Origin of the sequence: Caproicibacter fermentans, assembly GCF_014303955.1 — a bacterium.
GTDB lineage: Bacteria > Bacillota > Clostridia > Oscillospirales > Acutalibacteraceae > Caproicibacter > Caproicibacter fermentans.
Genome location: NZ_CP060286.1, coordinates 3,324,638 through 3,439,980 on the forward strand (window position 1 = coordinate 3,324,638; position 115,343 = coordinate 3,439,980).

The window sequence follows — 115,343 nt, forward strand, 5'->3', positions numbered from 1 at the left end:
GTGAGAGGGCGGCTTTTTCTTTGCCGGGGCCGGTTTTCGGTCATTTTTCTGTTCCTCGCTCTTTTTCACAAAAGGGGTGAGGACGGTTTCCTTGCTGTCCATGTACATTTCCTCGGTTTTCTGCTGCGCCTGCTGGAGCTTTGAAATGGCGTCGGTCACGTCGTTAAACAGCGAATGGTACATTTTCTGATAGTCCGGCACGTTATCTCCGCTCCTTTTCCGCGTCTTTTTCCCGGCCCTGTCCCTTGACGGTGAGGATGCCGTCCAGTGTGGTGGCCGTGATATGCAGCCGTTCTGCCGTGGCGATGTCGTTTTTCACAGTTTCATCCACGTTCCTGCCGCAGACCACCAGCACATGAGCGCGGCGCAGAAAGTTGCAGGCGATGTCCACACCGTCCTTATGCTCCTGCGGAATGGCGTCGTTGAGGAAAAGCGGCAGGAACAGGACCGGGCAGATGGGCGAAAAGCCCGCGTCGTAGACCTTACGGCAATACCGCGCCGCGTCCTCGGTGTTTTCGATTTCGTTTCCGCCCCACGGGGCGGTGATGTATGCGAGGGGTCGTTTCATGCAAAAATTACTCCTTTCCGATTTTTTGGGGCATGAAAACAGCCCGCGCGGGACGTTTACCGTCCGGGTGGGCCGTTTCCGTACATATCGTGATTAACCAGCGCCGAATAGTAGCTGCTGATGGTGGTGGGCGCCTGATACAGCGCGGTCAGAATGTAGCTGCGGATGTTGCGGACGTCGGTGGTGTTTTTGTCGAGACACTCAAGCACATATTCGATGTGGCTGTCGTCGAGCTTCAAAAGCCTGCTTTTCACCGTTTCGGCGGGCATGTTTTCACCGGCGATCCGAATTTCCTTTTTCCGGCTGCACACGGTATCGAGCAGGATGCCCACGATTTCATCCAGCCGCTCCGGGTCGCATCTCTGACGCAGGATGTCGTAGGAAATATTCTCCTTGATGATTTCGCGATAGGCGTCCATCGTATCCATCGAATCAGCCGGGGCGTCGGCTCCCGGCTTTCGGTCTGCCGGATTGGATTGATACGTATTTGCTCCATACGTATTTGATTTTTTAGGGATGTTAGTTCCCTTAGTATTTAATTGCGCGGGCTTTTCCGTATCCGGTTTTTCCATATCCGGGTTATCCAGATACGACTTTTCCGTATCTGGTGAATCCGTATCCGGGAAAGGCGTACCCGGCGATTTGCGCGGCTGCTCATAGATGGTGTATTCAGTGTCCGTGATGCGCCCGTCCTTGCCGCGAAGCTGTCGGCGTTCCATATAGCCTGCGTTTTCAAGCTCCTTGAGCGCCTTTCCGATGGCGTCCACTCCCTCGCGGCAGATGGATGCAAGGCCCCGCGTGGTGTAATCCCAATCGTCCGGAAGGGAGAGCATCACGGACAGCAGCCCTTTCGCTTTCAGGGACAAGGCTCTGTTTTTCAGGTGATGGTTGCTCATAACTGTATAATCCCGCGTCCGCTCCACACGAAAAACCGCCATTTTGTATCACTCCCTTCCATGTGACCGGCTTAATCGGTAATCGTAAAATTCAGCGTCAGCTCATGCGACACATTCGTTGCCTTTGCCCACGCCAAACCGAATTTAGCGGTAAGCGCCAGATTACCGGACGCTCCGTTCGCACCGAGCGTCCCCAACGGCACTTCCGACGCAAGATCGCCCGTGTAAACAGGAGTTCCCCGGTCAATCGCCGTCCAGCCCGGACCGGCTGCTTTGCTGATTTCCACGCCGAGCGCGATTCCGTTTCCGGTCTGTACCGTCGTCAGGCTGTTCCAGTCCGAATAAGCCGTTGGAGAGGCGTCACCGATGCCGGAGGTCGCTTTCAGCCCCGCGACGGAAACCCGGACGGGGAAGGTGGAATGGTTGATAATCGGAATATCCGGCGCGGTAAACGGTGTATTGCTGTTCGGGTCAATCGCGTAACTGACACTGACCGGATGTGTGATAGATACCAACTCATCCACGGAATAATGGGTAACGGATGAAATATTCCCGGCGTTATCTACGGCGGCAATATGGATGTAGAAGCTGCTGCCGGACGGGCGGGAAAAAGTGAAGCTGTCCGATGTGGTCGTAATGCTCCCGTCCGGGACGGTATCGGGGCTGTTGTCCACCACGATGGAATAGCCCTTCATCCCTGTTTTTAGGGATGTCGATATAACCGGAGAATCGTATTTCGCGCCGTCGTTCTGACCTGTAGCCTCCACATAATATTGATAGCCGGTCGCGTTGTCCTGCGAAGAATAGTTGACGGTATACTGCGTCCGGTCGGAGTTGTGCGTAACACTTGAAATATCCGGTTCATCCGGCGCATCTAAATCCTGCCCTTTGTGGTCGTTCCAGCTTGTGTCGGTCGTGATCTGCGCGAGATAAAACAGGGTATTGGCAAGTACCTTCTGTTCATCCGGCGTTGCGGCACAATTTGAGTGACCGGTTTGAATCATAGCCACATTGTTCCATGTGGTCAAATAGAAGTTATTTGTGCCTGAATGGCCGTTATAGGTGTTAATTTCAGGGGAACTGCTCCATGAATTTCTTGGGTAAGTCATCCAGATGTCGCCCATAGCAAACTGACCGTAGGAATGGCTCATTGGCGTATTTAGAATTGTCCCTACATCACCGATGGCCCAAGGATAGTTGGTTAGAAGCCCTTTTTTCTTGATTGTCACCTGATTATATCCGTAAGCGGGATATTGACTCAGACCTCCCAAAGCATACAGATGTGCATATTTCTCAGCCAATCGGCTGAAATTCGTGTGCATGAACTCCGGAGCACAGGAGGCGGTATCGTGGCCAATCAGCAGCCCACGCCCGGTATTTGCGTAAGCCTCAACTGCCGTTTCTGTAGATGCCGACAAATCCTCATTGGAATACCCATCCCATGCGCCAAAGAATACCACATCATATTTATAGGAACCGCTGGAATCCTTTAGATAGATGCTTGGATTTGCATTGAAATCGGTAAAAGAAACCGCGTCAACAAATATGAACCCTTTGCCGTAGCCGTGTGAATTGTCTGAATTGGCGGCTTCCATCCACATTTTGAGGGATGCGGATTTAAGAAGCGTATATGATTTTCCGTCAATGGCACTCATAAAAGAAACTGTGCCGGACGCGCCCCATGTGTCCGTTTGCTTATCCGGATATATATTGAGTACCTTCACATGCTCTTTTGACGGAATGCTCTGGAAAGTTGATTCATGCGCTGACTTGGAATAGAGCATGTAACTGTACGGCTGGCTTTTGTCGCTGTTTGTCCAGTTCAGTGCTACATAGTTCCCGGACGGGTTCGGCGTCGCGGTCAACGCCAGAACCGACGCGGCGGAGGCCGCGAACGCGGGTGAAGCGCCGGACAGCAGAATCCCGGCAGTAAGCAGCGGGACGAGCAAAAGCCGCCTGAATGATTGCCTCAAATAGAAGCCCCCTTTCGGCGTGGAAGGTTGGCCGGGAAAATCCCGGCCAATTCCCACGCTTCTGTTTTTATGCAAGCTGGAACTGGAAAACAAGCTGATGATTGGCCGTGTACGCTCCGTCGAATGCGAGGCCGTAGTCCGCCGTCAGGGACAGCGCGCCGGAAGTGCTCGGATTCAGCGTCCCGACCTGTAACGGCGAATCATTCACCGCCCAATGAGTGGAAGTGCTGTAGCCGCTGTTCCAGCCGGAATTGCCTTTTGCAGAAATGCCGAGCGCGATGTACTTTTTGGAATCCGCGAGATTAAGCGAGCGCCACGCTTTTGCGGACGGGTCAACATCAGTAAAGGTAAGCGTTCCGCCCGAAGCGGCTTTCAAAGATTCAACCGTGGCGATCACCGCAACTTTGGTGTTGTTGGTCACGGTGATGTCCGGGGCGGTAAAGGTTTCGGCGTCCGGGCTGATGGCGTAGGCCACGTTGATCGGGTGGGTGGCGGAGATGGTAAGCGGCGAAATGGAGCCGTTGATCGTCACGTTTCCCGTGACGCTGCCCGTACCGGTGTCGGTCTTGTCGGCGGCGAACGCCGGAACCGCAGCCGACACGCCGAGCACGGCAAAGGTGACGATGCCCGCGAGAATCTTTCTGAGTTTGCTTTTCATTGAGAAGCCTCCTTATGAACTTTTATATCAACCGGACTATCCGGCTGATTACGAAACGGAAAGACGGACTTTGTAGTCGGCCATTCCGAGGTAAGCCTTGGTATCCTTGTTGTAATACCGGATGGTCGCCGTCACACTGTGATTCCCGGATGAAACCTGACGGGACAGGGTAAGCCCGTCGATGTGCTGCCCCGGATAGATCGGTGCGGATTTCGCCACGGTTTCGCCGTTCAACACGATTTCACACTGCATAATGACGGTGTTGGAGGACGGGTTTTCAACTTCCCATGTGCCGGTACTGCCTTTTGCCCCGCTGGAAAAGGACGCCTGCGCGCTTACCTTGTCGGTGACGGTGACTTCTTGCTTTTGAAGCCGGGACAGGATTTCCTGCCTTGACGGGGTGCTGCTGCTCCCCGGCTCTGCGCTGCCGGTATCGTCCAGAGACGGAACGGACGACGAGGGGACGGAACTGGACGGCGGCGGGTTCGGGGATGAGTGCTGATTTCCGCAGCTCCGCAGTAAAAGCAGCAGTAGAATCAGCAACAGCAGCAGAATCGCAAGAATGTACGGCCACTTGCGTTTTCGCTTTTCATCCTCCTTTTTACCTTTGCTTTCATTGATTTTTTCAGTTGTCATGCGGTTTCCTCCATTCATTCAGACATGAAAAAAGGCGTCCCTTTCGGAACGCCTGAAACGACGGTTATTACCTTTCCTGATCCCGCTGCCGCTTTTTCTGCCATCCATCCAGCAGCCGGATAATGACCTGCTCCATCTGCTGCGGGGTATACGATTTTGGAAAATATTTCTGGAGCTTATCCGCTTTAATGGTCAGGTCGTTTTTCTCCGGTTTCTTTTCCTCGGACATGATCGCCAGCATACTGTCCTCGTTCAAGTGGCCCTCCGCGCTGAACTTTTTGAGCCGCTGGGCCTGCGAGAGCGAGGGGGTGGCCTGTTCGCTTTCGATGGTGTCCAGTAAAAGCGTCTGTTCCTCCGGCTTGAGGTATGAAAGTTCCACGGCGGGGGACATGGCGATTTTTTTATCGTCCACCATCTGCTGAAGCTGCGGCGTCAGCTCGTTCAGCCGGATGAAGCGCTGCACCTGTGTCCTACTTTCTCCGGCTTGATCGGCTACAATTTGAACGCTCTTTTTGCCATCTTCTAACTTGTACCCAACTTGGGTACAAGTTAGATCAGTTCTCTCGCCTTGCCGCTTTATGGCGTCCAGCTTCATTTTGTACGCCTTGGCCCGTTCGCTCGGCAGAATGTTTTCACGCTGGATGTTGCTGTCAACCATGATGATGGTCGCGGCGTCATCGTCCAGACCGCGGACAATGACCGGCATGGTGGGAAGCCCCGCCAACTCGCAGGCGTGTTTGCGCCGGTGGCCGGAAATCAGCTCATAACCGCCCTCCGCGCGGGGGCGTACAATAGCGGGAACCAACACGCCGTATTCCTTGATGCTCTCCACGGTTTCTTTCATGGAATCATCGTCCCGCACCTGAAACGGATGGTCGGGGAACGAATGCAGCTCCGAAAGCGGCATATCCGTGACCTTTTCCCGCTTGGCATCCTCACGGGTTTCCTCTGTGGAGAAAATATCATCGTAACTGTTCAGACTTATGTTTTTGGCGCTGCTTTTCAATCTTCAACACCTCCCTTGTAAGCTCCCGGTACGCCTCGGCAACCTTGCCCTTCGGGTCGTGGGCGAAAATACTCCTGCCCTCCGCGCTGATTTCGGCGGCGCGGACGGAATGGGGAATCTCCACGTCAAATACTTTCAGCTTTGAACCGTAGGTGTCCCGCAGCAGGGCGCTGATTTCTTTGGCATAGTTGGTACGGCTGTCCACCATCGTCAGCAGAATGCCGTCAATTTTGAGCTTCGGATTGATCTGCCGCCGCACCTTATTGATCGTTTGTAAAAGCTGTTCAAGGCCCTTTGCCGGAAGATACTGCGCCTGAACGGGAATAAGAACGCTGTCGGCTGCGGCCAGCGCATTGACGGTGAGCATCCCCAACGAGGGCATACAGTCCAGAAGCACATAGTCGTATTGGCGCTTCACGCCGTCCAGATACTGCTTCAGGATTTTTTCACGGCTCATGGCGTTGACAAGCGACACCTCCATACCGGAAAGTTCGATGTTGGCGGGCATAAGATCGACACCCTCATCGTGATGAAGAAGTCCTTCACCGGGGGCGATGGTTTCCTCATTCAGCACCTTACCCATTACCGTCGCCAGCGTCACGGGCAGTTGATCGGGCTGGGAATTCCCCAAACTGATGGACAGCGAACCCTGCGGATCGCTGTCCACCAGCAGCACCTTTTTTCCTTCCTGCGCCAGCCCGATGCCAAGATTGGCACAAGTGGTTGTCTTGCCGACGCCGCCCTTTTGGTTGGCAACGGCAATTACATTGGTCATGTGATTTTTCACCTCCCGCTGAAATAGAAAAAGGACGTTCCATAAGCAGGAACGTCCTAAAATGATATGCAATTCTTCATTCAGCCGGTTTTTTCAGGTTTGAGAGAGGGTTTGGCCGAGAGCCACTTCGCCGCAAACCCGCATGAATACTGAGTTTTTGCCTTTTCGTTTTCACCTTCCCGAATAACGCATGTTCAACGAATTTTTCGTCCGGGATACCAGCCGGAAAATCAAATCCGTTTTTAAGGCCAAGGGCATGACCGGCAAGCACCTAACCGGCACGGTCATTTACGGGTACTTATGGGCTGATGAAAAACGGGAACGCTGGATCGTTGACGAAGAAGCCGCCGCTGTGGTGCGCCGCATTTTCGCCATGACAATGGAAGGCCACGGCCCGTATCAGATCGCCCAGCAGTTGACCGCCGATAAGGTGGAAATACCCGCCGTTCATTTGGCGAGGCACGGTGAAGGCGTGAATAAAAACAAGACATTCAAGGATATTCACGGCTGGGGTTCCTCCACCATCGTGAATATTCTCAAAAAGCGGGAATATCTCGGTCACACAATCAATTTCAAAACCCGCAAGCACTTCAAGGATAAGAAAAGCCACTATGTCGATGAAAGCGAATGGACAATTTTCGAGAATACCCATGAGGCCATTATCGACCAAGAGACTTTCGACAACGTGCAGCGCATCCGGGGCAACGTGCGGCGCTACCCGGACGGCTGGGGCGAGGCGCATCCACTGACCGGTCTGATGTACTGTGCCGGCTGCGGCGGCAAAATGTATGTTCACCGTTCTAATAACGGCAAACGCATCCCACAGTATACCTGCTCCCAATATAGTAAAGTCCCTGTTGGGATGCTCTGCCCCACCCAGCACCGTATCAACGCCGATGTGGTGATGACCTTGATTGCCGATACGCTCCGCGCCATTGCGGCATATTCCAAGAATGACCGGGCCGAATTTATCCAAACGGTGAAAGACGCTCAGATTGCCCAGCAATCCGGCGACATCGCTCAGAAAAAGAAGCGACTGGCAGAGGCTAAAAAACGTTCCGAAGAACTGGAAAAGTTGCTGTGCCAAATTTATGAGGATAAAATTCTCGGCAAGCTGCCGGAGGCGCGCTTTGCCACTCTTGACGCGCGGTATGCCGACGAGCAGGACGAGCTTTCCGGCGAAATCGAAGAATTGGAGCAAGCTATTACCATCTACGAGCACAAACAGCAGTCCACAGAGAAATTTATCGCCCTCATCGACAAATACGAAAACTTCGATACCCTGACCAACACCATGCTCAATGAATTCGTGGAAAAAATCGTTGTCCATGAGCGTGACCATAAAGGCTGTCAGGACACCACGCAGGAAGTGGAAATTTATTTCAATTTTGTGGGTAAATATGTGCCGCCTCACTTTGGGGAAATCAGCCTGACCCCGGAGGAACAGGAAGCGATGCGCAAAAAGGAAGGACTTCGGGACAGGCTGCACCGGAACTATCTGCGGCGCAAGGCCAACGGAGCACAAAAACGATATGAGGATAAAGTTAAGGCGACAAAAAAGGTTGAGATCGAGGCCAAAAAAGCGGTCCTGCGTACTGAGGACATGGCAAAGGGTGTGTTTGTTCCCTTCGGTGTTTTACCGAAAGCAGAACCTCAAACATCCCTTCTACCAATCCGACCCGCTATTTGAAAAAGATATTTTGAAAAGGGGTATCACTATGAAAAAATTAACTTATTCCCGCAACGGAGATTACTGCATCCCTGACCTAACCTTTACGAAGCAGCCTGATAAGCCCATTGGCAAATATGGACGCATGAGGAAACAGTATTTGCATGACCACTGTCCCAGCCTGTACAGCAGCCTGATTCTGAGCGAGAAGTTGTATCCGCATTTATTGGAAATTGATGAGGCGGCAAACCGCAGGCTTGAAGTGATCATGCCTGAATTGATGAAATCAGCAGGTGTAACAGAGCAGTTGAAAGCCAGCAATCCCATGAAATGGGTTGGCCTGATGAATGCACTGAAAGAGCAGGCCGAGGAAATAATCTTGTCGGAATTAATCAATGTGTGACAAGCAGCGGGAACGTTTTATAAAAATGTTCCGTTAATTGTAAAAATCACCTCTGAATTCCATGCGCACATTACTTCACCAATAGATAGAAATTTGCTGATCCGACAATTTCAGACAATATTAAAATAATTTTATGATATTTTAAATCCTTTTTGGTGGTTCAGTTGTATATTTAGTGTAAGACGTTTTACGAAGGAAAGTCGGTGATTTCATATTGAAGATTTTATCTTGATAAAGAGAATTCAGGCAGGAGATACAGAAGCCTTTGATATAGTAGTCCGGAAATACTACCGTTCTATCTATCAGTTTTGCTACCGCCGATTGAACGGAGATTCAAATATTGCGTCAGACATTACACAAGACGTCTTTTTGAAATTATTGGAGAATATACAAGCAGTCCATATTTTGGGAAAGTTTCAAAATTACTTGCTTACGATTGCTGCCAATACCTGTAACAACTATTTTAAAAAGGTAAAACCCATATATACAGATTTAGAGGTATTGGAAATTGCTGATGTGACGAATGGTCCTTTAGAAAAAAGCATAAGGAAAGAGAATCAGATTGCGGTAAGGCGAGCAATCGATCTGTTGCCGGATTATCAAAAAGAGGTTATTATCCTGCGATTTTATTATGATTTAAAAATAAAAGAGATTGCTGATATTACAAAAGCAAGTATTCCAACTGTAAAGTCCCGACTTCAACAAGGAACGAAAAAACTGCAACGATATTTAGCAGACTTTAAGGGAGGCAATCATTATGAGTAAAGAGAAAAATGATTTGCAGGAGTGGTTATGTACTTATGATGTACCAGAGGTGTCTAAAGATAAAATAGAGGCTGCAATCTCTATGGGGAAAAGTTACATGGACAGTTCTGATTTTAATAAGGATGGTTTGAGAAATATTTTGTTAAGCCAGCTGCAATATCTTCCCCTTTCATTTTGGGCAATCCAGACTTCTCTGATTGCAGTGACGATAGGTCTGGTTTGCCTGCTGGGATATTTAGCGGTTCCTTTCTATTATCCTTTAACGGTTTTAGCGATTGTCATTCCTCTTATCGTTTTATTAGGAGTAACAGAAGTTTCGAAAAGCACTACTTATGACATGTGGGAAATTGAACAGTCAAGCAGATGTCAGTTAGTGAAAATAATAGCTTGTCGTATGCTGATTATTGGACTGTTTGACTTGTTTTTTATAACAGGCATTTTAGTATTGATAAGCTATTTTTACCAACATTCCGTAATGGGGGTAATCTTGTATGGAATGGTTCCCTTTAATATTTCCTGCTTTAGTTACCTATTCACAATAACCAAAGGGGGAACAGCAGAAACCTCTTATCACTTAATTGCCTGTATGGTTTGCCTTGCGATTGTATTCTCATTTATTTTAAGACAGCAGATTCTATTTGAAACTTCAATGATTGTAATGTGGGCAGTCTCCTATGTAGTTTCTGTCCTGCTATTAGGTAAAGCAGTCCAAAAATACTTAAAACACGAAAAAATGATCGGAGAATTTTCATGGAACTTACAATAAAAGACCTCTCAAAAGAATATGGCAGCAAGAAGGCTGTCAGAAATTTTAATGTAACGCTGACAAATGGCGTATACGGACTGTTGGGCGCAAACGGAGCCGGAAAAACAACTCTGATGCGTATGATATGCGATGTACAAACGGAAAGTAAGGGAGCAATTTTACTCAACGGAAAAAACATTCATGACTTAGGCGAGCAGTATCGCAATATTTTGGGCTATCTGCCGCAGCATTTTGGGTACTATCCGAACTTCACCGCATACAAATTTTTGATGTATATTGCAGCCATTAAAGGGCTTCCTCATAAAAAAGCTCATAAAAGGGCATTGGAATTGTTGGAAGAAGTGAACTTGCTGGAACAGAAAAATGAAAAGATTAAGAACTTTTCCGGTGGTATGAAACAGCGCTTGGGCATTGCTCAAGCACTTCTGAATGACCCCAAAGTCCTGATTCTGGATGAACCCACAGCAGGACTTGACCCCAAAGAACGTGTCCGATTTCGGAATTCAATCAGTACGTTGGCAGAAAATCGCATTGTCATCCTGTCCACGCATATTGTTTCAGACGTGGAATACATTGCGAAAGAAATACTGATTATGAAAAATGGTGAGCTTGTTCATCAGGGATCTCCGGAAGAAATTTTAAAGCCCATTGAAAATTTTGTTTGGGAATGTGAAGTTTCGCGGGAAGAAGCCTCCAAACTGGAAGCGGAACATATTACCGCCAACCTCAAGCACAGTAACGGTAAAGAGCGGCTTCGAATTATATCAAAGAAATGCCCTTGTAAAAATGCGTGGAATGTAGAGCCTACGCTGGAAGATTTATACCTGTACTATTTTGCGGAGGTGTCTGAACATGAGTGATATGGTAAAAGCAGAAAGACAGAAAATCTTGTCAAGAAAGACTACGAAAATTCTGTTTGTTGCAGGAATTCTTCTCATAATTGCCTATTTTTTCTTCTTTCAATTTTTTTACAATACAGTATTTTATAACTATGAAACCGGAAAGATGGATTCTGCAAACGGATTTGCTGCCATAGAACAACGAAAAGAGATTGCCGCTCTGTTTGATGGAAAATTGACAAAGGATACCTTGATGGAAATGCAGCAGAAATTGACGGATGCCAAAGCATCTACGGAAGGGCAGGATGAAAATTCCGCTTTTTCTGCTACCTATGTCTATCGTGATCAGACAGCGATATTAGAGCATATGGTAAATGCCGATGGGAGTATGAAATCACTCCATGAGGCATATCCAAACAGCCAGTCAGTCACTTTGGGGTATTGTGACGGATGGGATATGATGTTATCCGGAATGGGAGGTGTTTTGTCCCTTCTAATGTGTCTGATCGTTGTAATTGGGCTTTCCCCTGTTTTCGCGGAGGAATATGCCTGCCATACGGACAGCGTAATCTGTGCGGCACGCTACGGAAAGACAAAGCTGACAACGGCAAAAATTATTGCGTCCTTGGAAGCTGTAATCCGGATATATACTGTCTATCTTATCCTCTATATCCTTCTGTATGGCGGCTTTTATGGATTAGACGGTTGGAATGTGAGCATACAGTCTGTGCTGCATTATGCTTCCTCAACCTATGCAATTAATTTTTTGCAGATGTTTCTGACGACAGTTATGCTAAACATATTGGGAATTGTTGCTTTGACAGTTATCACATTGTTTTTATCCGCTAAAATGGGAAGCCCTGTTTTTGCGTTGATTGTATCATGTATTGTGTGCTTTTTGCCTGTACTCTTTGACTTTTCGGACAGTCTGCCTATACTCCAAAAAACACAGGAAATATGCCCGATTTTTATGTTGCACATCAATGGAGTCTTTGCAAAGATGCAAACGTATCTGGGTATTGTTCAGCCAACCGCGATGGGAATATTCAATTTAGGTCTGATCGCTATTTTCTATGCTTTAACTAAAAGCACGTTTAAGCAGCATCAAGTCACCGGATAACATGAACAGCAACGATAAAGACGACAGAGGAAAAATTCAAATAACTTATCAGAACAAATCCATAAATAGTAACTGAAAAGAAAGACTGTCCCGCCTAACAAAAAAAACATAAGTTTGGCGGGTCCGTTTTCATGTCTAAATAAATAATTCTTCCCTCCAGACTTGCAGGGGTTGGAGGGCTTTTTTATGCGTTGTGTTATGAATTCCAAGCGACCGCTGTTCATCAGCGGTCTGGCGTGATGAAGCGGACTGCTATCTACATACCGCATTAATCGGTAGTTCATTAAAAAAAGCCTATGCTGGCCTAAGGATAACTGTGTCCATCAGCAGGAACTAATTGATCATATTAAAGAGAAATTTATATTTTCTCTTCCTTTCAGAGCTCACTTGGATGCTGTCCAAGCGAGCTTTTTTGCGCCCATTTTTCCGCACTGTCGCTCGCCTCCCAATCCTTTCTGAAATTTCAAATCTTTCAGAAAGGTCAGAAGATCATGGAGGTATCTATCAAAATCAGCGGACAAGCTGTGTCCGTTAAAGTTACAGTTGAGGTCTGCAAATATCTTGACCAAGCCGAGCATAAGACCGAAAATCTTGCCCATGAACAGCGCCGTCATTGGGACAGGCGGGAATTCGATGAATACATAGTCGCGCGTGAGGGACGCTGCTATTCCGAAACGCCGGAACAGTGGCTCTGCCGAAAAGAAACTTTGCAGGAAATCATGTCAGTGTTGGAAAGCTGCACGGAGATTCAGCGACAGCGGTTTCTTCTCTTTGCGCTGCATGGACTAAGCTATTCAGCGATTGGAAGACTCTGCAATTGTTCCAAATCTGCCGTTCAGGACAGCATTGAAGCAGTACGTAAAAAATGCAGGAATTTTTTTGCGTACCCACCGTACGGAAAGGAATTTTCAGGCTAATCAAGTGAAGGGCATTTGCCCTATCACATGAGTAAACGGGACAGGCAGTTTAATCTGTCTGTCCCGTTCGCTGTCTGGAGGTTAGCCGTATGCCTACCATTAATCTGCGCAAGTATTACCCGTTTCTCAATGAAGATTGCTTTGTCGAGGTCAGCGACGAAATTTCCAAAGTCTTTCTCTTAGCTATTCGTCAGGAAAACAATTACCGGCAGAGAACATATCGACACAAAGCCTATTATTCTCTGGATCGCGGCGATGGTATCGAAAACAGTATTCTTCACACGGAGCCGTCACCTGAAGAAATCCTCATGCAAAAGGTTTCAATGGAACAGCTTTATGAAGCACTTGACCATCTGCCGCCCATTCAGGCACGGCGCGTGTACGCACATTACATTCTCGGTATGAAGAAAGTGGACATTGCCCGTGCCGAAGGCGTAAACAGCAGCGGCGTTTGCGATTCCGTAAGAAAAGGCGTGAGAAATCTCAGGCGCTATTTTGAAAAGAAAAAATGGATGGAGTGAAAAACAGTATGTCAACACAAAAGCAGGAGCCAGAATCCGTGAAGGATAAAATCCGCCAGCTCGAAAACCGGCAGAAAATTCTACTGAACCGGAAAGCCGACGCAGAGCGAAAAGCGCGGACGCACCGTCTCATAGAGCGCGGGGCCATTCTGGAAAGCGTCTTTCCTGAAATTATCCCCATGACAGGCGAACAGGTCAAAGCATTTTTGAATCGAATGCGCTGAATCCGCAGCTTACCCCATAACTATAATTATCCGAATGGCGCACTTATACACCCTGACGGGTGCCGTGCGCTCTGCGAGGCCGTTGCGCCCTTCGGGCGCGATGGAGAGCTGCGCCCTCCAAACCTCTTGTGTAACTTCATACCGCACCTCATTTTCTGCGGAAAATCTGACGCGGCGTGAGGTTTTGTTTATACTCGCCATCGAAAGGATTTTGTCTATGGCTATCTACCATTGCAGTATCAAGATTATTAAACGCAGTCAGGGCCGGAGCGCTGTTGCCGCCGCCGCTTACCGCAGCGGCCAAAAGCTCACAAACGAATGGGACGGAATCACGCACGATTATACGAAAAAACGCGGCGTGGTGCATTCCGAAATTCTTCTTCCAGCCCATGCCCCGTCGGAGTTTTCCGACCGCTCCGTCCTCTGGAACAGTGTGGAGAAAATCGAGAAAAGCCGCAATGCCCAGCTTACCCGTGAAATCGAGATTGCCCTGCCAGCAGAGCTTAACCGAAAAGCTCAAATTGCGCTTGTCCGCACCTATGTTCTGAACACGTTTGTAGCCTCCGGCATGTGCGCGGATTTTTCCATTCATGATAAGGGTGGCGGAAATCCTCACGCGCATATCATGCTCACCATCCAACCGCTGAAAGAAAACGGAGAATGGGGCGCGAAGTGCCGGAAGGAGTATGAACTCGACGGGTGTGGTCAGCGTATCCGGCTCCCCGGCGGCGAGTTCAAAAGCCACCGGGTCGATACAACAGACTGGAATGATCCGGGTAAAGCCGAGGTATGGCGGGCAGCGTGGGCCGACGCCTGCAACCGAGCGCTGGAGCAGATCGGCCGACCAGAGCGGATCGATCACCGCAGCTATACCCGGCAGGGCGTACAGAAAGTTCCAACCGTTCACATGGGCGTCGCCGCCACGCAGATGGAACGCCGGGGCATCCCCACCGAGAAGGGTGCAGTCAACCGGAAAATTGCCGCGCAGAACCGGCTTCTCAAAGAGATCAAGGCCCGCATCACTCGGCTTTACAACTGGACGAAACAACAGACAACTCAGCCGGAGCAAAAGCAAAGCATTTGGGAACAGCTTCAACAGGCGTAGGCCGCAACTAAACCGACAACTAGATACGGAAAGGTAAAGGCCCTCAAGGAGAGCGCCGCCCTGTTCAACTTTTTGCAGGAAAACGGCATTTCTTCCATGCAGGAGCTTTACACAAAAGTAACCGCCATGCAAACGCAGTATTACACGTCGCGCGGCAAGATTGCCGCTACTGCCCGCCAGATCGACGAATTGAACAAGCGGATTTCCATGTGGAATCAGTATTCCAAAAACAAGGTCTTCCATCAAAGCCTGACCAACTTGAAGCCGAGGGCGCGGGAGAAATTCCAGGACGCGTACAGCGTAGAACTTGCCTTGTATGACGCTGCCGTGCGGTATCTGGATAGTCTGAAAGCGTCCGGCGAAAAGATTACCCCGAAACATTGGCAGACCCAAGCGGAACAACTTGCCGCCCAAAACAGCACCCTGTATCAACAGATGAAAAGCCATGCGCACGAATATTCAGGCTGTGGAGAAAATCCGCAAGACCGCCGACGAGCTTGCCCGATCGGAGAAGTCCCGAGATCAGGGACAGGAATACGACCGATAGCATGAGGGGATGGCAGATCGTCGCCCCCTCTACCCCGATACCGGCTATTCTACACGGGCATTTCATTCGCCAAACAAATCACTATGTGAGCCGGTGCGGGCCAGCGTTAAAACCAAAACGCCATTCTCAATCCGATACACAAGCAGCCAGTCGCTTTGAATATGACATTCCCGGTAACCAACATAATTTCCGGTCAAAAGGTGGTCGCGGTTTTTCTCGGGTAAAGGCTGACATTTGGAAAGCTGACGGATGATATTGTCCAGCAAATCCATTTTCAGCCCGCGCTTCACCGCTAACTTGTAGTCCTTCTTGAACTGAGACGTCCAAACGATGTCCAATTTCATCTTTTCAATTCCCTCAACGCTTCCTCCACATCGCTGTAGCGTTTGGCGTTGGGGTCTTTGGCAAGCCTCTCCGCTTCCTGCATGGCGGCGAGGGTAACGGCGTTCGGCGTATTGAGCGTCACGTCGAACGGAAAACCGCCAGACCGAAGCGACTGCCGCAAAAACACGTTGATAGCCGTTGTGAGATTCATACCGAGTTCACTGTAAAGCGCTTCGCATTGTTTTTTAATATCGCTGTCCATGCGGACGCTGAAATTTGTTGTATTGGCCATAGTATAATCAGCTCCTTTGTAATCCACTGTACTCATATTATATGCTGATTGCATTGCAATATCAATCTAAAAGCCTAATAATTTTGAAAATCGAGGTGGCAAGCACATGGTTTCCCCGATATATCCCGAAATGATACCGAATCACGACGCTTTCCTTTCACCTACTCCACCCTTACCCGGATATTCCATCACGCACAGACAGGGCTTACAGGGCCGATTTGTCCCGGAAACGACACCGAAAAACTACAGAAAATCCGTCTATCCGTCCGCGACAGCGAAAGGAGTAATTTTTATGCCGAGAATGAGCAAAAAGCGCAAGCTGGAATGGCAGTTCTTCTTAACCCCCCGAAATCGTATGACATACAATCCACTTTGCCGGAAATGCGCCCACGGCTGTAAGCAGAGTTTCCGGGCCGTGGTATTGGGCTGCCCGTATTATCTGTCTAAACGGGCAAAAAGGAAAGTTCACGATACGCTGTAAGCCTTTTATCTTATGGATAGAGGGCTTTTAAACGAAAGGATAGTTATATGAGCGAAAAACAAGAAACTCACATCAGCACTGCAAACAGCACGGTTTCTATGCCAGAGCAAGAAGATGAATGCCCTGCGCTTGTGAAGAAAATCGGCAAAACCACCTACAGAGTGACGATCCACTTCAGCACTACCAGCCGGGAAACCATGAGCGACAAAATCAAGCGGATGCTCCATAATGAGATCGACTGGATGTGATATTCGATTTTCAATAAAAAGGCCCTTGATAATTTGTCATACTCATAGCGTGACATTGGGAAGCTATGGTGCTATTATTATAATATTAAATAAAAGAATAAGCCGATATTTGTTTGAATAGTTACTTTTTTCTGCTCCATAGATAACCTACAGGTGTGAGTAATCCAGCGGGGCAGATATTAACGAAATATCTATAGTGTATTTTCTACCATTAAGATATCAGGAGGTTAATGATATGCTATTTCTAGGTAGTATTATTGAAGAAATTACAACAAGTAGTGTAAAGCATATCGCTACTAACCTTTTTAGAAAATATAAATTAGCCAAGCTTACTAAAAGTTTGAATCAAATGCAACAAGATGCTTTAATAGCTAGATATCAAAACGAAAATGATCATTTGTTTAATTCGTTAGATTCATTCCTATGTAATATACATGCATTTAGAAGCATGTGTGAAAATTGCTATGATATGCAAAATAGCTTATTTAGCTCGCCCCAAGCTTACATAAACACTATTACGCAAGACTTCGTTGAACTCAATCCACAGTTTCAAGTTAATAAAGCGGATATAATATCTTTTCTCTCCAAATTATTTAATCAGCTATTTTCCATCTTGAACAATAGTAAATATAATTCTGATCGAAATATAATTGTAAATAATATTATAGCTTCAAAAAATGAAATACTAGAAAATCAAACGCAATCAAGCAAAAAAATCATTGCGGAAATACAGAATAGTTCGCAAAAGATTATTGATAGTTTTAAAAAAAGTTACTTCTATTCTAAAGCTGAATCAATTGATGATATCCCCCAAGCAAATAAAAGTAAATACTATGAAGAAATAAAAAATATTGAAGATAACTTGCAAAAGAATTATTTGTTTGAAAAATCTATTGAAGCATATGAGGAGTTGTCATTAAATATACTAAGTGACAACTACTCTAGTGGAACATTGCCGGAAAAGGAAGTTTTACAAAGCATCTATATTAACATTGCTTTGTGCTTTGCTAATTTGAGAAAATTTGAAAAAAGTGAAGGCTATATGCAAAAAGCCAAAAGCCTAGATGTAGATGAAAGTGCGAAGTTTCACTATATTGCTGCTTCAATTATTTTAATGCAAAGCGACATTTCAAAATTTCATATCGGACTTTCACATATACAAAAGGCAATTGAAATAGATTCAAATTATCAAAAAGCATATTTGAGTAAAGCTGTTTTTGAAGAAGCCTTAAAACTCACATCAACTACCCAGATTTTAAATGAATTAAGTGAAGGATTTAAGCAAATCTTACATGATGGAAATGATTTGGATTTAATCAATGAATATCATCAAACTTTGGGTATTATCTTTCTTCATAGTAGTCAGTATAAGTGCGCAATTGAACAATTTAAATTTGCTAACAAAATATCACTTGACATAACTAATCATATTAATATAGCTATATCATATTATAAATGGGCCCTTGTGGGAAATGATTTTTCAAGAAGACAAATAAAGCCTATAGTAGATTATCAGAAATTAAATACAAGTATAGAGTTATTTTTAAAAATTTTTGATAACTATAAAATAAATGAAAACCCAATATTAAATGACGTCATTCCCATTTATATTTCAGCGTGTGCATTCGGTCATAGATATGACTATATTATTTCTCTTGATAATAAACTTAATTTGTCAAATCTAGATTATGAAACACAGCGGAATATATATTTCAGTAAAATGATTATGGGCAAAAATTCAGATAATGCCGAAACAAAACTCGATAAGATAGATTCTGTATTTCACAATGTTAATATATTAATGGGGCAAAATAAATTTTCTGATGCCATCTTATTGCTCGAAAATTCATACAAATTTATACCAAGTGAGTATTTAGAAAGATATTATACTCAATTGTTGAATTGCTTTTTATTAAGCAAGCAAACTGATAAATATAGAATCAAACGAAATTACATTCTTAACAATAACATAAATTTATCATATTTAGCTCTATTTGATGGGCAATATTATGATTTAACCGGAGATTATGATAAAAGCAAAAAAATATTTGATAAAATATCCCGAAATACGCATGATGACATTGAAATAATTGACTCAATTGCTTTTTATAAAAGGCACGATAATATTGATGAATTAAAATTACTTTATTCGAGAATTAATAAAGAGATTAAAGAAAAATCCGTTCCTGTAAATAACATAAAGCAATTTTATTTTAATTTATTTAGGGATTTGGAAAATACCGATATACTTTATTGTATAAAAATATATGAAAATCTAGCGATTGATTTATTTAAAGGAGAAGAAAACTATTATTATCGTCAAGGCGCGGATTTGTATTCAAAAATCAATGATAGCTATAAGCTAATTAATGTTTTTAATGAATTAATAAAAATTGACAATGATAAGCACTTTAAATACTATTTAATTCAAGTTAATATGGATTGCTGCAACTTTAAACAAGCAAAAGAGCTTGCTTTGACTTTACTTAGAGATTCTACAAACACAAATTCAGATAAAACGAAATTATATTCAATATTAGGTGAGTTATTTTTATATGAAAATGATCTTGATAAAAGTTTTGAACTTATAAAAAAGGCTAAGGATTTAAATATTAAAGAGCCTTACAATCCTATTCATCAGCAATTTATGGCACATGCTGTTAGATGCAACCATATAGAGGCCTTATCTGAAAGTTTTGAGTACAAAAAAATTCATCCTAATGTAGTTAATTGGCTAACGGCTGTAAAGGCTATAGAAATCGATAATAGTGGTAAAGAAGTATTAACGCCAGATATTAAGAAGTTTCTCAGTGATAATCAAGAACGCTTTAAGCTGGTAATTGATTATTATAATGGGAACCAGTTATCGCTATATCAAATTATAGACGTCATGCCTACTACAATTTGTACATTTCTTAATTGGGCTGATATATATAAATTTCCTATAAAAATTAACTTTGGAAATGTAATTGATTTAAATAATGAACTCAATATTTTAAAAAACAACAACGAAGTTATAATTGATGCGCTAACGTTGATTTATTTAGCAAAGTATAATGCTCTTGATCTGCTCAAATTTGATAAAATACATATAACTACAAGTTCTGTAACATTAATAAGGTCAGAGTTTGTAAACAGAAATGAAAAATACCTAAGTGATTTATTGCAATTCTTATCAACTGATTTGCGTATAAGTTTTGAACCTTGCATATCTTCTTTAGAAAAATTCGATCTTCATTATCCTATATGCGTATATGATTCGATTGAATTTGCCAAGGTGTATAATTTACCATGCTTTTATAGTGATATGCTAATCAAACTCCACTTTCAAAAATATGAAGTAAAATTTGTTAATATAGTTGCGTTAGCTGATTATATTATAGCTCAAAATAGGAAAGCATCCATAAGCTTTAGATATAATATGCTACAGGCAAATTATCAATTTATTAATTTCCGCGCTGAAGACATTTATGATGTTGTAACATCATGTACAGAAAAGAGTAATCTGAATAATATTATAAAACCATTTTTATGTTTAAAAAGCCAATATGACGTTATAAGTTTTGCAAATGTGTACTCAAATTTTATAGGACTAATTAAAGATAATGCGCCAAGTCTCTTGAATGAATGTATTCAAATATTCCTAAAATATGTAGATAAAATATACCTTAAGAAGTCAAATTATGACTATTATTATACACGCTTTTCGAGCATTAATGATTTAGGCGTTAGCACAAGGCTGCTGTTGTTTGTAAAATTTTTTCTTGGTAGACTTTCTAAATTACTAGGAAAAGACGAATTAAAAAAATATATAGCTGAATCAAATCTTAAATATATTCCTGAACAAATAATTGAAGAAATTGTATAGGGCAATATTATAAATAATGGTTGGATTAGGCTTAACTGGTTATCCGTAAACCGTTATTATTGCATTCCTTTATCTGCCAAATCATGGAACCGGAAGAACAATTAAATATAAAGGCTCTGTAACGGAAATATTTTACCGTTGCAGGGCTTTTTTTGATGAAAAAGTCGTAAGCGTCAAAAGAGACGGCGTATAGCAAAAAGCTAAAAAAAGTGAGAAAATGCTTCCAATCACCGGAAGACTTCCAAAGAGTCTATGGGATAAGATTGGAGCAGTTGATACAATGGAGAAAGATTTGCAGTTACTTGGCAAAAACCAACGCACGGAGGAATGGGTGCAGCGCGTATCCGAATGCCGCAGCAGCGGATTAACGGTGCAGAACTGGTGTGAACAGCACGAAATCAACGACAAGACGTATTACTATTGGCAACGCCGAGTTTGGGAATCTATGAGTGAGTCGCGGAACAGCCGGTTTGTGCAAATTCCGGCTGAGACCGCAACCGCCGGCCAAAACATGGCAGTCCGGATTCGGATCAACGGAGCCGAGGCAGAGATTTGCGCTGGAACCGATGCCGCAACCATTGAGGCGGTTTGCCGAGCGTTTCGGGAATGCTGAACGATTTTAGCATGGATTGCCCGATGTACATCGCCTGCGGATATACAGATCTTCGGCGCGGGATCGATGGGCTGGCCGGCATCATTCAGGAACAGTTCCGCCTTGACCCGTTTAACGATACGTTGTTTCTGTTCTGCGGAAAGCGCAGCGACCGAATCAAGGCACTGTACTGGGAAGGAGACGGATTTGTCCTGCTGTATAAACGGCTGGAAAGCGGCAGTTTCCAGTGGCCAAGGACTCCGGAGGAAGCCCGGCTGATTACGCAGCAACAATATCGTTGGCTGATGGAAGGTCTAAGCATTGAGCAGCCCAAAGCACACAGCAAAATCGCGGGCCTTAATATCGTATGAAAGCGGTTTGCAAATTAGCTGGAAATCCGCATGAATACTGGACTTTCCTTTAACGATTTCAGTTCTTCATATTCTACGCGGGAAATGGTTACGGTTTCGGCCTTGGTTCCCGTCGATTTTCGTTCTTCATTCATAGGCTTATTCTACCATAAAATCCGGCAAAAATCGAGTGTCAAAGTGACAGAATGCCGAGCTGTCCCAGCAGGTCCAGTGGCTCATGGAACAAATGCGCCTGGCAAAGAAAAGGATGTTTGGCGCTTCCTCCGAAAAGGCGAGAGCCGAAGTGGAAGAGCAGCTGAGCCTTATGTTCAATGAAGCCGAAGTCCATGCGGATATCGAGCGGCAGGAGACCGTAAAGGTCGCCGCACATGTGCGCAAAAAGGATTCCGGTGAGCGGAAGGACCGTCTCCCGGAAAGCCTGCCCACAGAGGTGGTAGACCACAGCCTTCCGGAAGACAAACGTATTTGTCCAAATTGTGGGACGGTTATGCAGGAAATCGGCAAAGAAGTGCGCCGCTCGCTGGTGATCATCCCGGCTCAGGCTAAGATCCGCGAAGATGTTTATCACAACTATGCCTGCCGGAACTGTGAGAAAAACGGGACGGAAACGCCCATAGTAAAAACGCCGAAGGACAAGGCGGTAATCCCGGGCAGCTTTGCTTCGCCGGAAGCGGTTGCGCACATCATGACGCAGAAATTTGTGATGGGTTCTCCCATCTACCGGCAGGAGCAGGAATTCAAATATGCGGGCATTGGACTTTCCCGGCAGACCATGTCCAACTGGATTCTGAAAGCTTCGAGCGACTGGCTGACGCCGATTTTCGAGACGCTGCACGGGGAACTCCTGAAGCATGCTATTCTCCATGCGGATGAAACTACGCTGCAGGTCCTGCACGAGCCGGGAAAATCGGCACAGAGCAAGAGCTATATCTGGCTGTACCGTACCGGACGGGATGCCGTTCATCCGATTGTGCTGTATGAATACCAGCCGGTCGGAAAGCAGACAACCCAATTTCATTTTTGAAGGGTTTCCGCGGATATCTGCATACGGACGGGTACCAGGCCTACGGAAAGCTGGAAAATGTTACGCTGGTCGGTTGCTGGGCTCATGCGCGGCGGAAATTTGACGAGGCAGTAAAAGCTTTGCCAAAATCCCAGCAGAAAACATCTTCCGCTGGAATCGGGCTGCTATACTGCAGCAGGCTTTTTGAAATAGAAGACAGGATTGCGGAGCTGCCGCCAGAGGAGCGGAAGAAGCAACGGCAGAGTCAGGCGAAACCGGTTCTGGACGCCTTCCTGGCATGGGCAAAAACGAGAAATGCAGCGCCGAAGTCTGCCCTCGGCCAGGCACTGCACTATCTTGTGGAACAGTGGCCGCGTCTCATCCATTATCTGGATGATGGGCGATTGGAACTCAGCAACAACCTTGCCGAACGAAGCATCAAGCCGTTTGTGATGGGGCGCAAGAATTTCCTTTTCGCCAATACCCCATCTGGGGCGAAAGGCAGCGCCACAATGTTCAGCTTGATCGAAACCGCCCGGGAAAACGGTCTTGACCCTTACCGGTATCTGACCTGGGTATTTCAAACTGCACCGAATCTTGATCTTCAGAATTCGGGGACAGTTCAATTTCTGTTGCCGTGGAACGCACCGGAGAGCTGCAAAGCCGGAGGCTCCTCCAAAAACTGAATTTGGTCCCGGCGCTGTATCATTCGGCACCGGGACTTTCCTTTTTTGCAAGGCACTGCCTGGCTTGACGCTTACAAAAAGTCCTTGACAATTCGTCTCTGGCAAGACAGCGAAAAGCATTCTCATTTCCTGCGGCGCAAGGTTAGCCCCGTTTGACATCCCGCAGCTTCGGGAAATCATGAGCTACGACGAGTTGGAGCTTGACCGCATGGGCGACCGGAAAACGGCGATGTTTTTCATCATCAGTGATACCGACACGACGTACAATTTCATCGTTGCTCTTGCCTTTAGCCAGATGTTCAATCTTCTGTGCGAACGGGCCGACAACAAATACGGTGGACGCTTGCCCCATCATGTGGCGGGTGCTGTGGGACGAGGCGGCGAACACGGGACAGGTTCCGCAGCTTGAAAAGCTGGTGGCCGTCATTCGTTCCCGTGAAATTTCGCTGTGCCTCTTTTTGCAGGCGCAGGCCCAACTAAAGGCCCTGTATAAAGACAACGCCGAGACGATTTTAGGCAACATGGATTCGGTCATTTTCTTAGGAGGCCGGGAGCACACCACCGTCAAGGAGCTTTCGGAGGCTTTGGGGAAAGAAACCATTTCCATGTATACCGAGAGCGTCACGCGGGGGATACAGGAAAGCCACGGCCAAAATCTGCAACGGCTCGGCAAGGAGCTTATGACGATAGACGAGCTGACCACAATGGACGGGAGCAAGTGCATTTTGCAGCTTCGGGGCCTCCGTCCGTTCCTGTCCCCAAAGTACGACCTGAAAAAGCACCCGAACTACAAGAATACCGCTGAGGCTGACAAGCGCAACAGCTTCGCCATTTCTTCCCTGATTAACCGGCGCATGAAAGTTAAGCAGAATGAACTATATACCGTTTACGAGGTAGACGCGCCCGGAGAGGACGCCGCTGAAAGCGAGGATGAGAACATCCTCAACTACGACGATGTGGACAACCCGGATGCGTTTGCATAGCATCGGGCCAACTTGGCCCGATGTATAAATCTCCCACCAGATTTATAAAAACTGGTGGGAGATTACTCGTGACCTGCCCCCAAAAGCCGTCCAGATAGAAAGTTAGTAATCACCTGAGATTTTCATGGCGTATTCTGCCGGCGTCAAATTATCCAGAGAACTGTGTGGGCGAAGGTGGTTATATTCATTTCGCCAGTCTTCAATGATTTCTTTGGCCTCATAGAGATTTTTAAACAAGTTTTGGTTTAAACATTCATCCCGAAGCTTTCCATTAAAACTTTCGATATATCCGTTTTGGGTCGGGTGACCGGGATCAGTAAAAACATGTTCTACATGGTGGTCGTAACTCCATACGTTTAGTGCGTTCCCTGTGAATTCAGAACCATTGTCCGTTAGAATCTCTTTGGGAAGGCCGCGAAACAGGGCAATGCGGTTGAGTACGGCTGCAACTCTTTTCCCTGTGATGGAGCTGTCCACTTCCAACGCTAGGCATTCCCGTGTGGCTTCATCAATTACAGTTAAGACTCGAATGTGGTTTCCGGATCGGGTACGATCAGAAACAAAATCCATTGACCATCTGGAATTTGCTAACAGGGATGTTCTGTCCGGCATTCCACGCTTTTCGTATTTCTTCTTTTTACTCCGCTTTTTCAAGGTCAATCCGGCTTCTTTGTACAGTCGGTATGTTCTTTTATGGTTGATATAGACGTTTTCCCGTTGGAGCATAACATGCAAACGCCGGTAGCCGAAGCGTTTCCATCGACTTGCCAACTGTGTTAACCGGTCTGTTATTTCTTTATCTTCTGTTTTATCCACCGGAACATATCGTTTGCTGCTTCGGCCAAAATCCAACAGCCTGCACGCTCTGCGCTCACTTAGCTGGTACGTTTGCTGTATTTCTTCCGCAATGTGACGCTTCTCGGCAGGCTTTATCCGTTTTTTGCGAGGACGTTCTTTAGAATGTGATTATCCAGAGTAAGGTTTGCCACTAGTTCTTTTAATTGGCGGTTTTCTTCTTCCAGTTGCTTTAAATGCTTTGCTTCGCTGACATCCATCCCGCCGTATTTGCTTTTCCAACGGTAAAATGTCTGTTCAGAAATATTATATTCTCGAACAATATCCGTCGCTTTTTTACCTGCTTCATGTTCTTTTAGAATCCTGATGATCTGTTCCTCACTGAACCGTTTCTTCATGTTAATCACTCCATCTGCATTTTATCATATTGTGACTAACTTTTCTATTGGCTCAGTTTTCGGGGCTCAGGTCACTGTTATTGGGTGTTGGATATGAAAATTGTACTTGTTTTCATGTGGCTGAAACTATGTGTGAACAAACACCTAAAAAAAATGACGGTGCCGCGATTGAAGAAAACGGTAGAAGAAAATGGATATGGTTCCAAGATTATGATTATAATAGTGATGATTTTGAGAAAATAGGGTGTGATTTTGAAAAAAATAATGATGTATGTGTTGGGAAAGTTGGAAACGCGAGTTGTAAATTGTTTCATATGAAAAATGCAGTCGATTTTGCAAAGCGATGGATAGAAAGTAATAGAAGTTCTATCCCAAACCACGCGTAAAATTAAGAGTGGAAGACCAGAGAACGCTTTTCCATTTTAGCGGTATCTTACTGAAACATGTGGCCGACATTCGGCGAGACCTTTGCGCAAAATAGATTTGGTTTAGGCGTTGTTTGACAAGTAAAAGACGATAAAGGGAAAAGCGAAGAAATGTTTCCCATTTCCTATGTTCCTAACATCTTTGGCAATTGGTAATGCGATTTGGTTGAAACAGACAAGTCCTTTAATTTTTTCAAAAAAAGCTCAATCTCCCAGCCACTCCTTGAATTCATCCAGCGATATTTTCCCATTGGCGCACTGCTCCCGCATCGTTCGGGCTTGTTCCGACCATTCATAAAAGGCTTCCTGCGTAATTTTGCCGTATTTGATCCATGCGAACCGCTTTTTGTAAGCTTTGCTATACGCCTTGAATGCCGGATTTTCCTTCTTCTTTTTTTCCCAAACCCGCAGTGCGCCGATTTCCTTGCAGGTACGCCCGGCGCTGTCGAACGGCCTGTCGCAGTATTCGGTGTTGATGTGCCCGGTCAGGGGAAAGTATTTTCCGCAATTTTTGCAGACGCGGAACGGCAGCTCCCGCATGATGCATTCCCGAGTAAAATAGTCGATTATCTCATAAATGTCTTTCGGGTACAACACCTCGGTAAAGGTTTTCCGGTCGATCCATTCAAAGCGCAGGGCCAATGGCTGAAAAGGGAAAAAATCAAGGTCGTTTTTATTCTCCTTTTCTTCATAGTACTCCGCCATTTTCTTCTGAACAGGCTCTTTGGGGGTCAAAACATCCAAAGTATTCCCCCACAGATGTTTCACCTGGTCCTGTATCGTAACGATTTCGGACGGAATGTGCGTCAGTTTTTTGTATGGCAGCAGGTCGATCACGTTTTCAAATTTCTTCTCTTCTGCTTGTTCCAGACGGTCCAGCCAGTCCAAGCGCACCAACTCAAAATAAATGTGCTTCTTTGTTATCGTGTCCAGCCCTTTGCGGACTTCATCGGCAAGCCGCATGTCCTTCTCCGAATACAGTTGACGGAGATCGGCTCCCATCTTCTCAAATACATTTCCGTATGACGTAATATCCAGATATAACAGATCCATCAGGCTTTGCGAAAACGCGAAGCTTTTTTTAATTGTTTTCTGTCCGTTCCCATATTCAAAATATTCCTTTTCCCCGGATATGTAAACCTTAAAGCTATATGCCATTCCTGTCACCTCAATATAGATTATAGACTTATAGTAAATATATTATACATAGGTATTGACAAGAATGCAAGACGGGATTAAGATATTGTTGTAGACTACTGAATTAATTTATTATGATAGTCTATTAGTGATAAAAAGGAGGCCCTCTGAAAATTGAATAGCATATCCGGCAAGAGATACAAACGCCTTGCAAACAGTTACGCCAAGACCGAACTGCGTTCGGCGGCAATTCGCGCACCGGGCAAATCAGGAAGCAATTCCCGAATGCCCGCGCCCCCATTGCATCGAACAAAATTCAGAGCGAGCCGGTCCGAAAGGGCCGATACCTGCAAGGCCGGGAATACGCGGCGGCTTCTGCGGAGCGGGGCGTCAGGCGCAGGAACGGTAGCCAGGATATGCGCAAAAAAAGGCCGCAAAACCACGGCAATGACTTTACGGTCCGGAAGAAAAGGAATTCACTTTATCACCAGTATAGCAGCGGAGCCGGAGAAACGCAAGCCCTTCCCATGAGGAAAGCGAAAGGGTGCTGCAGAAATCGGGAGCCGCGCGATACTACCCCGAAGGGGTAGGCCAGCATATTGTTTGTATTGACGGGGCGCTGCCCCGCAATCCAAACATGCTGGCCGGGGGCGACCCCCGGACCCCCGAAGGACGTTCCCCCAACCCCCAAGGGGGAGAAAGGAAAGCGAATGCGCAAGGAAAAAATGTTTGCCATGCGGATGAGCCTGCCGGATTACGAACGCATCCACCGTAAGGCGGAACAGGCGGGCATGAGCATGACGGGTTTTCTCACCTTGTCGGCGTTAGAAAAATCCATCGTCGTGGTGAACGGGCTGGACAACGCCACCGCCGAACTGAAAGCCATCGGGCGAAATCTGAACCAGATCACAACCCTGTGCAACATGGGGAAAATCCGATGCCCCGATCTGAACGAAGTGCAAAAAGTTCGGCGCGGTGTTCGATTCCCTGTATGGCCTGATGGACCGGGGCTGACCGATGGCAATTGTTTACGCGGTTAGAGAGAAAACCCAGAGCAGGACGGCCATGTCCAAAGTGATGCGGTATGTATCGCAGGACAAAAAGACCGTTTACGAGGATCGAAAGAGAAACCGGGTCAAGCTGGTTTCAGGGCAGAATTGCTGCGGAGTTACCGCCTTTCAGGAATTCATGGCGACCAAGCGCCGCTACCGGAAAGAAAAGGGCGTGTATTTCTACCAGTATGTGCAGTCCTTCAAGCTAGGGACGCCGGTCACGCCGCAGGAAATCCATCAGATGGGCGTGGAGCTTGCGAAATATTTTGACGGTTACGAGGTTCAGATTGCCACCCACATTGACCGCGACCACTGGCACAACCATCTGGTAGTGAATTCGGTAAGCTGTGAAACCGGTCTGAAATTGCAGTTCAACGAAAAGAATCTGGAACAACTCCGAACCCTCTCCGACCAAATCTGTCAGGCGCACGGGCTGGTAATTCTCAAGCCGTATCGAAAACCGGAACGCAGGCCGATGCTCGCGGGCGAATATCGGGCGGCGGCGCGGGGCGGCAGTTCCAAATTTCGGCTGATGGCGGCGATCGATCAGGCCATGAAGCAAAGTCGCACCAGAGCCGGTTTTATCGCCTGTATGGAACGGATGGGCTACAAGGTGAAATGGGAGCCGCATTACAAATACATCACCTACACGACCCCCGAGGGCCTGCGGTGCCGGGACAACCGACTCCATGAACAGAAATATCTCAAAGTGGAAATGGAGGAATATTTCAATGCCGGACTTCGAGAAACTCAAGCAGCTCAATCAGCCGGAGAGCGTCTTGCCCGAGCTGCCGGAACAGACGGTCACGGTGCCGTATCTGCCGCAGGTCAGCGCGATCCCGACCGACCAGTGGAACACCATGCTGAAGGGCCAGCAATTAACCGTGCAACGGCTTCAGGACCTGTCAGCCTACGTCGCGGTTCTGCCGAGTGTGGACGACGTGAACAAAATGATGGAGCACTATTACGAGAACGTTTACTATCAGCAGACCGAGAATTTGAAGGATACGGTCCGGCAGGAGAGCCGGACGATTACGGAATCGGTGAATACGGGGATGGAGAAGACGAGGAATACGACGGACCAGACGATGCGGAATACTCTGTACCAATGGGAGACAAAGCTGGTGCACCGGGATATGTCTCCGCTCAAAATCAAGACGAAATGGGCGGGAATCGGGGCGTTCCTCTTGGCGATGTTCTTGCTCTTGCTAAAGCTGTTGAAGATCTGGTGAATCCGTATGACCCGCAGCAGGAACGGGAAAAGCCGAAACCCGTTCATAAGAAAAGGCACAAGCGGAAGAAAAAACAAGTCCTCTCCGAGGACGAGGAACAGGAACTGAGCATGTAAGGGGGAGTTCCGTGAAATTCAATCACAAACCGTTTGACTGGAACCGGTTTTTTGAGGATTTGAGATTTGTCTTGACCGACCGCCGCGGCGGATGGAATCCGCCGCCGTCCCCGCCGGTTCACGCGAAGAAACCGTCCTCTTACCGGGAAGTGATCATCGGCAAGGTGCTGTACCGCCTCACCAGTGTTTTCGAGGGCAGCAAGGACATTGACAAGACGATGGAACGGCTTGCTGTCCAGAACGCTGTAAATCCTCAGAAAAAAGAATAAAATCGGCCGTATGCGTCTGGACTGTCGGTGGTTCCTGCGATATACTGAGTCTGATAATACTGCCGACAGTTTGGGCTTGCGGAAAGTGAGGAAAAATGTTAACGGTCCAACAAAATTATAAGGTCGGCATCTATGTCCGTTTGAGCAAGGACGACGAACGGGCGGGAGAATCGGTCAGCATCGAAAACCAGAAGCTGATGCTCACCAAATACTGCGAAGAACAGGGCTGGAACGACTATTTCACCTATTGCGACGACGGCGTGAGCGGCACGACGTTCGACCGCCCCGGCGTGTCCCAGCTCATTGAGGACGCGAAGGACGGCAAGATTAATCTGATACTGGTCAAGGATTTGAGCCGTTTTGGACGGAACTACATTCAGGTAGGCCAGTTTACGGATTATCTGTTTCCAATGATCGGCTGCCGCTTTATCGCGCTGAATGACGGCGTGGACACCATCAACAGCGACAACGATATTATGCCGTTCCGCAACTTATTTAACGAGTTCCAGAGCAAAGACACCAGCAAAAAGATCAAGGCGGTCAAGCAGGCGCACGCGAAATTGGGAAATTATCTCGGCTGCTATGTGCCCTACGGTTACAGGGCCAGCCCCGACGACAAGCACAAATTCATCATTGACGAAGCTGTTGCCGAAAACGTCCGGAAAATGTTCCGCTATCGTCGGCAGGGGCTGGGGTTCCGGAAAATCGCGGGGCTTCTCAACGCGGAACATATCCTGCCGCCGAGGGATTACTATTACCTGACCAAGGGCACGGAAGACAGAGGCCGCCGCAACCACTGCTGGAATGAAGTCACCGTAAAAAAGATGCTCCGCAATGAGGTCTACATCGGCCACATGGTTCAGAACAAGCGCGGCACGATGTCCTACAAGAACAAAAAGCAGATCGACAAGCCAAAGGATGAATGGATCAAGGTCGAGCATACCCACGAGCCAATCATTGATATGGATACGTGGAACGCTTGTGCGGAGTTGGATCAACGTCGGTGCAAAATGCGGAGCGTCAAAGGGACCAGCGAGCCGAGCCTTTTCGGCGGGTTGCTGCGCTGTATGGACTGCGGCTTCAAAATGCGGTACACCGAGGAAAACCATACTTACCCGAAGAAGGGTCACGTCAAGTATATTTCCTACATGTGCGGCAGCTACGCCCGAAGCGGGAAAGCCGCCTGTTCCGCGCACATTATCTACCTGAGGCCGCTCTCGGAGCTGGTACTGGACGATATCCGCCACAGGGCGAAGCGGGTTCTGGAAGACGAGGACAGGGTGCGTCGGGAGCTTTTGGAGCAGAAAGCAAAGCAGAACGACCGGCAGAGCAAAGCCGACAGAACCACGCTGAAAGCCACGGAAAAGCGCCTTGCGGAGCTGGAACGGCTTACGCAGGCGCTGTATGAGGACAAGGTGCTGGGCACCGTCCCCGAAGCGGTATTCAAGAATCTGCTGACCAAGTATGAAGCGGAACGTGTGGAAAAGCAGTCGCTGGTGCAGTCCTTGAAGCAGAAGCTTGCCGATACCGCGCAGGATGAGCACGACATTGAGCAGTATCTTGCGAACATCCGGAAATATGTGTCGATGGAACAGCTTGACCGTGAAATGCTTCTGGAACTGATTAACTACATCGAAATCGGGGAGCGCGGCGAGAAAAACGGGCAGAAATACCGCGACGTGGTAATCCACTACAATCTGGTTGATAAGGCAGGGTAATCCCCATACCCTGCTTTATGAGAAGATTACTAACGAGTGGTACGCCAGAGATATTTCCCGCAAGGTGCGAAGCTCCCAAAGATTGCGCGGCAGCGCGGGTGTTCCTCTCTCCTTGCCCCTCTACGGTTACAGGAAAGACCAGGACTGCCCTCAAAGTTGGGTGATCGACGAAGAAGCGGCGGCTGTCGTGCGGCGCATCTACCAGTTGTGCATCGACGGCTTTGGCGTTGAGAAAACCGCCGCGATATTGGAACGGGATAAAATCTTAAAGCCCACGGAGTATTGGAAAAGCAAGGGTGTCCGCAAGCCGGGGAAAAAATCCACTGTCAGGGATAGCCCCTATTGCTGGTGTAAAACCACGGTTGAAAAAATTCTTTTGGCGCGTGAGTACGTGGGAGACACCGTCAATTTCAAAACCTATTCCAAGTCGTTCAAGAACAAGCGGCGGTATGAAAACCCGGAAGAAAACCATGCTATCTTTGAAAATACCCATGAGCCAATCATCGACCGCCAGACATGGGAAATGGTGCAGCGGATCAGGGCAGGCACAAAACGCAGACAGCCGAAGAACACCGAAAAGCACATGTTCGCGGGGCTTCTGTATTGTGCCGATTGCGGCTGCAAGCTCCATTTCAATGTCAACCACCCACACACGGAACTCAAATATTTCAACTGCTCCAATTATCGTGGCAACCGTGGAACCTGTAATAACACCCATTACATACGAGCCGACGCACTGGAACAAGTCGTACTTCTGGAGCTCCGGCGCATGACGCAGTTTTTACAGGACAAAGAGGAAGATTTCGTAAAGCTGCTGATGGATAAATCCTTGCAGGAGGCGCAGCGGGAAACCAAGCGTCAGGAGAATGAGGTTGCCACCATGATTGCCCGTATTCATGAGCTCGACGCGCTTTTCACCAAAACGTATGAAGACAACGCCAACGGTAAGCTCTCCGACGAGCGGTTCATGATGATAACCAAACGCTACGATGATGAGCAGATTTCGCTTAAAAAGAAAATTTCCGCCATGCAAGCGGAGATCGACGCAGAGAAGCGACACAAGAGCAGCGCGGCCAACTTTCTATGGACAGTGAAGAAATATACCAAAATAGACGAATTGACCCCGACCATCGTAAACGAGCTTATTGAAAAGATTGTTGTTCATCAGGCGCAGGGCACAGGCAAGAACAAGACACAGCAGCTTGAGATCTACTACAATTTCGTAGGCGTTCTGGACATGCCACAACTCATGGCGCTGCCGCAGAGTGTGACCGTCGATACACGGCAGGGCGTGGCGGTTGAGTATATTACCAGAAAGGCCGGATAACGAAAATAGGAGCAACCTTTCGGTTACTCCTATTTTCGGAATGTTCAGTATCGTTATGAACACTCGACATGGTTGCGGAGGCAGGATTTGAACCTACGACCTTTGGGTTATGAGCCCAACGAGCTACCGGACTGCTCCACTCCGCGATATTTATTTGTGCATCCTCACTAAGCCTTACTGTAGGGCCTCATTTAGAGTGCTTAAATATAATACCATCTCACATACGGAATGTCAAGACTTTTTCTTAAAATTTACTGTTTCAGCCGGCTGAAAAAACTAAAACATGCAAAGCAAGGGGAATTATGGCAAGAAGAAAATCCACGTGCAGTGCAAAGTCTAATGATCGAGGAAAGACGTTTGCATCTCCGGTTCTCAATTCTTGAAATGCCTAAGAACGAACGGCGGGTTTTCGAGCGCTCCGGCAAAAGGCCGGCCAAACGCACCGATTCGGTTTGATCGAAATTCCGGACAGCCGCTTCAATTTTCTTTTCCGTCAGATTACCAAACTCCCCACAATGAAAGCCCGGAATGGATGTTGCTTTAAATTCTGCACAGATTGAGAAGTCGCTTCTTGCTTATGATTTATTAAAAATAAACAAGCGCACCGACAAATTGATTTACCCATGGCACGCGAGTGTTTATAATTCCAACTATCTTGGGGTATTTTGAATGGCGTTGGTCAAAAGCGGAACTACCTGCTTTTTGCGGGAAACCACACCTTCCAGATAGACCTCGTTGTCCCTTGGTTCCGCGCCAAAGGCGTCGCGGATCAGGTCTTCTTCCCTGCCGAAATACAGCAGGTGGGAACTTTCCTTGACGATGTCGGTCATCATCAAAAGCAAAAGGCTGTAGCCCTTTTCCTGCTGCACCTTTTTCATATGTTCCAAAAGGCTGCCTTTCAGGTCCTTCACATTTTGGGGATCGCCGGCGTTGATCTGCCCGATGCCGATTTTATACCGGCTCAGATTATAATCTTTAAAATCGTTATAAAGGATCTGATCCGGGTTCATATCCGCAAGCGAGGAACCGGCCTGAAACATCTCGGCCGCAAACCGGTTGGGGTCCACACCCGCAATCTCGGCCAACTGCGACACCGTCTCGCGGTCAAGGTAGGTCGTCGTCGGAGATTTCAGGTTCAGTGTATCCGAAAGAATTGCGGCACAGAGGATTCCGGCAATTTCTTTTGTCGGACGGATCCCGTTTTCCACATACATGTTGGCAATCAGCGTCGCCGTACTGCCCACCGTGTCATTTCTGAAATAAACCGGCGAACCGGTCTGGATATCTCCGATTCTGTGATGGTCGATGATTTCCAAGATTTCAGCCTGGTCAATCCCGTCGACCGTCTGAGACATTTCGTTGTGATCCAGCAGGATCACTTTTTTCTTTCTCGGCGAGATCAGATGGTAACGGTACACAAATCCCTTTACGGTCCCGTCGTCGTCGACGATAGGATAGCTGCGGAAGCGGGTCTGGAGCATTTTGTCCCGGATATAATCAATAAAATCATGAACGTTAAAGCAGATCAGATTATTTTTCGTCATCACGTATCCCACGGGGATGCTCTGGTTGATCAGCCGGGCGGCGGTAAACGTATCGTGGTTTGTTTCCATCACAATACAGCCCTTCTGCTCCGCAAGTTCCAGCACATCTTTATCGACGTGCCCGCCGCAGGTCGCGATCAGGCAGCTGACGCCCGCCTTCAGCACCTTCATCTGACTGTCCTTGCGGTTGCCGACCAGCACGATGTCGTTTTTCTCGACAAAAGGCTCCAGACTGTCGGGCGCCATGGTTGCGATGACCACCTTGCCCGCGGAACGGAACACATCGTCAATGTTCCCGCAGACCAGACGGGCGTTCAGGGTTTCCGTCACGTTGCGAAGCGGCGTGTGGCTTTTGGAAAGTACGTTATTCCCCTGCGAAGCCATGTAGCTGTTGGTAATGTCGGAAAGCGAGATAATTCCAAGCAGCTTTCCCGCATCGTCGGTCACGGGAAGAACCTGCCGGTTGTTTTTCTGCATGATGTTCCAGGCCGTTTTGATTGAAATATCCTCCGAAACGGGTGGAATCACATCCAGATCCAAATCGGACACCTGTGTTTTCACGGTCTTCAGATATTCCGGTTCCTTGACTCCGAAGCGTTCCAGCACAAATGCCGTTTCTTTGTTAATTTTGCCGATGCGAACCGGAACCGCCTGAACTCCCAGCCTCTTTTTCAGCTCGGCATAGCCAATGGAGGAGCAGATGGAGTCCGTATCGGGATTTTTATGTCCTGTGATATAGACGGATTCGTTCATTTTCAGTACCTCTTTTTAAAATACCTTATCGCGGCGCACAAACCGCCCGGGCAGGCGGATGGGCGGCTAAAGAACTGTTCTACTAGAATAAATCATTTTTTTGCCCCAGTCAAGCGCGAAAGAGCAACATACATGCATTTTTACAAATGCTTTTGTGCAAGTTTTCAATTAACGGCCGAACCAAACGGCATCAGGGCGAGTTTTGCAATTTTAAAGCACTGCATTCCAAACGGAATTCCAACAACCGTCATACAGAACAGCGCGCCGACGGCGGCCGCTTCCACCGCAAGCGCAAAACCGCCGAAAACCAGCCAAAGGAGATTCAAAAGCAGGGAACCCGCTCCGCCGCCGTACCGGATTTCTTTTCCAAACGGAAAAAACGCCAGCTCCGCGAATTTGAAGCATTGAACGCCTACCGGAACGCCGACGACCGTGACGCACCATAAAATACCGACCGCGAGCCAGCTAAGCCCCATCACACACCCGCCCAGCAAAAACCAAATTGCGTTGCCGACACATCCCATACGATTCCCCCCGTAACTGCGCCTCACATCGAGACGTCGTTCCCGATTTGATATGAATTATGAAAGATCGAGGTCCCAGCGTTCCTCAACGACGTCATTTCCCCATTCCGGGTTTTCACGAGTCGCAGTCGAAATAAAACCGCGGCTTTGATAAATCCCCCTCGCGGTTTTCAGATCACTGATCGTTTCCAAATATACGTGCCGGTAACCGGTCTTGCGGCAGAATTCAAGCGCTCCGTCGATCAGCTTCCCTCCAAGGCCCATTCCTCTCGCGAAGGGTTCCAGAAGAAAGAAACGCAACTGCGCCGTATCCTTCCCGGCGTCCGCGATTGCGATACTGCCGACCGGCCTGCCGCCTATCTCCGCAATCCACATGCTTTCACGCTGCCGGTCACAGTGCAGAAAAAAGCCGGGGATTATCTGCTCGACATACCCGGCAAACAGGGAGGACAGTCCATATTCCTCCACATAAAGGCTTTTGTGGCGGGAGAGAACGTAATCAAGATCGCTGTCGCGGAATCTACGGATTTCCGCCGGACAAACCGTTTCGGAAAACTCTTTTCGGATCACGGACATCGAATCCAGAACTGCCTGAAGCTCTTCTTCATTCAGATTTCGGATCATTTCAGAAATTCGGCTGTCGGACGCACGGTTCAGCTCCCGCATCGCCTTGTTTCCCTGTTCCGTCAGGCTGATATAATGAATCCGGTTGTCCCGCTCCGACTTTTCGCGGACGATCAGCCCGTCCCGCTCAAAGCGTTTCAGGATCCTGCTCATATAGCTGCGGTCAACGGACAGCCGGGCCCCCAGCTCGTTCGCGGTGCAGCGGTCCATCCGGCTGATTTCAAGCAGTACTCTTGCTTCCGTCAGGGAAAAACTGCTGTTCAGGATACTCCGGCTGAGCAAACCCGTTAGCTGGGTATAAAAACGGTTGAAGCTTCTGATCTTTGAAACGGCGTTCTTTTGATCTTTCATGTTTTATCTCCTTTCCACATTGCATTATATCATTTTTAGTTGACAAAATCAACTAATTTTCATTCTGATACAACATTTCAATATGTTCGATTCCATCTTCCAGATAGACCGGCGAACAGGGCGTGAAACCGGCCTGACGGTAAAATTCCCGCAGGTGCGCCTGCGCTTCAATTCGGATATTTCCCCCTCCGGTTTCCTTTACAAAACGAACGGCGCGATTCAGCATCTCGCGGGCCAGTCCGGAGCCCCGGCAGTCCCTGCGGACCAACACCCGGCCGATCGAATGTTCCGGAAAAGTCTGCCCGCGGTCAAGAATCCGCAGGCAGGCACAGATTTTTCCTTGCTCGTCACACCCGAACAGCTGAAACGATTGGCTGTCCCTCCCGTCCACATCCGGATAAGGGCAACTCTGCTCCACCACAAACACCTCGCAGCGAAGGCGAAGGATATCGTAAAGCTCCTGCAGCGTCAATTCTTCAAACCGTTTTATCGTCCATTCCATTCCTTCATATCCTTTCCAAAGGGCTCGGTCCGTTTTCATTCATTATATTCCAACCGCGTACTCTTTTCAACGCGCAGCAACGCCGGCAGGCTGGTGCTTTGTTTAACGCAAAGAGCCGCCCCCCGTAAAAAGGAGCGGCTCCGGCCGGATTCTATGTTTGTTATTTGCCGACGCCGAGTTTTTCCAGAAGACAGCTTCTTATCACCGCGGCGCATTTGTCCCTTCCAATCCTGGAGCTGTTCAGACAAAGGTCGTAATTAACCGGGGCGTTCCAGTCCTTTCCGGTATAGAACTTATAGTACTCCGCGCGGTAGCGGTCGGTGGTTTTCACATCCTTTTCCGCAGCCCTGCGGTCCAGATGCGCGCGGTTTTCAATCGAGCCGACACAGTCTTCAAACGGCGCGCGGATCCCGACGCTTAATACGTTTGGGTAATCTTTCAGAATGTCGTCCGCCGCGCGCCCGATGACAACAAACGACTCCGACTCCGCAAGCCTCCGCAAAATTTTGGCCTGATAGTTGAAAAGGTTTACGTCTGAAACAAACAGCCTGTGTTCCGGCGAAAGGACGTTGCCGATGTGCTGCCTTGCCTGCAGCAGCCGGAAGATGTTCATCCTGAGCTTTTCGTCCGCCAGATGAAACAGTTCCTCGTTGATTCCGCTCTGGACGGAAGCCATTTGCAAAAGCTCTTTGTCAATCAGCCAGATTCCCAGCTCCTTCGCAAGCTGAATCCCAATCTGTTTTCCTCCGCTGCCGTATCCCCGCGCAATCGTAATCACATAATTGCCCATTTTCACCCCCGTAAACCGCTTTTCCGGAATCTCCTTACCCGGAGACTTCCCTTTGCGGCGCCGCTGTTTTCGGCGAGCGGCAAGCCGGATTTTCTTTGCCAGTACGGTTTTGCAATAAAAAGAAAAGGGCGCATTGAAATAAATCACCTTCAATGCGCCCTTACATTTTATTGATTTTTTTGATTCCATATGCTTTATTTTACCTTCCGCCTTTTTACATGTCAAGCAAAAAAAGCACTCGCCGGAAAGATTTCTTTCAGCCGCTATTTGGTCCGGTCGTTCAGGGTGTTTAAAAAATCACCCGCTGTTTTGCCGCTGGTTTTAATCGCCTGATACAATTCGGACATTTCCTCTTTTTCCTTCTTTGATAAAAGGGTCTTTCGCTTTTCCCGGGCAAGGGATATTTTCTGTTTATAGCGTTCCACTTCGCTGTCAAGTTTTGTAATTTGCTCTTCAATCGACTGCGTTCCGATTCTGCGCCCTCGCGGCATAGAACCCCCTCCTTCTAATTTAAATATCACTATTAATTCTATACCTGTTTCCGCCATTCTATTCGGAATCTAATTAAAAAATAAAGAATAATCCATGCTTTATAGGGCAAACTCCGGCAAAAAAAGGCCATGCGGTGAAATTCCGCATGGCGCCTGTTGATTTTACGCTCAGGATTCCCGGACGATAAAATCCTTAAGCCGATTCAATATTTCTCTGTCGTCGGAATGTATATTCAGTTGAACCGGTTTCTTTAAATCGATGCTGAAAATCCCCATAATAGACTTTGCATCAATAATATGAACCCCTTCGATCAGTTCGCACTCCACATTTTCTTTGGAGATAATCGAGGAGAATTTTTTCACCTTTTCAACACTGTCAATCAATACCTTTACAGTAATCATTATTCACCGCGCTTTCTCTCTTTTCATTGAATTTCACGTTGACCCGATCGATAACATTTTGCTTAAAATTAATGACTTTGTGATCATATTCCTGATTCATCAGCGTGGAATGGATCATAAAATCGGCGGTCGCTTTATTGTTTGCAATCGGGATGTCATAAACCTGCGCAATCCTGAGCAAAGCTTTCACATCCGGATCATGCGGCTGCGCTTCAAGCGGATCGGAAAAAAATATTACAAAATCAATGCTGCCCTCCACTATTTTGGCACCGATCTGCTGGTCGCCCCCCAGAGGTCCGCTGTTGTACCCTTTGACCGGAAGACCGGTTCTTTCCGCGACAAGCCTGGCCGTCGTTCCCGTTCCGCACAGGAAATGGTTTCTGAGAATTTCCTGGTTTTCCGCACACCAGTCGATTAATTCCTTCTTTTTTCCGTCGTGGGCGATGAGCGCGATTGTTTTCTGTTTTCCGATCGTAAATGTGATAAATTCTTCATTCATATTTTTCACCCGTCTTCAATTTACTTTTTGAATTGACTCCACGATTCCGGGTTCCGCAAACAGATTGCATCGCCCGGAATTAGAGTTCCCTGTTTCAGCGGAACTTGTCCTTTTATCTTTCATTATAAATGTTTTGTATGGAAAATCAATAAAAATTTTTAAAAAAATTTGTGAATTTTTTAGTAAGTCCATTAAATCAACCATTCCAGCGAACCGTGCCGAGTCTTTTTTCAGCTTTTGGCTTGTCTCCGGGCAAACAGGAGAATCAGCATACCGGTCACCCCTCCGCAGAAATCCAGCAAAACGTCTGAAACGCTGCTGCCCCTGCCCGGAACAAACCTCTGAATGAATTCATCGCAGACCGGAACCAGCAAAAGAAAAAACAGATCCGCAAAAAGCAGTTCCCGTTTTGCGGAACGATAGGCGCGGAGCGTTGCCGTCATCAGCGTCCCGAAAACGAAATATTCCGCAAAGTGGGCGGTTTTACGAATCATATGTTCTGAAACTGCCGCCGGTATTCTCATTTTGGAGAGAGCATTGTTGGCGAGATCTGTAACAAAGCGGCTTTGTTCGCCCGACTGGGACGCGGGAAACATGGAATTGTGAAAAATAAAAAGAACAAAACCAACCGTCGCGATGACGAGCCCCTTGCGTTTCATAGATTCATCCTTTCGCTTTTTGCCGTGCCGCGTGACGCCTGTTTTCCGCACCGCGGCGGACATTCCCTGTCCATGATATGATGAAAATTCTTTCGCCATTCCTGAGATAAGAAAAACCGTTTGCAGACCGGCAGGCCTAAAACCATTTTTTCTTTTTAAAATAGCAGACCATCGCACCCGCGACCGCAAGCATGAGCGCCCAGACCGCCCCGTACCCCCATCGAAGCCCCAGCTCCGGCATGTATTTGAAATTCATTCCGTAAACTCCGGCGAGAAAAGAAAGAGGAATGAAAATGGTTGAAATGATGGTCAGAACCTTCATAATCTCGTTCAGGCGGTTGCTGGTATTGGATAAGTGCAGGTCGGTCAAGCCGGAAAGCAGTTCCCGGCACGTTTCCGTTGTATCAATCGCCTGAACGATATGATTGTAAACATCGCGGAGATACGGCTCCGTTGTCGCGCGAACCAGCTCGGTCGATTCTTTTCCCATCAGGGAAGCGACGTCCCGCAAAGGCCAGATGTTCCTGTTGAGCTTCAGAAGCGTTTTTTTAAATTCGCGTATTTGCAGCAGATGTTCCTGTGAATTGCTCTCCATGATTCGTTCTTCCAATTCGTCGATTTGATCGCTCAGAGTTTCAAGAACATCGAAATAACCGTCCACAATCGCGTCCAGCAGTAAATACATCAGATAATCAGGTCCGCAGGTCCGCACATGTGCGCTCTCATTCTCAAGAAAGGAGCGGATCCGGCCGAATACATCCCCCTTTGTTTCGCCTAACGTGATGACATAACGGTAGCCCAGAATAAAATTCATATGCTCCGAAACCAAAGAATCGCCCGCATAGTAGATCATCTTCGCCACGATATAAAGAAAGTCTTTATATTCTTCAATTTTCGGACGCTGATTCCTGTTTCGGATATTCTCAATAATCAGCGGATGGATTTGAAACGCGTCCCCGAGAGCCCGCAATAAACCGTCTTCGCACTGCGCGTCCACATTGATCCATCGCACGCCGCCCTCCGGAATGACCGAGAGCCCGGCAAGATCATTCGGGTCCGCCGTTTTCAGATGATACGCCCGGTAGTTCTGAGCGTCATAATCGATGATTTCAATAGCCTCACATTCGTTCCGACCGTTTGTCCCGTCCTCCGGATTTTTTTTAAAATCCATCTTTACACCCTGCTTCCCGGCATCCATAAAACTTGTCTATTACTATATTATACCACAATGCCAAGAAAAAGACATGTCGTGCTCGATGGCCGCCGTCACGCTTTTCGCCTGATTTGCATATTATATAAACTGGGGGTTCCGCACGTTTTGAACGGCCCGTCCACCCGACGCCGGCAGACTGGTACCCAAGCGACAGCATAAAATCTGGCAAAATGAACCCTTTGATGATATAATCGCCGTAGGAAAGCATAATCTATCAGGAAAGGCTTTTGTTACAACGGCCCTTCTCTACAAACGGAAGAGACCGTTTTGCATAAAAGCCTTTGAAATTGAGAGGTCCGGGAGGGATATCTATGAAAAAATGCCTGATACTCTATGATTCTTACCACCATGGAAATACGGAAAAAATTGCGCGCGCGATGGCAGAGCAGGCAAACGCCAAAATCTGTACGATTGACAAGGTCCCGACGGTCCGTACGGAAGAATACGAAATCATAGGTTTCGGAGCGGGAATTGCATACGGCAGACCTTACGACAAAATGCTGAAAGCGGCGGCGCGGTTCAGTCTGCAAGGGAAAGCGGTGTTTGTGTTTTCTACAAGCGGGATGGGAAAGGCTAAATATAACTCCGCGCTCATTGAACTGCTGAAAAATGCGGGGGCATCCGTAGTTGGTTCCTTTGCCTGCAAAGGCTATGACACGTATGGGCCGATTAAGATGGTAGGCGGTATCGCAAAGGGCCATCCTGATGAAGAGGACGTTGCCGCGGCAAAGCAGTTTATTCAGCGAATTGTAGTTTCGTAACATTTAAATCAAAAAGGGAAATTATTGATCATGCCGCTGCCTCGATTCTCGAAATATATTCGCAAATCAGGATAAAATAAGGACACACAATCTTTTTAATTCAATCGGAGGTTTAAGGATGTATTATTCCAGCGGTAACTATGAAGCATTCGCGCGCCCTGAAAAGCCGGAAGGAGTCGACAGCAAATCCGCTTACCTTGTCGGTTCCGGGCTGGGCGCCCTTGCGGCGGCATGTTTCCTTGTCCGCGACGGCCAAATGGACGGGGAAAAAGTGCATATTCTTGAAAAAGACCCGATTCCCGGCGGGGCCTGCGACGGATACCATTATGACAACCTCGGGTATGTGATGCGCGGTGGCCGTGAAATGGATAACCACTTCGAGTGCATGTGGGACCTGTTTCGGTCGATTCCGTCGATCGAAACAAAGGGCGTCAGCGTTCTTGACGAATACTATTGGCTTAATAAGCACGACCCCAATTACTCGCTGATGCGCGCCACGGTGAATCAGGGAGAAGATGCCGGAACCGATGGCAAATTCGCGCTTTCCGACAAAGGCGCCCTGGAGATCATGAAGCTTTTCTTTACACCGGAGGAAGATTTGTATGAGAAACGAATCGATGAAGTCTTCGATGAAGAAGTTCTGAATTCGAATTTCTGGATGTACTGGCGCACGATGTTTGCTTTTGAGAACTGGCACAGCGCGCTGGAAATGAAGCTGTATCTCAAACGGTTTATTCATCACGTCGGCGGCCTGCCGGATTTCAGGGCGCTCCGTTTCACAAAGTACAATCAGTATGAGTCCATGATCCTCCCGATGATCGAATATCTGAAATCATACCACGTTCAGTTTCACTATCTTACCAAGGTTGTAAACGTGGAATTTGACATTCGGAAAGATAGAAAAATCGCGAAACACATTCTCGTCGAACGGGACGGAAAAGAGGAACACATCGATCTGACCGAAAACGATCTGGTCTTTCTCACCAACGGCGGCTGTGTCGAAAATTCTTCCCTTGGGGACCAGAATCACCCCGCGCCGTTTCATGCGGAGATTAAAAAAGGCGGCGGATGGGACTTGTGGCGGAAGATCGCCGCGCAGGACCCGGCCTTTGGCCATCCGGACAAATTCTGCTGCAACCCGGAGCAGAGCAACTGGATGTCCGCCACCGTGACGACGCTGGATGACCGTATTCCGCCTTATATCCGGAAAATCTGCAAACGGGACCCTTTCAGCGGCAGGGTGGTTACCGGGGGCATTGTTACCGCCAAAGACTCCAACTGGCTGCTCAGCTGGACCTTTAACCGTCAGCCGCAGTTCCGGGATCAGCCGGAAAACCAGCTGGTGGGCTGGATTTACGGGCTGTTCACCGACAAGCCGGGCAATTATGTGAAAAAAACAATGCGTGCGTGTACGGGCAAAGAAATCTGTATGGAATGGCTGTACCATATGGGCGTGCCGGTAAGCGGGATCGATCAACTGGCTGAAAACAGCGCCAACACCGTGCCCTGCATGATGCCCTATATCACCGCCTTTTTTATGCCCCGCAGCGCAGGCGACCGCCCGGCCGTCGTACCGCAGGGCGCCGTGAATTTCGCGTTCCTGGGGCAGTTTGCCGAAACGGAGCGGGACACCATCTTTACGACCGAATATTCAATCCGTACCGGGATGGAAGCGGTCTACACTCTGCTGGGGATCGACCGCGGTGTGCCGGAGGTTTGGGGCAGCGCCTATGATCTTCGCGATTTGCTCAGCGCGGCCGTCCAATTACGCGACGGCAAAAAAATCACGGATATGGACCAGGGACTCATTGAAAAACTGGCGCTGAAAGCAATTTTGAAAAAAGTCGGCGGTACCGATATCGAAAAGCTGTTGAAGGAATATCATGTGATCTGATTTTTGATGGAATGAAAAAAGGAAATATCCTGTGCAGCCCGCGTCCTATTTCGGATTCTCTCTGGTAAAAGCTCCTTTTTTGTTAATAAACAAGAGTAAAACCGCAAGCCACGCGAATCCCGCGAGGAATCCGCCGACAACGTCGCTGGCATAATGAACGCCGAGGTAAATCCGGCTCAGGCCGATGAAAAGGATCAGAATCATGAAAAGCGCCGAAAAAAGCTGCTTCCACGGCTTTTTCAGGAAGATGACGCACAGATAGATCAGATAACCGTAAAAAGCCGCGCCGATCATGGAGTGCCCGCTCGGAAAGCTGTATCCGCCGGCGTGGACCAGCACTAAAATATCCGGCCTTGTACGATGAAAAAATGTTTTGAATAAAAGATTCATCCCGGCAGAAACAAAAAGGTTCACGGTCATGATTTTTGTGTAATACAGAACGCGTTTCCTTTGAAAGGAAACGGCCCAGAATACCGCCAGAATCGATACCAGAGTATACGAAGCCCCTGAATCCGAAAGAAGCTTGATCCAGACGGTCAGGTCCGGCGAAATAAGCGTCCTCAAGTTGCGGTAGATCAGGCTGTCGAATGGACTGAGCCCGTTTTCCAAAAGCTCCGAAGCCCATAGGATAAAAGCGACCGCAAGAATACCAAAGGCGGCAAATAAAAGCTGCTCCGTCTTTAAATACTTTTGAATCAAGCCCTGTGCGTTGTGCCTTGCCGAGGCGAGACGTTTCATATTCCACCTGCCTTATCATGTTTTTTCATAACCCGCGCTTCCGCCTAAATGAAACACCCGGTCCCCCCGTGTATCAGGCCGGGCCGCGACGCTCATCGAAGCCGTCGCGTGATCCCTGGGGAAAGAGATGGACTTGCGCAATCCGCCCTCCGGGTTGAAGTTTAGAATTATATTATGAACGTTCAGATTAAAATAATGTTAAAAATGAATTCTTTGTCCGGCCATCCCGCCATGTTCATAAGGAAGATTCGCGGACGGGACCGGACCGTAACGCTGACTCAAGCGAAGGAAAACCTTGAATTTCTGTCATGAGAGTGGTATAATATACTATATTATATACCGTAAAGTCAAAGAGGGCTTCCTTTTCACAGGGAAGCCCTCTTTTTCGTCGGTTTTAAGAATCTGAATTAGGGGGAATGTCAAATGTACAAAGACATCTGCACCGTGTCGGTTGTCACCTTTAACGCGGCATGGGGCCAAAAAGAGGTTAACTTAAACAGAATCAAGGGATACATGGAATGTGCCGCCAAAAAGGGAAGCGATTTTGTTGTTTTTCCGGAAATGGCCTTGACCGGGTATGACGATGAACCCGACAAGCCGCTGAAAGAAAAAATGCAGTATCGGCTGGCGGAAACCATTCCCGGGCCGTCAACGATGGAAATAGAGAAACTTGCGAAGGACCTTGGTATCTATGTGGTCATGGGAATGCCTGCCAGAGACGAGCGGAATTCCGACGTGATTTATAACGCGCTCGCGGCTTTTTCACCGGAGGGTCTCGCCGGAGCCTATCACAAAATGCACCTGCCTCCCCCGGAGCCGAACTGGGCGACGCGGGGAGATAAACCGTTTATCCTGGAGACTCCCTGGGGCCCGGTCGGATGCGCGATTTGTTACGATTCATACTGTTTCCCGGAATTGATGCGTTATTATGCCTCAAAGGGATGCAGACTGTATATTAACTCGACCGCGCTTGCCAAGTGCCACGGCAGGTGCCTGGGCACGTCAACTCTGGAAGCCGCCGTCATCCGGGAGGGAATCTATATCGCTTCCGCAAACCTTGGAGGACTGGATGTGGATAATTACTTCTGGGGCGGCAGCTCCATTATGGGCCCAAGCAGAAAGACATGGGAGACCTATTATTATGCCGGCCGTAAATTTGCGGATGAATGCGCCGATGAATCGGAAATGTTTACGGCTACCATCGATCTTTCCCTGGCGACCAGATTTTTATTTAAACAGAATCCTGCTGTAAACGGGACCGACTGGAGACCCGACAAATATATTGAGCTGTTTCAGGACAGCCTCTCCAGCCCGGACTATGGAAAATAGGCATCGGAAGCCACTGCATGTATCAGAAGAAGACGGTACCAACCGGCAAAACCGGGAGGTGCCGCCTTTTTGATTTTGTCTTAGCCCCGCGCATCGTTACGGAATATTTGTAGCATAGAAAAATAAAGGAATATTAATTGATATAATCAAGATGGAAATAATATCTTGAAAACAAACAGGTTCCTGTAACAGAGGCTCCAGTTAACGATGGATTTCAAGGAGGTAATTATTATCACACTGATCCTATTAATAATCGGCATCAACATTGTCTATGTTTCCATCAATACCCTGCGTACCATTCTTGTGATTAAAGGGCAGCGTCTTTTCGCTTCCGTGATTTCGGTTTTTGAAGTGGGGGTCTATCTGTTTGGGCTTACGATCGTGTTGAAAAATCTCGACAAGCCGGTTAATATAATCGCTTACTGTATCGGTTACGGCGCGGGCGTTTATATTGGCAGCCTCATTGAGCAATACCTTGCGCTGGGGTATGTGGAATTTCAAATTATCGTCGATTCCGTGGAACAGGATCTGCCGCGTCTTTTACGGGAAAAAGGATACGGCGTGACCTCGTGGAACGGGGAGGGAAAAGACGGCCTACGGCTGGTTCTGCGTGTTTTGGCCAAACGGAGCAATGAAAAAAAGCTGATGAAATATTTGAATGAAATTGCTCCCAGCGCCTTTGTGATCTCTTATGAACCGAAAAATTTCATCGGCGGGTTCTGGACAAAAAACATACGGAAGTTTTGAATTGTTTTCGATTTTTGCCGCTCGGAGAGCTTGCTTCCGGGCGGCGCTTTTTCATGGGTTTCGGCGGATCCGGCTTTTAAGAACCGCCCGCGGGCCTGTAAGAAAAAGGCAGCGCTGCCGGTGCGAAAGCGGGTATACCGCTCCCATGAAAATTTCAAATTTTTTTAAATTTATGTTAATTATCTAATATACAGGATTTTGTGACCGATACATATTATATAAATGAAAAAATCGAGGGATAAAAATTGCTAAAATTATCACACAAACCAGGATCCACCAAAAAATCAATTAAAAGAACTCTTCTGATTCAACTGATTGGTTTTGCAGCGCTGATTAGTATTCTTTGCGGCGTAGTAAATTCAATCATTCTTTACCAAACCGCTACGGACAACATGCAAAAAAGAATCAGCGAAAGTGCGACTGCATATAACCACTCGGTTCAAAACGCAATCTCGACTTATAAAGCGGAAATTGAGTCGATCGCAGCGGACCCTATCATTACGGATATGAGCAAGACGGATCAGGAACGAGAAAATCAAAGGAACGCTTTGGCTAAAAAATATGGATTCGATTCGATTGTAGTGACAGACGCCGCGGGAAACACATCAAATGGTGCCCATGTTGCCCAGCGCGAATATTTCCAGCAGGCGATGGCGGGCAATACATATTTTTCCTCTACTCTTGTCGGGTCGGTAACTAAAAAAACAGAATTGATTATCGCGACAAAGGCCGACAACGGACAATATAACGGCGTTGTTTACGGAATGCTATTGAGCGATATCTTCAGCAAAATGATCAGCGATGTTTCGATTGGTCAAACCGGTTATGGCTTTATGGTTGACAAAGACGGAAAAGTGATTGCACACAAAGACCAGTCGGTAGTGACGAAATTTACAAATTATATTGATATGGCAAAGAAAGACGGCGCCTATTCCAGCGCCGCCTCCGCAGTCCGGAATATGATACAGGGCAAATCCGGGACGCAGTCCTTTCAATTAGAAGGCAATGACTTAACGCTTAGCTATCAGCCGATTCCGGATACGGACGGATGGTCGATCGGCGTTGTGGCAAAGACCTCTGAAATGCTGCAGAACTTTTATATTTCCATTTTCATTACATTGATTTTGATGATCCTCTTTATTCTCTTGTCGATCTTTATGGCGCTGAGAATCGCAAACCCGCTTGTCACGCCGATCATCAGTCTGGCGCACAGAGTCGAACAGCTTGCGGACGGTGATTTGCACTCCGAGGTTCCGCAGGTTGACGCGCAGAACGAAATCGGTGTGTTGTCGACCTCGTTTAGGAGCACGGTTCAGACGTTAAACGATTATATTGAAGAAATTTCGCAGGTATTAAATCACCTGGAGCGAGGGGACTGCACCGTAACCGCCGTCCGGGAGTATCAAGGGGATTTCATACAAATCAAAAATTCCCTGCAAAACATTGTTTCAAACCAGAATATCATTTTCGGCAAAATCAGGCTGTCTTCCGAACAGGTGGCTAACGGGGCAAGCCAGATATCCGATGCCGCGCAGTCTTTGGCACAGGGCGCGACTGAGCAGGCGAGCTCCATTGAACAGCTGTCGGCTTCTATTACTGAGGTGAATACAAAAGTGAATCACAACGCCGACAACGCCGCGACGGCAAATGAGTTTTCAATGAAAGCATCCGCCGAAATTGAACAGGGCAATCAGCAGATGCAGCATATGGTTGACGCAATGAGTGAAATCGACGAATCTTCCAGCCAGATACAGCAGATTATTAAGGCGATTGAAGACATCGCGTTTCAAACCAATATCCTCGCGCTGAACGCAGCCGTGGAAGCGGCGCGCGCGGGCTCTGCGGGGAAGGGCTTTGCGGTTGTAGCGGAAGAAGTCCGCAACCTGGCAAGCAAAAGCGCCGACGCCGCGAAAAACACTTCAAATTTGATTGCGGCCTCTTTGACAAGTGTCGGCAAGGGAAAAGAAATAGCGGATAAAACCGCAAAATCGTTTGGCCTTATTACGGAGCTGGTTGAAAAGGTCGGCGAGCTGGTGAATCATATTTCATCGGAATCCAACGAACAAGCAGCCTCCATTCACCAGATCATGTTGGGCATTGATCAGATTTCCGCGGTTGTTCAAACGAATTCCGCTTCCAGTGAGGAAAGCGCAGCGACCAGCGAAGAGCTGAGCGGACAGGCACAGGAGCTGAAAAACACACTGGCCGCCATCAAGCTGAAAGATTCTTCAAACAATTAAAGTCATCAGGGACAAAATTTCTCTGAATCCCTGAAAAACGGTAAAAAATGAGGCGGAATGCTGCGAATACAGCATTCCGCCTCAAATTTCATCACGCCGTCGGACCTGTTTTCTCATGCGCGGATTCTTCACGAAATATGTACGGCCACGCCGTTTACCTCGACTCCTTCCTCCGCGCGGATTAAAATATATTTGGCGCCGTCGATGACCCGGGTTTCCACCAGGTCGCCGCGCTCCGGGTTTACGCGGATCGTCACGTCGGGGGTGCGGACCTCCATCTGCTTCATGTCGATCAGATTCCGCGGACTGACCTGAGTATCGGAGCCAAACTCTTCGTCGTATTTTTCTTCAAACGCGGTTACGCGGGTCTCGGAAAGTCCGCAGGAAGCAAGGACTCCTTTTACCGTGCCCTTTGAAACGACCAGCGGTTCTTTCTCTTTGCTTGCCTTGTGCTCCTCGATCATTTCGGATAATTGCTCGTGAACCGCCTGAACGACTTCCAGACTGCATTCTTCCGCGACGGCCTCGCCCAGGATCGACTGAAAGGTTTCTTTCTGGACGGCGGCCGGCATCGGGATTTCGCTTTTAAACACGGTATCAACGAACTCCGCGTGGTTTTCCTCAATATTACGGGAATAATAGAGGGCGCTGTAGATGTTGGCGCTGCGGTCATCGAAAGCCGGGAACAGGAAGCCCAGCTCCGGGGGAGAAACAACCCAGTCCGCCGTAATATTGCGGAAGGTGTTTTCAGAGACATAATACCCGAGCGCGGGTTTTCGCGGCTTTACCGGACAGATGCTGCACAGAAAATAGGAATAGACCTCCGAAGAGTTCTCCTGTGCTTCTCCGTCCTTCGCATAGAAAGGAATGTCGTACTGATCCGACGCCAGAAGAATCAGATAATTTCCTTCCATTCCAAGGGTTTCGATAATACGGCCGTAGAATTCGCGCACGGCGGCGTCATCCTTCAGCGCGGATTCTCTGAGCGCCATGAGCAGCTTGTGCTCCTCGCCCTCCAGAACCTGCCGTGTCGCAAACTCAATATCAATTAAATTTTTTCCGACCGTGCCGGACAGCGTTTTTTTCAAAATCGCCAGAAGCTCTTCGGACTCCTCCTGAGGCATCAGGCCGAGCGGCTGGCTGAACTCTGAAACAATTTCTCTCTGATCATTGACATAGCAGCCGCGAATCCGGGTAATATTGCTTTTGTCCGGACGAAAGCGGCGGCGGATTTCCGCGATTTCTTTTTCGTTCATTCAGATCCCCGTTTCCTATCTTTATTATTGTCCTGAATTTTTATTATAGGATGAAAAAACGATTTTGTCATCCTGCCCTGCCCCTTGCGTCCGTAAAAAGAAAGCGGTATGATAAAACGGAATCAGGAAAAATATACCGAAACGGGGGGAACGTCAATGGAAGAGGAGAAAAAGCAGGGGCCGGCCGAGCTGAAAAAGTTTATCATCGCGGTTGCGGCGGCGCTGATCGGGGTGGTCGCAATCGTGGGAATCGCTTTCAGCGCATTTTTCCGGCTGTCGGACAGTGGCCGGACGAACGGAGCGGCGCAGAATCAGTCCGGCGGCGATACCATTACAGTCTCCTATACGCAAAAAGACCGGGTGGTTCCGGATTTGGCGGAAATCAGCTTCGGAGTGGTCACGGACGCGAAAGAAGCCGGGGACTGTCTTACGCAAAACAGCACGGACATTAATCAAGTGGTGCTGGCAATCAAAAAGACAGGAATCGACGAAAAGAACATTCAAACCAACGGCTATTCGCTGAACCCGCGGTACAGTTATACGGATGGAAAAGAAGAGCTGGTCGGTTACGAGTGCAGAACCGACATCGCAGTAAGCGGAGTTTCCATTGACAAAGTCGGGACGGTGCTCGACGGGTCGACCGCGGCGGGGGTCAACAAGATTGATTCTGTTCGGTACAGTTACAGCAAATACGACGACGCCTACAGTACCGCGCTGACGGAAGCGACAGGCAAATGCAGAGCTTTGGCCGATAAAATTGCTGCGAAAAACGGAGTCGGCGTGAAAGGCATCAAAGCGATCAATGAGAACAAAGAAGGGTCCGCTTCGCCTGACGTTTACAACTCGTCGATGAAACTGACGGCGGACGCGGCGGAATCGTCCACACAGGCGGCGGCGGGGCAGATCGACGTGAACGCGTCGGTTACCATTACCTATGAGATCGGAAAATAAAGCGTATGCCAAGCTTGCCCTCATCTTTTAAAACGGTGGGTGCGGCGTTTGCAAAGGCGATGAAGGAGAGTTTTCGGAATGTCGGTCAGGGGCTTCATGGAATTCGTGGAAATACGGACAAAGGCCGCAAGCGTGATCCCTTTTTTGCTTGGAACCGTTTATGCCCTTCACCGGTTTCGGACTTTTCATCTGAAAAATTTTGTTCTGATGCTGGTTTCTCTTCTCTGCATTGACATGGCGACTACGGCGATCAATAACTATATGGATGAAAAAAGGGCCTGCAAAAAGCGTGGAGAGACGCATCCCGCGTCTGAAAAATACGGCTTTGGGAAAGCGGCGGCTCTCGCGGTGATTTTCGCTTTGCTGCTCGTGGCCGCGGCCTTCGGCCTGCTGCTGTTTCTGAACACCGACTTTGTGGTGCTGGCCTTGGGGGCGGTTTCCTTTGCGGTCGGCGTGCTGTATTCGTTCGGTCCCGTTCCCATCTCCCGCACGCCTTTCGGCGAGCTTTTTTCCGGCGCGTTTATGGGGGTTCTCATCCCGTTTCTCGCGTTTTATATCCAGACATATCACCTGGGCCTGCTTCGTTTGGCCTTTCAGGGCGGCGTGTTCCGCATAGCGGTCAATCTTCCGGAGGTCTTTTATGTTGTTCTGGTGTCGCTGCCCGCCGCCGTCGGAATCGCGAATATCATGCTTGCAAATAATATCTGCGATATGCGGGAGGACGCTGAAAACGGAAGATACACGCTCCCGACTTATCTTGGCAAAAACAACGCGCTGAAGGTTTTTGGGGCCCTGTACTACTCGGGCTATCTGGCGCTGGCGGTTCTGTTGGCAACCGGAGTCGTTCCGCCGGTTTGCATCCTTGTGTTCGGCACTTTTGTGCTTGTGCGAAAACGAATCAGGGCTTTTCGGGAAAAGCAGAGCAAGAAAGAGACCTTTGTGCTGTCGGTTCAAAACTTTGTTCTGATGAACGGCGCTCTTGTTCTCACACTGGCCGTTTCCGTCGCGGCGGGGGGAGTTTTGTAAAGGCCGCAGGAGAATCTCCGGCGGAGAGAAGTCTTTTGCGGAGCAGTCCTGCTGCGCGGTGGCGGCAGACCCGGAAATTAAAGCGCAAAGACGCCCGTGTGTCTGAGGATCTTTCAGGCATGCGGGCGCTTTGCGCTTGGATGCGGGACCCGGATTCATGTTTCCGAATCCGCACTTTTTCGGGTTGAAAGAATATTATATTGGTATCACTGAGAAAGGAGGGCGCAAGATGGATTGGATGAGAGGATCGTACGGCAATTCGCTCGGGTTGGCCGGACAGCAGAGCTGCCTGAAGGATTACGGGCCGGAACCTTTTGTCGTTAATATTGAGAAGGCGACTCTTTGTAACAGAAATTACCGTACCGCGTTGTGGACAGGCGAAAACCTGCAGGTAACGCTGATGTGCATCTGTGCCGGGGATGATATCGGACTTGAAATTCATCCCGATGTCGATCAGTTTATACGAATCGAGTGCGGCCGGGGAATTGTCAAAATGGGGAAGGAAAAAAATCAGCTGAATTATGTCAGAAGAGTCTGCGGCGGCGACGCGATTATGGTACCTGCCGGAATGTGGCACGACGTCATCAATACGGGTGGGTGCCCGCTGAAGCTGTATGCGATCTACGCGCCGCCGGAGCATCCCCGCGGAACGATACACGAAACGAAGGCGGCGGCGTTGGCGGCGGAAAGGCAGAACTATTCTTCAAAATAAAGGGAAACTGACGTCCGGCTTCTTCGGCGTCAGTTTTTTAAGATCCGGCGTTCGGTCTTTACGAAAATGGAAAAAATGGATAAAATGGATAAAATGAAATAGACCGTTTTTCTTAAGGAATATGAACAGAAAAGGAAATGGAAAATTAATGACGCCTCAAATTGCCTTTCATAAGGTGTTTTACCGCAGCGGTGAAAAAGCAATTCTGAAAGACCTTTCGCTTGAAATATTCCCGGGCGATTATATTTCGGTTGTCGGGCCGTCGGGAAGCGGAAAAAGCACGTTTCTAAAATTGTGCTGCCACCTGATCAGCCCGACGGAAGGCAGCATCCTGATCAACGGGGCCGATGTGATGAAGCTGGACCCGGCGGAGCTGAGAAAAAAGATCGGTTACTGCTTTCAGACGCCGGTCCTCTTCGGCAGGACGGTGGAGGACAACCTGAGCTATCCCTATCGGATTCGAAACCGGAAGATGGACGGGGGCCGGGTGAATAAACTGTTTTCGCTCTTTCAAATGGACCCGGATTATTTAAAACATGAAATTGTGAATTTATCGGGTGGGGAAAAACAGAGGATCGCGCTGATCCGCTCCCTGTTGTTTCAGCCGGAGGTGCTTCTGCTGGATGAGGCGACTTCGGCGCTGGATCCTGAGAATACGCTGATCGTCGAGCGTGTGATCCGGACGCTGAATCAGGACGGCGTCACGGTGCTGTGGATTACCCACAATCCGGAACAGAGCAGAAAATATGCCGGAAGGCTGCTTGCGATTGAAAACGGCGAAATCAAATCGATGGAGGCGCTGAAATGAACGAAGCCAATATCAGTTTTTCCTCCCTGATGATCGCATCGCTGCTTGTGTTCGTCTCGCTTCTTTTTTCCTATTTTCAAAAGCTGAAGCTGGAGAAAGAAATTCTCGTCAGCGTCCTGCGGGCGGTCGTTCAGCTGATTGCCGTCGGTTATGTCCTTCAGTATATCTTTGGGCTCGAAAGTCCTCTGTTCACAACGCTGTTTGTGCTTTTAATGACGTTCAACGCTTCCTATAACGCCGCGAAGCGGGGAAAAGGAATCCGGAACGGCCTTTTGATCTCGTTTGTCTCCATCGGGGCGGGGGCGGGGGCCACTCTGTCGGTTCTGGTTGCTTCGGGCGCGATCCGCTATGTGCCCAATCAGATCATTCCCGTCGGGGGAATGATCATCAGCAACGCCATGGTCGCGCTGGGCCTTTGCTACCGGCAGATCACGGCGGATTTTCAAAGCCGGAGGGATGAAATTGAAACCAAGCTTTCCCTCGGCGCGGATATTCTGCCCTCCTCCATTGAAATCATCCGTGACTCTATCCGGACGGGGATGGTCCCGACCATAGATTCCGCCAAAACGTTGGGAATCGTTTCGCTTCCCGGAATGATGACGGGGCTGATTCTGGCGGGCACGTCCCCCGTTCAGGCGGTGCGTTACCAGATTATGGTGACCTTTATGCTTCTCTCAACAACCGCGGTCTCTTCTTTTCTGGCCTGTTACCTTTGCTACCGGGGCTTTTTCAACGACAGGAAGCAGCTTCTGTAGTCCGGGTTTCAGGGAGTTGGCTGCTCAGGCTGCCGGCGCAGGACTGAACGCTGCGGATCAGATCCGTCAAAATCGGGGACAGCGGCTTTTTTTCGGGCGTTGCCAGACAGATCGTCCGGGAGCGTTCCGGGTCGAGACCTCGCCGTTCAATTCCTTCGCACGAATAGCAGTTCAGCACAAGCTGCGGCAGGATGCTGACGCCGCAGCCCTTTCGCACCATGGCAATAGCCGCCTGATCGCTCAGTTTGCCGGGATCCAGAGCATGACCCTTGGCCTGCCGCAGAATCATCCCGACCGTATGGTGGGTTCCTTCGCTCGGAATGATAAAGTTTTCTCCCGCAAGCAGGGCGGGCGGGATTCTGTCGTACCGGCACAGAGGATGGCTTTTCGGCAGAATGACAAGAAGAGGGTCGCAGCACAGCCGTTTGGCCCGGATCCCTTTTATCGCCGAATCCGCGGTGAATGCGCAGTCGATCAGGCCGCGTTCGAACCAGTCCTGAATTGCTTCGTAATTCATCGCGTCGTTCAGCTGGATCTCGACATCGGGGTATTTTTTACGGAATGAGACCAGAACCTCCGGAAGCCAGCGCACCGCGACGCTTGTAATGGCGCCGATCCGGATCAAGCCTTTTTGACGGCTGTCCGGGGGGATGAGCCGCCGGATTTCTCTGTCGGCTTCCACAATCTGACGCGCAAACGGCAGAACTTCTCCGCCCATCGGCGTCAGGGTTACCCCCCGGGGGCTCCGCTCCAGAAGCTGAGCCCCCAGCTCCGCTTCCAGCGAGGCAAGCATATGACTGGCAGCCGTCTGAGTATAGTTTAACTCTCTGGCGGCGCGGGTGATTCCCCCTGTTTCGGCGGCCAGCATAAAGATGGCGTATTTGTTGATATCCATGATCAAATTCATCCCGTTTCTCATGAAATATTTTCATGACCCCTATCATTATTTGTCATTTTACAATAATATCTACCGGGAGTAAAGTAAAAATAAAATACTGATCAAATGGGAGAATCAATCATGAAGGTTGCAATCATAGGGGCGGGAGCCATGGGCAGCTTATACGGCGTCTATCTGGCGTCGCGGCACGAGGTCACCCTGCTCGACAGCTACCGCCCGCAGGTGGACGCGATCAATCAAAACGGACTGACGAAGGTCGAAAAGGACGACGGTGAGACGAACGTCAGGGTAAAGGCGGTGCCGAGCGGCAGCGGCATCGGTGTGCAGGAGCTGGTAATCGTCTTTGTCAAAAGCATTCACACGAAGGATGCCATGCAGGAAAACAGGGGGCTGATCGGCCCGGATACCATTGTGATGACGCTGCAGAACGGTGCCGGGAACAACCGGGACATCGCCGCCTTTGTTCCGCGCGAACGCATTGTGGTCGGCACGAGCAGTCACAACAGTGTGACGGTCGGCCCGGCGAAAATTTTCCATTCCGGCTGCGGCCCAACCAATATCGGGCCGGAAAAGCCGGGCGAGGAAGGCGGCAGGGCGGTGGAAAAAGCCGCGCAGGCACTGAGGGCCTGCGGACTTGAGGTCAACGTGATGGAAAACATCCAGAAAATTCTCTGGAGCAAGCTGTTCGTCAACTGCGGCGTCAATGCGCTTTCCGCTCTGATGCAGTGCAAAATCGGGGAGGTGGCCGGCAATCCGACGCTTTGGAAAATCTGCACGCGCATTGTTTACGAGTGTGTTCTGGTGGCGGAAGCGGACGGGACCTATTTTGACCGGAAAGAGGCGCTGGAAAACGTAAAAAAGATCATTCTGGCAGACGCCGACGGGTATGCAAGCATGTATCAGGACCGGCAGCACCAACGCCGGACGGAAATCGACAAGATCAACGGCGTGGTTGCGGGCCTCGCGGCGGAATACGGCCTCGACGCGCCGTATAACCGCATGCTGGTGGACTTGATCCACGGGGTCGAACAGAGCTGGTGACGGCTGCAAACCGGGCGGTCGGTCCGAAAGGGGCCGGCCGCTTTTTGCAGCCTTGGCAGCCCCGGCTTGCATCGTTCCGGGAAACAGGGTATAATGGGAGAAATCATTTTCGCCCGCAATACGGGAAGAAGAGGCAGAAACGACATGCGGGAGAGAAACCGCGCGTACGGTTCTCCCCGGCATACATACGGAGGAATTCAAATGGAAATCAAGAAAGCCGCAATGATCGGCCTGGGGGCTATCGGGTCTGTCTATGGAAAATTGCTTCATCAGGCATACGGGGACGACTTCGCCGTAATTGCAGGCGGCGCGCGCGCCCGGCGGCTGAAGAAAAACGGCATGAAAGTTAACGGGCAGCCCTTTTTCCCGTCCGTCGCGGAACCCGGAGCGGAATTTGCGGCGGATCTGATCCTTGTCTGCGTTAAAAATTATCAGCTCGACCAGGCAATCGAGGATATCCGCGGATTTGTCGGCCCCGGCACGGTGCTGCTCCCGCTTCTGAACGGCGTGACGGCGAAGACACGCCTGAAGCGCGCGTATCCGGAAAACGAGGTTCTGAACGGGCTCTCCATCTATATCGACGCGGTAAGGACGGAAAGCGGCGTCGTGAACACCAAGGACGGAGTCATTCAGTTTGGGGAAGATGACAATGCGGTTTTGTCCCCCGAGGTCGCCCTTGTAAGGGATTATCTGAACGGCGCGGGCATTAAAACCGAAGTTTGCCCGGACATGATCCGCGCTGTCTGGAAAAAATGGATGATGAACGTCGGAGTCAATCAGGTTTCCGCCATTACCCGATCTCCGTATGGAAAGATCGCGTCTGTTCCTTCCACGCTGCGGCTGTTTCACGAGGCGATGATGGAAGTGGTCGCGCTTGCCAAGGCTTCCGGAATTGATCTGAGCGAAGCGGACGCCAGAGAATTCGAAGCAATGATGGGAAATTTTTCGCCGGAAGGAAAAACCTCCATGCTGCAGGACGTCGAGGCGAAACGACAGACGGAAGTCGATTATTTTGCCGGGACGGTTGTGGAGCTGGGAAAGGAACTGAAAGTTCCGACTCCCGTAAACCACGTTTTGTTCCTGCTGCTTCAATCCATTCAGTCTCTTTATTAAACAGACGCCCCGCCGCGGCAGAAGCCACGGCGGGGCGTTTGGGTACCCCCGTTGTTTACGGGTTTTTCGGAAGTCCCGGAAAATCGAGCGTTGCGAAATAGTCCGCGGGGGTCTCGGCGCGGCGGATCAGATCGAAGGAGCCGTCCTCGTGGAGAAGAACCTCCGCGCTGCGCAGCTTTCCGTTGTAGTTGTAGCCCATGGAGTGCCCGTGCGCCCCCGCGTCGTGAAGCACGAGAAGGTCGCCCATGTCGATTTTCGGCAGCATCCGGTCAATGGCGAATTTGTCGTTGTTTTCGCATAAACCGCCGGTTACGTCGTACTTGTGGTCGCAGGGCGCGTTTTCCTTGCCCATGACGGTGATGTGGTGATAAGCTCCGTACATTGCGGGACGCATCAGGTTGGCGGCGCAGGCGTCCAGACCGATATATTCCTTATAAATGTGCTTTTCCCGAATGGCCTTCGCAACCAGAATCCCGTAAGGCCCAAGCAGGAAGCGGCCCATTTCCGTGTAGAGCGCCACGTCCCCCATCCCAGCCGGGACGAGAATTTCGTCGTAGACCTTTTTGACTTCGCGGCCGATTTTCAGAATGTCGGGCGGGGTTTGACCCGGACGATAGGCAACGCCGACCCCGCCGGACAGATTGATAAAGGAAATATGCGCGCCGGTTTCGCGGTGCAGATCAACCGCCAGCTGGAACAAAACCCCTGCCAGAGCGGGATAATATTCGTTTCCGGTTGTGTTGCTGGCAAGAAACGAGTGAATCCCGAAATTCTTCGCGCCCAGTTTTTGGAGCTTTTGAAAGCCTTCCGTCATCTGAGTCCGCGTGAAACCGTATTTGGATTCTCCGGGGTTGTCCATAATGGCGTTGCTAGCTTTAAAAACTCCGCCCGGATTGTAGCGGCAGCTGATGGTTTCCGGAATGCCCGCGAGCCGGTCCAGAATCTCGATATGCGTAAAATCGTCCAGATTGATGGTCGCGCCCAGCTTTGCGGCCAGCAGAAAATCCTCGTCCGGCGTGTCGTTCGAGGAAAACATGATTTCCCCGTCCCTGAGCCCGACCGCGTCGGACAGCATCAGCTCCGTCAGGGAAGAGCAGTCCGCGCCGCAGCCTTCCTCTTTGAGAATTTGCAGAAGGGTCGGGTTCGGGGTTGCCTTCACCGCGAAATATTCCCGGTAACCGGGATTCCAGGAGAAAGCCTTTTTGATTTTTCGAACGTTTTCCCGAATGCCTTTTTCATCATAGAGGTAGAATGGAGTCGGAATTCTGCCTTCGATTTCTTTCAGCTTTTCCAGTGATACAAAAGGTGTCTTTGTCATGCTTGCTCCCTTTCCTTTGTCAGTTCGATCAGCCGGATTTCATTTTTCAGGTCTTCTTTGAACAGGCTGACCAGATTGTCTTTTTTGGAATACAGACAGGTTGAGTTTTCCCCGTCGTCCAGATCACCGGTCAAAACGCTGGAGGAATCGGCGATCAGCCGGATCTGTTTTTGCTTTTTTTCCGTGCAGTAAACGGTCGCGCCGGGCAGGTCAAGCGGGTGGTCGGTGATAACGACAACTTTCAGCCCGCGCTCCGTCATCCCGCGCAGCTCCGGCAGAATTCGTACGATCAGCTCCGCCGACATCGAAGCGTAGACCCGCTCCTCGGCCCCGCGCAGAAGATTTCTCATTTTCAGAAGGATATGCTTTTTCCCCGCGATGGTAATGTACCCCTCGGAGTCGGTACGGCGCTTCGGCTGCAGTAGGCTCAATTCTTTTGCGTCTTTCTGCAGGCTGTAAATACAGTTGCCGCAGAATTCCGCAACGGGAACCGGCGTATACCGCGCCGCGGCGCCTTCCATCAGCCGCGCCGCGCCCTTTTCCACAAGGCCGGAAAGCGCCGAATAGGCGTTGGAGCGGGAAATCCCCGTCACCTTCGCCGCCTCGTAACCGGTCAGGTCCCCCTGCGAAAACAACGCCCAATAGAGTTTTGCTTCCTGTTGTGTCAGCCCGAAATGGGTCAGCAGTAAAACGGAATCCATTACGCCACTCCTGTTAGTGTTACTATATAGGAACACTATAACGAAACAGCGTACCGATGTCAAGAAGGATTCGTAAAAAACAAAAAGATTTTACATTTTGTGTGATTTTATCACATACAAACCTTGTATGTGTGGTTATAATAAAATCATAAAAAGAAAACGGAAAGGAAGAAAACAATATGGCAGTTGTAACGGTAACGCAGGATAATTTTGAATCTGAAGTTTTAAAGGCCGATAAACCGGTTCTCGTGGATTTTTGGGCGTCTTGGTGCGGCCCCTGCCGCATGGTTTCTCCGATTGTGGATGAAATCGGCAACGAATCCGACGGAAGATATATGGTGGGGAAGGTCAATGTTGACGAACAGCCGGATATTGCGGCGAAATATAATATCATGAGCATCCCTACTCTGATTGTTTTCAAAGACGGCAGGCCGGCCCAGACTTCGGTCGGGGTGCGCAGCAAGCAGGATATTCTTTCAATGCTGGATTAAGTTACTGCTCTCCCCTTTTTTGGTTTGATCATGATAATAAAAAAGATCCGAAGAGCCGCTGTCCGGCCCTTGCGGGTCTTTTTGCATTTTGCCATAATAATGAAAAGGGAGTAAATCCATCCTTCAAATTATATTGGGCGATATAACCATGCAGAAAGCAGATGCGGTCGTAAACGCGGCGAACTGTTCGCTGCTGGGCGGCGGCGGGGTCGACGGCGCGATTCACCGGGCGGCCGGGCCGGAGCTGCTGAAAGAATGCCGGGCGCTGCACAGGATGTTTTTTGCCTTATTTCACAAAAATTCTGCCGTAAAATTTCATTTATGATAATTCCAATTCCGAAAAAGATTGATTGAAATTTAACTAATTCGGGTTTATAATGAAATTATTGGAATTCTGTAATGAAATTAAGGAGGAGTTTTATGGAAGCAACTATTTTCGCACCAATCGGAGCTGTCGTTGCGCTATTGTTTGCGTGGTACCTCGCGGCCAAAGTGCTGAAAGCGGATGAAGGCAGCGACAAGATGAAAAAGATTTCCCTTGCGGTGCGCAGGGGCGCGAACGCATATTTGAAGCGTCAGTACACCGGCGTCGCGATTTTTTTCGGGGTTATGTTCATCGTTCTGCTGATCATGGCGTTCACGGGATTCCTGACAATATTCGTTCCGTTCGCCTTCCTGACCGGCGGCTTTTTCTCAGGCCTGTCGGGATTTATCGGGATGAAAATTGCGACGAATGCGAACGACCGCACGGCGAACGCCGCGCAGCACAGTTTAAACTCCGGCCTGCACGTCGCCTTTTCGGCGGGCGCGGTCATGGGGTTTGTTGTGGTAGGATTGGGGCTTGTCGATATCTCCTTCTGGTATTACTTCCTGAAATTCTGGTATTCGGACCCTGCGCATCTCGCGGCGGCTGCGGGGCAGGCGCTTGAGGACGCGCAGGTTCAGGCCATTACCACGGCGATGCTGACGTTCGGCATGGGCGCTTCCTCCATGGCGCTGTTCGCGCGTGTGGGCGGCGGTATCTTTACAAAGGCCGCCGACGTCGGGGCGGACCTGGTCGGCAAGGTCGAAGCCGGCATCCCGGAAGACGATCCGAGAAATCCCGCCGTCATCGCCGACAACGTGGGCGACAACGTCGGTGACGTCGCCGGCATGGGCGCGGACCTGTACGAATCCTATGTCGGTTCCATCATTTCAACGGCGGCCCTCGCTTCCGCGGCGGGGCTCGGTTTCAGCGGAGTAAGCATTCCGATGGTCATGGCCGCGGTCGGGATCATCGCTTCCATTGTCGGCACCTTCTTTGTCAGAACCAAAGAGGGCGCGACTCAAAAGAATCTTCTGACCGCGCTGCGGCGCGGCACCTGGATCAGCGCGCTGCTGATCGCGATTGTATCCTATCCGCTGATCCGTTTCGGTCTGGGCGCCGATAAGACCGGACTCTACTTTGCCATTCTTTCCGGCCTGCTCGCAGGCATCCTGATCGGCATTTCCACCGAATATTTTACTTCCGATACCTATCGGCCCACGAGGGACCTTGCCGCGGATTCTTCCGGCGGGCCGGCCACCGTGATAATCGGCGGGCTTGCGCTCGGAATGAAATCCACTGTTTTTCCGGTCGTGATCGTCGGCGTTTCCGTACTGGCGAGCTATTTCGTTTCCGGCGGAGCGGCGGACTTTAACCACGGATTGTACGGCATCGGCCTGTCGGCCGTCGGCATGCTTTCCACGCTTGGAATCACGCTTGCGACGGACGCTTACGGCCCTGTGGCGGACAACGCGGGCGGCATTGCCGAAATGTCGGAACTTGGCGAAGAGGTGCGCGAACGCACCGACGCGCTCGATTCCCTGGGAAATACGACGGCCGCGACCGGCAAGGGATTTGCGATCGGTTCCGCCGCGCTGACGGCGCTTGCTCTGATTGCCTCCTATATGGATTCGGTCAAGGTTCGCGATCCCTCCTTTCAGTTTGACCTGGGCATTACGAATCCGATCGTTCTGGTGGGGCTGTTTATCGGCGGGGTCCTTCCGTTTTTGTTCTCCGCGTTTACCATGAACGCGGTCGGACGCGCCGCGCAGAGCATTGTGAACGAGGTTCGGCGGCAGTTCCATGAAATCACGGGCCTGATGGAAGGAAAGGCGGAACCGGATTATGAAACGTGCGTCGATATCTGCACCCGTTCCGCCCAGAAAGAGATGGTGGCTCCCGCTCTTGTTGGAATCGCGACGCCGATCATTGTCGGCCTGATTCTGGGTGTAAACGGTGTGGTCGGAATGCTGGCGGGCGCCACGGTGACGGGGTTTGTTATGGCGGTCATGATGGCGAACGCTGGCGGCGCCTGGGACAACGCGAAGAAATACATAGAAAGCGGAAAGCTCGGCGGCAAGGGCAGCAGCGCGCATAAAGCGGCGGTGGTCGGCGACACGGTCGGCGATCCGTTCAAGGATACGTCCGGTCCATCTCTGAACATTTTGATCAAACTGACCTCCATGGTCTCCATTGTGTTTGCGGGCCTGATCCTTTCACACTCAATTTTTTAATCGAAGTTGGGCCTCATCGTGTTGACATTGCGGCTTAAAATGCTATAATGACAATCGTTTTGTTTGTTGGATGCCGAACACGGAGGGCCCGATGCAGGAGCTTGAATTTACCGGGAGACGCGGATTTGTCTTCTCAATCACATGGCCGATTTTTGTGGAGCTTGTGCTTCAGATGCTGGTCGGCAACGCGGATCAGATGATGGTCAGTCGTTACTCCCAAAGCGCTGTGGGCGCTGTCAGCAACGCGAATCAGATGATTGGGCTTTTGATTCTGTTTTTCAACGTTGTCAGTATGGCGTCCACAATTTTAATTACCCAGTATATCGGCGCCGGGAAACCGGAGCGCGCGGAAGAAATTTATTCCTTGTCGCTGTTTGTCAACTTGCTGGCCGGTCTTGGGGTCAGCGGTCTGCTGATGTTTTGCAGCAGGCCGATCTATACCCTGATGAAAGTGCCCGGCGAGCTGATGGACCAGACCTGTTTATATTCGTCCATCGTGGGCGGCGGAATGGTGTTTCAGTCGCTTTACGTTACTTTCATCGCTTTTTTCCGCAGCAACGCCATGATGAAAGTAACCATGTTCGTTTCGGCTGTTTTGAATCTGGCAAATATCGGGGGAAATTTTATCCTGATCAACGGCTTTTGGGGAATTCCGGCCCTGGGTGTGGCGGGCGCGGCAATTTCCAGCGACATAAGCCGTTTGATCGGGCTTTTTGTGATTGTGCTTTTGTTTCGCAGGCTGGTGGGGGCCCGTATTTCAATGCGGGCGCTGCGCCCGTTTCCGCTTGGGCAGCTGAACCGCCTGCTGCGCATCGGCCTTCCCTCGGGGGGCGAATCCATCTCCTATAACCTTTCACAGCTCGCGATTCAGGCGATGTGCAACCTGTTCCCGGTGTTTGTCATCAACACAAAGGCCTATGCCGGGACTTTTGCCATGATTACCTATATTTTTGCGTCGGCAATCTCACAGGCGACGCAGATAATGGTCGGCTATCTGATGGGCGCGTGCCGCGCAGAGGATGCAAACCGCAGAGTAATGGCGACGCTGAAGCTTGCCGTGGCGGTTTCTTTCCTGATTTCCGTCCTGCTTTATTTCGGCAGCGACCGGCTGTTCGGGCTCTTTACCGACGACGCCGACGTCATTCGGCTGGGCCGGCGGATTCTCGCGGTTGAAATGATTCTGGAAATCGGCCGCGCGATAAATATTGTTCTGGTGGGAGCGCTGCAGGCCGCTGGAGACATCCGGTTTCCGATTTATGTATCGGTGATCGGCGTCTGGTTTGTGGCGGTCGGCGCGGGGTATCTGCTCGGCGTTTGGGGAGGCTGGGGCCTTAGCGGAATGTGGGCCGCGATGGCCGCGGATGAATGCATCCGCGGCGCGGTTCTTCTGATTCGCTGGAGAAGGGGAAAATGGAGATCAAGGAATCTTCTGGCATAAATCCGGATTGATTCCGGATGGGAAAGGACGGCAAGGTATGGTGCGCGCGGTGATTTTCGATATGGACGGCCTGATGTTCGACACGGAACGCCTTTATGATCAGGCGATTGAACAGGCCGGCAATGAGTTGGGTTACTCCGGCATCGCGGATCTGTCGCGTGATATGATCGGGGTTAGAGAGACCGACTGTGTCCCTCTGTATCAAAAGCGTTTCGGCAGCGGGTTTTCTTATCCGCTTTTTGCGGCGCGCAGGCAGGAGATCATCGACGAATTCATCCGAAAAAACGGCGTGCCGGTCAAGCCGGGGCTGTTTGAACTTCTTCGGTATTTAAAGCAGGGCGGGTTTCGCCTGGCGGTCGCGACCGCGACCTCTCGCCGCCGCGCTTCCGGTTATCTGGAACAGACCGGAGCCGCCGGTTACTTTGACCGCATGATTTTCGGCGATATGGTGGAGCAGTGCAAACCCTCTCCGGAAATATATTTGAAGGCAGCGGAGGCGCTCGGCGCCGCGGCGGAGGACTGCATTGCACTGGAGGATTCGCCGTGCGGAATTCAGGCGGCTTGCGCGGCGGGAATGAAAGCCGTGATGATCCCCGACCTGATCGAGCCGGACGCGGCGCTGAGGAAACTGTGCTGGTCCTGTGAGCCGTCGTTGACCGATGTGATAAAATTAGTTGGGGAAACAAGATCGGAGGAGGGCGCGGTTTGAAAATACTGGTGGATGCGGACGCCTGCCCGGTGAAGGAAATCATCGTCCGTCAGGCGAAAAGCCTCGGAATTCCGGTCACGATGCTGATTGACACGAGCCACGTCCTTGACGACGGCTACAGTACGGTAATTACCGTCGACAAGGGAAGGGACAGCGCGGATATCCGGCTGGTCAACCTGATAGAACCGGGCGATCTGGTCGTAACGCAGGATTTCGGCGTAGCCGCCATGTCCCTGAGCCGCGGGGCGGTCGCTTTGAATCAGAACGGGATGGTTTACGGGGAGGACAACATGGACCGCCTGCTGTTTGAGCGCGCCCTCGGACAGAAGATACGGCGCGCGGGCGGCAAAGCGGGAAAAAACAGAAAAAGAACGAAAGAAGACGACGAATCATTTGCGCGGCAGTTGGAAAACATGATTCGCAGAACGGGAAAATCGGAGGAACAGTTCAATCATGGATCAGATTTATGACGTAATCGTAGTAGGAGCGGGTCCGGCTGGCATTTTCACCGCTCTGGAGCTTGACAGGCTGGCACCGGACAAAAAAATACTGGTTGTGGATTCCGGCAGTGCGCTGGAACGCCGCTCCTGCCCCGCGCGGACCCTCGGGCAGTGCGCCCACTGCGCGACCTGCAGCATCATGAACGGCTGGGCGGGCGCGGGGGCGTTCTCCGACGGAAAGCTGTCCCTTTCGGAAGAGGTCGGCGGCAATATCACCGACTATATGACGGTCGACAAGGCCAGGGAGCTGATCCGTTATGTGGACGGGATCTACCTGCACTACGGCGCGCCGGATCAGGTTTACGGCAAAAGCGACAAGTTCGCGGATAAAATCGCTTATGAGGCGCGAAAGGAAAACATCCGCCTGATTCCATGCCCGGTGCGGCACATGGGAACCGAATATTCGTTTAAAGTGCTGCTTGAAATGTACCGCTACCTGAATTCGCGTCCGAATTTCGAGTTCCGGGAGAGAACGACCGCCGAATCCGTTCTGGTCGAAAACGGAAAAGCGGCGGGCGTGCGCCTGTCGGGACCGGACGGCGGTCAGGCGGTCAGGGGAAGGCATGTTGTGGTCGCCCCCGGGCGCGGCGGAGCCGACTGGCTTTCCCGCGTCGCACAGGAGACCGGGCTGGACATTACCAATAACGAGGTGGACATCGGCGTGCGGGTCGAGGTGCCGAACGCGGTGATGGACCCGTTGACCAAACATCTTTATGAGGCCAAGCTGGTCTATTATTCGGATACGTTTGAAAACCGCGTGCGTACCTTCTGCATGAACCCGGGCGGCATTGTCAGCGAGGAGCACTACGACGTCGGTTCCGGTATCGCGGTTGTGAACGGCCACTCCTACGCGGAGGAGGAACGGCACACGGACAACACGAATTTTGCGTTGCTGGTTTCCACAAAATTCACGGAGCCGTTTCATCAGCCGATTGAGTACGGGCGCTACATCGCGCAGCTTGGCAATATGCTGACCGGCGGCGGAATCATGGTGCAGCGGCTCGGCGATCTGCTGATGGGCCGCAGGACGGACGCGACGCGCCTTTCCAAGTCGACGACGATCCCGACGCTGAAAAGCGCGGTTCCGGGCGACCTGTCGTTCGTTCTGCCGCACCGTCACCTGACCAGCATTGTGGAGTCGCTGCGCGCGTTCGACAAGCTGGCGCCGGGGCTTTATTCCAAGAATACGCTGCTTTACGGCGTGGAGGTCAAATTCTATTCCTCCAAGGTTTCGGTGGGGCCCAATTTCGAGACCGGGGTGGAAAATCTGTATGCCATCGGCGACGGCGCGGGCATTACGCGCGGGCTGATGCAGTCCTCCGTGACAGGAGTGGTTGTGGCGAGAGACATCGCGGAGAAAAATCCGTAAATGAAAAATAAGGGGTTGTCCGGAAAACCCCTGACAGGCAGCCTGCCTGAGAGCACAATGAATTTGGGCACTTTACAGGCCTATTCCGGGCATCTCATCCAACGATTCTATCTGCTGTTCTGTGTTCGGCGCCAATATTGACGCGTTATAATATAATTCGGTCGGGATGGTTCGGGGCGGAACGCCGGGCTGTCGTTTACTTTCTCTGTTACGGAAAGGTTGAAGATTCACACGGAATCTGATCTTCCTCTTTCCGTTTGGATGTCTCCTGAAATGCAGCCGACGCTTAAATTGGCAGGAAAGGGGAACCTGTTTGAAAAATATTAGCTTTCTGATAAAGCCTGCCTCCAGCTTATGTAATCTTTGCTGCCGCTATTGCTTTTACGATGATGTTTCCGGAAAGCGCTCCGTAAAGATCTTGGGATGTATGTCCGAGGAGACGGCGGAGCTTTTGATCCGCTCGGCTTTTGAGACCGTGGATCCGGGCGGAGAAATTTCCTTTGCCTTTCAGGGAGGGGAACCTACTCTGGCCGGTTTGGATTTCTTTCAGAAATTTGTTGCGCTGGAGGACCGGCATAAAAGGCCCGGGGTCAGGGTGAGTCACACAATACAGACCAATGGAATGGCTCTGGACGACGATTGGGTGGACTTTCTCAGGAAACACGGATTTTTGGTGGGGCTTTCCGTGGATGGAACAAAGGATCTCAATGACCTTTATCGAATGGATCATAATGGGAAAGGAACATGGAACCGCGTCATAGGCGCATGGAAGCTTTTGAAGAAGAACAAGGTGGAAGTCAACCTGCTTTGTGTTGTGACGGGTCAGTGCGCACGCAGCCCGCAAAAGGTTTACAATACGCTGAAAAGGCTCGGGGTGCGCTACCTGCAGTTCATTCCGTGCCTCGACCCTTTGGAAAAAGAACGTGGAAATGAGCCGTATTCGCTCTTGCCGGAGGCTTATGGAAAATTTCTCTGCGGGCTTTTTGACGCCTGGTATCTGGATTGGCAAAAAGGGGAATACGTCAGCGTCCGCCTTTTCGACGATTACGTTCATCTGCTGATGGGGATGCCGTCCGGCTCCTGCGCGACTTCGGGCAGCTGCGGCAGCTATATTGTGGTGGAAGCCGACGGCAGCCTTTACCCGTGCGATTTTTACGTTCTGGACGAATGGCGTCTGGGGACGCTGCAGAATACGTCCTTGGCCGACGCCGCCGATGGCGCGCTTTGGTGTAAATTTCAAAGCGACGGACAGAAAAAGCCGGATGCCTGCGACGGCTGCAAATGGTATTTTATCTGTCAGGGCGGATGCAAGCGCGATTGGCAGTCAATGAACGGGCGGGTGGAAAACTATTATTGCCCGGCTTTCCGCCGCTTTTTTGAGTACGCGGCACCCAGACTGGCTGAAATCGCCCAAACGGTTTCCCGGACCCTTTCCGGCGAAATATGCTGACAAATTTCCGGTTTGTTCCAGGGAGCCGATAGGGCTGTTTTCCGGTTACCCGGAGGGCGCCCTCTTTTTTCTGCGATAGTTTTCCAAAAACGACGGCAAGCTCCCAATTCGGCCTAAAAGCCGAATTGGGAGCTTAATTTTTTGTGTATTTTTTTGTAAGTATTTGAAGGCCCGGCTGTACTCTTTGCGAGGATTAAAAATTGTTGCAAGGAGGAGTATTAATGACAGAAATCAATCTGGACATGTTCCAGGCCGGTGCGGTGGCCGCTCTGGTTTATTGTCTGGGCCGTTTCCTGATCGAAAAGGTACCTGTTTTGAACAAGTACTGTATTCCCGCTCCCGTTGTGGGCGGGCTGATCTTTTCCATCCTGAATTTGTGCCTGCATTTGTCCGGAGTTGCGGAGATCGGCTTTGATTCGACGCTGCAGACCGTGTTTATGACGATCTTTTTCTGTACGGTCGGCTTTACGGCGTGCTTCAGTCTGCTGAAAAAGGGCGGAATCCAGGTGCTGATGTATTTGGGACTGGCGCTCGGGATGGTGATCCTTCAGGATCTTATCGGCGGCGGACTGGCGGGTGTGTTTGGAATCGACCCCAAACTGGGCCTGTGCATGGGTTCGATTCCCCTGGTAGGAGGGCACGGAACCTCCGCGGCGTTCGGGCCCATGCTGGAAAAGAACTTCGGAGTGGTTGGGGCAACCACCGTGGCGATTGCCGCGGCAACGTTCGGCCTGGTGGCCGGCGGAGTGATGGGCGGGCCGCTCGCCCGCCGCAGGATTCAGAAACACGGGCTGCATTCCACCGCCCTGGAAGAAAACATCACGGATGCGGAAGCGGAGGAAAAGACGACGATTCATCCGCAGCGGTTTGTCAATGCGTCTTTGTTTATTGCGGTGGCGATCGGGGCAGGCACGCTGGTCGTGGCGCTGTTCAAAAGCTGGGGAATAACAGTACCCGGATACATTGGCGCGATGCTGGTGGCGGTCGTCATACGGAATGTCTGGGATGCAGGTAAGAAAGAGGTGCCGATGCCCGAAATCGATTCCCTGGGCAACCTATCCCTTCAGCTTTTCCTCGCGATGGCATTGATGGGCCTGAAGCTGTGGCAGTTGGCCTCTCTGGCGGTGCCGATGATCGTGATCCTTCTTGTTCAGACAATTCTGATGGCGTCTTACGCCTACTTCGCGGTGTTCAATCTCATGGGCAGGGATTATGAGGCTGCCGCGATGACGACTGCGTTCTGCGGCTTTGGCATGGGTGCCACGCCGAACGCGATGGCGAATATGGGGGTTCTTGCGGACCGGTACGGCCCGTGCCCCCGCGCGTATTTCATCGTTCCTCTGGTCGGCAGCTTATTTATCGATATGTTCAACAGCGGTATTCTGACGATATTTATCAATCTCTTTCCCTAATGCGTGTTTGAATTTCGGGATTAATCCCAAATAAATGGAGGCTTTTGAATTATGAGCAAAAGTGATTATGTCAATCAGGTTTTGGCGGATGTGAAAAAGAAAAGTGCGGACGAGCCGGAATTTGTTCAGACGGTCGAGGAAGTGCTGACTTCCATCGCACCCTTTATCGACGCGCATCCGGAGTACCAAAAGGCCGCGCTTCTCGAACGGATCACGGAGCCGGAGCGCACCATCGAATTCCGCGTCACCTGGGTCGATGATGCGGGAAAAGTCCGGGTCAACCGTGGATACAGGGTTCAGTTCAACGGCGCCATCGGCCCCTATAAGGGCGGGCTGCGGTTTCATCCGTCCGTCAATCTTTCGATCATGAAGTTCCTCGGATTTGAACAGACGTTTAAAAACAGCCTGACCACTCTGCCGATGGGTGGCGCAAAGGGCGGCTCCGATTTTGATCCCCGCGGAAGAAGCAACGCGGAAATCATGCGTTTCTGCCAGGCGTTTATGACGGAGTTGTACCGCCACATCGGCCCCGACGTGGATGTTCCCGCCGGAGACCTCGGCGTCGGCGGCCGGGAAATAGGCTATCTGTACGGGCAGTACCGCAGAATCCGCGGCGCTTTTGAAAGCGGTGCGCTGACCGGAAAGGACCGTTCCTTCGGCGGAAGCCTGATTCGTCCGGAAGCGACCGGGTTCGGTGCCGTCTATTATGTCGCGAGCATATTTGAGCATGAAAAGGAGACGTTTCACGGAAAGACCTTTGCCATCTCCGGATTTGGAAACGTCGCATGGGGCGTTGTTCAAAAGGTCAGCCAACTGGGAGGGAAGGTCGTAACGCTTTCCGGTCCGGACGGCTATGTTTACGATCCGGACGGAGTCTGCACGCAGGAAAAGTTTGACTTTATGCTGAAAATGAGGAGCAGCGGTCACGACAAGGTCAAGGACTACGCGGATCGGTTCGGCTGCGAATTCTTCGCGGGCCAAAAGCCGTGGGGAGTAAAGGCGGATGTCGTCATGCCCTGCGCGACCCAGAACGACGTCGGCCTGGAAGAAGCCAGGAAAATCGTGGCAAACGGCGTCAGGTATTACATAGAAGTTGCAAACATGCCCACAACCAACGAAGCGCTGTTCTATTTGATGAAACAGAAAAATATCATCGTGGCTCCGTCGAAAGCGGTAAACGCCGGCGGCGTTGCGGTCTCCGGCCTTGAAATGTGCCAGGACAGCGAACGAATTTCCTGGTCGGCCGACGAGGTGGACTGCAAGCTGAAAGAGATCATGAAAAACATCTACGAATCGTCCGAAAAGGCGGCGGCGGAATACGGGCTTGGCTACAATCTGGTCGCGGGCGCGAACATTGCTGGGTTTAAAAAAGTAGCCGACGCGATGCTCGCTCAGGGAATTACGTCCTGATCCCCCGTAAAAGAGAGAAAGGAGTCCCCCGGACATGAAGGTATTGTTTTTAAAAGAAATGGACCGCTCGGCAAAGGACATACTGGTAAAGAACGGAATTCAGGTGATTGTAAGTCACAGCCGGAGCGAGGCGGATTACGTCCGCGAGATCCAAAGGGACCAGGTGGACGGAATCTTTTGCCGGACGGAGGAGGTGACGCCCGCCATGATGGGTGCTTCGGCCCGGCTGAAGGTGATTGCAAAGCAGGGCGTGGGCCTGGATAACATAGACGTTCCGTATGCTACAAACAACGGCATTCAGGTGGTTTACGCCCCCGGCGGCAATGCCAATTCGGTCGCGGAGCACACCATCTTTCTGATGCTGGCCTGCGCGCGCAGATTCAATTATGTGGACGGGATTTTCCGCGCCGGCAACGCTGAGGTGCGCTACACGCTTCACGACACTTTTGAATTGAAGGGCATGACGCTGGGTCTGCTGGGGTGCGGGCGAATCGGGCAGCTGGTGGCCCAAAAGGCGGCCCGCGGCTTCGGTATGAACGTGATCGGCTACGATCCCTACCTAAAACAGGACGCCCTGGATGCGGCGATCACGTTGAAAAAGAGGAAGGAAGAGGTGCTGCGGGAATCTGATTTTATCAGTCTTCACATGCCCTCCACACCTCAGACGCGAGGGACGGTCGGGGCCGCGGATTTTGCCCTGATGAAACCGACCGCTTCGTTCATCAACGCGGCCCGCGGCGATGTCGTGGTGGAAAAGGATTTGATCCTGGCGCTTCAGTCAGGACGGATCCTCGGCGCCGGCGTGGACGTCTACGCCCATGAACCGATCGGCCCGGACCACGCGCTGTTAAAAATGCCGCAGGTGATCGCGACGCCCCATACGGCGGCCACCACGGAGCAATCCGTCAAAAAGTGCTGCAGTATGGCGGCGCAGGGGATCGTGGAAGTCCTGACAGGGCAGAAAATCTCGTTTCCCGCCAATCATCCCAAAATGGTATCCTGATTACAACTTTTTGACATAGATAGGTCAACTTCTCCCCAAAACCCAAGCCGGATACGCAGAGTCCGGTTTGGGTTTTGAAGTTTCGACGGAGGTGCAAAATGAAAAAAAGATTCGTGATGAAAAAAGGGCTGATGCTTAAAATCCTGCTTTTCATCGGCGTGCCGGTCGCGGTGATTTTTGTAATGACCGCTTTTTTTATGACTCATGCGGTTAGACAATCCGTTTCAGAACTGACAACCGACGAATTGACTTCAAAATCAGTCTCGGCATCCTATGAGGTAGACAATTATTTCTCCAAATACAGGACGGTTGTGGAGCAGATGACGACAAGCGACCTTTTGCAGCAGTTTTTCTCGGAATCGGACGAAGAGAAGTACGGCGCCGCAGGCGGGTATGGGCGGATCAAGAATACGATTCAGAACATCTACCGGACGGATCCCGACGATTTTTCCTCCGTATGGTTCGGCGACTGCAAGTCCAATATGATGATCTCCAAAAACAAGGATAAGCCGTACAGCAAGAAGCTGTCCGAACGACCGTGGTATAAGCCGGCCGTGGAGAAAAAAAGCGTAGTCTACATTGAGCCGTACCAGGATTCCGTGACCGGGAAGATGGTAATGAGCCTGGTTGCCCCGATTTACCGGACCGGAACGGAGAATCTGGTCGGCTTCGCGGGCGTCGATATCACGCTGGACCGGCTTTATCAGATCTTGAAGGGGTACCGGCTCGGCGACTCCGGATTCTATATCCTGACCAGCGCCGGGGGCCGGCTGATCTATTATCCCGACGAGTCCCTTAAAAACAAGAGCATCAAAAGCTCCGGAATGTCTGAAAATGCAATCGGCAAGATCTCCGCCGGGAAGACGGGCTTTCTCTCTTACCGTGCGCTCGGCAGCCTGAATTTCGGTTATGTGTCGCCGGTGGGGGACACCGGCTGGACGGTCACGACCGGCCTGCCGGAAAACGAGTTCTATCGTTCCTATCATGCCATCCTACGCTCGCTTCTGGCGATGTTTATCGTTTCCCTGCTCATCATTCTGGGGCTGATACTGCTGACGTCGAAAAGCATTGTAAATCCTTTGATCAAACTGAAAAACACGGCGCAGGAGATTGCGGACGGAAATCTGGATACTAGGATCGACGCGGGCGGAACCGACGAGGTCGGCCGGGTCGCGCAGGCGATGTCCGGGACCGTGTGCCGGCTGCGCCAGTACATCGATTATATCGACGAAATATCAAATGTGATCGACCGCATCGCAAAGGGCGACTTTACTTTCGAACTGCAGTGCGATTACGCGGGGGAATTCGCAAAAATCAAGACTTCTCTCGAAAACATCAAGATCACGTTCGCAGGCGCCTTCTCAGAGATCGACAGGTCCGCGGACCAGATCGCAAGCGGCTCCGGAGAAGTGGCAAACGCGGCGCAGGCGCTGGCGCAGGGGGCGACCGAACAGGCGGGCTCCGTCGAACTGCTGTCCGATTCCGTCGGGGAGATTTCCGGGAAGATCAGGAACAACGCGGCGAATGCCGCCAATGCCGAAAAGCTTTCCGAAGCAGTCATGACGGAAATCAGGAATGAAAATGAGCTGATGTCTCAGTTGACGGCCGCGATGAACGAAATCGGGACGTCGTCCGACCAAATTTCCAAAATCATCAGGGCAATCGAGGACATTGCGTTTCAAACCAACATTCTTGCCCTGAACGCCGCGGTGGAGGCGGCACGCGCGGGGGACGCTGGAAAGGGATTTGCCGTTGTGGCGGAAGAAGTTAGAAATCTGGCGGCAAAGAGCGCGGAGGCGGCGAAAAGCACGACCCATCTGGTCCGCAACGCCATCCAGTCGGTCGAGCACGGTACCGGCATTTCGGAAAAAACCTCCCGGTCCTTTCAAACGATCGTAGATTCCGTGGAAAAGACGGCGCGCTCCGTGAAGGAGATTTCAAAGAGCAGCAGTGAGCAGGCTGCTTCCGTGGAGAGGGTCACGCAAAGCCTGAGCCAGATCTCCGCGGTGGTTCAGACAAACTCCGCGACCTCGGAAGAAACCGCCGCTTCCAGCGAAGAGCTGAGCGGTCAGGCCCAGTCGCTCAAGACTCTTTTGGGACGTTTCAAATTCAACCGATAAACAAAAACCGGCGAAAACGATTTTCGCCGGGCACGGCTCCGGCTTTACTGTTCGGATACAATCAGCAGCCCGTCGATAAAATTTTTCACGCTGATTTTTCCGCCCCGGGGACGCTTTCCGCGGATATAATCCATTTCCGCTTTGACTTCTTCAAACGGGAACAGGCTTCCCGAGTACTGCGCGAAGGTTTCGTTCATGAAATCTTCTATTCCCAGCTGCGCCAGATTCCTCATTCCCTTCGCAATCGCACGCCGGATCCTTTGCTCCATGCTTTGGGGAACCGTGGACAGCTGGCCGCACAGACGGCCGATGTTCACCTGGTAAATCGAAATTTTATTCTCGTGTAAGTACTGGCAAATCTTTAGAATGTCGATGCAGCCCTTTTCGCCTGACATGCCGAGCTGGTTCATTGTGAGCTTCGCTCGGTTAAAATAGGGCTCCGGTTTCACTGCGGCGGGAGGGGAAGGGTTTTCCTCAAAATGAAACAGGTTCCGGATACTGTCGAGGGTACGCTCGTTTTGAAGCTGAACGGAGACCGTCTGTATGACCGATTTCACTTCGATGGAATTGATCGGCTTGCTGATGAAAAAGTCCACTCCCGAATGATAGGCTTTTTCAATTAATTTTTTATCGGAAATCTGAGAAATCATGATGTATTTTGCGCGGCAGGAGAGGTCCCTAAGGCTTTTGATCACCTGAATTCCGTCTTTCTTCGGCATCAAAAAATCGACTAGGACGATGTCCGGCCGGGACGACAGAATGGCCTGCTCGTCGGGAGGGCCGCCGTCGGAGCTTCCGCAGATGATCCCCAGATTCTGCTGCTCGACCAGATCCTCCAGCGTGTCGATCACGGGCTGATCGTCTTCGACAATGTAGATTCTCATCTCAGTCCCCTCTCCAGAGCGGAGGCCGGTATATCCATGTGAAATTCCGTTTTTACGTTCGGCTGGGATTCCACACGGATCGTGCCGTGGAACTGCTCCTCTACCGTGCTTCGAACCCCGGAAAGTCCGACCCCCCGAAACATATTCCCGTTTTCCAAATCGAATTTTGTGGAAAAGCCGTGCTGAAAAATTTTGGGGATGTTCTTTTCAGAAATCCCCGGCCCGTCGTCGGAAACGGAGATCTGATAGGTTTGCCCCGCCAGCTGCTCGGTAATATCGACCCGATGTTTCCTGTGATTTTTTTCCTCGCTCAGCGCAATCGCCTCAACGGAATTGTTCACCAGATTTTTCAGCAGCAGCATGACGGAGTAATGCGCCTGCGTTAGGAAATCATGCTGATACTGAAAATTCAGACTGATGTTGAGATGCTTGGACTCGATCATCCGATAAGTCGCGTCTCTGAGAATCGTCAAAATATCGCTGAACCACATCTCTTTTTCCGGGTACTGGTTTCTGACCTCCTGCTCCAGGCCTCTGATGATGCAAATGTAATCTTTCTTGATTTCATGGACGTCCCGCGCGATCATCAGCGCCCACTCCTTGGTTTGCAGCTTTACCTGCTGATTGGACAGCGCTTCGTAAAGGCGGTAGGAGTTGCTCATGATCTCTTCAATTTCTTCCGTGTTCTTTTTCATGAAATAAATTTCATTTTTTAGCCCCGCGGTCATTAGAAACAGCCGTTGGTACCGCTGCTCGTGTTCCTTTTTTGTCAGAAGGAAGCGATAGCGCTCAATCAGCAAAAGAATAAAACCTACCAAAATGGTCCGCACGACCGCGACCGAAAGAAGCTCAAACACACGTCGTTTTTGAATCGGAAAACCGTTCCTTAAAAAATTTTCAAACATGTTGGAAATAAAGTCGCAGCATAAAACGGAAATAATCAGACGGGGGAAGCGCGCCATATATTTGTTTTGGACCAAAAAAAAAGAACAGGAGGCTGTAAAACAGGTAGTACAGACCGCCCGGTAGGGCGGACTGAATGGCGGGGATAACGCCGGCACCCGAAACGTATGCCGCCGCGCTGCGAAAAACGAAAATCATTCCCCCGGAGGTGATTCCGGTCCAGAGCGTATTCGTCTCCAGATCCATCGTCATTATCAGAACCGGGAACAGGACGACGGACAGCGAGATCCGCAGACCGTCATAAAACAGGTTCCAATAAATTTCAGAGACCACTGTAATGCAAAGACCTGTGAACAAAGTTTGTTTCCATTTCGTTTTCCGTTTCATATTATCGAGTCCTTTCAGATTCTTTGCGGGGAAAGGATACGGGAGGGCTTTTTAAGATGCGGATTCTATATCATAATATGGATTTAAGATACTTTTTCATAAATAATAGATCAAAAGAAGATATTTTTATTTATTACATACAAAATAGAATAGATTTTTTCGCTAAATCGAAGAAAAAGATAGATTTCACTAAAAATGTGAGAAAAATAAACGGAACAGCCGGGGAAGAAGGGGGCGGCGGCTTCGTTTCTCCGCCGGGTCCCGCGCTGTTGCCGCAAGGCAGAAAAAAACGCCGTACACGGATTTTCATCCATATACAACGCTCGAACGCACAGTGCGAAAACTCTTATCAGCCTCGACCCCTGTACAAAAAACGAGACGGGTGGTATGATAAGAACTGCAATGTGCCGATATTCGGTTGCGTATGGAGGTTGTGCTCCGTATGCAGGAAGCAGGTGTTCCCGCACCTGCTTCTGCATTGCAGTTTTTGTGCTTTACAGGTAAATTATACCGCGTTCGGATTCGAAGTCAAGGAAAAGCCGTTCATTGCCGTGGAAAAGGTATTTTGCGCGGCCGCGATCGGGCTTTTCCCGCTGCCGGAAGAGTCACAGAATAAGGGCAAGGGGAGCATACAGCTTACCTTGCCCTTATTCCGTTACCATCGCAGGCTGATACTGCAAAGCGGAAACCCCGATTTTTCTATTCGGGATAGTATCTTTTTATAACTGCGCCCTTTTATGTAGTGCCGGATTTATTTTTATGTTCGTTCTGCTTCCTCACACACATGCGGGGTACCGCACCTCATCCCGAATGGCTTACTATTCCAGTTCCCGGCTTTTGTCCGGATCGGGTATCCGGTTTTCAATTGTTTTCAACTCGGAGTAGATGATCGCCTGGTTTTTTACGACGGCAGTCAGATTCTGGTTTAACCACTCCAGCTGCTTTTTTAGATCTTCGTCCATTTCCTTATACCTCCGATACAGATTTGACCTTTTTACGGCCAAATAAATTGTATCGAAAAAATTACGATTATGTAGAAAAGTAGGACGAGAGCGAACTAAAAATACAAAAAATACCCTTTAAGCCGTCAGGTGTGAAAGGCTTTCCCCGCGGCGCTTTGTTACGCACTTTTCGGTTTTTCAAGCAGCGGCATCAGTTTCGCGGAAAGAAGAGAGACCAGCGGCACGGTAAGGACGACGGCGGAGCTTCCTGCGAGCGCCTGAATGATTTCCGCCGCGATATGGTTGGAGTTCATTACCTGCTGATACGGCATGTTGTAGGTATAAATCTGAATCATCATCACAAGGGAAGAACCGGTGAACGCCAGAATCAGTGTGTTTGCCATAGTGCCCATCATATCGCGGCCGACATTCATGCCGGAAGCAAATAAAGTCGGGGCATCGGTTTCCGGATTGCTGCGATAGATTTCATTTATTGAAGAGGCCACAGAGATGGCAACATCCATGACCGCCCCGAGTGATGAAATCAGAACGGCCGCAAAAAACAGGCTGCCTACCTTCAGTCCGCTGTGGGAAGAAATCGCCAGCAGGGAGTCTGTGTCGGAAAACGTGTAGCCGGAGGTTTGAGTCAGGCAGCTGAAAATCTGGGCAATCCCCGCTGAAACGGCGACTCCGCCGATGGTACCCAGAATTGCAATCAATGTTTTTCGTTCGATCCCCCCCGCCAACGGAAGAGTTACGCAGGAAGTAGCGGCGGAGAAAATCAGGACGGCGGCTGCTGGGGAAAGACCGTGGTACAGCAGGGGCACAAAAATAAAAATGACGCTTGTCATCGTAAATCCGATGGCCACGACCGACTGAAAGCCGCGTTTCCCGCCGACGAAGCAGAGCAGCAGGACGAAAAGAACCGCCATTGCGTAAAGGTAGGGGGTTCGGTGCGGGGAGTTGGGGTTGATGTTGACGGTTCCGCCGTCACCCGTTGCGCTCACGGAAACAATGATGGTCTGCCCGGCATTCAACTTGTAATTGGTATCGTAATTCAGATTATTGACGATGTGGTAGCTTCTGCCTTGAAAATTACCCGTCAGGATTTTTACCGTGACGTTCTGCGAGCCGACCAGCAGCTCCGGATGGATTTCGTCTTTTTTTGCGCTTTCAGAATCGACGGAAATTACGCTTGCCTGTTCAAAGGAAATCTGGTCGTTTCCCGACAGGCTGTAGGGGTTGTAATAAGCCTGGTGACGGCTGACGGAATAGGCGAATACGGTATAGACGGCCAGAATCAGCAGCAAAAGGGCCAGCTTCCATTTCTCTTTGATCTCAACACGCGGCACGGCGCATTCCCCGCCTTTTCTTTCAATTTATGATAACAACCCCGTTTCACAATCAGTGCAACGGGGTTGTTTTGATACAGGAAGCGGATTAGCTGCGGGCAGTCGGTTTTTTTCGAAGGGCTGCGATGCATCCGGCGGCTACGATCAGCGCAAGAGCCGCAAGCGCGGCATACAGGTATGTGCCGCCTTCCCTGTCGCCCGTTTTGGGATTGGAGGCCGCGGAAGCGGGGGCTGTTGTTGAAACTGCGGCCGTCGGGGACGCGGAGGTCTTGGTGATGGTATAGGTGTCGATCGGCGTGTCGGAGCTGGTCTTATAGGTTGTCAGAGTAAAGGTATCGCCGGTGACTTTTGCGTAAGTGTAGGTCGGTTCGTTATTTTGCCAGCCGACCGCGCTGAATGAGTGATCCGCCGTGGCGTTGTATTTATAGTATTTGCTGCCGCTGCCGGAATCAAGCGTAAGGTACACGGTCCCTTTCGGATTGGTCACCTGGCCTTTTTTAACCGTGCTGACGGCGGACCCGCCATACATTTGATAAGTGCGGGTGTAGTAATGGTCGTGACCGTTCAGCACAATATCGATCTGGTATTTGTCCATCAGCTTCGTCCAGTTTTTGCGCATGAACATCGTGTCGTCATCCGCTGAAGTCGCACCGTCGTGGTTGGCTTCGCTGTAAGGCGCCTGATGGAAAGAAACCACCTTCCATTTTGCGTCTTTGTTCGCGTCGATTGCCTGTTTCAGAAAGGCGTCGTGCGCGGAAACGTCATAGAAGTTGTTGCCTTCCAGCACCAGAAACAGCGTGTTGCCGTAACGGAACCAGTAATCTCCGTTGTTGTCGTCCACATTGTTTGTTTTGGTCTGCCCAAGGGTGGAAAGATTGGGCTGATTGTAATGGAAGCTGTAATACTTGCCCATCTGGAAGTCGTGATTGCCGGAATAGGCAGCCAGAATATGGGCTTGCAGATAATCAGCCGAGGAATCGGGGTTGAAAAATGCGTTGTATTCCTTTTGCTGCGTATACAGATGGTCGTAATTGTTTACCTGGTCGCCCATGGAAAACAGGAAGTTCAGGGAAGGATACTTCGAATATACTTTTTTGAGCGTGTTTGCCCAGCCGGCCTGATCATTGGCCAGATTTCCGCTCGCGCCCATCTGGGGATCGCCGAAAGCCGCAAAGCTGAATCCGTCCTTGGCGGATTTTGTCTGGAACGTATATGTTTTGCTCCAGGTTGTCCCGTCTCCTACGCGATAGGTATAGGAGGTATTCGGAACAAGCCCGCCGACCGTGACTTTGTCGGAGTATTCATCCGAAAGGGCCGCCCCGCTTTCATCCTGAAAAGAGCCGATGGACTGATCGGTGTTTTTGGGATTGTTAAGAACACCTTCCGTCGCCGTCATCTTTGCGACGGCCGCCTGCTTTGTCGAGTCCGCAGGGAAACTGTTGTTCTTCATGTCGCTTGTTTTCGCAATCTGAAGCTGTCCGGCGGCGGAATTGCCGCTTTGCCAGCAAAACCGTACTTCCGTTTCCGTACTTCCGATTCCGATCGTAATGTTGTAGGGAGCCGAGGCTGATGCCGCCTGTGCCGGGATCCCGAGCGCAGCGCCCATGACTGTCAGGGCACAAAACGCCGCCGCGATGGTTTTGACCGCTTTTTGACGAATCAACATTGATTGAACCTCCTCTTTCAAATGGCTGAATTAACAGCGTTATTGTAGTCTCTGCAAATGGGAAGCCGGTTACAGTCCTGTTAATTTCTGTTAAATTCTTGATAACCTTTCGATTTAACAAGAATTTAAAAGCGGTTACGTTGATCTTCTGATCTGCGCATGATAGGATCATTTCGGAACAGCAGAATTAAATCCGTTGTAAGGGCTGATGTTAATGTGTCTTTCCGACTGGTTTTTGCGGTTGAAACGAATTGCGGATCAGAGAATGAAGCCTGTCCCCAAACGGTTGTCCAGCCTGTCTCCTTATTATTATGTTTTGCTTGGCTGCGTTCTTTCTTTCGTAGTCTGTACTCAAATTCTGATTACACGCCTGATTTTTCCGTTTCTTCGTTCCGAATCCGATCTGACCGAAGCCCGTTCCTACTATCGAGCCGCTGCAAGCAGTGCCGTCACGCGGACCGGCAGTCAAAATGTTCCGCCGGCAGCGGAAACGAAGGCCGTGCCTGATCCCTTTGATCAGCTGCAAGCCGTCAACCGAGACGTGACGGGATGGATTACCTTGCCGGAAACAGCGATTGATTACCCGGTCCTTCTGGCGCCGGCGGGTTCACCTGATTTTTACCTGACCCATGACTGGGAAAAAAACGAAACCAAATACGGAAGTATTTTTATGCTGAGCTCCGATTCGGCGGGCAAACAGGTGAAAAATACGATTTTATACGGGCACAGTATGAAGGACGGAAGCATGTTCGCCCCCTTGCTGAATTACGAAAGCCTTGCTTTTTACCGTGCCCATCCCGTTGTTCTGTATCGGAAGGGCGGCGAAAAGGCCTGCTGGAAAATTTTTGCCGTCATGAAAGTGAATACGGATCCGGCTCAGGGAAAGCCATTTGACTATCAGAAAACCTCGTTTTCCTGTGAAGAAGATTTTTTGGAATACCTTTATCAAGTTCGAATCCGTTCAATGTTCGAATTTCCGGTTGACATTAAGCCGTCTGATGAAATTATAACGCTCTCCACCTGTTCCTATGAATTTGAGGGTTTCCGAACAGTGGTGTTTGCACGGCGCGTCCGGGACTCGGAAAAAGAAAGCGTGAAGGTATCGGAAGCGGTAAAGAATCCCGACGTACTGTATCCCGACTGCTGGTATAAAAGGTTCGGCGGGGAACAGCCTTTTCTGCCCGATTTTCAGGATGCAATGCGCGGCGGGAAGCTGTCCTGGCTGAAAACGGACTGAACATTGCGTAAAAAAGCTCTTTGCCGACCGGATTCGGCAAAGAGCTTTTATCATGACAGGAGGGGATGAACCCGGGCCGGACCTTCGCTGCGATCGGCGACATATTTCTGATATTTGGCTTTCTCCGCTTGAATTATTTTATTTGAGCAGAATGAGCTGGAAGTGAAAGAAAAGACAATTTCCAGAAATTTCTTTGTATGAAACCCTGGACAAATTAAAAAAATTGTGGTATCATCAAATTCCGCTCTTGAAGCGGGCCGCAATCTGTAAAAGTCTGTTGACAAAGCGAACATGTTGTGGTATTATTAAAAACCCGCGCAGTTGATAAATATTAAAATTTTAAAAATTGTGGTCGGGTGTTGACAAACGGAGATCAGCGTGCTATACTAATAAAGTTGCTCGCCGAATGACACACAAAGCGGGCATGGGACCTTGAAAATTAAACAACGAGACGATAAAGAAGGAACCCGTAAAGATTTCGAGAGTAAAAGTACTTTCGGACGAAAAGAGAGGGAAACTCTTACAAAAAAACCAAAAGATACGTTAGTGTATCGACTGAAGAGCCGAAACGACTCTAAGATAGATATAAACGCCTTCGGGTGATTATATACCATATTTTAGAGAGTTTGATCCTGGCTCAGGACGAACGCTGGCGGCGTGCCTAACACATGCAAGTCGAACGGAAACAGATTGAAGCTTGCTTTGAACTGTTTTAGTGGCGGACGGGTGAGTAACGCGTGAGGAACCTGCCTTTCAGAGGGGGATAACGTCTGGAAACGGACGCTAATACCGCATGACATTTTGTTGCCGCATGGTGATAAAATCAAAGGAGCAATCCGCTGAGAGATGGACTCGCGTCCGATTAGCCGGTTGGCGGGGTAACGGCCCACCAAAGCAACGATCGGTAGCCGGGCTGAGAGGCTGAACGGCCACATTGGGACTGAGACACGGCCCAGACTCCTACGGGAGGCAGCAGTGGGGGATATTGCACAATGGAGGAAACTCTGATGCAGCAACGCCGCGTGAGGGAAGAAGGTTTTCGGATTGTAAACCTCTGTCCTCAGGGACGATAATGACGGTACCTGAGGAGGAAGCTCCGGCTAACTACGTGCCAGCAGCCGCGGTAATACGTAGGGAGCAAGCGTTGTCCGGATTTACTGGGTGTAAAGGGTGCGTAGGCGGCACTGCAAGTCAGGTGTGAAAACCATGGGCTTAACTTATGGATTGCACTTGAAACTGTGGTGCTTGAGTGAAGTAGAGGCAGGCGGAATTCCCGGTGTAGCGGTGAAATGCGTAGAGATCGGGAGGAACACCAGTGGCGAAGGCGGCCTGCTGGGCTTTAACTGACGCTGAGGCACGAAAGCATGGGTAGCAAACAGGATTAGATACCCTGGTAGTCCATGCCGTAAACGATGATTACTAGGTGTGGGGGGTCTGACCCCTTCCGTGCCGGAGTTAACACAATAAGTAATCCACCTGGGAAGTACGACCGCAAGGTTGAAACTCAAAGGAATTGACGGGGGCCCGCACAAGCAGTGGAGTATGTGGTTTAATTCGAAGCAACGCGAAGAACCTTACCAGGTCTTGACATCCAACTAACGAAGCAGAGATGCATCAGGTGCCCTTCGGGGAAAGTTGAGACAGGTGGTGCATGGTTGTCGTCAGCTCGTGTCGTGAGATGTTGGGTTAAGTCCCGCAACGAGCGCAACCCTTGTGATTAGTTGCTACGCAAGAGCACTCTAATCAGACTGCCGTTGACAAAACGGAGGAAGGTGGGGACGACGTCAAATCATCATGCCCCTTATGACCTGGGCTACACACGTACTACAATGGCCGTTAACAACGGGAAGCGAAGCCGCGAGGTGGAGCAAAACCCCAAAAACGGTCTCAGTTCGGATCGCAGGCTGCAACCCGCCTGCGTGAAGCTGGAATTGCTAGTAATCGCGGATCATCATGCCGCGGTGAATACGTTCCCGGGCCTTGTACACACCGCCCGTCACACCATGGGAGCCGGTAATACCCGAAGTCGGTAGCCTAACCGCAAGGAAGGCGCCGCCGAAGGTAGGATTGGCGACTGGGGTGAAGTCGTAACAAGGTAGCCGTATCGGAAGGTGCGGCTGGATCACCTCCTTTCTATGGAGACCCGAGCAGATGAAACATTCTGTTCCAACATCCAAGGTCGGTTACGGATGACTTATTATCCAATCGTTGTTTAATTTTGAAGGCCTCGCAGGCTGAGCCTGCACGCACGACGCGCTGAAGCAGACTGGAAACAGAACGCCGAACGCCGCGGAAATGGGTGCGGAGGAAAGCCGGCGGCACAAAGGTCTTGTGTTCGCGGCAAAGCGGCCCGGGAGACCGGAAAGCCAAAGCGCGGCGAAAGACACTGTGTGTCGGTCTTCTCAGAGATAGCATAGGAAGAACCAATCAGTTGAATAGCTTCCAATACGGGGGTATAGCTCAGCTGGGAGAGCGCCTGCTTTGCAAGCAGGAGGTCAACGGTTCGATCCCGTTTATCTCCACCAGCGGACTGAAGTCCGCGGTCACGACACGCCGGGGCGTTTCAGAAATGAAAAGGCTCGCGGTCGCGGAGAGAACCGCAGAGGAAGTCTGCAAAAAACTGGCTATAGTGGCAGAAAGACCGGATAGCCTCAAAGCCGGAACAATATGGGCTTATAGCTCAGCCGGTTAGAGCGCACGCCTGATAAGCGTGAGGTCGGTGGTTCGAGTCCACTTAAGCCCACCAGCAGGCTGAGCCTGCATGCACGACGCGCTGAAGCATTCTGGAGACAGGAAGCGGAATGTCGCGGAAATGGATGCGGCAAAAGTCTGGAAACGGCAAACAGGAAGCGAAAGCGGAATGGGAGCCAAAATTACATACGGGGTTTCAGTCCGCGACGGCGAGTTTGGGAAACCGAAAAGTTGAAAGCGCGATGAAAGACACTGTGTGTCCATATGATGTTCTGGTCCATGCAAATGGAAAAGAGTATTGTGTGTAATCTGATGGCTGGGAAAGGCCGCGGCAGGCAAGGTTCTTTGAACTGAAAGCTGATTCGCGACGTGCGTCAACCTCAGGTTGTACCTTGAAAACTGAATAAAGCGAGAAGCAGATAAAGCGAGAAAAAGTTGTTATTCTAACAAGATTAATCTGATAGAAAAACTACAATTTTGAAGAACCAAAGAATCACATGGTCAAGCTACAAAGAGCGCAAGGGGAATGCCTTGGCACTGGGAGCCGAAGAAGGACGCGGCTAACTGCGAAAAGCTATGGGGAGCCGTAAGCAGGCATTGATCCATAGGTGTCCGAATGGAGCAATCCGGCTGGAGTCATGTCCAGTCACCGTGGAGTGAATTCATAGCTGCACGGGGGGAACCGCCTGAACTGAAACATCTAAGTAGGGCGAGGAAAAGAAATCAACCGAGATTCCGCAAGTAGTGGCGAGCGAACGCGGAAGAGGCCAAACCGTGGGCAGCAATGCCCGCGGGGTGTGGACAGCCAAAAAGTACGCAATCCTGAGCAGAACGGCATGGAAAGGTCGACGAAAGAGTGTGAAAGTCACGTATGCGAAGGGAAAGCGCAGTGGGCTGTATCCCGAGTACTGCCGGACACGTGAAACCCGGTGGGAACATGGGGGGACCACCCTCCAAGCCTAAATACTACCCAGTGACCGATAGTGAAGAGTACTGTGAAGGAAAGGTGAAAAGCACCCCGGAAGGGGAGTGAAATAGAACCTGAAACCTTGTGCTTACAAGCACCGAGAGCCCGTCAATGGGTGATCGGGTACCTTTTGTAGAATGGTCCGGCGAGTGAATGTAACTGGCAAGGTTAAGTCCTTCAGGGACGGAGCCGCAGGGAAACCGAGTCTGAACAGGGCGTATGAAGTCAGTTGTATTCGACCCGAAACCGGGTGACCTACCCATGTCCAGGTTGAAGTGGGGGTAAAACCCCATGGAGGACCGAACCGACTCCCGTTGAAATGGTAGCGGATGAGGTGTGGGTAGCGGAGAAATTCCAATCGAACCCGGAGATAGCTGGTTCTCTCCGAAATAGCTTTAGGGCTAGCCTCGTATTAGATTACCGGAGGTAAAGCACTGAATGGTCTAGGGGCCGAAAGGCTACCGAAGCCTATCAAACTCAGAATGCCGGATAATTGATGTACGGGAGTCAGACAGTGTGAGATAAGTTTCATTGTCGAAAGGGAAACAGCCCAGACCCACAGCTAAGGTCCCTAAACACGGTTAAGTGGCAAAGGATGTGGGGTTGCTTAGACAACCAGGATGTTGGCTCAGAAGCAGCCATTCATTAAAAGAGTGCGTAATAGCTCACTGGTCGAGTGACCCTGCGCCGAAAATTCAACGGGGCTGAAATCGTGTACCGAAGCTTGGGATGCTCAAATATTCTCCATGCTTTCAGGAAGTTGAGAAGCGGAATCCGGCGGCGCGGAAGCGCTGCGGAAAGCCTCTTTCCCGCACAGAAGCGGAAGAGGAAGGAAAAGGTTCCGGATCAGCGGGCGCAAAGCGCCGCGAAATTTCACAGTAAGGTTGAAATGGAGCGCCGATTGAAGGTTTGGAGAATGTTTGAGCATGGTAGGAGAGCGTTGAATGAGAGTTGAAGTCGGAGCGGAAGCGCCGGTGGATTTCATTCAAGTGAGAATGCCGGAATGAGTAGCGAGAAATATGTGAGAATCATATTGGCCGAAAGTCTAAGGTTTCTGGAGGAAGGTTCGTCCGCTCCAGGTAAGCCGGGAGCTAAGGTGAGGCCGAGAGGCGTAGCCGATGCACATACGGTTGACATTCCGTAGCCGCAGAAGGATTTAAGTAAGATGACACCTGCAAAGGGCATGACCCGGGCGTTGGTTGACCCGGGCGTAAGGGACCGAAATCAAGTAGGGAAGCATGCGCAGAGCAGGGCGAGAAAAGTCTTATGGGATATCCGATGCGCCCGTACCGCAAACCGACACAGGTAGACAGGAAGAAGATTCCAAGGCCAACGGGAGAAGGGTAGTTAAGGAACTCGGCAAATTGACCCCGTAACTTAGGGAGAAGGGGTGCCTCAGAAATGAGGCCGCAGAGAATAGGCCCAGGCGACTGTTTAGCAAAAACACAGGTCTCTGCCAAATCGAAAGATGACGTATAGGGGCTGACACCTGCCCGGTGCTGGAAGGTTAAGAGGAGATGTGCAAGCATTGAATTGAAGCCCCAGTAAACGGCGGCCGTAACTATAACGGTCCTAAGGTAGCGAAATTCCTTGTCGGGTAAGTTCCGACCCGCACGAAAGGTGTAACGATCTGGGCACTGTCTCAATTACCCGCCCGGCGAAATTGTAGTACCGGTGAAGATGCCGGTTACCCGCGACAAGACGGAAAGACCCCATGGAGCTTTACTGTAGTTTAATATTGGGTTTCGGTAATTTATGTACAGGATAGGTGGGAGACTGTGAAGCGGCGGCGCTAGCTGCCGTGGAGTCACCCTTGGGATACCACCCTTAAGTTGCTGAAATTCTAACCTGCGGCCGTGAATCCGGCCGGGGGACATTGTTAGACGGGCAGTTTGACTGGGGCGGTCGCCTCCAAAAGAGTAACGGAGGCGCTCAAAGGTCAGCTCAGCACGGACGGAAACCGTGCCAAAGAGTGTAAACGCGTAAGCTGGCCTGACTGCGAGGATGACGGTCCGAGCAGAAACGAAAGTTGGAGTTAGTGATCCGGCGGTATGAGAGTGGAATTGCCGTCGCTCAACGGATAAAAGCTACCCTGGGGATAACAGGCTGATCTCCCCCAAGAGTCCACATCGACGGGGAGGTTTGGCACCTCGATGTCGGCTCATCACATCCTGGGGCTGTATTCGGTCCCAAGGGTTCGGCTGTTCGCCGATTAAAGTGGTACGCGAGCTGGGTTCAGAACGTCGTGAGACAGTTCGGTCCCTATCTGTCGTGGGCGCAGGATATTTGAGGAGAGCTGTCCTTAGTACGAGAGGACCGGGATGGACGCACCTCTGGCGCACCAGTTGTCATGCCAATGGCACAGCTGGGCAACTATGTGCGGATCGGATAAACGCTGAAAGCATCTAAGCGTGAAGCCGACTCCAAGATTAGATATCCCACAGCATAAGCTGGTAAGGCCCCTTGAAGACTACAAGGTTGATAGGCTGCGTGTGTAAGCACGGTAACGTGTTCAGCTTGGCAGTACTAATAGGCCGAGGGCTTGACCATATTTTTGGTTCGACCCTTCATTTCCCTTTTTCTGCTTCCAGTTTTGTTCAGTTTTGAGGGTACGTTTTGTGCCCCAAAATGGTTGGTATCGATTGCGATGAGGGTACACCCGTTCCCATTCCGAACACGGAAGTTAAGCTCATCTGCGCCGAAGATACTTGGCTGGTAACGGCCCGGAACAATAGGTGATGCCGACATTTTATAAGCTCCTGCTACAGTCCTGTAGCAGGAGCTTTTTGTCGTCAAACTCGCCCCCCACCCTGCACCCCCCACTTGATTCCCTCCCACACCAGAAAATGCTTCAACTTTCACTTTGCTTCCCGTGCGGGGATGGATAGGGGATGAAAAGCGGTTGCAAGTGTGGGAAAGCTCCAAGTGCCTTGAGGCGCTTTCAATATGAAAAATGCTTGACAAATGCCTGAAAATAGAATACTATACTTACATAACATATATAAATACTAATATTAAGAGAGGGGCTTTCAAGATGGATTTTATGGAATTTTACGGCAGAAGTAACAAGGAAATGCTGCGAGGAATGTGCGGCATCCTGTGCTTTGCTATGCCCGGAATGCGTCAGGCCCGATCTGTTCTGTTATTGTAAATACTTTTGCAAACAGAATAGAAAGCGGGCCGTCAGAAATGTTTCTGCCGGTCTTTTTTATATCTGTTTTAAGGAACGAAAATAATAATTATTAATAAAAAAGGAGTTAAGTTATGAGCAACAGAAAATTAGGTTTTGATACTTTACAGGTGCAGGCAGGGCAAGAGCCGGACCCGGCGACGGGTGCCCGGGCGGTTCCGATTTATCAGACGACCTCCTATGTTTTCAAGAACACAACGGAGGCGGAAGACCGCTTTGCTTTGACAGAGCCAGGCAACATTTATTCCCGCCTGACCAACCCGACAACGGAAGTCTTCGAAAAACGAATCGCCGCGCTGGAAGGAGGAACGGCGGCCATCGCGGTGGCGTCCGGTGCGGCGGCCATCACCTATGCTGTTTTAAACCTTGCCCAAAGCGGCGATGAAATCGTGTCCGCAAGCACGCTTTACGGCGGAACTTACAGCCTGTTCGCTCATACGCTGCCGAAATACGGGATTCATACCGTATTTGTAAATCCGGATGATGTCGGCAATTTTGAAAAGGCGATTACGCCAAAAACAAAAGCAATCTATTTTGAAACACTCGGAAATCCTTCCATTCATATCATTGATTTCGATGCGGTTGCGGAAATCGCGGAAAAGCACGGCGTCCCGATCATTGTGGATAATACGTTTGCAACCCCATATTTGTTCCGTCCTTTGGAGCACGGCGCGGCGGTAGTGGTTCATTCCGCGACCAAATTCATTGGTGGACACGGCTCATCCATCGGCGGAGTCATCGTCGAAGGCGGAAACTTCGACTGGAAAAACGGAAGGTTCCCGGGCTTTACCGAGCCGGACGAAAGCTATCACGGCATTTGCTTTGCGGATTTGGGCGGCTCCGCGTTCTGCACGAAGATTCGCGCACAACTGCTGCGTGACCTCGGCGCATGCCTGTCTCCATTTAACGCTTTCTTATTCCTGCAGGGCTTGGAAACGCTCTCTCTGCGGGTCGAGAAGCATGTTTCAAATTCAATCAAGGTAGCCGAATTTCTCTCCCAAAATTCAAAAGTTCAGGAAGTCAATTATCCTCTGCTGTCAGGGAATCCATACTATGAATTGGCAAAAAAGTATTTTCCGAAAGGAGCGGGTTCCATTTTTACGTTCTCGGTCAAGGGGGATGTGGATGCCGCGAAAAAAGTGATTGACAGCCTTGAAATTTTTTCCCAGCTGGCAAACGTGGCCGACGCGAAGTCGCTGGTGATCCATCCTTCCACGACCACGCACCAGCAGCTGACGCCGGAGGAGCAAAGGGCCGCAGGGTTTGGGCCGGAAACCATCCGACTTTCGATTGGCCTGGAGGACCCGGACGACTTGATCTGGGATTTGAATCAGGCGCTTAACAGGGCGATTCCGGGCTAAGTGGAGGAGAACTGAAAGTGAGGAATGCGAGCGCATTCCTCACTTTTAGCGCAGACAAATCTACGCCATTACGTTTTTTAAAGTGCCCAGCTTTTCAATGGATACCTGAACCTCGTCCCCGGCTTTCAGCCAGCGCCGCTTTCCCTCCGGCATCCCTTGAATCACGCCGCAGGGCGTGCCGGTAAAAATCAGGTCTCCCGGCTTTAACGTCATGTATTGAGAAATGTAACTGACAATAGTCGCGCAGTCGAAAATCATGTCACACGTGTTGCCGGACTGGCGAAGCTCGCCGTTGACGCGGCTCTCGATTCTCAAAGACTGCGGGTCGCCGATTTCATCCGCCGTTGTGATGCACGGTCCGACGGGGGCAAAGCCGTCGCAGGTTTTGCCAAGCAGCCATTGATGCGTGCGGAACTGCAGATCGCGCGCGGAAAGATCGTTGCCGGGCGCATACCCGAATACGCAGGACAACGCTTCCTGTTTCGGAATGTCTCGCGCCTCTTTGCCGATGACGATAACCAGTTCGGCCTCGTAATCGAATTGTTCCGCCGTATTGGGAAGGGAAATCCTCTGCCGGTGGGCGGCAAGCGCGTTGTTGTATTTGTTAAACAGCACCGGGTATTCCGGAATCTCCATCTTGATTTCGGAAGTGTGGTTCCTGTAGTTCAAGCCGACGCAAAGTATTTTTTCCGGCTTTGTAACGCACGGCAGATAAGCGATTCCCGGTTCCGGGACAGACGCCGCGTCCGAGCCGGAGAGCCGGCGCAGAGTTTGCAAAGCGGCGTCGCCGCCTGAAATGACCTCCTCCATGGACGACGGGGCTTTCCCGCCCGAAGCCTCAGCACAGTCGATGATTCCTTTTTCCATCCGGATTCCGAACCGCTGCTCCCCGCTGCGCTCAAACTGCATCAGTTGCATTTTGATTCCTTCCTCATCGTTTACTTGATTTGCCGGCAGACTCCGGCTGCTTTGTTTTCCATTATAGCATGTTCCCGAGGACCGTTCAACGTCGGGGCGAAACGGCTCCGATTGAGTTTGTTTACCGCTTATGCTATAATAACAAAATACGCCTTAAAGGCAGGCGAGGCAAATGATTCGCGGCGGCTCGGCAAGTTGAATCTGGCCCTTGGCGCGTTCCATTTTCAATTGCTGCCGCAAATCTCTCTTTTTTCCGTTTCAAACGAGTCAAATCTTTTTTTTCAGGGAATCCTGTTAACGGCCTCCAATCCCTTAACCATCGTATTCTGGAGCGGAGTTTTTTCAGCAAAAGTCGCCCGGTCGGATTCCGGCACGAAGAATCTGCTGCGACACTGTTCTCCCTGGGCGCCGTGGCGGCTTTGGGCTGCGCCGTCGGATCCCCTCCTTTTTTCCGCCCGGTGTCCTGACGGCCTTCAACCTGTCGGCAGGCGCTGCAATCGTTCCGTTTGGGGTCAGAATGACAGCTTTCCCCGTGAAGGACAAGTCGTAATCGCTTTTAGAGGGAAGTGCGGAGGCCGGCCCCGGAAACGGGGCCGGCATTTTGCGGTTCCGGATTGCGCTCCTCCGTCTTTTCCTCCGGTGAATCTTTAAATTTTATCCCGCAATCCGGGAAATTCCCTTGACTATTAGGGATTTCTGTATATAATATATATTGATTTTTTACAGTGAATTTATCAAGAAAAACATGAAAATCAAAGAATTACGAAGAATTTTTAAGCTAAACTTGTGAAATTCATGGAATACAATGATTTTTCAGTGGTTTTTTTGAAAAAATCATGATTTTTCTAATAATAAATAATTTTGGAAAGGTCGGGTGTTACGGTTGGAAAACAAGCTGAAACTTTACGGTTTCAACAATCTCACCAAATCGCTCAGCTTTAACATTTACGATGTCTGCTACGCAAAAAGCGCGCGGGAACAGCGCGATTATATTGCTTATATAGACGAACAGTATAACTCGGAGCGCCTGACCGATATCCTTTACCACGTGACGGAGATGATCGGCGCGCAGGTGTTGAATGTCAGCAAGCAGGACTACGATCCGCAGGGGGCCAGCGTCGCGTTTCTGATCGCCGAGCAGGCGTTTCCGCCGGACCAGATCGATAGCTCCTGCAATCTGGGCAGCGGCGTTCTCCGCGGCCCGGGCAACGAGGTTGTGGCGCACCTGAATAAAAGCCACGCGACCGTGCACACTTATCCGGAATATCACCCGGACAACGCGATCGCGACGTTTCGGGTGGACATCGACATTTCCACCTGCGGGGAGATTTCCCCGCTTAATACGCTCAATTACCTGATCGGCAGCTTCGACTCCGACATTATCACGGCGGATTACCGCGTGCGCGGCTTTACCCGTGATTTCAGCGGCAAAAAACTGTTTATCGACCACAAGATTGCGTCCATACAGGATTACATCGACGCCAGGACTCTGTTAAAATACGATGCGATCGACGTCAATGTTTATCAGGCGAATCTGTTTCATACGAAATTATTGATTAAGGATATTGATTTGCAGAATTATTTGTTTAACACGGATGTTTATGAGCTTCCGCCGAAGCTGCGCCTGACCATTACGGAGAACCTGCGCAGGGAAATGATTGAAATTTTCAGCGGGGCAAACGTTTATGACGATTCCACGGGGGCAGAACATTGACGGGGCAGGAGCGGGCTCCGCTGCTGGAGGCCCTGAACCGCTTTAAGGATATGCGCATCGTTCCGTTTGACGTACCCGGCCACAAACGCGGCAGGGGAAACCCGGAGCTCAGGGAGTTCCTCGGTGAAAAATGCCTGACGGTTGATGTGAATTCGATGAAGCCGCTGGACAATCTCTGCCATCCCTCCTCCGTCATCCGGGACGCGGAAGAGCTTGCGGCAGATGCTTTCGGGGCGCATCACGCCTTCTTTATGGTAAACGGCACGACCTCCGCGGTGCAGAGCATGGTGATGAGCGCCTGTAAAAAGGGTGAGAAAATTATTATGCCGCGCAACGTGCACCGCAGCGCGATCAGCGCGCTGATTCTGTGCGGAGCGGTTCCGGTTTACGTCAATCCCGGCATTGACCGGCGGCTTGGGATCTCTCTTGGAATGTCGCTTGGCGACGTAAAGAGAGCTATCGAGGAAAATCCGGACGCCAAGGCCGTCTTTGTCAACAATCCGACTTATTACGGGATTTGTTCCGATTTAAAATCCATTGTAAAGCTGGCCCATGAACACAACATGCTCGTGCTGGCAGACGAAGCGCACGGCGCGCATTTTTATTTCGGGGAAGGGCTTCCCGTGTCCGCCATGGCTGCGGGCGCCGATCTGGCGGCGGTGAGCATGCATAAATCGGGCGGCTCCCTGACGCAGAGTTCCCTCTTACTTACCGGTCCGGCGGTGGACGAAAGTTATGTCGACCAGATCATCAATCTGACACAGACCACCAGCGCCTCTTATCTTTTGATGTCGTCGCTGGACGTTTCGCGCAGATACCTTGCGCTGCGCGGCGTGGAAACGTTCCGCCGCGTCATCGCCATGGCGGAATACCTCCGCGCGGAGATCAACCGCATCGGCGGATATTACGCGTTCTCGCGCGAGCTGATCAACGGGGAAAGCGTTTTTGATTTTGACGTGACCAAGCTGTCCGTTCATACGCTGGATATCGGTCTTGCCGGAATCGAGGTATACGACCTGCTCCGCGACGAATACGACATACAGATTGAATTAGGCGACATCGGGAATATTCTCGCCTACATCTCCATGGGGGACCGGTCGCTTGACGCGGAACGGCTGGTAGCGGCGCTTTCCGAAATCAAGCGCCGCTACGAGCGCGACAAGTCCGGTTTGCTTACGCAGGAATACATCAGGCCCCAGGTGGTCGAAAGGCCGCAGAAGGCCTTCTACGCCGAAAAGGAGCCTGTTCCGGTGGAGCAAAGCGCGGGCCGCATCAGCGGGGAATCCGTCATGTGCTATCCGCCGGGAATTCCGGTGATCGCGCCGGGGGAAAGAATCACCCCTGAAATCGTGGAATATATTCTGTATGCGGATGAAAAGGGCGCCATGCTGACCGGAATGAGGGATGCAAGTTTGAAAACGATACAGGTTTTGAAGGAGGGTTGACGGTGGAATTGTGGTTTACTGAAAAACATACGGAGAACGTCCATTTTTCCATCAAGGTCGACCGCCAGCTATACAGCGGTCAGAGCGAATTCCAGCGGATCGATATTTTTGAGTCCCCGGAGTTCGGCCGCTTTTTGACGCTCGACGGTTTTATGATGCTGACGGAAAAGGACGAATTTGTCTATCATGAAATGATCGCTCATGTGCCGATGGCCGTGCACCCGCACGTGAAACACGTTCTGGTTATCGGGGGCGGGGACGGCGGCGCGGTGCGCGAGCTGACGCGATACCCCGGCGTTGAGCGGATCGACCTGGTGGAAATCGACCGGGAGGTTGTTAAGGCCTGCAAAACATATCTGCCGCAGACCGCCTGCAGACTGGATGACCCGCGGGTGCACATTTATTATGAAGACGGACTCCGCTATGTTCGCGACATACGGAGCGAATATGATTTGATTCTGGTGGATTCAACCGACCCGTTCGGGCCGGGGGAGGGCCTTTTTACCAAGGAATTTTACGGCAACTGCTACAAGGCGCTCCGGGAAGACGGAATTCTGGTCAATCAGCAGGAAAGCCCGTTTTACCGCAACGACGCCGTCGCCATGCAGCGCGCACATCAGAGAATCGTGCAGTCGTTCCCGATCAGCCGCGTTTATCAGGCGCACATTCCGACCTATTCCTCCGGCCATTGGCTGTTTGGATTTGCCTCTAAAAAATACCGTCCGGTGGAGGATTTAAATGCGGAGGAATGGAATCGTTTGGGCCTTGCGACCCGATACTATAATACGAAGCTGCACATCGGCGCGTTTTCGCTGCCGACCTATGTCAACGGCCTGCTGGAAAAGGTAGAGCCGCTTAAGGAAGAAGAGTAGGATAAAGGAGGTATTTGGAAAATGGGGAAAGCACTGATCATCGGAGCGGGGGCCGTGGCAAGCGTCGTGGCCCACAAATGCTGCCAGAACCCCGATGTTTTTGAGGAGATCTGCATCGCCAGCCGCACCAGGAGCAAATGCGACGCGTTAAAAAAGGAACTGGACGGCGGCAGAACCAAAGTGGAAACCGCGCGGGTGGACGCGGACAAGGTGCCGGAGCTTATTCAATTAATCCGGGAGGTAAAGCCTGACATCGTCATCAATGTGGCTCTGCCGTACCAGGATCTGACCATCATGGACGCGTGCCTGGAAACAAAGGTGGACTACCTTGACACCGCGAACTACGAGCCGCCGGAAACCGCGCATTTCGAATATAAATGGCAGTGGGATTACCGGGACCGCTTTGAAAAAGCGGGCGTTACCGCGGTGCTGGGCAGCGGCTTTGACCCCGGCGTGACAGGCGTCTTTTCCGCCTATGCGCAAAAGCACTATTTTGATGAGATTCACTCCATCGACATTGTCGACGCGAACGCCGGCGACCACGGGTATAAGTTCGCGACGAACTTCAATCCGGAAATCAACATCCGCGAAGTCAGCGCCAAGGGCAGCTACTTTGAAAACGGGAAGTTCATTGAAACGGAACCGATGGAGATCAAAAGAGTATACGACCTGCCGCAGATCGGCCCAAAAGACATTTATCTGCTGCACCACGAGGAGCTCGAGTCCCTCGCGCTGAATATGAAGGGAATCAAGCGCATCCGTTTCTGGATGACATTTTCCCAGAGCTATCTGGACCACCTCAGGGCGCTCGAGGACGTCGGCATGACGTCGATTGAGCCGATTGAATTCGAGGGCAAACAGATTGTGCCGCTCCAGTTCTTGAAAGCGGTTCTGCCGGACCCGTCCTCCCTCGGCCCCAGAACCAAGGGCAAAACCAACATCGGGTGTATTTTCCAGGGCGTAAAGGACGGAAAAGAACGCACCTATTATGTTTATAATATCTGCGATCATCAGGAATGCTACCGCGAGGTCGGCAGCCAGGCCGTCGCTTATACGGCCGGAGTTCCGGCGATGATCGGCGCGATGATGGTTCTGACCGGCAAATGGAAAAAAGCGGGCGTTCACAATGTGGAGGAATTTGATCCCGACCCGTTCATGGAGGCGATGAACCGCTGCGGCCTTGCCTGGCACGAGGACTTCGCGCCGGAGCTGATCGGCTGATGCGGCAGGAGGCAGGGTTTGACCCGATGATTCCGCCCACCCCGTGCTATGTGGTTGACGAGCAGCTGCTGACCCAGAACCTGAGAATTCTCGACTCCGTCCGGAAAGAGACCGGCTGCCGGATTTTGCTGGCGCAGAAAGCGTTTTCGATGTTTTCCGTCTATCCGCTGATCGGGAAGTACCTGGACGGCGCGGCCTCCAGTTCTCTGTTTGAGGCGCGTCTCGCGCGGGAAGAGATGGGAAAGGAAGTCCATATTTATGCGCCGGCCTATCGGGACGACGAATTTGGGGAGATTTTGAAATACAGCGACCATATCGTGTTCAATTCGTTCAGCCAATGGGGTAAGTACCGCGCGGCAGTGCGGGAATGCCCGCGGAAAATCAGCTGCGGAATCCGGGTCAATCCGGAGTATTCCGAGATTGAAACCGGTATTTACGACCCCTGCGGGGAGTTTTCCCGCTTGGGGGTTACGCTCTCAAACTTCCGGCCGGAAGAACTGGACGGAGTCGAGGGACTTCACTTTCATACCCTGTGCGAACAGGGCGCGGAAACGCTCGACCGCACGCTGCGCGTATTTGAAGAAAAATTCGGCCGGTTTTTATCCGCGATGAAATGGGTGAATTTCGGCGGCGGGCACCACATTACAAAGCCGGGGTACAACCTTGCGTTGCTGAAAGACTGCATCCGCAGGGTGCGGGACAAATACGGCGTGCAGGTTTATCTGGAACCCGGCGAGGCAATCGCGCTGAATACGGGCTTTTTGATTTCCACCGTACTGGACGTAACGGAGAACGGAATGGGGATCGCCATTCTGGACACCTCCGCGGCATGCCATATGCCGGACGTCCTAGAAATGCCCTATCGTCCGGAAATTGTGGGCGCGGGCCGGCCGGGGGAACTGCAGATTACGTATCGTCTGGGCGGGCCGACCTGCCTGGCGGGCGATGTGATCGGAGATTATTCCTTTCGGGAGCCTTTAAAGCCCGGCGACCGTCTGGTGTTTTGTGACATGGCAATTTATTCCATGGTGAAAAACAACACGTTTAACGGGATCGGTCTGCCGGCGATTCTTCTGTACGGTGAATCCGAAGGCTTTCGCATGGTGCGTCAGTTCGGCTATGAAGATTTTAAAACACGGCTTTCCTGAAAAAAGAAAGTAAAGCGCTCTTGAAAAAGGGCGCTTTTTTTATGGCTTGATTACAAAATTTTTATAATTCTCCGTTTGATTGTTAGTCCCGAGCGGTGCGTGATATGATAGGAAAACAGTCATTTATTTACAAATTTCATAACATATTTTAGCGAAAAAAAGCTAAAAATATTGCAGCAAAGGATTTTTTTATGACACAAAACAGAACATTACAAAAAAGCGACAAATTTAAGAAAAAGCTACAGCTTCGCGGCAAGCTGATCCTGATGGTCGGCTTGCTGCTCTGCGCAACCATGCTGGCGCAGATGATCCTTACTTATTACAAGCTTGACCAGAGCTACAATAAATCCATTCAATCCATGAAAAACGATTACGACAAGAACATTCGCAGCGAGACTCAGACGGTTGTCAGTTTGCTTCAAGCGGTTTACGACCGTTACCAGAACGGGGAGCTTACTCAATCACAGGCTGTCACAAACTGCATTTCCGTTATTCGCGCCGCAAGCTATAACGGGGACGAAGGCTATTTTTGGGCAGACGCCGCCGACGGCGTCTGCGTCGCCCACAAGAACCCAAAATATGAGGGCCTCCAGCGCATGAACGATCAGGATCAGCGCGGGACTTATTACATTAAAAATCTGATCGCGGCCGGAAATCAGACAAACGGCGGATATTCGGAGTTTTATTTTTCTAAGCCGGGTGTGGCCCAGCCAGTACTAAAACGCGCTTATACGATGGAATTTAAGCCTTTTCATTGGTATATCAGCACCGGGGTGTATGAAGACGACGTCGATGCAATGGTCGCTGATTTTAACCGGTCAAGACTCATTGCGTTAGCGGAATTGACGGTGCTCACGCTTCTGGTTACCCTGCTCGCCATTCTGCTTGCCGCAAGGATGGCAAAAAAAATTACCCAACCGCTTCAGACAACGACGGAACGGCTGCGCCTTCTTTCCACCGGCGACCTCACAACGCCGGTGCAGCCGGTGCGCTCAGGGGATGAAACGGAAACGCTGTCCGTTGCCTGTGAACGGACGGTGCAGGCGCTGCGTGGCATGATTGAAAATATCACCGACTATCTTTCCCATATGGCTCAGGGCGATTTTACGAAAGAGATTAGCGTCGATTACATTGGGGATTTTATTCCGATCCGTGACTCCATGGAGGAGATCGGCAGATCGCTGAGCGATGCGATCCGGCAGGTCCGCCAGTCCGCAGGGCAGGTTTACGCGGGTGCGGAGCAGGTTTCCGACGGTGCGCAGGTCTTGTCCCGCGGGGCTGCGGAACAGGCGGCAACTTCGGAACAACTGACTGCGTCCATGGAAGAAATCTCAGAAAAGGTATCGGATACCGCGGGCGCCGTGCGGGAAATTACGGAATATATTAAAAACGCGACGGAAAGTATGAACGAAAGTGACCAAAAAATGAGGCAGATGCTCTCCGCAATGGAGGAGATCAGCACGTCCTCCGGCGAAATCGAAAAAATTATCAAAACCATTGACGATATCGCGTTTCAAACAAATCTGCTTGCTTTGAATGCCTCTGTCGAGTCCGCCAGAGCGGGAGAAGCGGGAAAAGGATTCGCGGTGGTTGCGCAGGAGGTTCGGGAACTTGCCGCGCGCTCCGCGCTGGCCGCAAAGCAGAGCTCTGAAATGATCGGCCGCTCCATTGAAACCGTGCGGCATGGTTCACAGATCGCCGAGGAAACCGCGCATGCGATTCAGGAGGCGACGGCAAAAGAGGAGCGAATCAGCCAGACGATTCGCGGAATTGAAAAAGCCTCTGAAAAAGAGGCCGAGGCGATTACGGAAATTTCCCGTGCGGTGGAACAGATCTCTTCGGTGGTCCAGTCGAATTCGGCCACGGCGGAAGAAAGCGCGGCTTCCAGTGAAGAACTGAGCGCCCAGGCGGAGCTGTTGGACCAGATGGTATCCCGTTTCCGGGTTCGAAAGTTAAATTAGAAAAAAACAGCGAGGCGGCCCTATCAGGGCCGCCTGCTTTTTTATTTCTATCTTTTTTCCTTTAATTGTTCCAACTGATCATGAAATTCCTGTTCCGAAAAATTTTGTTTTAAGAGCTCCTGCTGTGTTTCTTCCGGCAAAGACAAAAAATAGCTCTCATCGGCATCCTGGTTAACAGGCAACCCCATGCCGAACGGATTATTTTGATAACCGTAATGATTTGGAACCATACCCAGTCACCTCCCCAGTGATAGTGTTCCCGCGAGAGAGAAAACCGTGTCTGGTAATATTGGCCTTCCAAAGAATGCACATCGGCTGAAAAATTTTCAAAAAACTGATTGAGAAAGGAATTTTCAGGAGAAATTCCGGTCAAAATACTTTTGTCTTTAAAATACCGTTTTCAAACAGAGATATTCATTTTTCATTAAAGTTTATTTGTTTCCACCTTTTGAAATATCCGGTACGTTTGGAGACGAATGGAGAAAACCTATTTTTTTTTCCGTTTTTTGGAAAATAAAAACAGATTTGACAACATAAAAAACCTTTCTTGTGAGCAGAGTAATATTGCGGCGCAAGGGAGGTGAAATTTTTGAAAAAGTTAATTTCAATGCTTACCGCATCCGCCGCCGTCCTTGAGCTTTTGCTGGCAGTAGTTCTTTTAACGGCGGATTACTTTACTCCCAATTCCTATACCGTGACCAACGGGAGCCATCTGGAGTGGCTGTCCGGTGCGATTACGGTTGTCGGCGACAGTGATGTGACAGCCAGCGCAGGCGTCCCTTATCCAAAAACTTATCAGGGAACCATGATGCTTTACAATGTGATTCCCATTAAAACCGTGGACGTCAGCATTGTCGACCAGACCTGCGTCGTGCCCTGCGGCACACCGTTTGGAATCAAAATGTTTACAGACGGCGTGGTCATTGTAGGGCTTGCGGATATTCAGACCTCCGACGGCTCCGTAAATCCCGCCGCGCAGGCGGGACTGAAAATCGGGGATGTCATTACAGAAGTTGACGGAAAAAAAGTTGACGCCAACAGCGAGGTTGCAAAAGATGTGGAAAACTGCGAGGGAAAAAGCATACGGTTTTCCATCCGGCGCAACGGCACCCTGTCCACTGTGGTACTAAAACCTGTTCGGTCCGAAACCGATGGGCTTTACAAAGCTGGTCTTTGGGTACGAGACAGTACGGCGGGAATCGGCACCTTGACTTTCTATGATCCGTCAACCAAAAGTTTTGCGGGGCTGGGGCATGGAATCTGCGATTCCGATACAGGCGAACTGATGCCGCTTTTAAGCGGCGATATTGTTCCGGTTACCATTAACGGTGTTACAAAGGGGCTAAAGGGAAAACCGGGAGAACTTCGCGGATATTTTACCGACAGCAACGCGATGGGCCGACTTGCTGCCAATGTCACCACCGGCGTTTACGGGTATCTTGAGTCCGTGCCTGAAGGCAGCGCATTGAAGGTTGCCATGAAACAGGACGTCAAAACAGGGAAAGTTAAAATTCTGACTACCATTGACGGAGGGACTCCCAAGTATTATGATGCTGAGATAGAAAGAATCGACTACAGAGATCAGGTTCAGAGCAAAAATCTTGTCCTTCATATTACTGACAGCGGATTAGTCACCCAGACGGGCGGTATCGTTCAGGGAATGAGCGGAAGCCCAATTATTCAGAACGGCAAATTAATCGGTGCCGTTACGCATGTCTTTGTCAACGATCCTACGCGCGGGTATGGGGTATTCGCGGAAAATATGCTGGTTGAGGCGAAAGCGGTTGAATCCGCCGCAAATTCAAAAGCATCTTAAAAACGTTTATTTTTTCCCCTAATATCAAAAAAATATCATCTATCTATTGCCAAATTTTCCAATATATGGTATTATATCGCTATAATAAATCAATTAGGGGGATCAAATATGGAAAAGCGTATAAAATTGCTCATAGCAAATGACAGCACGGAGTTTCTCAACGATTACGGTCGAGTTTTTGAAAGTTCTGGGTTGGAAGTGAGTTATGCGCAGAAAGACGGAATTAAGCTGCTTGAAAAAATCGAATCGGTTCGGCCTGACGTGGTGCTGGCGAATTTGTTTATGCCAAGGCTGGACGGAATTGGTGTCATGAAAGCAATCCGGACCAAAGTTCCCGGAGCAAAACCTCTTTTTGTGATTGTCTCAAATTTTACAAGCCCGACGCTGGAGCGTGAGGTAATGATGTCAGGCGCGGCGTATTTTGCGATTTCTCCGTTTGACGCCGCCGATCTGGCGGAACGGATCGTTCAGCTTTGCGGGATGAATGGTCTGAGTATTCCGGTAAAAAGTCAGCCGGTCTCGGATACGGAGCCTTCGCTTGAAATACAGGTGACGGAGATTCTTCACCAAATCGGTGTTCCGGCGCACATTAAAGGCTATCACTATCTGCGCGATTCCATTATTATGGCCATTGAAACTCCCGATATTATAAATGCTGTGACAAAGCAGCTGTACCCCAGCGTGGCAAAAAAATATAGTACCACGGCGTCCCGCGTGGAACGGGCCATTCGCCACGCGATAGAGGTCGCCTGGGACCGCGGGGATGTTGACATTTTGAATTCCTATTTTGGATATACGATCCACAATACAAGAGGAAAACCCACAAATTCCGAATTTATCGCTATGATTTCGGATCGGCTCAGACTTCATATGAAAACGGCCTGATCCGAGTGAAAGAGGCCGCCGGCAATCGCCGGCGGCCTCGATTTTTTAATTTTTGAAGTTATTTACTCTTTACCCATGCGTCGTACTGAGACTGAACGTCGGCAAGCAAGGTGTCGATGCCGGCTGTTTTAAATTCACTCTTCATTTGGGCGACTGTGGAATCGACGTCGCAGGTGCCGTAAAAGAGCTGAGGATAATACTTCGTAACAACAGCCTGGCAGGCCGCGTATTCCGTCTTGCATTTTGATGTGTCGTAAACAAAGCCGAGGTCGTCAAGAACCTTTGCGCTGTTGTTATATGCTTCAATGTCCGTGAACAGGGTCGGGGACTGCAGGTCGGTCAGATAGTTGTTGAATTCATTGCCCATAATCCAGCCGCCGGCGGAAGTGAAGTCTGAATCCTTGCTGACTGTGATCACATTGTCTGATTTCTTTGTGTAATCTGTTCCTTCCACACCGTAGGTCATCAGGTTAATCAGAGTCTTATCCGTGTAAAGCATCGAAATAAACTTGAAAGCTTCGTCCGGATGCTTGGAGGAAGAAGGAATCGCCAACAACGCGCCGAGAGTTTCACGGTTTGTTTTTTCAACCGGCGTAATGTCGATCTGAGTCAGGTCAAGTTTCAGCGATGCGGATTCCGTTTGTGCTTTGCCCGGCATTAAAGACCAGGAACCGCAGAAATACTTTCCGGTTGCCATATCGGTTTCCTGACCTTTTGAGGTAAGGACGTCAGGGCTGAAATAGCCTTTGTCGTGCCATGTTTTCATTTCTTTATAGAACGCGATTGTTTTGTCTGCCGTAAACGGATTGACGATTGTTTTCTCATCGTTCGGGTCAAAGGCGAACGGAGAGTTATCGGCGTCAAAAGCATCCCAGTCAAGGAACTTGTAAGGGCTATCCATTTGAGCCGCGCAGACCGGAATTAAACCGTCGGCCTTAACCTGGTCAAAGTATTTTGCCAAATCGTCCATCGTTTTAATGGATGACGGGTCGATATTCAGCTTCTTGAGCTCTGCGGTCTGGCAGAGGAATCCGAAGTTGTGAGCCTTTTCCTTGTTGGTCGGCATTCCGTAATATTTGCCGTTGACTTTGGTGCCGTCAAGGAAATCCTTCCCGATGATATTGACGACGTCCTGATACTGAGAGTCGTTGATATACTTTGTGATATCGGTGAATTCATCTCTCTGGCAGTGCGCGACATAACCCGGTGTGATCCAGCTTGAGGTGTTCATGATGTCGGCTTCCTGTCCGGTCTGAAGCATTGTGGCTGTTTTCTGCTTCAGATCATCCCAGGAATATGTTTCCCAATCGATCTGGAGTCCGGTATTCTTTTCCGCCAGATAATCGTTAACCGCTTTTTGCACGCGGTCAAGCCCCTGAATTTTCTTGTCACCGGTCATCAGCTTTAACGTTACCGTTTCTTTCGGAGCTGCGCTGCTTTCCCCGGAAGCTGCGCTTGCGGCACTGCTGCTTTGTGTTGCGTCAGCTGGAGCCGATTGTGTGCAGCCTGACAGCGTGAACGGAACAACAGTGGCCAATGCCAGAGTAAAACTCAGGATTTTTTTTACACCATGCATAAAAATTGCCTCCCCATAGTTTTAAATTTACTAACCGATTTCTCGGTATTAGCCTTTTACAGCACCGACAATGATGCCTTTGACAAAAAATTTGCGGAAAAACGGGTAGGAAAATACAACGGGTCCAACAGCAATCACGGCAAGAGCCATCCTCGCGCCTTCACTCGGAAGATTCCGCCGGGCCTCCGCAGGAACATTGGGACTTGTCAGAACGTAATTGATATTGTCAAGCATGGAGTATAAATAGTATTGAATTGTATAGAGATGGTGGTCGTTAATGAAGATCAGCGAAAGGTAATAGTCGTTCCAGAACTTGACAAGGCAGAAAAGGAAGATGGTCGCGAGCCCCGCTTTACAAAGCGGAAGAGCCACGCTGAAAAAGATTCTGAACTCGCCTGCCCCGTCGATTCTTGCAGCCTCAACGAGGTCCTCCGGGACCGACTGCTTCATAAAGGTGCGCATAATGATGATCCACCAGGCGTTCACCAAGTAGGGGATAATCAGGATCAACAGTGAATTGTTGATTTTTAACAGCTGCGCGTAAACAAAAACCCAGGGCACCAAGCCGCCGCCGAAAATCGTGGTGAAAAACGCGAAGAACGCAAATCCGTTTCGATGCTGGAAATTGCTTCTGGAAAGAGGATACGCATACAGGGCGATAATCGATGTTGCGGTTATGGAACCGATGCTTGTCACAATAATGGAATTCCAGTAGGAGTGGATCAAGTCATAGCTGTATTTAAAAATGTACTGATAAGCTTTCAAATCAAAAGCCGCAGGCCAGAACTGATAGCCGTATGTATCAAGGGACTCCTTTGAACTGAAAGAAACCATGACTACAAGAATCAACGGCGCAAGGAAAAGAATACAGATCAATACGAAAATAAGGTTTATGGTAAAATTGGAACGCGCCGTGACTTTATTAAATTCATAATTTTTGGATTTTGCCAAGACATTCAAATGTTTTTTGTTAATTGCATTAACCATTGCCAACCTCCCTGCCGCACTGGTGCAGCGAATATAAAATCCGGATCATGATCGATTGTCAAAACAATGCGGAATCCGGGTCGGCTTTTCTGACGACGAAATTGCACAGGAACACAATGACGCAGCCAACGGTCGCCTGGTACAATCCTGCCGCGGCGGACATTCCGATATCACCCAGATTAATCAGCTCATTGTACACAAATGTGTCTATAATACTGGTGGTGCTGTAAATCTGGGGAATGTTTCTGGGTACGTTGTAGAAAAGGTCGAAATCGCCGTTGAAAATGCGTCCCACCGCGAGCAGCGAAAGGATGATGGCGGTTGTTTTGAGCATGGGCAGCGTCACATAGCGAATCTGCTGCCATTTTGTAGCTCCGTCCAGCGCTGCAGCCTCGTAGTATTCGCTGCTGATCCCTGAAATTGCGGCAATATAAATAATCAGATTATATCCGGTGTAATGCCATAAATGAAAGAAAATGATGATCGCCGGCCAATAACCGGGCTTTGTGTAAAAATCGATGTTCTGCATGCCAAGCAGCGGCAGCACGGTTTTGTCGATAAAACCGGCGTTGCACAGGAAGGCGTAGGCCACGTAACTGACTGCCGACCATGAGATAAAATAAGGCAGGAACATCATTGTTTGATAGGTGTTGGCCTTTTTCTGGTTCCACATTTCGGACATGCATATCGCGAGCGCAATCGGCACAATCAGGTCAAGCGCAATAAATACGAGATTGTAAGCCACCGTGTTTACCGTTGCTGTAATACAGTCGACGGATTTGAATAAAAATTGAAAATTTTGAAAACCGACGAATCGGCTGGTAAATAGACTTTTAAAGAAACCGGCGTTTACGTTATATCTGTAATCTTCAAACGGGATTACTACCCCAATCATCGGAAGATAGTTGTTGATGACTAAGATAAGAACGCCGGGCAGGAGCATCAGGTAAAAAGCAAGATCCCTCCGCCTTGCCCCTTTGCTCTTTTTCCTTAAACCGACAGCCGCATTTGACGGTTTGCCAATCTTGCCGATTTGTTTGCCCGGTTTTATGCCGGCGGCTTGTTCTGCTGCCATTTTGCAACTCCCCCTTTGCTTACTTTAGTGGATCGTTTTTATTGGCTTCTTATAAGAATTGTAATAAGACGTTTGATTTCTCATCGGGCGGACAACAATCATATTTCCGCAACGGACTGCCCGCGAATCAGAGTACCTGTCAGGGTTACGGATTCTACGATTGTAGTCAGCGGGTTCTCAATCTGAGCGATCAGCCTTCTGGCGGCTTCGCGGCCCATGCTGTCCGTATCCTGCTGCAGTGTGGTCAGCTGAGGCTTAATGACCTGGGAAAGCGCGATGCCGTCGTATCCCGCGATGGAAACATCCTCCGGAATTTTCAGGCCGGCTGCTTCAATCGCTTCAATGCCGCCCAAAGCGGCGTAGTCATCCGGCATGACAATACAGGTCGGACGGTTCGGCAGCTCCAAAAGCTTTCTGACGCAGTCCCTGGTGGTTTGCGTGTCGCGATAGGCGGAAAGAACAAGATATTCGGGAGGGACCTCCACGCCCAGTTCCATCAGCGCTCTGCAGAAGCTGGTGACGCGCTGTTCCGTGACGGCTGATTTCTTGCCGTGGACATATGCGATCTTTCGGTGCCCCATTTGATATATGTAAGTTACCAGATCCCGCATCCCAGCCACGTTATTGGAGTTTATGCTGGTGCGGTTATTAAAAATATGGTCGATCGTCACAACCGGGAGACTGCCGTTAATCAGCTCCAGAACTTCCGGCTGGAGAAAATTAACGCAGGCGATGCAGACTCCGTCAACATTCCGGTATTTGCAGTGCTCCAGATAGGACATCGGATGGCTGCCGACATTCATGTTGTGGTTGATGAACGTGATATCGTAAGAGCGGGACTCGGCCTCTTCCTTGAAACCGTTCAAAACAGCGGCGAAATAATCCTGTGTTAAACCGCTGTTGGCTTCGTCCGTAAATAAGACTCCCAGGTTGTACGTCCGGTTTGTTTTTAAAGCGCGGGCGAGCGAGTTCGGGAAATAGCCGAATTCTTCGGCAACTTTCAGGACGCGCTGTTTGGTGGAATTGCTGACGTCGCTGTAGCTGTTCAGGGCCTTGCTTACAGTTGAAACAGAGAGTCCGCACTTTGCCGCAATGTCTTTGATGTTAGCCACAGAAATTCCTCCGATTGTTTCTAAATCGTTTTCGCATTCTTAGTATAATCTACAATACACAGTTTTGCAAGATTAAATTTCAAAAAAATATGTAATTTAATTTTTAAAAGGCCATATGATAAAAATAATATGCTTTTGGTGTGGACAACGATTAAATTATTTTCTATAATCTATATTATTAACGAAAATGTTTTCGTTAATTACGGCGGGCCAATGCAGGCCATTAAAAAACAAAAAAGTGAGCCGCATCGAGAGAAAGTTTGGTTTTATTACCTACAAAACAGAAAAGAAATCCTTGTGTGAATTGACAAATTTATAAAATATACTTGATTTTAGCGCGGAATACATCTAAACTAAAAAATGCTAAGTAATAAGGAGTAGTACGCCTTTAATTCGAAAACGTTTTCGGTTTAAAGACTGTTTCACCTAAATTTCTGGCGGAAATGAGGAAATATTTTTATGAAGTTCGGTTATTTTGACGATGTTCAAAGGGAATATGTCATTGAAAGGCCGGATACTCCCTATCCTTGGATCAATTACCTTGGGAATGAACAATTCTTTTCCCTGATCTCTAATACGTCCGGCGGCTATTGCTTTTACAGAGACGCCCGGCTGATGCGCCTGACGCGGTACCGGTACAATTCCGTTCCGACCGACGCGGGAGGAAGGTATTTTTACCTTCGCGACGGGGATGATGTCTGGAACCCCGGATGGGCGCCTGTGAAAGCGAAGCCGGACCGTTACCGCTGCCGCCACGGACTGGGATATACCGTCATTGAATCGGAGCGAAATCAACTTGCGGCCCGCCAGCTTTCCTTTGTCCCGATCGGCGCGGACTGTGAAGTCCACAGGGTAACGCTCAAAAATCAGAGCGGCGCGGCGAAGGAAATCAAGCTGTTTTCCTTTGTGGAGTTTTGCGCTTGGAACGCCTACGATGACATGACGAATTTCCAGCGCAATTTTAATACCGGGGAAGTGGAAATTGATGGCAGCGCCATTTACCATAAGACCGAGTACCGCGAGCGCCGCAACCATTATGCCGTCTTCAGCGTCAACGCGCCGATTCAGGGCTATGACACGGACCGCGAAAGCTTTCTGGGCCTGTATAACGGATTTGATCGTCCGGACGTCGTTTTCAACGGCAAGCCGGGCAATTCGGTCGCGAGCGGCTGGTCGCCGGTCGGGTCGCACTGCCTTGGGGTCACGCTCGCTCCCGGCGAGGAAAAAAGTTACATTTTTGTGCTTGGCTACTGCGAAAACCCGGAGGATCAAAAATGGGAAGCACCCGGAGTGATCAATAAAGAACCCGCGCGCAGGCTGCTGGACCGTTTCCGTACCGACCGGCAGGTGGAAAGTGCCTTTGACGAACTGAAAAATTACTGGCAGGGGCTGCTTTCACGCTTTTGTCTGCAGAGCGAAGACCCGAAGCTGGACCGCATGGTCAGCGTCTGGAACCAGTATCAATGCATGGTAACGTTCAACATGTCCCGCTCGGCGTCCTATTTTGAATCGGGAATCGGCCGCGGCATGGGGTTCCGCGACTCCACACAGGATCTTCTCGGTTTTGTACATTTGATTCCGTCGCGGGCCAAAGCGCGGATTCTTGATATTGCCGCCACGCAGATGGAGGACGGCAGCGCCTATCACCAGTACCAGCCGCTGACCAAACGCGGAAACATGGAGGTTGGCAGCGGGTTTAACGACGATCCCCTGTGGCTGATTTTCGGCGTTACCGCCTATTTGAAGGAGACGGGGGACTGGTCCGTTCTGAAGGAATCGGTTCCGTTTGACAATGATGAGAAAAAATCGGTTTCCCTGCTGGAGCATCTCCGACGTTCGTTCGGCCATGTGCTTCATAATCTTGGTCCCCACGGTCTGCCGCTGATCGGCCGTGCCGATTGGAACGACTGTCTGAACCTCAACTGTTTTTCAAAAAAACCGGGGGAATCCTTTCAGACGGCGGAGAATATGGAAAGCGGAGTGGCGGAATCCGTGTTTATCGCAGGAATGTTTGTCTACATAGCGCCCTCTTATGCGGAGATTTTGCGCCGCGGCGGTTTTGCGTCGGAGGCGGAAGCCGTTCTGAAAGCGGCAAAGAATATGGAGCAGGCGGTGATTCGTTACGGATGGGACGGCGAATGGTACCTGCGCGCGTATGATGCGATGGGAAACAAGGTGGGCTCCAGGGAATGCGAAGAAGGAAAACTGTTTATTGAACCGCAGGGATTCTGCGCAATGGCCGGAATCGGAATGGAAAAGGGTCTGCCGGAACGCGCGCTTGATTCGGTGAAAGAGCATCTGGATACCAAATACGGCATTGTTCTGAACTGGCCGTCTTACACGACTTACCGCCTGAATCTGGGAGAAATCTCTTCTTATCCGCCCGGATATAAGGAAAACGGGGGGATCTTCTGCCACAACAACCCGTGGATTTCCATTGCGGAAACTATGGCCGGGCACGGAGAACGCGCGTTTGAGGTGTACCGCAGAACCTGTCCGGCATATCTGGAAGACATCAGTGAGATTCATCGCACGGAGCCGTACGTGTACGCGCAGATGATCGCGGGCCGGGACGCGCCCCGCTTCGGCGAAGCGAAAAATTCCTGGCTGACCGGTACGGCGGCCTGGACGTTCTATGACGTTTCCCAGTTTATTCTGGGAATCCGCCCGCAGTTTGACGGGCTTCAGATTGACCCCTGTGTTCCCTCCTGGTTCAAAGGTTTTACGGTGACCCGGCGCTTTCGTGGGGCGGAGTATGTGATTGAGGTCCGGAATCCGGGCGGCGTTGAGAAGGGCATCAAGACGATGACGCTTGACGGGACGCCGATCATGGGCAATCTTCTGCCGGACTGCGCGGATGGAAAGACGCACCGGGTGGTCGCGGTAATGGGTTAGATCAATTTGAACCTTGCGGGACGGACGCGAAAAGGCGTCCGTCCCGTTTTGTCTGCGGAGTCTTCCTTGACATCTATTTCAAAATTCATTACAGTAGAGGAAGAACCAGAGGTGAATTAAGAATGAATCAGGCAAAGCGGAAGAAAATATCCATGCGGCTGCTTCAGCTTGCGGCGTCGGTCTTCGGTTTCGCCACTCTGGCGGAGCTTGGTGCCGCCGGAATTCCTGCGGTACGGCAAATGAACTTTTTGCGGGGGCCGGCTGCGATGATCGGCGGGGCTGACGTGCCGACGGCAATCTATGTGACGTCGCAATCGCCGCTGGCAATGCTGGCGCCGCTTGCTTTTGCGCTGCCGCCGGTTTTTACGGCGGCGACACTCTTTTTGCTGCATCTGCGCAAAAAGGGAAAAACCGACGAATCATAGCGTCAATATGGGAGGTAAGACCGATGAACGGTCAAACGAGAAGCAATGTCAAGATCGGCGCGCTGGTCGATATCGTACTGAAAAAAGACCAGCCGACCGGAAAACTGACGCGCGGGCATGTGAAGCGGATTCTGACGAAAAGCCCGACGCATCCTCATGGAATCAAGGTGATGCTGGAGGAGGACGATCAGGTCGGGCGTGTGCAGAATATTGTGGAAGAATAAGACATCGGAGGAACTAAAATGGCTGAAATTTTTTTGGCGGGCGGGTGTTTCTGGGGAATGCAGAAATACATCTCGTCCGTTCACGGGGTAACGAAAACCGAAACAGGCTATGCGAACGGGCCGACCGAAAGCCCGACCTACGAACAGGTATGCGGAAATTCCGGACACGCGGAGACGGTCCGCGTGGAGTATGATTCCAAGGAGGTATCGCTCGGCTTTTTACTGCGCCTTTATTTCGACGCGATCGATCCGACTGCGGTGAATGGTCAGGGCGGGGACAGCGGAATTCAATACCGTACCGGAATTTATTACACGGAGGAATCGGATTTGCCGGTGATTCGCTCCGAAATCGACCGGCTTCAAAAAACACTTTCAAACCCGGTCGCGATCGAAGTCCTGCCGCTTGCGAATTTTTATCCGGCGGAAGAGTACCATCAGGAATATCTGGACAAAAATCCGGGCGGTTACTGTCATATCAGCCCGGCGAAAATTCAGAAAGCCGCACAGGCGTCCGATCCGGCCTTGCGGTTCTCCGCGCCGGACGCGGTGACACTGAAAGAAAAACTGACTCCGATGCAGTTTGATGTGACGCAGAACGCGGCGACGGAACCTCCGTTTGAAAATGAATACTGGGATTCGGAGCGACCGGGCATTTATGTGGACGTAACCACCGGAGAGCCGCTGTTTACGGCAAAGGATAAATTCGATTCCGGCTGCGGCTGGCCCAGCTTTTCAAGGCCGCTTTCTCAGGAGCTGGTCACGGAACGCAGGGATATGAGCCACGGGATGATTCGCACGGAAATACGCAGTAAGAAAGGAAACGCCCACCTGGGGCATGTGTTCCCGGATGGGCCGCGGGAGCGCGGCGGCCTGCGGTACTGCATCAACAGCGCGGCGCTCCGGTTTATTCCGAAAGAGGATATGGAAAAAGAGGGCTACGGCGCCTGGCTTGAACGGGTTTGAAAAAAGTTGGATTATCCGTTGCCCAGATCCAGCGGCCTGTTTTAAGCAGTGACGGGGCGGTTGCTTTCAAGAGCAACCGCCCCGTCCCAGTCTGAAGACAAAGTATCGAAATCAGGTACTTTGTCTTTTTTTAGTGCTTGAGAAATGGTAAAATATAAACAGGTGATAAAAATGTTGAACGAAAAAAGTAATGACGGTCGGAAACAAGTCGGCTTTTACCGCATGGAGGATCTGGTACCGAAAGAGCATGTGAGGGAAATAGATAAAGCGATTGATTTCAGCTTCATATATAATTTGGTAAAGGACAAGTACAGCGAAGACACAGGCCGTCCCAGCTTTGATCCGGTGGTGCTGTTCAAGATTGTATTCATCCAATATCTGTTTGGGATTCGGAGCATGAGACAGACCATTAAAGAAGTCGAAGTTAACGCGGCGTATCGGTGGTTTCTGGGATATGACTGGAACGACCCGATCCCGCATTTCACAACCTTCGGAAAGAACTATTCCCGACGATTCGAGGGAACTGATATTTTCGAGCAGATATTTACCCATATTTTGCTGGAAGCTGTAAAGCTGAAATATGTAGACCTGAAAGGCGGTATTCATTGATTCAACGCATATTAAGGCCAGCGCCAACCGGAACAAGAAAATGAAGATGCAGGTTCAGATGGAGGCACAGCACTACCACAAAGAGTTGATGGAAGAAATCAAACAAAGATCGGGAAGCACATGGGAAAAAGCCGTTTGATGATGACGACCCAGGAAAAGGCGGCGAAAGCAGTCAGACAAAAGAAGTGGAAAAAAGTACAACCGATTCGGAATGTGGCATATTCCACAAGGGGGAGCATGAAAAATGTTTCGCTTACACTGCGCACACAGCCTGCGATGAGCACAACTTCATACTGGGCGTAGAACTTTTCCCGGCGAATGTGCATGACAGTGTGATGTTCAAAGATATCTATGACAAAGTTAAAAATGAATTCCCTGCAATTGAAGCTGTCGCTGTAGACTCCGGTTACAAAATCCCATATATCTGCAAGCAAATTCTGGAGGATGCCAGAATCCCGGTAATGCCATACAAACGCTATCCCGGAAAAAAGGAATTGTTCCGTCCCTATGAATTTGAATATGATCGGGAGAATGATTGCGTCATTTGCCCATACCATCAAATATTAAGATATTCTACCACAAACCGGGATGGATACCGGGAATACAAGAGCGACCGGAAAGTATGCGCGAACTGCCCCATGCGGCTGAAATGCACCCAAAGTCAAAATTGTCAGAAGACGTTTACCTGCCATGTTTGGGCGGATTACATGGAGACAGCCGAAGCAATCCGGCACACACAATGGGGCAAAGAGACATACAAAAAGCGTGCGGAAACCATTGAACGTGTTTTCGCCGATGCAAAAGAAAAGCATGGTATGAGATATACCACACTGCGAGGCAAAGCCAAAGTTACGATGCAGGCTTTGCTTACTTTCGCCTGCATGAATTTAAAAAAGCTGGCAATATGGAAATCAAGAGATCCACGGTTTATGCCCAAATCCGGCTTTTCATTCCTCTTTTTCGTCCATTTCGTTCTCGGTCAGAAAACAATTGCTAAAAACGCCGCCTGGGCTTAAATCCCTAACGGCCTTTCCTGAATTTATCGAGCTGAAAAATTACATTTGGGGAAAAGTTTATAAGGAGTATCTTGAGGTTGAAAAATAAAACATTAGGAGGAGTACTTTATGAAAAGGTTTATCAGCACCATGGTCAGTGTTTTAATGATCGCGGCCGTGCTTACGGGCTGCGGTGGAAACAGCGCCTCCCAGGCGGGCTCATCCGGCACGGCGGCAGGCTCGTCCGCCTCATCGGCGGCTCCGGCCATTACCATGCGGGTGGCGTACATGCCGAACATGAGCAGCGCAGGAGCGGTAATCACCGGTATCCAAATGGGCTATTTTAAGGAACAGGGTATCAATGTTGAGACGGTAAAGTTCTCGAAGGGACCTGATGAATTCGCCGCCATGAGCAGCGGGAACATCGACGTTGCCCAGATTGGTACCGGCTCTCACGTGCTTTGCGCCAAAGGCCAGGCCAAAATTTTCGCTTACGATGATTCTTCCATTAACGATGAAGTAATGGTGAACAAGGAAAAGGGAATTACAAAGGCCGCAGATTTGAAAGGCAAGACGATTGCCGCAACGCTGGGCACGTCGAGCGAACAGATTTTGAAGCTTGTTCTGGAATCGGCGGGGATGACGGAAAAGGATGTCAAAGTCGTACAGATGGATGCTTCCGCCGCCGCCACCGCCATGATCAGCGGTAAAGTGGACGCCTGCGCAACATGGTCGCCTTCCACGATTACCATTCAGGAAAAAATGGGAGACAAAGTCATGGTCCTCGCAAATAATAAAACATTTGCAGACAAAACGACATCCCCGTCCAGCTTCATTTGCACCAATGATTACTACGCAAAGAATCAGGATAATCTTGTTCGGTTCACAAGAGCTCTTTTAAAGGCTCAGGATTACAGGGCCAATCACTTAAAACAGGTGGCTGACTGGGTTGCGGACCTGATCCAGCAGGATAAAGCAACGATTGAAAAGACAACCGGCGACAGCGAATGGTCGACCGCGGAGCAGATTTACAGTGAGGCAAAGAGCGGAAACATGAAGAAGATGTATGAAGTTCAGCAGAAAAATTTTATTTCCAGCGGCTCTTTGGCATCGCCTGTGGATGTGGATAATTATTTCAGCCCGGACATCATAATCAAAGCGTACGAAGCAAACAAGAAATAAATCGGTAAGAATCAAAATTATTAAATATTTGCGCAGAACGGCCGGAAGTTTTCTTTCAGCCGTTCTGCGCATATTTGACGTTGAATCTTGGAAAAGGTATAGTAAGATTTGACATCATCTGTTAAAAGGAGTTTCGTATGCTGATACTCATACTGGTGATTTTGTTTTTGGATTCCGTGATTCTGGCCGTTATGAGAAAAAATGTCCATTCTTTTCTGTTCCTCGGCCTTTGCACCAGCCTGGTTCTCATGCTTTCGGGGATCATTCTGTATACGGCAAAAATCGGCGGACTCAACCATGCTCAGTATATCTTTCTGTTTTTGTCGGTCCGGATTCAGACAAGATTGCAGTATGCCCTCATCACGCTGGACAAACTGGGGTATATGATTGCCGTCGGACGCTATCTGTTTCCCTATTTTCTGCTGATGATTTCCATCAAATATTCTACGATCCCGTTTGTTTCCCGCAACAGGAAATGGATGAATCTGTTTTGTTTGCCGCCCGCCGCCTCACTGATACTCTATTATCCGCAGGTGTTTTATGTGGTTGTCTGCAATCGGTTTGCTCTTCAGACCTTACTGATGACGCTCACGCTGGTCTGGATTCTGATTTACCTTGCGGCTGGCATACTTCTGATGATCCGCGAGTATTTTGCTACCCCGGTTGCCTATTTTCGCAGGCAATTTCGCAATATCCTGTTTCTGCACATCAGTCTGGTGTTCCTGTATGGGATCGACTGCTTTCAGGACCCGATTCAAATCTATCAGCTTTACGGTTCGGAATATCTCTGGGTCAGCGGATTTTCTTACTCCAACCCGGCGATGCCCCTCTTCGGATGGGTTCTGCTTACGGCCGTCACCATCGTTTCCTCTTTTATAGGGCTGTGGAACCTCATCCTCTACACGCAGATTAATTATCAGTTGAATCTGGAAGACGTAGTGCTGCAGCGAAAATTCGAGATTACTAACGCGGGAATATCGGTCTTTGTGCACAGCATTAAAAACCAGATTCTTTCCTGCGGCGTGGTGCATAAAAGAATCCAGAAGATTTTAGATTCGGATTCCCCGGACCTCGCGGCTCTGCGGGAAAATTTTGATTTACTCAGAAAGCTCAATGAAAACATGATGACCCATATCAACCGGCTGAACGCGAATACAAAGTCGCACTCCATTGTTTTGCGGCCGGTCGCCGTGGAGCACATCGCCGGGCTTGCAGTGCAGCGGTTTCACGGCAAATATCCGGAGGCCGAGGTCCGGATGGACCTCGTTCCCCAAATGCTGATTCTGGCGGACGAGGAGAGCCTTTCGGAGGCCCTGTGCAACCCTGCTGATGAACGCGCAGGAGGCGATCCTTGCCGCTGGCAGAGGACCCCAGGGTAAAATCAAACTGAAAACGTACAACGGGAGAATTTACACATTCTTTGAAGTGGACGACAACGGCGGCGGTATTCCGAAGAATGAACAGAAAAAAATAGTGGATCCGTTCTACACAACGAAGAACACAAATTACAACTGGGGAATGGGGCTGCATTATGTCAAACGGATTGCCAAGAGCCATTTTGGCATGCTCCGCTTCGAGAGTTTTCCCGGACAGGGAAGCAGTTTTTTCCTGGTCCTTCCCCAGCACGAGCCCCGCGCGAGAAAAGACTATTTTCCATTGGATTGAGAATCCGCAGAGTCGGTGGTTTCCTGCATAAAATACAAAGGGAGAGAAACGCCATGGCGGACAAAATCAGAATTGCAATCGCGGAAGATTTTAAGCTGCTTTGCGATGATTTGGGCGAATTTATCAACGGGCAAAGAGACATGACCGTTGTCGGCACGGCGCATTCCAAAGAAGAAATCGTGAAACTTTCTGAGCGGATTGATTGCGACATTATCTTAATGGATATTGAGATGGAAACCCTTAATTCCGGAATTGAAGCGGCTGAAATTATTCGCGACAAAAAGCACGATC

102 protein-coding genes, 3 tRNA genes, 3 rRNA genes and 6 pseudogenes (2 of these 114 running past the window's edge) are annotated in these 115,343 nt (G+C 50.1%); 74 read left to right on the plus strand and 40 right to left on the minus strand.

The genetic code is table 11. The annotated features are described in order from the left end of the window. From HCR03_RS16505 to HCR03_RS16540, 8 genes are all read right to left on the minus strand, one after another. Positions 1-201 carry the 5' portion of a hypothetical protein gene (locus tag HCR03_RS16505; RefSeq protein ID WP_187035465.1) on the minus strand. The gene continues 12 nt to the left of window position 1, outside the view, so only the first 201 of its 213 coding nucleotides appear in the window; its start codon is at positions 199-201; its stop codon lies off the left edge, out of view. Position 202: 1 nt separating this feature from the next. Further along, positions 203-568: a DUF7768 domain-containing protein gene (locus HCR03_RS16510; RefSeq protein WP_187035467.1), complete on the minus strand. Its 366-nt coding sequence runs from the start codon at positions 566-568 to the stop codon at positions 203-205. A 56-nt stretch (positions 569-624) separates the two neighbouring features. Then, positions 625-1,506: a DUF6017 domain-containing protein gene (locus tag HCR03_RS16515; protein WP_187035469.1), complete on the minus strand. Its 882-nt coding sequence runs from the start codon at positions 1,504-1,506 to the stop codon at positions 625-627. 29 nt (positions 1,507-1,535) lie between these two features. Further along, positions 1,536-3,437, minus strand: a complete 1,902-nt coding sequence (locus HCR03_RS16520; protein WP_187035471.1) for a DUF5057 domain-containing protein — start codon at positions 3,435-3,437, stop codon at positions 1,536-1,538. 67 nt (positions 3,438-3,504) lie between these two features. Continuing rightward, the gene (locus HCR03_RS16525) at positions 3,505-4,095 is read right to left on the minus strand and encodes a hypothetical protein (RefSeq protein WP_187035473.1); all 591 of its coding nucleotides are present in this window, start codon (positions 4,093-4,095) and stop codon (positions 3,505-3,507) included. 48 nt (positions 4,096-4,143) lie between these two features. Beyond that, positions 4,144-4,731, minus strand: coding sequence for a hypothetical protein (locus tag HCR03_RS16530; RefSeq protein ID WP_187035475.1), 588 nt, complete (start codon positions 4,729-4,731; stop codon positions 4,144-4,146). Between the two features lie 67 nt (positions 4,732-4,798). Beyond that, positions 4,799-5,737, minus strand: a complete 939-nt coding sequence (locus HCR03_RS16535) for a ParB/RepB/Spo0J family partition protein (protein ID WP_187035477.1) — start codon at positions 5,735-5,737, stop codon at positions 4,799-4,801. Continuing rightward, positions 5,694-6,512 (minus strand): ParA family protein, encoded by an 819-nt coding sequence (locus HCR03_RS16540; protein WP_187035479.1) that lies wholly within the window; start codon positions 6,510-6,512, stop codon positions 5,694-5,696. Before HCR03_RS16540 ends, HCR03_RS16535 begins: the two co-directional genes overlap by 44 nt. Before the next feature lie 190 nt (positions 6,513-6,702). Here HCR03_RS16540 and HCR03_RS16545 point away from each other — a divergent pair. From HCR03_RS16545 to HCR03_RS20670, 11 genes and pseudogenes are all read left to right on the plus strand, one after another. After that, positions 6,703-8,202, plus strand: a pseudogene (locus HCR03_RS16545) (recombinase family protein); the annotation flags it as partial. Positions 8,203-8,230: 28 nt separating this feature from the next. Further along, a complete protein-coding gene (locus HCR03_RS16550) occupies positions 8,231-8,584 on the plus strand; it encodes a TnpV protein (RefSeq protein ID WP_187035482.1) in 354 nt (117 codons plus the stop codon). Between the two features lie 228 nt (positions 8,585-8,812). Next, a complete protein-coding gene (locus HCR03_RS16555; protein ID WP_187035484.1) occupies positions 8,813-9,349 on the plus strand; it encodes an RNA polymerase sigma factor in 537 nt (178 codons plus the stop codon). Further along, the gene (locus HCR03_RS16560; protein WP_187035486.1) at positions 9,342-10,115 is read left to right on the plus strand and encodes a hypothetical protein; all 774 of its coding nucleotides are present in this window, start codon (positions 9,342-9,344) and stop codon (positions 10,113-10,115) included. Before HCR03_RS16555 ends, HCR03_RS16560 begins: the two co-directional genes overlap by 8 nt. Next, the gene (locus HCR03_RS16565) at positions 10,100-10,975 is read left to right on the plus strand and encodes an ABC transporter ATP-binding protein (RefSeq protein ID WP_187035489.1); all 876 of its coding nucleotides are present in this window, start codon (positions 10,100-10,102) and stop codon (positions 10,973-10,975) included. Before HCR03_RS16560 ends, HCR03_RS16565 begins: the two co-directional genes overlap by 16 nt. After that, positions 10,968-12,074 (plus strand): hypothetical protein, encoded by a 1,107-nt coding sequence (locus tag HCR03_RS16570; protein ID WP_187035491.1) that lies wholly within the window; start codon positions 10,968-10,970, stop codon positions 12,072-12,074. Before HCR03_RS16565 ends, HCR03_RS16570 begins: the two co-directional genes overlap by 8 nt. 491 nt (positions 12,075-12,565) lie before the next feature. Next, positions 12,566-12,991, plus strand: coding sequence for an RNA polymerase sigma factor (locus tag HCR03_RS16575; RefSeq protein ID WP_187035493.1), 426 nt, complete (start codon positions 12,566-12,568; stop codon positions 12,989-12,991). A gap of 89 nt (positions 12,992-13,080) precedes the next feature. Then, positions 13,081-13,512: an RNA polymerase sigma factor gene (locus tag HCR03_RS16580; protein ID WP_187035495.1), complete on the plus strand. Its 432-nt coding sequence runs from the start codon at positions 13,081-13,083 to the stop codon at positions 13,510-13,512. A gap of 38 nt (positions 13,513-13,550) precedes the next feature. Next, complete coding sequence (locus HCR03_RS16585; protein WP_407926815.1) at positions 13,551-13,736, plus strand: DUF3847 domain-containing protein; 186 nt, start codon at positions 13,551-13,553, stop codon at positions 13,734-13,736. Between the two features lie 217 nt (positions 13,737-13,953). Further along, the gene (gene mobQ, locus HCR03_RS20665) at positions 13,954-14,841 is read left to right on the plus strand and encodes a MobQ family relaxase (RefSeq protein ID WP_407926816.1); all 888 of its coding nucleotides are present in this window, start codon (positions 13,954-13,956) and stop codon (positions 14,839-14,841) included. Positions 14,842-14,937: 96 nt separating this feature from the next. Then, complete coding sequence (locus tag HCR03_RS20670) at positions 14,938-15,393, plus strand: hypothetical protein (RefSeq protein ID WP_407926817.1); 456 nt, start codon at positions 14,938-14,940, stop codon at positions 15,391-15,393. A 57-nt stretch (positions 15,394-15,450) separates the two neighbouring features. Here the strand turns inward: HCR03_RS20670 and HCR03_RS16595 are convergent, their stop codons facing one another. Both HCR03_RS16595 and HCR03_RS16600 read right to left on the minus strand, forming a co-directional pair. Beyond that, on the minus strand, positions 15,451-15,732 hold the full coding sequence (locus tag HCR03_RS16595) for a type II toxin-antitoxin system YafQ family toxin (RefSeq protein WP_187035499.1): 282 nt from the start codon (positions 15,730-15,732) through the stop codon (positions 15,451-15,453). Continuing rightward, entirely contained in the window at positions 15,729-16,004 is a 276-nt protein-coding gene (locus HCR03_RS16600; RefSeq protein ID WP_187035502.1) for a type II toxin-antitoxin system RelB/DinJ family antitoxin, read from the minus strand. The genes HCR03_RS16595 and HCR03_RS16600 overlap by 4 nt, the downstream gene beginning before the upstream one ends. A 292-nt stretch (positions 16,005-16,296) precedes the next feature. Between HCR03_RS16600 and HCR03_RS19895 the strand changes: the two genes are divergently transcribed. The 8 genes and pseudogenes from HCR03_RS19895 (at position 16,297) to HCR03_RS16630 (ending at position 24,236) form a co-directional block, all read left to right on the plus strand. Beyond that, entirely contained in the window at positions 16,297-16,485 is a 189-nt protein-coding gene (locus HCR03_RS19895) for a hypothetical protein (protein WP_228725214.1), read from the plus strand. Positions 16,486-16,583: 98 nt separating this feature from the next. Next, entirely contained in the window at positions 16,584-16,733 is a 150-nt protein-coding gene (locus tag HCR03_RS16605; protein WP_407926879.1) for a transposon-encoded TnpW family protein, read from the plus strand. A 235-nt stretch (positions 16,734-16,968) separates the two neighbouring features. Further along, positions 16,969-20,601: a tetratricopeptide repeat protein gene (locus tag HCR03_RS16610; RefSeq protein WP_187035507.1), complete on the plus strand. Its 3,633-nt coding sequence runs from the start codon at positions 16,969-16,971 to the stop codon at positions 20,599-20,601. Positions 20,602-20,881: 280 nt separating this feature from the next. Next, entirely contained in the window at positions 20,882-21,214 is a 333-nt protein-coding gene (gene tnpA / locus HCR03_RS16615; RefSeq protein ID WP_187035509.1) for an IS66 family insertion sequence element accessory protein TnpA, read from the plus strand. Beyond that, positions 21,208-21,564, plus strand: coding sequence for an IS66 family insertion sequence element accessory protein TnpB (tnpB, locus tag HCR03_RS16620; protein ID WP_187035511.1), 357 nt, complete (start codon positions 21,208-21,210; stop codon positions 21,562-21,564). The genes tnpA and tnpB overlap by 7 nt, the downstream gene beginning before the upstream one ends. Before the next feature lie 247 nt (positions 21,565-21,811). Beyond that, positions 21,812-23,253 (plus strand): annotated as a pseudogene (gene tnpC, locus HCR03_RS16625) (IS66 family transposase). 157 nt (positions 23,254-23,410) lie between these two features. Then, a pseudogene (locus tag HCR03_RS20195) lies at positions 23,411-23,536 on the plus strand (hypothetical protein); the annotation flags it as partial. Next, positions 23,499-24,236 carry a type IV secretory system conjugative DNA transfer family protein gene (locus HCR03_RS16630; protein WP_267459192.1) on the plus strand — a complete coding sequence of 246 codons (738 nt, stop codon included), beginning with the start codon at positions 23,499-23,501 and terminating at the stop codon, positions 24,234-24,236. The pseudogene HCR03_RS20195 and the gene HCR03_RS16630, both read left to right, overlap by 38 nt. Before the next feature lie 102 nt (positions 24,237-24,338). Here HCR03_RS16630 and HCR03_RS16635 read toward each other — a convergent pair. Continuing rightward, a protein-coding gene (locus HCR03_RS16635; protein WP_407926813.1) for an IS3 family transposase occupies positions 24,339-25,429 on the minus strand; the annotation gives its coding sequence in 2 pieces (ribosomal slippage) (positions 24,339-25,171 and positions 25,171-25,429; 1,092 coding nt in all). Between the two features lie 128 nt (positions 25,430-25,557). On the opposite strand from HCR03_RS16635, the gene HCR03_RS16640 reads away from it, so the two are divergent. Next, positions 25,558-25,815 carry an AAC(3) family N-acetyltransferase gene (locus tag HCR03_RS16640; protein ID WP_267459193.1) on the plus strand — a complete coding sequence of 86 codons (258 nt, stop codon included), beginning with the start codon at positions 25,558-25,560 and terminating at the stop codon, positions 25,813-25,815. Positions 25,816-26,058: 243 nt separating this feature from the next. Here HCR03_RS16640 and HCR03_RS16645 read toward each other — a convergent pair whose 3' ends face one another. Next, positions 26,059-27,012 (minus strand): DUF6076 domain-containing protein, encoded by a 954-nt coding sequence (locus tag HCR03_RS16645; protein WP_187035515.1) that lies wholly within the window; start codon positions 27,010-27,012, stop codon positions 26,059-26,061. Between the two features lie 689 nt (positions 27,013-27,701). Here HCR03_RS16645 and HCR03_RS16650 point away from each other — a divergent pair. The 5 genes from HCR03_RS16650 to HCR03_RS16670 all read left to right on the plus strand — a co-directional run bounded on the left by HCR03_RS16650 (position 27,702) and on the right by HCR03_RS16670 (position 32,705). Then, entirely contained in the window at positions 27,702-28,031 is a 330-nt protein-coding gene (locus HCR03_RS16650) for a plasmid mobilization protein (RefSeq protein WP_187035517.1), read from the plus strand. Next, positions 28,009-29,391, plus strand: a complete 1,383-nt coding sequence (locus HCR03_RS16655) for a relaxase/mobilization nuclease domain-containing protein (RefSeq protein ID WP_187035519.1) — start codon at positions 28,009-28,011, stop codon at positions 29,389-29,391. The genes HCR03_RS16650 and HCR03_RS16655 overlap by 23 nt, the downstream gene beginning before the upstream one ends. An 11-nt stretch (positions 29,392-29,402) precedes the next feature. Then, positions 29,403-29,660: a hypothetical protein gene (locus tag HCR03_RS16660; RefSeq protein ID WP_187038179.1), complete on the plus strand. Its 258-nt coding sequence runs from the start codon at positions 29,403-29,405 to the stop codon at positions 29,658-29,660. Between the two features lie 95 nt (positions 29,661-29,755). Next, positions 29,756-31,378 carry a recombinase family protein gene (locus HCR03_RS16665; protein ID WP_187035522.1) on the plus strand — a complete coding sequence of 541 codons (1,623 nt, stop codon included), beginning with the start codon at positions 29,756-29,758 and terminating at the stop codon, positions 31,376-31,378. A gap of 82 nt (positions 31,379-31,460) precedes the next feature. After that, a complete protein-coding gene (locus HCR03_RS16670; RefSeq protein WP_187035524.1) occupies positions 31,461-32,705 on the plus strand; it encodes a DUF4368 domain-containing protein in 1,245 nt (414 codons plus the stop codon). Between the two features lie 69 nt (positions 32,706-32,774). Here HCR03_RS16670 and HCR03_RS16675 read toward each other — a convergent pair. The 11 genes from HCR03_RS16675 to corA form a co-directional block, all read right to left on the minus strand. Then, a tRNA-Met gene (locus HCR03_RS16675) sits at positions 32,775-32,851 on the minus strand. 504 nt (positions 32,852-33,355) lie between these two features. After that, positions 33,356-35,002 (minus strand): putative manganese-dependent inorganic diphosphatase, encoded by a 1,647-nt coding sequence (locus HCR03_RS16680; protein WP_066646087.1) that lies wholly within the window; start codon positions 35,000-35,002, stop codon positions 33,356-33,358. Positions 35,003-35,166: 164 nt separating this feature from the next. Beyond that, complete coding sequence (locus HCR03_RS16685) at positions 35,167-35,526, minus strand: YccF domain-containing protein (RefSeq protein ID WP_187035527.1); 360 nt, start codon at positions 35,524-35,526, stop codon at positions 35,167-35,169. Between the two features lie 57 nt (positions 35,527-35,583). Continuing rightward, complete coding sequence (locus tag HCR03_RS16690; RefSeq protein WP_187035529.1) at positions 35,584-36,501, minus strand: bifunctional helix-turn-helix transcriptional regulator/GNAT family N-acetyltransferase; 918 nt, start codon at positions 36,499-36,501, stop codon at positions 35,584-35,586. A gap of 52 nt (positions 36,502-36,553) precedes the next feature. Beyond that, positions 36,554-37,042, minus strand: a complete 489-nt coding sequence (locus HCR03_RS16695) for a GNAT family N-acetyltransferase (protein WP_330601036.1) — start codon at positions 37,040-37,042, stop codon at positions 36,554-36,556. Between the two features lie 121 nt (positions 37,043-37,163). After that, positions 37,164-37,940, minus strand: a complete 777-nt coding sequence (locus HCR03_RS16700) for a cytidylate kinase-like family protein (RefSeq protein WP_228725001.1) — start codon at positions 37,938-37,940, stop codon at positions 37,164-37,166. Positions 37,941-38,056: 116 nt separating this feature from the next. Next, positions 38,057-38,284 carry a hypothetical protein gene (locus tag HCR03_RS16705; RefSeq protein WP_066646085.1) on the minus strand — a complete coding sequence of 76 codons (228 nt, stop codon included), beginning with the start codon at positions 38,282-38,284 and terminating at the stop codon, positions 38,057-38,059. Between the two features lie 168 nt (positions 38,285-38,452). After that, a complete protein-coding gene (locus HCR03_RS16710) occupies positions 38,453-38,686 on the minus strand; it encodes a PTS sugar transporter (RefSeq protein ID WP_066646083.1) in 234 nt (77 codons plus the stop codon). Further along, the gene (locus HCR03_RS16715) at positions 38,661-39,185 is read right to left on the minus strand and encodes a methylglyoxal synthase (protein WP_228725002.1); all 525 of its coding nucleotides are present in this window, start codon (positions 39,183-39,185) and stop codon (positions 38,661-38,663) included. The genes HCR03_RS16710 and HCR03_RS16715 overlap by 26 nt, the downstream gene beginning before the upstream one ends. 230 nt (positions 39,186-39,415) lie before the next feature. Further along, positions 39,416-39,844: a VanZ family protein gene (locus HCR03_RS16720; RefSeq protein WP_066646136.1), complete on the minus strand. Its 429-nt coding sequence runs from the start codon at positions 39,842-39,844 to the stop codon at positions 39,416-39,418. Between the two features lie 136 nt (positions 39,845-39,980). Continuing rightward, a complete protein-coding gene (gene corA, locus HCR03_RS16725) occupies positions 39,981-41,015 on the minus strand; it encodes a magnesium/cobalt transporter CorA (RefSeq protein ID WP_066646081.1) in 1,035 nt (344 codons plus the stop codon). 353 nt (positions 41,016-41,368) lie between these two features. Here corA and HCR03_RS16730 point away from each other — a divergent pair, with 353 nt between their 5' ends. Both HCR03_RS16730 and HCR03_RS16735 read left to right on the plus strand, forming a co-directional pair. Further along, the gene (locus HCR03_RS16730; RefSeq protein ID WP_066646080.1) at positions 41,369-41,818 is read left to right on the plus strand and encodes a flavodoxin family protein; all 450 of its coding nucleotides are present in this window, start codon (positions 41,369-41,371) and stop codon (positions 41,816-41,818) included. 118 nt (positions 41,819-41,936) lie between these two features. After that, positions 41,937-43,712 carry an oleate hydratase gene (locus HCR03_RS16735; RefSeq protein WP_187035530.1) on the plus strand — a complete coding sequence of 592 codons (1,776 nt, stop codon included), beginning with the start codon at positions 41,937-41,939 and terminating at the stop codon, positions 43,710-43,712. 45 nt (positions 43,713-43,757) lie between these two features. Here HCR03_RS16735 and HCR03_RS16740 read toward each other — a convergent pair whose 3' ends face one another. Beyond that, positions 43,758-44,450, minus strand: a complete 693-nt coding sequence (locus HCR03_RS16740; protein ID WP_066646077.1) for a phosphatase PAP2 family protein — start codon at positions 44,448-44,450, stop codon at positions 43,758-43,760. A 423-nt stretch (positions 44,451-44,873) separates the two neighbouring features. On the opposite strand from HCR03_RS16740, the gene HCR03_RS16745 reads away from it, so the two are divergent. From HCR03_RS16745 to HCR03_RS16755, 3 genes are all read left to right on the plus strand, one after another. After that, entirely contained in the window at positions 44,874-45,779 is a 906-nt protein-coding gene (locus HCR03_RS16745) for a carbon-nitrogen hydrolase family protein (RefSeq protein ID WP_066645889.1), read from the plus strand. 207 nt (positions 45,780-45,986) lie between these two features. Continuing rightward, a complete protein-coding gene (locus tag HCR03_RS16750) occupies positions 45,987-46,526 on the plus strand; it encodes a DUF2179 domain-containing protein (protein ID WP_187035532.1) in 540 nt (179 codons plus the stop codon). 392 nt (positions 46,527-46,918) lie between these two features. Continuing rightward, complete coding sequence (locus tag HCR03_RS16755) at positions 46,919-48,766, plus strand: methyl-accepting chemotaxis protein (RefSeq protein WP_156991360.1); 1,848 nt, start codon at positions 46,919-46,921, stop codon at positions 48,764-48,766. A 128-nt stretch (positions 48,767-48,894) separates the two neighbouring features. Here HCR03_RS16755 and HCR03_RS16760 read toward each other — a convergent pair whose 3' ends face one another. Next, the gene (locus tag HCR03_RS16760) at positions 48,895-50,022 is read right to left on the minus strand and encodes a DUF4317 domain-containing protein (protein ID WP_187035534.1); all 1,128 of its coding nucleotides are present in this window, start codon (positions 50,020-50,022) and stop codon (positions 48,895-48,897) included. Positions 50,023-50,178: 156 nt separating this feature from the next. On the opposite strand from HCR03_RS16760, the gene HCR03_RS16765 reads away from it, so the two are divergent. From HCR03_RS16765 to HCR03_RS16785, 5 genes and pseudogenes are all read left to right on the plus strand, one after another. Continuing rightward, complete coding sequence (locus tag HCR03_RS16765; protein WP_175391723.1) at positions 50,179-50,973, plus strand: SIMPL domain-containing protein; 795 nt, start codon at positions 50,179-50,181, stop codon at positions 50,971-50,973. A gap of 78 nt (positions 50,974-51,051) precedes the next feature. After that, on the plus strand, positions 51,052-51,999 hold the full coding sequence (locus HCR03_RS16770) for a 1,4-dihydroxy-2-naphthoate polyprenyltransferase (protein ID WP_187035536.1): 948 nt from the start codon (positions 51,052-51,054) through the stop codon (positions 51,997-51,999). A gap of 289 nt (positions 52,000-52,288) precedes the next feature. Further along, a pseudogene (locus HCR03_RS16775) lies at positions 52,289-52,711 on the plus strand (cupin domain-containing protein); the annotation flags it as partial. 148 nt (positions 52,712-52,859) lie between these two features. Further along, positions 52,860-53,519, plus strand: coding sequence for an ABC transporter ATP-binding protein (locus HCR03_RS16780; RefSeq protein WP_066645900.1), 660 nt, complete (start codon positions 52,860-52,862; stop codon positions 53,517-53,519). Then, a complete protein-coding gene (locus HCR03_RS16785) occupies positions 53,516-54,274 on the plus strand; it encodes an ABC transporter permease (RefSeq protein ID WP_066645901.1) in 759 nt (252 codons plus the stop codon). Before HCR03_RS16780 ends, HCR03_RS16785 begins: the two co-directional genes overlap by 4 nt. Here the strand turns inward: HCR03_RS16785 and HCR03_RS16790 are convergent. After that, complete coding sequence (locus HCR03_RS16790) at positions 54,249-55,169, minus strand: LysR family transcriptional regulator (protein ID WP_187035538.1); 921 nt, start codon at positions 55,167-55,169, stop codon at positions 54,249-54,251. The two genes, HCR03_RS16785 and HCR03_RS16790, sit on opposite strands and share 26 nt — an antisense overlap. 123 nt (positions 55,170-55,292) lie before the next feature. Here HCR03_RS16790 and HCR03_RS16795 point away from each other — a divergent pair, with 123 nt between their 5' ends. Continuing rightward, entirely contained in the window at positions 55,293-56,213 is a 921-nt protein-coding gene (locus HCR03_RS16795; RefSeq protein ID WP_187035540.1) for a ketopantoate reductase family protein, read from the plus strand. Between the two features lie 201 nt (positions 56,214-56,414). After that, positions 56,415-57,326, plus strand: coding sequence for a ketopantoate reductase family protein (locus HCR03_RS16800; protein ID WP_166525180.1), 912 nt, complete (start codon positions 56,415-56,417; stop codon positions 57,324-57,326). 55 nt (positions 57,327-57,381) lie between these two features. On the opposite strand, the gene HCR03_RS16805 is transcribed toward HCR03_RS16800, so the two are convergent. Together HCR03_RS16805 and HCR03_RS16810 are read right to left on the minus strand one after the other, a co-directional pair. Beyond that, entirely contained in the window at positions 57,382-58,644 is a 1,263-nt protein-coding gene (locus HCR03_RS16805) for a diaminopimelate decarboxylase (protein WP_156991365.1), read from the minus strand. Next, positions 58,641-59,345, minus strand: a complete 705-nt coding sequence (locus HCR03_RS16810) for a TrmB family transcriptional regulator (RefSeq protein WP_156991366.1) — start codon at positions 59,343-59,345, stop codon at positions 58,641-58,643. The genes HCR03_RS16805 and HCR03_RS16810 overlap by 4 nt, the downstream gene beginning before the upstream one ends. 179 nt (positions 59,346-59,524) lie before the next feature. On the opposite strand from HCR03_RS16810, the gene trxA reads away from it, so the two are divergent. The 12 genes and pseudogenes from trxA to HCR03_RS16870 all read left to right on the plus strand — a co-directional run bounded on the left by trxA (position 59,525) and on the right by HCR03_RS16870 (position 73,785). Next, positions 59,525-59,836 carry a thioredoxin gene (trxA, locus tag HCR03_RS16815; RefSeq protein WP_066645914.1) on the plus strand — a complete coding sequence of 104 codons (312 nt, stop codon included), beginning with the start codon at positions 59,525-59,527 and terminating at the stop codon, positions 59,834-59,836. A gap of 148 nt (positions 59,837-59,984) precedes the next feature. Continuing rightward, positions 59,985-60,107: pseudogene (locus HCR03_RS16820) on the plus strand (macro domain-containing protein); the annotation flags it as partial. A gap of 149 nt (positions 60,108-60,256) precedes the next feature. Beyond that, complete coding sequence (locus HCR03_RS16825; RefSeq protein WP_066645916.1) at positions 60,257-62,374, plus strand: sodium-translocating pyrophosphatase; 2,118 nt, start codon at positions 60,257-60,259, stop codon at positions 62,372-62,374. A gap of 91 nt (positions 62,375-62,465) precedes the next feature. Continuing rightward, positions 62,466-63,812, plus strand: coding sequence for an MATE family efflux transporter (locus HCR03_RS16830; protein ID WP_156991367.1), 1,347 nt, complete (start codon positions 62,466-62,468; stop codon positions 63,810-63,812). A gap of 37 nt (positions 63,813-63,849) precedes the next feature. Then, positions 63,850-64,521 (plus strand): HAD family hydrolase, encoded by a 672-nt coding sequence (locus HCR03_RS16835; protein ID WP_066645918.1) that lies wholly within the window; start codon positions 63,850-63,852, stop codon positions 64,519-64,521. Continuing rightward, positions 64,518-64,991 (plus strand): YaiI/YqxD family protein, encoded by a 474-nt coding sequence (locus HCR03_RS16840; RefSeq protein ID WP_156991368.1) that lies wholly within the window; start codon positions 64,518-64,520, stop codon positions 64,989-64,991. Before HCR03_RS16835 ends, HCR03_RS16840 begins: the two co-directional genes overlap by 4 nt. Continuing rightward, positions 64,975-66,390 (plus strand): NAD(P)/FAD-dependent oxidoreductase, encoded by a 1,416-nt coding sequence (locus HCR03_RS16845; RefSeq protein ID WP_187035542.1) that lies wholly within the window; start codon positions 64,975-64,977, stop codon positions 66,388-66,390. The genes HCR03_RS16840 and HCR03_RS16845 overlap by 17 nt, the downstream gene beginning before the upstream one ends. A gap of 313 nt (positions 66,391-66,703) precedes the next feature. Then, complete coding sequence (locus HCR03_RS16850) at positions 66,704-67,840, plus strand: anaerobic sulfatase maturase (RefSeq protein WP_187035544.1); 1,137 nt, start codon at positions 66,704-66,706, stop codon at positions 67,838-67,840. A gap of 221 nt (positions 67,841-68,061) precedes the next feature. Next, positions 68,062-69,252, plus strand: coding sequence for a sodium/glutamate symporter (gene gltS / locus HCR03_RS16855; protein WP_187035546.1), 1,191 nt, complete (start codon positions 68,062-68,064; stop codon positions 69,250-69,252). 51 nt (positions 69,253-69,303) lie between these two features. Beyond that, a complete protein-coding gene (gene gdhA, locus HCR03_RS16860) occupies positions 69,304-70,662 on the plus strand; it encodes an NADP-specific glutamate dehydrogenase (RefSeq protein WP_066645929.1) in 1,359 nt (452 codons plus the stop codon). 34 nt (positions 70,663-70,696) lie between these two features. Further along, a complete protein-coding gene (locus HCR03_RS16865) occupies positions 70,697-71,665 on the plus strand; it encodes a hydroxyacid dehydrogenase (protein WP_066645931.1) in 969 nt (322 codons plus the stop codon). A 98-nt stretch (positions 71,666-71,763) separates the two neighbouring features. Further along, positions 71,764-73,785 (plus strand): methyl-accepting chemotaxis protein, encoded by a 2,022-nt coding sequence (locus HCR03_RS16870; RefSeq protein ID WP_187035548.1) that lies wholly within the window; start codon positions 71,764-71,766, stop codon positions 73,783-73,785. A gap of 44 nt (positions 73,786-73,829) precedes the next feature. Here HCR03_RS16870 and HCR03_RS16875 read toward each other — a convergent pair whose 3' ends face one another. The 6 genes from HCR03_RS16875 to HCR03_RS16900 form a co-directional block, all read right to left on the minus strand. Continuing rightward, positions 73,830-74,669, minus strand: a complete 840-nt coding sequence (locus HCR03_RS16875; protein WP_187035549.1) for a DNA-binding domain-containing protein — start codon at positions 74,667-74,669, stop codon at positions 73,830-73,832. Then, entirely contained in the window at positions 74,666-75,526 is an 861-nt protein-coding gene (locus HCR03_RS16880) for an ATP-binding protein (RefSeq protein WP_187035551.1), read from the minus strand. The genes HCR03_RS16875 and HCR03_RS16880 overlap by 4 nt, the downstream gene beginning before the upstream one ends. A 40-nt stretch (positions 75,527-75,566) precedes the next feature. Next, a complete protein-coding gene (locus HCR03_RS16885) occupies positions 75,567-75,959 on the minus strand; it encodes a hypothetical protein (RefSeq protein ID WP_187035553.1) in 393 nt (130 codons plus the stop codon). An 818-nt stretch (positions 75,960-76,777) separates the two neighbouring features. Continuing rightward, positions 76,778-76,921, minus strand: coding sequence for a hypothetical protein (locus HCR03_RS16890; RefSeq protein ID WP_156991369.1), 144 nt, complete (start codon positions 76,919-76,921; stop codon positions 76,778-76,780). Between the two features lie 158 nt (positions 76,922-77,079). Further along, complete coding sequence (locus tag HCR03_RS16895) at positions 77,080-78,252, minus strand: YibE/F family protein (protein WP_187035555.1); 1,173 nt, start codon at positions 78,250-78,252, stop codon at positions 77,080-77,082. An 88-nt stretch (positions 78,253-78,340) separates the two neighbouring features. Beyond that, positions 78,341-79,918: a purple acid phosphatase family protein gene (locus tag HCR03_RS16900; protein WP_187035556.1), complete on the minus strand. Its 1,578-nt coding sequence runs from the start codon at positions 79,916-79,918 to the stop codon at positions 78,341-78,343. A 241-nt stretch (positions 79,919-80,159) separates the two neighbouring features. Between HCR03_RS16900 and srtB the strand changes: the two genes are divergently transcribed. The 8 genes from srtB (at position 80,160) to HCR03_RS16940 (ending at position 89,364) form a co-directional block, all read left to right on the plus strand. Further along, the gene (srtB, locus tag HCR03_RS16905; protein WP_166525181.1) at positions 80,160-81,155 is read left to right on the plus strand and encodes a class B sortase; all 996 of its coding nucleotides are present in this window, start codon (positions 80,160-80,162) and stop codon (positions 81,153-81,155) included. Positions 81,156-81,769: 614 nt separating this feature from the next. Continuing rightward, positions 81,770-83,288, plus strand: a 16S ribosomal RNA gene (locus tag HCR03_RS16910). Positions 83,289-83,604: 316 nt separating this feature from the next. Continuing rightward, positions 83,605-83,680: transfer RNA gene (locus tag HCR03_RS16915), tRNA-Ala, on the plus strand. A 144-nt stretch (positions 83,681-83,824) separates the two neighbouring features. Beyond that, a tRNA-Ile gene (locus HCR03_RS16920) sits at positions 83,825-83,901 on the plus strand. 15 nt (positions 83,902-83,916) lie between these two features. Continuing rightward, positions 83,917-84,081: a hypothetical protein gene (locus tag HCR03_RS16925; RefSeq protein WP_187035558.1), complete on the plus strand. Its 165-nt coding sequence runs from the start codon at positions 83,917-83,919 to the stop codon at positions 84,079-84,081. A 264-nt stretch (positions 84,082-84,345) separates the two neighbouring features. After that, positions 84,346-87,363, plus strand: a 23S ribosomal RNA gene (locus HCR03_RS16930). An 81-nt stretch (positions 87,364-87,444) separates the two neighbouring features. After that, positions 87,445-87,560 (plus strand): 5S ribosomal RNA (gene rrf, locus HCR03_RS16935). Together the 16S, 23S and 5S rRNA genes with 2 tRNA genes alongside form the textbook arrangement of a ribosomal RNA operon. A gap of 517 nt (positions 87,561-88,077) precedes the next feature. After that, positions 88,078-89,364, plus strand: coding sequence for an O-acetylhomoserine aminocarboxypropyltransferase/cysteine synthase family protein (locus tag HCR03_RS16940; protein ID WP_066645305.1), 1,287 nt, complete (start codon positions 88,078-88,080; stop codon positions 89,362-89,364). 60 nt (positions 89,365-89,424) lie between these two features. Here HCR03_RS16940 and HCR03_RS16945 read toward each other — a convergent pair whose 3' ends face one another. Beyond that, positions 89,425-90,282, minus strand: a complete 858-nt coding sequence (locus HCR03_RS16945) for a fumarylacetoacetate hydrolase family protein (protein WP_187035560.1) — start codon at positions 90,280-90,282, stop codon at positions 89,425-89,427. A gap of 874 nt (positions 90,283-91,156) precedes the next feature. Between HCR03_RS16945 and speD the strand changes: the two genes are divergently transcribed. The 6 genes from speD (at position 91,157) to HCR03_RS16975 (ending at position 98,643) form a co-directional block, all read left to right on the plus strand. Beyond that, positions 91,157-91,996: an adenosylmethionine decarboxylase gene (gene speD, locus HCR03_RS16950; RefSeq protein WP_066645309.1), complete on the plus strand. Its 840-nt coding sequence runs from the start codon at positions 91,157-91,159 to the stop codon at positions 91,994-91,996. A gap of 50 nt (positions 91,997-92,046) precedes the next feature. Then, a complete protein-coding gene (locus HCR03_RS16955; RefSeq protein WP_233452727.1) occupies positions 92,047-93,441 on the plus strand; it encodes an aminotransferase class I/II-fold pyridoxal phosphate-dependent enzyme in 1,395 nt (464 codons plus the stop codon). A gap of 2 nt (positions 93,442-93,443) precedes the next feature. Further along, on the plus strand, positions 93,444-94,313 hold the full coding sequence (gene speE / locus HCR03_RS16960) for a polyamine aminopropyltransferase (protein ID WP_066645312.1): 870 nt from the start codon (positions 93,444-93,446) through the stop codon (positions 94,311-94,313). Between the two features lie 21 nt (positions 94,314-94,334). Continuing rightward, positions 94,335-95,534 carry a saccharopine dehydrogenase family protein gene (locus tag HCR03_RS16965; RefSeq protein ID WP_187035562.1) on the plus strand — a complete coding sequence of 400 codons (1,200 nt, stop codon included), beginning with the start codon at positions 94,335-94,337 and terminating at the stop codon, positions 95,532-95,534. After that, positions 95,534-96,682: a carboxynorspermidine decarboxylase gene (gene nspC, locus HCR03_RS16970; protein ID WP_187035564.1), complete on the plus strand. Its 1,149-nt coding sequence runs from the start codon at positions 95,534-95,536 to the stop codon at positions 96,680-96,682. Before HCR03_RS16965 ends, nspC begins: the two co-directional genes overlap by 1 nt. 191 nt (positions 96,683-96,873) lie before the next feature. After that, the gene (locus HCR03_RS16975) at positions 96,874-98,643 is read left to right on the plus strand and encodes a methyl-accepting chemotaxis protein (protein ID WP_187035566.1); all 1,770 of its coding nucleotides are present in this window, start codon (positions 96,874-96,876) and stop codon (positions 98,641-98,643) included. 47 nt (positions 98,644-98,690) lie between these two features. On the opposite strand, the gene HCR03_RS16980 is transcribed toward HCR03_RS16975, so the two are convergent. Further along, complete coding sequence (locus HCR03_RS16980; protein WP_066645316.1) at positions 98,691-98,873, minus strand: hypothetical protein; 183 nt, start codon at positions 98,871-98,873, stop codon at positions 98,691-98,693. 350 nt (positions 98,874-99,223) lie between these two features. Here HCR03_RS16980 and spoIVB point away from each other — a divergent pair, with 350 nt between their 5' ends. Further along, entirely contained in the window at positions 99,224-100,459 is a 1,236-nt protein-coding gene (gene spoIVB, locus HCR03_RS16985; RefSeq protein ID WP_228725003.1) for a SpoIVB peptidase, read from the plus strand. 108 nt (positions 100,460-100,567) lie between these two features. After that, positions 100,568-101,344, plus strand: coding sequence for a sporulation transcription factor Spo0A (spo0A, locus tag HCR03_RS16990; protein ID WP_066645317.1), 777 nt, complete (start codon positions 100,568-100,570; stop codon positions 101,342-101,344). 58 nt (positions 101,345-101,402) lie between these two features. On the opposite strand, the gene HCR03_RS16995 is transcribed toward spo0A, so the two are convergent. From HCR03_RS16995 to HCR03_RS17010, 4 genes are all read right to left on the minus strand, one after another. Then, on the minus strand, positions 101,403-102,920 hold the full coding sequence (locus tag HCR03_RS16995) for an ABC transporter substrate-binding protein (protein WP_066645318.1): 1,518 nt from the start codon (positions 102,918-102,920) through the stop codon (positions 101,403-101,405). Between the two features lie 48 nt (positions 102,921-102,968). After that, complete coding sequence (locus tag HCR03_RS17000) at positions 102,969-103,907, minus strand: carbohydrate ABC transporter permease (RefSeq protein ID WP_083210065.1); 939 nt, start codon at positions 103,905-103,907, stop codon at positions 102,969-102,971. A gap of 58 nt (positions 103,908-103,965) precedes the next feature. Further along, on the minus strand, positions 103,966-104,982 hold the full coding sequence (locus HCR03_RS17005; protein ID WP_207727255.1) for an ABC transporter permease: 1,017 nt from the start codon (positions 104,980-104,982) through the stop codon (positions 103,966-103,968). A gap of 98 nt (positions 104,983-105,080) precedes the next feature. Beyond that, positions 105,081-106,094: a LacI family DNA-binding transcriptional regulator gene (locus HCR03_RS17010; protein WP_066645319.1), complete on the minus strand. Its 1,014-nt coding sequence runs from the start codon at positions 106,092-106,094 to the stop codon at positions 105,081-105,083. 459 nt (positions 106,095-106,553) lie between these two features. On the opposite strand from HCR03_RS17010, the gene HCR03_RS17015 reads away from it, so the two are divergent. From HCR03_RS17015 to HCR03_RS17055, 9 genes and pseudogenes are all read left to right on the plus strand, one after another. Then, positions 106,554-108,989, plus strand: a complete 2,436-nt coding sequence (locus HCR03_RS17015) for a GH36-type glycosyl hydrolase domain-containing protein (RefSeq protein WP_187035569.1) — start codon at positions 106,554-106,556, stop codon at positions 108,987-108,989. A 122-nt stretch (positions 108,990-109,111) separates the two neighbouring features. After that, positions 109,112-109,414 carry a hypothetical protein gene (locus HCR03_RS17020; RefSeq protein WP_187035571.1) on the plus strand — a complete coding sequence of 101 codons (303 nt, stop codon included), beginning with the start codon at positions 109,112-109,114 and terminating at the stop codon, positions 109,412-109,414. 23 nt (positions 109,415-109,437) lie between these two features. Then, a complete protein-coding gene (locus HCR03_RS17025; protein ID WP_156990040.1) occupies positions 109,438-109,638 on the plus strand; it encodes a YwbE family protein in 201 nt (66 codons plus the stop codon). 18 nt (positions 109,639-109,656) lie between these two features. Further along, entirely contained in the window at positions 109,657-110,601 is a 945-nt protein-coding gene (gene msrB / locus HCR03_RS17030; protein WP_187035573.1) for a peptide-methionine (R)-S-oxide reductase MsrB, read from the plus strand. Between the two features lie 171 nt (positions 110,602-110,772). Continuing rightward, positions 110,773-112,226 (plus strand): annotated as a pseudogene (locus HCR03_RS17035) (IS1182 family transposase). Between the two features lie 108 nt (positions 112,227-112,334). Then, the gene (locus HCR03_RS17040; protein WP_066645329.1) at positions 112,335-113,387 is read left to right on the plus strand and encodes an ABC transporter substrate-binding protein; all 1,053 of its coding nucleotides are present in this window, start codon (positions 112,335-112,337) and stop codon (positions 113,385-113,387) included. A gap of 137 nt (positions 113,388-113,524) precedes the next feature. After that, a complete protein-coding gene (locus HCR03_RS17045) occupies positions 113,525-114,766 on the plus strand; it encodes a hypothetical protein (protein WP_187035575.1) in 1,242 nt (413 codons plus the stop codon). Further along, positions 114,717-115,052, plus strand: a complete 336-nt coding sequence (locus HCR03_RS17050) for an ATP-binding protein (protein WP_083210067.1) — start codon at positions 114,717-114,719, stop codon at positions 115,050-115,052. Before HCR03_RS17045 ends, HCR03_RS17050 begins: the two co-directional genes overlap by 50 nt. Positions 115,053-115,105: 53 nt before the next feature. Continuing rightward, positions 115,106-115,343, plus strand: partial view of a response regulator gene (locus HCR03_RS17055; RefSeq protein ID WP_228725004.1) — the 5' portion only. The gene runs 230 nt beyond the window's last position; 238 of the gene's 468 nt are visible here — the first part of the coding sequence; the start codon lies at positions 115,106-115,108; the stop codon falls past the right edge of the window.

Bases quoted from the DNA above. Each gene is read 5' to 3' on its own strand.
- HCR03_RS16705 (WP_066646085.1), bottom strand. From the start codon at position 38,284: ATGCCGCGAGGGCGCAGAATCGGAACGCAGTCGATTGAAGAGCAAATT.
- HCR03_RS16730 (WP_066646080.1), top strand. From the start codon at position 41,369: ATGAAAAAATGCCTGATACTCTATGATTCTTACCACCATGGAAATACG.
- HCR03_RS16750 (WP_187035532.1), top strand. From the start codon at position 45,987: ATGGATTTCAAGGAGGTAATTATTATCACACTGATCCTATTAATAATC.
- HCR03_RS16600 (WP_187035502.1), bottom strand. From the start codon at position 16,004: ATGGCCAATACAACAAATTTCAGCGTCCGCATGGACAGCGATATTAAA.
- HCR03_RS16610 (WP_187035507.1), top strand. From the start codon at position 16,969: ATGCTATTTCTAGGTAGTATTATTGAAGAAATTACAACAAGTAGTGTA.
- HCR03_RS16690 (WP_187035529.1), bottom strand. From the start codon at position 36,501: ATGAAAGATCAAAAGAACGCCGTTTCAAAGATCAGAAGCTTCAACCGT.
- HCR03_RS16525 (WP_187035473.1), bottom strand. From the start codon at position 4,095: ATGAAAAGCAAACTCAGAAAGATTCTCGCGGGCATCGTCACCTTTGCC.
- tnpB (WP_187035511.1), top strand. From the start codon at position 21,208: ATGCTGAACGATTTTAGCATGGATTGCCCGATGTACATCGCCTGCGGA.
- HCR03_RS16785 (WP_066645901.1), top strand. From the start codon at position 53,516: ATGAACGAAGCCAATATCAGTTTTTCCTCCCTGATGATCGCATCGCTG.
- HCR03_RS16830 (WP_156991367.1), top strand. From the start codon at position 62,466: ATGCAGGAGCTTGAATTTACCGGGAGACGCGGATTTGTCTTCTCAATC.
- HCR03_RS16565 (WP_187035489.1), top strand. From the start codon at position 10,100: ATGGAACTTACAATAAAAGACCTCTCAAAAGAATATGGCAGCAAGAAG.
- HCR03_RS16770 (WP_187035536.1), top strand. From the start codon at position 51,052: ATGTCGGTCAGGGGCTTCATGGAATTCGTGGAAATACGGACAAAGGCC.
- HCR03_RS16780 (WP_066645900.1), top strand. From the start codon at position 52,860: ATGACGCCTCAAATTGCCTTTCATAAGGTGTTTTACCGCAGCGGTGAA.
- tnpA (WP_187035509.1), top strand. From the start codon at position 20,882: ATGGAGAAAGATTTGCAGTTACTTGGCAAAAACCAACGCACGGAGGAA.
- HCR03_RS16900 (WP_187035556.1), bottom strand. From the start codon at position 79,918: ATGTTGATTCGTCAAAAAGCGGTCAAAACCATCGCGGCGGCGTTTTGT.
- HCR03_RS16530 (WP_187035475.1), bottom strand. From the start codon at position 4,731: ATGACAACTGAAAAAATCAATGAAAGCAAAGGTAAAAAGGAGGATGAA.
- HCR03_RS16870 (WP_187035548.1), top strand. From the start codon at position 71,764: ATGAAAAAAAGATTCGTGATGAAAAAAGGGCTGATGCTTAAAATCCTG.
- HCR03_RS17015 (WP_187035569.1), top strand. From the start codon at position 106,554: ATGAAGTTCGGTTATTTTGACGATGTTCAAAGGGAATATGTCATTGAA.
- HCR03_RS16805 (WP_156991365.1), bottom strand. From the start codon at position 58,644: ATGACAAAGACACCTTTTGTATCACTGGAAAAGCTGAAAGAAATCGAA.
- HCR03_RS16975 (WP_187035566.1), top strand. From the start codon at position 96,874: ATGACACAAAACAGAACATTACAAAAAAGCGACAAATTTAAGAAAAAG.
- msrB (WP_187035573.1), top strand. From the start codon at position 109,657: ATGGCTGAAATTTTTTTGGCGGGCGGGTGTTTCTGGGGAATGCAGAAA.
- HCR03_RS16865 (WP_066645931.1), top strand. From the start codon at position 70,697: ATGAAGGTATTGTTTTTAAAAGAAATGGACCGCTCGGCAAAGGACATA.
- HCR03_RS16955 (WP_233452727.1), top strand. From the start codon at position 92,047: ATGCGCATCGTTCCGTTTGACGTACCCGGCCACAAACGCGGCAGGGGA.
- HCR03_RS16810 (WP_156991366.1), bottom strand. From the start codon at position 59,345: ATGGATTCCGTTTTACTGCTGACCCATTTCGGGCTGACACAACAGGAA.
- HCR03_RS16760 (WP_187035534.1), bottom strand. From the start codon at position 50,022: ATGAACGAAAAAGAAATCGCGGAAATCCGCCGCCGCTTTCGTCCGGAC.
- trxA (WP_066645914.1), top strand. From the start codon at position 59,525: ATGGCAGTTGTAACGGTAACGCAGGATAATTTTGAATCTGAAGTTTTA.
- spo0A (WP_066645317.1), top strand. From the start codon at position 100,568: ATGGAAAAGCGTATAAAATTGCTCATAGCAAATGACAGCACGGAGTTT.
- HCR03_RS16940 (WP_066645305.1), top strand. From the start codon at position 88,078: ATGAGCAACAGAAAATTAGGTTTTGATACTTTACAGGTGCAGGCAGGG.
- HCR03_RS17000 (WP_083210065.1), bottom strand. From the start codon at position 103,907: ATGGTTAATGCAATTAACAAAAAACATTTGAATGTCTTGGCAAAATCC.
- HCR03_RS16510 (WP_187035467.1), bottom strand. From the start codon at position 568: ATGAAACGACCCCTCGCATACATCACCGCCCCGTGGGGCGGAAACGAA.
- nspC (WP_187035564.1), top strand. From the start codon at position 95,534: ATGCGGCAGGAGGCAGGGTTTGACCCGATGATTCCGCCCACCCCGTGC.
- HCR03_RS16695 (WP_330601036.1), bottom strand. From the start codon at position 37,042: ATGAAAACGGACCGAGCCCTTTGGAAAGGATATGAAGGAATGGAATGG.
- HCR03_RS16755 (WP_156991360.1), top strand. From the start codon at position 46,919: ATGCAAAAAAGAATCAGCGAAAGTGCGACTGCATATAACCACTCGGTT.
- HCR03_RS16995 (WP_066645318.1), bottom strand. From the start codon at position 102,920: ATGCATGGTGTAAAAAAAATCCTGAGTTTTACTCTGGCATTGGCCACT.
- HCR03_RS16825 (WP_066645916.1), top strand. From the start codon at position 60,257: ATGGAAGCAACTATTTTCGCACCAATCGGAGCTGTCGTTGCGCTATTG.
- HCR03_RS16685 (WP_187035527.1), bottom strand. From the start codon at position 35,526: ATGGGATGTGTCGGCAACGCAATTTGGTTTTTGCTGGGCGGGTGTGTG.
- HCR03_RS16680 (WP_066646087.1), bottom strand. From the start codon at position 35,002: ATGAACGAATCCGTCTATATCACAGGACATAAAAATCCCGATACGGAC.
- HCR03_RS19895 (WP_228725214.1), top strand. From the start codon at position 16,297: ATGCCGAGAATGAGCAAAAAGCGCAAGCTGGAATGGCAGTTCTTCTTA.
- HCR03_RS16710 (WP_066646083.1), bottom strand. From the start codon at position 38,686: ATGATTACTGTAAAGGTATTGATTGACAGTGTTGAAAAGGTGAAAAAA.
- HCR03_RS20670 (WP_407926817.1), top strand. From the start codon at position 14,938: ATGCAGGAGCTTTACACAAAAGTAACCGCCATGCAAACGCAGTATTAC.
- HCR03_RS16875 (WP_187035549.1), bottom strand. From the start codon at position 74,669: ATGAGAATCTACATTGTCGAAGACGATCAGCCCGTGATCGACACGCTG.
- HCR03_RS16885 (WP_187035553.1), bottom strand. From the start codon at position 75,959: ATGAAACGGAAAACGAAATGGAAACAAACTTTGTTCACAGGTCTTTGC.
- HCR03_RS16980 (WP_066645316.1), bottom strand. From the start codon at position 98,873: ATGGTTCCAAATCATTACGGTTATCAAAATAATCCGTTCGGCATGGGG.
- HCR03_RS16745 (WP_066645889.1), top strand. From the start codon at position 44,874: ATGTACAAAGACATCTGCACCGTGTCGGTTGTCACCTTTAACGCGGCA.
- corA (WP_066646081.1), bottom strand. From the start codon at position 41,015: ATGGATTTTAAAAAAAATCCGGAGGACGGGACAAACGGTCGGAACGAA.
- HCR03_RS17040 (WP_066645329.1), top strand. From the start codon at position 112,335: ATGAAAAGGTTTATCAGCACCATGGTCAGTGTTTTAATGATCGCGGCC.
- HCR03_RS16550 (WP_187035482.1), top strand. From the start codon at position 8,231: ATGAAAAAATTAACTTATTCCCGCAACGGAGATTACTGCATCCCTGAC.
- HCR03_RS16595 (WP_187035499.1), bottom strand. From the start codon at position 15,732: ATGAAATTGGACATCGTTTGGACGTCTCAGTTCAAGAAGGACTACAAG.
- gdhA (WP_066645929.1), top strand. From the start codon at position 69,304: ATGAGCAAAAGTGATTATGTCAATCAGGTTTTGGCGGATGTGAAAAAG.
- mobQ (WP_407926816.1), top strand. From the start codon at position 13,954: ATGGCTATCTACCATTGCAGTATCAAGATTATTAAACGCAGTCAGGGC.
- HCR03_RS17045 (WP_187035575.1), top strand. From the start codon at position 113,525: ATGCTGATACTCATACTGGTGATTTTGTTTTTGGATTCCGTGATTCTG.
- HCR03_RS16715 (WP_228725002.1), bottom strand. From the start codon at position 39,185: ATGAATGAAGAATTTATCACATTTACGATCGGAAAACAGAAAACAATC.
- HCR03_RS16650 (WP_187035517.1), top strand. From the start codon at position 27,702: ATGCGCAAGGAAAAAATGTTTGCCATGCGGATGAGCCTGCCGGATTAC.
- HCR03_RS17050 (WP_083210067.1), top strand. From the start codon at position 114,717: ATGAACGCGCAGGAGGCGATCCTTGCCGCTGGCAGAGGACCCCAGGGT.
- HCR03_RS16845 (WP_187035542.1), top strand. From the start codon at position 64,975: ATGGATCAGATTTATGACGTAATCGTAGTAGGAGCGGGTCCGGCTGGC.
- HCR03_RS16540 (WP_187035479.1), bottom strand. From the start codon at position 6,512: ATGACCAATGTAATTGCCGTTGCCAACCAAAAGGGCGGCGTCGGCAAG.
- gltS (WP_187035546.1), top strand. From the start codon at position 68,062: ATGACAGAAATCAATCTGGACATGTTCCAGGCCGGTGCGGTGGCCGCT.
- HCR03_RS17020 (WP_187035571.1), top strand. From the start codon at position 109,112: ATGAATCAGGCAAAGCGGAAGAAAATATCCATGCGGCTGCTTCAGCTT.
- HCR03_RS17005 (WP_207727255.1), bottom strand. From the start codon at position 104,982: ATGGCAGCAGAACAAGCCGCCGGCATAAAACCGGGCAAACAAATCGGC.
- HCR03_RS16740 (WP_066646077.1), bottom strand. From the start codon at position 44,450: ATGAAACGTCTCGCCTCGGCAAGGCACAACGCACAGGGCTTGATTCAA.
- HCR03_RS16790 (WP_187035538.1), bottom strand. From the start codon at position 55,169: ATGGATATCAACAAATACGCCATCTTTATGCTGGCCGCCGAAACAGGG.
- HCR03_RS16560 (WP_187035486.1), top strand. From the start codon at position 9,342: ATGAGTAAAGAGAAAAATGATTTGCAGGAGTGGTTATGTACTTATGAT.
- HCR03_RS16925 (WP_187035558.1), top strand. From the start codon at position 83,917: ATGCACGACGCGCTGAAGCATTCTGGAGACAGGAAGCGGAATGTCGCG.
- HCR03_RS16890 (WP_156991369.1), bottom strand. From the start codon at position 76,921: ATGGACGAAGATCTAAAAAAGCAGCTGGAGTGGTTAAACCAGAATCTG.
- HCR03_RS16945 (WP_187035560.1), bottom strand. From the start codon at position 90,282: ATGCAACTGATGCAGTTTGAGCGCAGCGGGGAGCAGCGGTTCGGAATC.
- HCR03_RS16835 (WP_066645918.1), top strand. From the start codon at position 63,850: ATGGTGCGCGCGGTGATTTTCGATATGGACGGCCTGATGTTCGACACG.
- HCR03_RS16665 (WP_187035522.1), top strand. From the start codon at position 29,756: ATGTTAACGGTCCAACAAAATTATAAGGTCGGCATCTATGTCCGTTTG.
- HCR03_RS16605 (WP_407926879.1), top strand. From the start codon at position 16,584: ATGCCAGAGCAAGAAGATGAATGCCCTGCGCTTGTGAAGAAAATCGGC.
- HCR03_RS16575 (WP_187035493.1), top strand. From the start codon at position 12,566: ATGGAGGTATCTATCAAAATCAGCGGACAAGCTGTGTCCGTTAAAGTT.
- HCR03_RS16640 (WP_267459193.1), top strand. From the start codon at position 25,558: ATGTGTGAACAAACACCTAAAAAAAATGACGGTGCCGCGATTGAAGAA.
- HCR03_RS16720 (WP_066646136.1), bottom strand. From the start codon at position 39,844: ATGAAACGCAAGGGGCTCGTCATCGCGACGGTTGGTTTTGTTCTTTTT.
- HCR03_RS16515 (WP_187035469.1), bottom strand. From the start codon at position 1,506: ATGGCGGTTTTTCGTGTGGAGCGGACGCGGGATTATACAGTTATGAGC.
- HCR03_RS16645 (WP_187035515.1), bottom strand. From the start codon at position 27,012: ATGGCATATAGCTTTAAGGTTTACATATCCGGGGAAAAGGAATATTTT.
- HCR03_RS16735 (WP_187035530.1), top strand. From the start codon at position 41,937: ATGTATTATTCCAGCGGTAACTATGAAGCATTCGCGCGCCCTGAAAAG.
- HCR03_RS16965 (WP_187035562.1), top strand. From the start codon at position 94,335: ATGGGGAAAGCACTGATCATCGGAGCGGGGGCCGTGGCAAGCGTCGTG.
- HCR03_RS16795 (WP_187035540.1), top strand. From the start codon at position 55,293: ATGAAGGTTGCAATCATAGGGGCGGGAGCCATGGGCAGCTTATACGGC.
- HCR03_RS16580 (WP_187035495.1), top strand. From the start codon at position 13,081: ATGCCTACCATTAATCTGCGCAAGTATTACCCGTTTCTCAATGAAGAT.
- HCR03_RS16655 (WP_187035519.1), top strand. From the start codon at position 28,009: ATGGCAATTGTTTACGCGGTTAGAGAGAAAACCCAGAGCAGGACGGCC.
- HCR03_RS17025 (WP_156990040.1), top strand. From the start codon at position 109,438: ATGAACGGTCAAACGAGAAGCAATGTCAAGATCGGCGCGCTGGTCGAT.
- HCR03_RS16800 (WP_166525180.1), top strand. From the start codon at position 56,415: ATGGAAATCAAGAAAGCCGCAATGATCGGCCTGGGGGCTATCGGGTCT.
- HCR03_RS16570 (WP_187035491.1), top strand. From the start codon at position 10,968: ATGAGTGATATGGTAAAAGCAGAAAGACAGAAAATCTTGTCAAGAAAG.
- HCR03_RS16765 (WP_175391723.1), top strand. From the start codon at position 50,179: ATGGAAGAGGAGAAAAAGCAGGGGCCGGCCGAGCTGAAAAAGTTTATC.